General features: G+C 67.0%; 110 protein-coding genes, 1 pseudogene and 1 riboswitch (1 of these 112 only partly in view). Of the genes and pseudogenes, 49 read left to right on the forward strand and 62 right to left on the reverse strand.

Features of this window, described 5'->3' with window-relative positions; genetic code table 11:
• The 5 genes and pseudogenes from CCR84_RS06470 to CCR84_RS06490 all read right to left on the reverse strand — a co-directional run.
• A partial coding sequence (locus tag CCR84_RS06470; protein WP_420825384.1) for a hypothetical protein occupies positions 1-532 on the reverse strand: 532 nt, incomplete at both ends.
• A gap of 1 nt (position 533) precedes the next feature.
• Positions 534-1,727 (reverse strand): annotated as a pseudogene (locus CCR84_RS16880) (IS1634 family transposase); the annotation flags it as partial.
• A 1,197-nt stretch (positions 1,728-2,924) separates the two neighbouring features.
• The gene (locus CCR84_RS06480; protein WP_201210701.1) at positions 2,925-4,157 is read right to left on the reverse strand and encodes a multifunctional CCA addition/repair protein; all 1,233 of its coding nucleotides are present in this window, start codon (positions 4,155-4,157) and stop codon (positions 2,925-2,927) included.
• Positions 4,158-4,174: 17 nt separating this feature from the next.
• Positions 4,175-5,134 carry a complex I NDUFA9 subunit family protein gene (locus CCR84_RS06485; RefSeq protein ID WP_201210703.1) on the reverse strand — a complete coding sequence of 320 codons (960 nt, stop codon included), beginning with the start codon at positions 5,132-5,134 and terminating at the stop codon, positions 4,175-4,177.
• 157 nt (positions 5,135-5,291) lie between these two features.
• Positions 5,292-7,355, reverse strand: a complete 2,064-nt coding sequence (locus CCR84_RS06490) for a lytic transglycosylase domain-containing protein (protein ID WP_201210705.1) — start codon at positions 7,353-7,355, stop codon at positions 5,292-5,294.
• Positions 7,356-7,499: 144 nt separating this feature from the next.
• On the opposite strand from CCR84_RS06490, the gene CCR84_RS06495 reads away from it, so the two are divergent.
• Positions 7,500-8,111 carry a 5-formyltetrahydrofolate cyclo-ligase gene (locus tag CCR84_RS06495; RefSeq protein ID WP_201210706.1) on the forward strand — a complete coding sequence of 204 codons (612 nt, stop codon included), beginning with the start codon at positions 7,500-7,502 and terminating at the stop codon, positions 8,109-8,111.
• 230 nt (positions 8,112-8,341) lie between these two features.
• On the opposite strand, the gene CCR84_RS06500 is transcribed toward CCR84_RS06495, so the two are convergent.
• From CCR84_RS06500 to CCR84_RS06525, 6 genes are all read right to left on the reverse strand, one after another.
• Positions 8,342-9,427, reverse strand: coding sequence for a septal ring lytic transglycosylase RlpA family protein (locus CCR84_RS06500; protein ID WP_201210906.1), 1,086 nt, complete (start codon positions 9,425-9,427; stop codon positions 8,342-8,344).
• 11 nt (positions 9,428-9,438) lie between these two features.
• A complete protein-coding gene (rodA, locus tag CCR84_RS06505) occupies positions 9,439-10,560 on the reverse strand; it encodes a rod shape-determining protein RodA (RefSeq protein WP_201210707.1) in 1,122 nt (373 codons plus the stop codon).
• Between the two features lie 3 nt (positions 10,561-10,563).
• Positions 10,564-12,462: a penicillin-binding protein 2 gene (gene mrdA, locus CCR84_RS06510; protein WP_201210708.1), complete on the reverse strand. Its 1,899-nt coding sequence runs from the start codon at positions 12,460-12,462 to the stop codon at positions 10,564-10,566.
• A 10-nt stretch (positions 12,463-12,472) separates the two neighbouring features.
• Positions 12,473-12,994 carry a rod shape-determining protein MreD gene (mreD, locus tag CCR84_RS06515; RefSeq protein WP_201210709.1) on the reverse strand — a complete coding sequence of 174 codons (522 nt, stop codon included), beginning with the start codon at positions 12,992-12,994 and terminating at the stop codon, positions 12,473-12,475.
• A 2-nt stretch (positions 12,995-12,996) separates the two neighbouring features.
• A complete protein-coding gene (gene mreC, locus CCR84_RS06520; protein WP_201210710.1) occupies positions 12,997-13,920 on the reverse strand; it encodes a rod shape-determining protein MreC in 924 nt (307 codons plus the stop codon).
• A 162-nt stretch (positions 13,921-14,082) separates the two neighbouring features.
• A complete protein-coding gene (locus CCR84_RS06525) occupies positions 14,083-15,126 on the reverse strand; it encodes a rod shape-determining protein (RefSeq protein ID WP_201210711.1) in 1,044 nt (347 codons plus the stop codon).
• 249 nt (positions 15,127-15,375) lie between these two features.
• Between CCR84_RS06525 and gatC the strand changes: the two genes are divergently transcribed.
• From gatC to gatB, 4 genes are read left to right on the forward strand one after another with little or no spacing between them, the layout of a single operon-like run.
• Positions 15,376-15,663, forward strand: a complete 288-nt coding sequence (gatC, locus tag CCR84_RS06530; RefSeq protein ID WP_201210713.1) for an Asp-tRNA(Asn)/Glu-tRNA(Gln) amidotransferase subunit GatC — start codon at positions 15,376-15,378, stop codon at positions 15,661-15,663.
• The gene (gene gatA, locus CCR84_RS06535) at positions 15,660-17,144 is read left to right on the forward strand and encodes an Asp-tRNA(Asn)/Glu-tRNA(Gln) amidotransferase subunit GatA (RefSeq protein ID WP_201210715.1); all 1,485 of its coding nucleotides are present in this window, start codon (positions 15,660-15,662) and stop codon (positions 17,142-17,144) included. Before gatC ends, gatA begins: the two co-directional genes overlap by 4 nt.
• On the forward strand, positions 17,108-17,689 hold the full coding sequence (locus CCR84_RS06540) for a hypothetical protein (RefSeq protein WP_242508587.1): 582 nt from the start codon (positions 17,108-17,110) through the stop codon (positions 17,687-17,689). Before gatA ends, CCR84_RS06540 begins: the two co-directional genes overlap by 37 nt.
• A gap of 38 nt (positions 17,690-17,727) precedes the next feature.
• Positions 17,728-19,203 (forward strand): Asp-tRNA(Asn)/Glu-tRNA(Gln) amidotransferase subunit GatB, encoded by a 1,476-nt coding sequence (gene gatB / locus CCR84_RS06545; RefSeq protein WP_201210716.1) that lies wholly within the window; start codon positions 17,728-17,730, stop codon positions 19,201-19,203.
• A 111-nt stretch (positions 19,204-19,314) separates the two neighbouring features.
• Here gatB and pyrE read toward each other — a convergent pair whose 3' ends face one another.
• Complete coding sequence (pyrE, locus tag CCR84_RS06550; protein WP_201210717.1) at positions 19,315-19,962, reverse strand: orotate phosphoribosyltransferase; 648 nt, start codon at positions 19,960-19,962, stop codon at positions 19,315-19,317.
• Between the two features lie 50 nt (positions 19,963-20,012).
• On the opposite strand from pyrE, the gene CCR84_RS06555 reads away from it, so the two are divergent.
• From CCR84_RS06555 to CCR84_RS06570, 4 genes are all read left to right on the forward strand, one after another.
• Positions 20,013-20,792, forward strand: a complete 780-nt coding sequence (locus CCR84_RS06555) for an exodeoxyribonuclease III (protein ID WP_201210718.1) — start codon at positions 20,013-20,015, stop codon at positions 20,790-20,792.
• Between the two features lie 171 nt (positions 20,793-20,963).
• Positions 20,964-21,284, forward strand: coding sequence for an ElaB/YgaM/YqjD family protein (locus CCR84_RS06560; RefSeq protein ID WP_201210719.1), 321 nt, complete (start codon positions 20,964-20,966; stop codon positions 21,282-21,284).
• Positions 21,285-21,304: 20 nt separating this feature from the next.
• A complete protein-coding gene (locus tag CCR84_RS06565) occupies positions 21,305-21,745 on the forward strand; it encodes a phage holin family protein (protein WP_201210720.1) in 441 nt (146 codons plus the stop codon).
• Positions 21,742-22,065, forward strand: coding sequence for a YqjK family protein (locus tag CCR84_RS06570; RefSeq protein ID WP_201210721.1), 324 nt, complete (start codon positions 21,742-21,744; stop codon positions 22,063-22,065). The genes CCR84_RS06565 and CCR84_RS06570 overlap by 4 nt, the downstream gene beginning before the upstream one ends.
• A 95-nt stretch (positions 22,066-22,160) precedes the next feature.
• Here the strand turns inward: CCR84_RS06570 and metF are convergent, their stop codons facing one another.
• The 5 genes from metF to CCR84_RS06595 all read right to left on the reverse strand — a co-directional run bounded on the left by metF (position 22,161) and on the right by CCR84_RS06595 (position 27,535).
• Complete coding sequence (gene metF / locus CCR84_RS06575; RefSeq protein WP_201210723.1) at positions 22,161-23,036, reverse strand: methylenetetrahydrofolate reductase [NAD(P)H]; 876 nt, start codon at positions 23,034-23,036, stop codon at positions 22,161-22,163.
• 117 nt (positions 23,037-23,153) lie between these two features.
• Entirely contained in the window at positions 23,154-24,551 is a 1,398-nt protein-coding gene (ahcY, locus tag CCR84_RS06580; RefSeq protein ID WP_201210725.1) for an adenosylhomocysteinase, read from the reverse strand.
• Between the two features lie 97 nt (positions 24,552-24,648).
• Positions 24,649-24,719: riboswitch (S-adenosyl-L-homocysteine riboswitch) on the reverse strand.
• Between the two features lie 61 nt (positions 24,720-24,780).
• A complete protein-coding gene (locus tag CCR84_RS06585) occupies positions 24,781-25,224 on the reverse strand; it encodes a universal stress protein (protein WP_201210727.1) in 444 nt (147 codons plus the stop codon).
• A gap of 35 nt (positions 25,225-25,259) precedes the next feature.
• Positions 25,260-26,498 carry a benzoate/H(+) symporter BenE family transporter gene (locus tag CCR84_RS06590; protein ID WP_201210729.1) on the reverse strand — a complete coding sequence of 413 codons (1,239 nt, stop codon included), beginning with the start codon at positions 26,496-26,498 and terminating at the stop codon, positions 25,260-25,262.
• A gap of 155 nt (positions 26,499-26,653) precedes the next feature.
• Positions 26,654-27,535, reverse strand: a complete 882-nt coding sequence (locus CCR84_RS06595) for a LysR family transcriptional regulator (RefSeq protein ID WP_201210731.1) — start codon at positions 27,533-27,535, stop codon at positions 26,654-26,656.
• 95 nt (positions 27,536-27,630) lie between these two features.
• On the opposite strand from CCR84_RS06595, the gene CCR84_RS06600 reads away from it, so the two are divergent.
• The 5 genes from CCR84_RS06600 to CCR84_RS06620 are packed head-to-tail and all read left to right on the forward strand — an operon-like array spanning position 27,631 to position 30,950.
• A complete protein-coding gene (locus CCR84_RS06600) occupies positions 27,631-28,464 on the forward strand; it encodes a DODA-type extradiol aromatic ring-opening family dioxygenase (RefSeq protein ID WP_201210733.1) in 834 nt (277 codons plus the stop codon).
• Positions 28,465-28,476: 12 nt separating this feature from the next.
• Entirely contained in the window at positions 28,477-29,013 is a 537-nt protein-coding gene (locus CCR84_RS06605) for a cytochrome b/b6 domain-containing protein (protein WP_201210735.1), read from the forward strand.
• Position 29,014: 1 nt separating this feature from the next.
• Entirely contained in the window at positions 29,015-29,584 is a 570-nt protein-coding gene (locus CCR84_RS06610) for a YceI family protein (RefSeq protein ID WP_201210737.1), read from the forward strand.
• Between the two features lie 28 nt (positions 29,585-29,612).
• Positions 29,613-30,188 (forward strand): YceI family protein, encoded by a 576-nt coding sequence (locus CCR84_RS06615; protein ID WP_201210739.1) that lies wholly within the window; start codon positions 29,613-29,615, stop codon positions 30,186-30,188.
• A gap of 60 nt (positions 30,189-30,248) precedes the next feature.
• Positions 30,249-30,950, forward strand: coding sequence for a pirin family protein (locus CCR84_RS06620; RefSeq protein ID WP_201210741.1), 702 nt, complete (start codon positions 30,249-30,251; stop codon positions 30,948-30,950).
• Positions 30,951-30,978: 28 nt separating this feature from the next.
• Here the strand turns inward: CCR84_RS06620 and CCR84_RS06625 are convergent, their stop codons facing one another.
• From CCR84_RS06625 to benA, 8 genes are all read right to left on the reverse strand, one after another.
• Positions 30,979-31,365 carry a hypothetical protein gene (locus CCR84_RS06625; RefSeq protein ID WP_201210743.1) on the reverse strand — a complete coding sequence of 129 codons (387 nt, stop codon included), beginning with the start codon at positions 31,363-31,365 and terminating at the stop codon, positions 30,979-30,981.
• Positions 31,366-31,487: 122 nt separating this feature from the next.
• The gene (locus tag CCR84_RS06630; protein WP_201210745.1) at positions 31,488-32,597 is read right to left on the reverse strand and encodes a M35 family metallo-endopeptidase; all 1,110 of its coding nucleotides are present in this window, start codon (positions 32,595-32,597) and stop codon (positions 31,488-31,490) included.
• A gap of 299 nt (positions 32,598-32,896) precedes the next feature.
• The gene (locus tag CCR84_RS06635) at positions 32,897-34,429 is read right to left on the reverse strand and encodes a virulence factor family protein (protein ID WP_201210747.1); all 1,533 of its coding nucleotides are present in this window, start codon (positions 34,427-34,429) and stop codon (positions 32,897-32,899) included.
• Positions 34,426-36,996 carry a bifunctional lysylphosphatidylglycerol flippase/synthetase MprF gene (gene mprF, locus CCR84_RS06640; RefSeq protein WP_201210749.1) on the reverse strand — a complete coding sequence of 857 codons (2,571 nt, stop codon included), beginning with the start codon at positions 36,994-36,996 and terminating at the stop codon, positions 34,426-34,428. The genes CCR84_RS06635 and mprF overlap by 4 nt, the downstream gene beginning before the upstream one ends.
• Positions 36,997-37,619: 623 nt before the next feature.
• Positions 37,620-38,399, reverse strand: a complete 780-nt coding sequence (locus tag CCR84_RS06645) for a 1,6-dihydroxycyclohexa-2,4-diene-1-carboxylate dehydrogenase (protein WP_201210751.1) — start codon at positions 38,397-38,399, stop codon at positions 37,620-37,622.
• A gap of 32 nt (positions 38,400-38,431) precedes the next feature.
• Complete coding sequence (gene benC / locus CCR84_RS06650; RefSeq protein WP_338052576.1) at positions 38,432-39,445, reverse strand: benzoate 1,2-dioxygenase electron transfer component BenC; 1,014 nt, start codon at positions 39,443-39,445, stop codon at positions 38,432-38,434.
• A gap of 148 nt (positions 39,446-39,593) precedes the next feature.
• A complete protein-coding gene (benB, locus tag CCR84_RS06655; RefSeq protein ID WP_201210755.1) occupies positions 39,594-40,082 on the reverse strand; it encodes a benzoate 1,2-dioxygenase small subunit in 489 nt (162 codons plus the stop codon).
• 12 nt (positions 40,083-40,094) lie between these two features.
• On the reverse strand, positions 40,095-41,438 hold the full coding sequence (gene benA, locus CCR84_RS06660; RefSeq protein WP_201210756.1) for a benzoate 1,2-dioxygenase large subunit: 1,344 nt from the start codon (positions 41,436-41,438) through the stop codon (positions 40,095-40,097).
• A 426-nt stretch (positions 41,439-41,864) separates the two neighbouring features.
• Here benA and CCR84_RS06665 point away from each other — a divergent pair, with 426 nt between their 5' ends.
• Positions 41,865-43,208, forward strand: coding sequence for an ABC transporter substrate-binding protein (locus CCR84_RS06665; RefSeq protein WP_242508588.1), 1,344 nt, complete (start codon positions 41,865-41,867; stop codon positions 43,206-43,208).
• A gap of 93 nt (positions 43,209-43,301) precedes the next feature.
• On the opposite strand, the gene CCR84_RS06670 is transcribed toward CCR84_RS06665, so the two are convergent.
• From CCR84_RS06670 to metK, 3 genes are all read right to left on the reverse strand, one after another.
• On the reverse strand, positions 43,302-43,763 hold the full coding sequence (locus CCR84_RS06670; RefSeq protein ID WP_201210757.1) for a hypothetical protein: 462 nt from the start codon (positions 43,761-43,763) through the stop codon (positions 43,302-43,304).
• Positions 43,764-43,881: 118 nt separating this feature from the next.
• Complete coding sequence (locus CCR84_RS06675) at positions 43,882-44,808, reverse strand: diguanylate cyclase domain-containing protein (protein ID WP_201210761.1); 927 nt, start codon at positions 44,806-44,808, stop codon at positions 43,882-43,884.
• Between the two features lie 188 nt (positions 44,809-44,996).
• Positions 44,997-46,163, reverse strand: a complete 1,167-nt coding sequence (metK, locus tag CCR84_RS06680) for a methionine adenosyltransferase (RefSeq protein ID WP_201210763.1) — start codon at positions 46,161-46,163, stop codon at positions 44,997-44,999.
• Between the two features lie 199 nt (positions 46,164-46,362).
• Between metK and CCR84_RS06685 the strand changes: the two genes are divergently transcribed.
• The 14 genes from CCR84_RS06685 (at position 46,363) to ptsP (ending at position 59,957) form a co-directional block, all read left to right on the forward strand.
• On the forward strand, positions 46,363-47,349 hold the full coding sequence (locus tag CCR84_RS06685; protein ID WP_201210909.1) for a lysophospholipid acyltransferase family protein: 987 nt from the start codon (positions 46,363-46,365) through the stop codon (positions 47,347-47,349).
• Positions 47,346-48,230, forward strand: coding sequence for a lysophospholipid acyltransferase family protein (locus tag CCR84_RS06690; RefSeq protein WP_201210764.1), 885 nt, complete (start codon positions 47,346-47,348; stop codon positions 48,228-48,230). The genes CCR84_RS06685 and CCR84_RS06690 overlap by 4 nt, the downstream gene beginning before the upstream one ends.
• A 34-nt stretch (positions 48,231-48,264) precedes the next feature.
• A complete protein-coding gene (locus tag CCR84_RS06695; RefSeq protein ID WP_201210766.1) occupies positions 48,265-48,777 on the forward strand; it encodes a GNAT family N-acetyltransferase in 513 nt (170 codons plus the stop codon).
• A 49-nt stretch (positions 48,778-48,826) separates the two neighbouring features.
• The gene (dapF, locus tag CCR84_RS06700; RefSeq protein ID WP_201210768.1) at positions 48,827-49,663 is read left to right on the forward strand and encodes a diaminopimelate epimerase; all 837 of its coding nucleotides are present in this window, start codon (positions 48,827-48,829) and stop codon (positions 49,661-49,663) included.
• A gap of 41 nt (positions 49,664-49,704) precedes the next feature.
• Positions 49,705-50,355: a DUF484 family protein gene (locus CCR84_RS06705; protein ID WP_201210770.1), complete on the forward strand. Its 651-nt coding sequence runs from the start codon at positions 49,705-49,707 to the stop codon at positions 50,353-50,355.
• A gap of 8 nt (positions 50,356-50,363) precedes the next feature.
• Positions 50,364-51,266 carry a tyrosine recombinase XerC gene (xerC, locus tag CCR84_RS06710; protein ID WP_201210772.1) on the forward strand — a complete coding sequence of 301 codons (903 nt, stop codon included), beginning with the start codon at positions 50,364-50,366 and terminating at the stop codon, positions 51,264-51,266.
• 213 nt (positions 51,267-51,479) lie between these two features.
• Positions 51,480-52,697, forward strand: coding sequence for a class I SAM-dependent rRNA methyltransferase (locus CCR84_RS06715; protein WP_201210774.1), 1,218 nt, complete (start codon positions 51,480-51,482; stop codon positions 52,695-52,697).
• A 44-nt stretch (positions 52,698-52,741) separates the two neighbouring features.
• A complete protein-coding gene (locus CCR84_RS06720; RefSeq protein ID WP_201210776.1) occupies positions 52,742-54,040 on the forward strand; it encodes an Eco57I restriction-modification methylase domain-containing protein in 1,299 nt (432 codons plus the stop codon).
• A gap of 53 nt (positions 54,041-54,093) precedes the next feature.
• Complete coding sequence (gshA, locus tag CCR84_RS06725) at positions 54,094-55,374, forward strand: glutamate--cysteine ligase (protein WP_201210778.1); 1,281 nt, start codon at positions 54,094-54,096, stop codon at positions 55,372-55,374.
• Complete coding sequence (gene gshB / locus CCR84_RS06730; RefSeq protein ID WP_201210780.1) at positions 55,371-56,342, forward strand: glutathione synthase; 972 nt, start codon at positions 55,371-55,373, stop codon at positions 56,340-56,342. The genes gshA and gshB overlap by 4 nt, the downstream gene beginning before the upstream one ends.
• Positions 56,339-57,409, forward strand: coding sequence for an FAD:protein FMN transferase (locus CCR84_RS06735; protein ID WP_201210782.1), 1,071 nt, complete (start codon positions 56,339-56,341; stop codon positions 57,407-57,409). The genes gshB and CCR84_RS06735 overlap by 4 nt, the downstream gene beginning before the upstream one ends.
• Positions 57,410-57,513: 104 nt before the next feature.
• Complete coding sequence (locus tag CCR84_RS06740) at positions 57,514-57,903, forward strand: PTS sugar transporter subunit IIA (protein WP_201210784.1); 390 nt, start codon at positions 57,514-57,516, stop codon at positions 57,901-57,903.
• Positions 57,904-57,933: 30 nt separating this feature from the next.
• Positions 57,934-58,203 (forward strand): HPr family phosphocarrier protein, encoded by a 270-nt coding sequence (locus CCR84_RS06745; protein WP_201210786.1) that lies wholly within the window; start codon positions 57,934-57,936, stop codon positions 58,201-58,203.
• Positions 58,203-59,957: a phosphoenolpyruvate--protein phosphotransferase gene (gene ptsP, locus CCR84_RS06750; RefSeq protein ID WP_201210789.1), complete on the forward strand. Its 1,755-nt coding sequence runs from the start codon at positions 58,203-58,205 to the stop codon at positions 59,955-59,957. Before CCR84_RS06745 ends, ptsP begins: the two co-directional genes overlap by 1 nt.
• Before the next feature lie 15 nt (positions 59,958-59,972).
• On the opposite strand, the gene CCR84_RS06755 is transcribed toward ptsP, so the two are convergent.
• Complete coding sequence (locus tag CCR84_RS06755; protein WP_201210791.1) at positions 59,973-60,467, reverse strand: GNAT family N-acetyltransferase; 495 nt, start codon at positions 60,465-60,467, stop codon at positions 59,973-59,975.
• Positions 60,464-60,736, reverse strand: coding sequence for a type II toxin-antitoxin system TacA family antitoxin (locus CCR84_RS06760; protein WP_201210792.1), 273 nt, complete (start codon positions 60,734-60,736; stop codon positions 60,464-60,466). The genes CCR84_RS06755 and CCR84_RS06760 overlap by 4 nt, the downstream gene beginning before the upstream one ends.
• Positions 60,737-60,996: 260 nt before the next feature.
• Here CCR84_RS06760 and CCR84_RS06765 point away from each other — a divergent pair, with 260 nt between their 5' ends.
• The 4 genes from CCR84_RS06765 to CCR84_RS06780 all read left to right on the forward strand — a co-directional run bounded on the left by CCR84_RS06765 (position 60,997) and on the right by CCR84_RS06780 (position 66,958).
• Positions 60,997-62,028: an efflux RND transporter periplasmic adaptor subunit gene (locus CCR84_RS06765; protein ID WP_201210793.1), complete on the forward strand. Its 1,032-nt coding sequence runs from the start codon at positions 60,997-60,999 to the stop codon at positions 62,026-62,028.
• An 8-nt stretch (positions 62,029-62,036) separates the two neighbouring features.
• Positions 62,037-65,327: an efflux RND transporter permease subunit gene (locus CCR84_RS06770; RefSeq protein ID WP_201210794.1), complete on the forward strand. Its 3,291-nt coding sequence runs from the start codon at positions 62,037-62,039 to the stop codon at positions 65,325-65,327.
• Positions 65,328-65,330: 3 nt separating this feature from the next.
• Positions 65,331-65,534 (forward strand): YgaP family membrane protein, encoded by a 204-nt coding sequence (locus tag CCR84_RS06775; RefSeq protein WP_201210795.1) that lies wholly within the window; start codon positions 65,331-65,333, stop codon positions 65,532-65,534.
• A gap of 80 nt (positions 65,535-65,614) precedes the next feature.
• On the forward strand, positions 65,615-66,958 hold the full coding sequence (locus tag CCR84_RS06780) for a TolC family outer membrane protein (RefSeq protein ID WP_201210796.1): 1,344 nt from the start codon (positions 65,615-65,617) through the stop codon (positions 66,956-66,958).
• A gap of 19 nt (positions 66,959-66,977) precedes the next feature.
• Here the strand turns inward: CCR84_RS06780 and CCR84_RS06785 are convergent, their stop codons facing one another.
• Entirely contained in the window at positions 66,978-67,565 is a 588-nt protein-coding gene (locus CCR84_RS06785; protein WP_201210797.1) for a hypothetical protein, read from the reverse strand.
• 304 nt (positions 67,566-67,869) lie between these two features.
• On the opposite strand from CCR84_RS06785, the gene petA reads away from it, so the two are divergent.
• The 5 genes from petA (at position 67,870) to CCR84_RS06810 (ending at position 71,544) form a co-directional block, all read left to right on the forward strand.
• Complete coding sequence (petA, locus tag CCR84_RS06790; protein WP_201210798.1) at positions 67,870-68,484, forward strand: ubiquinol-cytochrome c reductase iron-sulfur subunit; 615 nt, start codon at positions 67,870-67,872, stop codon at positions 68,482-68,484.
• A gap of 232 nt (positions 68,485-68,716) precedes the next feature.
• Positions 68,717-69,400 (forward strand): Crp/Fnr family transcriptional regulator, encoded by a 684-nt coding sequence (locus CCR84_RS06795; RefSeq protein ID WP_338052577.1) that lies wholly within the window; start codon positions 68,717-68,719, stop codon positions 69,398-69,400.
• Between the two features lie 131 nt (positions 69,401-69,531).
• Positions 69,532-69,720 (forward strand): YgaP family membrane protein, encoded by a 189-nt coding sequence (locus CCR84_RS06800; RefSeq protein ID WP_201210799.1) that lies wholly within the window; start codon positions 69,532-69,534, stop codon positions 69,718-69,720.
• Positions 69,721-69,745: 25 nt separating this feature from the next.
• The gene (locus tag CCR84_RS06805; RefSeq protein WP_201210800.1) at positions 69,746-70,174 is read left to right on the forward strand and encodes a hypothetical protein; all 429 of its coding nucleotides are present in this window, start codon (positions 69,746-69,748) and stop codon (positions 70,172-70,174) included.
• A gap of 53 nt (positions 70,175-70,227) precedes the next feature.
• On the forward strand, positions 70,228-71,544 hold the full coding sequence (locus CCR84_RS06810; protein WP_201210801.1) for an ABC1 kinase family protein: 1,317 nt from the start codon (positions 70,228-70,230) through the stop codon (positions 71,542-71,544).
• 7 nt (positions 71,545-71,551) lie between these two features.
• Here CCR84_RS06810 and CCR84_RS06815 read toward each other — a convergent pair whose 3' ends face one another.
• Positions 71,552-72,046, reverse strand: coding sequence for a methyltransferase family protein (locus tag CCR84_RS06815; RefSeq protein WP_201210802.1), 495 nt, complete (start codon positions 72,044-72,046; stop codon positions 71,552-71,554).
• Positions 72,047-72,310: 264 nt separating this feature from the next.
• Between CCR84_RS06815 and CCR84_RS06820 the strand changes: the two genes are divergently transcribed.
• The 3 genes from CCR84_RS06820 to CCR84_RS06830 are packed head-to-tail and all read left to right on the forward strand — an operon-like array spanning position 72,311 to position 73,527.
• On the forward strand, positions 72,311-72,736 hold the full coding sequence (locus CCR84_RS06820) for a NifB/NifX family molybdenum-iron cluster-binding protein (protein ID WP_201210803.1): 426 nt from the start codon (positions 72,311-72,313) through the stop codon (positions 72,734-72,736).
• Positions 72,737-72,739: 3 nt separating this feature from the next.
• On the forward strand, positions 72,740-73,087 hold the full coding sequence (locus tag CCR84_RS06825) for a DUF134 domain-containing protein (RefSeq protein WP_201210805.1): 348 nt from the start codon (positions 72,740-72,742) through the stop codon (positions 73,085-73,087).
• Positions 73,084-73,527, forward strand: a complete 444-nt coding sequence (locus CCR84_RS06830) for a NifB/NifX family molybdenum-iron cluster-binding protein (RefSeq protein WP_201210807.1) — start codon at positions 73,084-73,086, stop codon at positions 73,525-73,527. The genes CCR84_RS06825 and CCR84_RS06830 overlap by 4 nt, the downstream gene beginning before the upstream one ends.
• A gap of 42 nt (positions 73,528-73,569) precedes the next feature.
• Here CCR84_RS06830 and CCR84_RS06835 read toward each other — a convergent pair whose 3' ends face one another.
• The gene (locus CCR84_RS06835) at positions 73,570-74,058 is read right to left on the reverse strand and encodes a hypothetical protein (RefSeq protein ID WP_201210808.1); all 489 of its coding nucleotides are present in this window, start codon (positions 74,056-74,058) and stop codon (positions 73,570-73,572) included.
• Between the two features lie 145 nt (positions 74,059-74,203).
• Here CCR84_RS06835 and CCR84_RS06840 point away from each other — a divergent pair, with 145 nt between their 5' ends.
• The 5 genes from CCR84_RS06840 (at position 74,204) to CCR84_RS06860 (ending at position 80,318) form a co-directional block, all read left to right on the forward strand.
• Positions 74,204-75,460 carry a thioredoxin domain-containing protein gene (locus CCR84_RS06840; RefSeq protein ID WP_201210810.1) on the forward strand — a complete coding sequence of 419 codons (1,257 nt, stop codon included), beginning with the start codon at positions 74,204-74,206 and terminating at the stop codon, positions 75,458-75,460.
• 154 nt (positions 75,461-75,614) lie between these two features.
• On the forward strand, positions 75,615-75,845 hold the full coding sequence (locus CCR84_RS06845; RefSeq protein ID WP_201210811.1) for a DUF2789 domain-containing protein: 231 nt from the start codon (positions 75,615-75,617) through the stop codon (positions 75,843-75,845).
• A 163-nt stretch (positions 75,846-76,008) separates the two neighbouring features.
• Positions 76,009-78,183: a catalase/peroxidase HPI gene (gene katG, locus CCR84_RS06850; RefSeq protein ID WP_201210812.1), complete on the forward strand. Its 2,175-nt coding sequence runs from the start codon at positions 76,009-76,011 to the stop codon at positions 78,181-78,183.
• 196 nt (positions 78,184-78,379) lie between these two features.
• Positions 78,380-78,871 carry a Dps family protein gene (locus CCR84_RS06855; RefSeq protein WP_201210813.1) on the forward strand — a complete coding sequence of 164 codons (492 nt, stop codon included), beginning with the start codon at positions 78,380-78,382 and terminating at the stop codon, positions 78,869-78,871.
• 109 nt (positions 78,872-78,980) lie between these two features.
• Positions 78,981-80,318 (forward strand): sigma-54 interaction domain-containing protein, encoded by a 1,338-nt coding sequence (locus CCR84_RS06860; RefSeq protein WP_201210814.1) that lies wholly within the window; start codon positions 78,981-78,983, stop codon positions 80,316-80,318.
• A 49-nt stretch (positions 80,319-80,367) separates the two neighbouring features.
• Here CCR84_RS06860 and CCR84_RS06865 read toward each other — a convergent pair whose 3' ends face one another.
• The 4 genes from CCR84_RS06865 to CCR84_RS06880 all read right to left on the reverse strand — a co-directional run bounded on the left by CCR84_RS06865 (position 80,368) and on the right by CCR84_RS06880 (position 83,418).
• Positions 80,368-80,763 (reverse strand): hypothetical protein, encoded by a 396-nt coding sequence (locus CCR84_RS06865; protein ID WP_201210815.1) that lies wholly within the window; start codon positions 80,761-80,763, stop codon positions 80,368-80,370.
• An 85-nt stretch (positions 80,764-80,848) separates the two neighbouring features.
• Positions 80,849-82,528: an FAD-dependent oxidoreductase gene (locus tag CCR84_RS06870; protein ID WP_201210816.1), complete on the reverse strand. Its 1,680-nt coding sequence runs from the start codon at positions 82,526-82,528 to the stop codon at positions 80,849-80,851.
• Between the two features lie 22 nt (positions 82,529-82,550).
• Positions 82,551-83,012: a PaaI family thioesterase gene (locus tag CCR84_RS06875; protein WP_201210818.1), complete on the reverse strand. Its 462-nt coding sequence runs from the start codon at positions 83,010-83,012 to the stop codon at positions 82,551-82,553.
• 46 nt (positions 83,013-83,058) lie between these two features.
• Entirely contained in the window at positions 83,059-83,418 is a 360-nt protein-coding gene (locus CCR84_RS06880) for a rhodanese-like domain-containing protein (RefSeq protein ID WP_201210819.1), read from the reverse strand.
• A gap of 232 nt (positions 83,419-83,650) precedes the next feature.
• Between CCR84_RS06880 and CCR84_RS06885 the strand changes: the two genes are divergently transcribed.
• Both CCR84_RS06885 and CCR84_RS06890 read left to right on the forward strand, forming a co-directional pair.
• Entirely contained in the window at positions 83,651-85,108 is a 1,458-nt protein-coding gene (locus CCR84_RS06885; RefSeq protein ID WP_201210820.1) for an NAD(P)/FAD-dependent oxidoreductase, read from the forward strand.
• Between the two features lie 39 nt (positions 85,109-85,147).
• Positions 85,148-85,312 carry a hypothetical protein gene (locus tag CCR84_RS06890; protein ID WP_201210821.1) on the forward strand — a complete coding sequence of 55 codons (165 nt, stop codon included), beginning with the start codon at positions 85,148-85,150 and terminating at the stop codon, positions 85,310-85,312.
• Positions 85,313-85,501: 189 nt separating this feature from the next.
• Here the strand turns inward: CCR84_RS06890 and CCR84_RS06895 are convergent, their stop codons facing one another.
• Entirely contained in the window at positions 85,502-87,034 is a 1,533-nt protein-coding gene (locus tag CCR84_RS06895) for a S8 family peptidase (protein WP_201210822.1), read from the reverse strand.
• Between the two features lie 608 nt (positions 87,035-87,642).
• On the opposite strand from CCR84_RS06895, the gene CCR84_RS06900 reads away from it, so the two are divergent.
• The gene (locus CCR84_RS06900) at positions 87,643-88,746 is read left to right on the forward strand and encodes an anthrax toxin-like adenylyl cyclase domain-containing protein (protein ID WP_201210823.1); all 1,104 of its coding nucleotides are present in this window, start codon (positions 87,643-87,645) and stop codon (positions 88,744-88,746) included.
• Between the two features lie 38 nt (positions 88,747-88,784).
• Here CCR84_RS06900 and CCR84_RS16785 read toward each other — a convergent pair whose 3' ends face one another.
• The 24 genes from CCR84_RS16785 to CCR84_RS07020 all read right to left on the reverse strand — a co-directional run.
• Complete coding sequence (locus CCR84_RS16785) at positions 88,785-88,856, reverse strand: PsiF family protein (protein WP_201210913.1); 72 nt, start codon at positions 88,854-88,856, stop codon at positions 88,785-88,787.
• Between the two features lie 35 nt (positions 88,857-88,891).
• Positions 88,892-89,116 carry a PsiF family protein gene (locus tag CCR84_RS06910; RefSeq protein WP_242508591.1) on the reverse strand — a complete coding sequence of 75 codons (225 nt, stop codon included), beginning with the start codon at positions 89,114-89,116 and terminating at the stop codon, positions 88,892-88,894.
• A 151-nt stretch (positions 89,117-89,267) separates the two neighbouring features.
• Entirely contained in the window at positions 89,268-89,609 is a 342-nt protein-coding gene (locus CCR84_RS06915; protein WP_201210824.1) for a PsiF family protein, read from the reverse strand.
• A 48-nt stretch (positions 89,610-89,657) separates the two neighbouring features.
• Complete coding sequence (hprK, locus tag CCR84_RS06920; RefSeq protein ID WP_201210826.1) at positions 89,658-90,605, reverse strand: HPr(Ser) kinase/phosphatase; 948 nt, start codon at positions 90,603-90,605, stop codon at positions 89,658-89,660.
• A complete protein-coding gene (gene ptsN, locus CCR84_RS06925; RefSeq protein WP_201210828.1) occupies positions 90,602-91,054 on the reverse strand; it encodes a PTS IIA-like nitrogen regulatory protein PtsN in 453 nt (150 codons plus the stop codon). Before ptsN ends, hprK begins: the two co-directional genes overlap by 4 nt.
• Before the next feature lie 108 nt (positions 91,055-91,162).
• Positions 91,163-91,489: a ribosome hibernation-promoting factor, HPF/YfiA family gene (hpf, locus tag CCR84_RS06930; RefSeq protein WP_201210831.1), complete on the reverse strand. Its 327-nt coding sequence runs from the start codon at positions 91,487-91,489 to the stop codon at positions 91,163-91,165.
• Positions 91,490-91,506: 17 nt separating this feature from the next.
• Positions 91,507-92,949: an RNA polymerase factor sigma-54 gene (locus CCR84_RS06935; protein ID WP_201210833.1), complete on the reverse strand. Its 1,443-nt coding sequence runs from the start codon at positions 92,947-92,949 to the stop codon at positions 91,507-91,509.
• Positions 92,950-93,036: 87 nt separating this feature from the next.
• Positions 93,037-93,771 (reverse strand): LPS export ABC transporter ATP-binding protein, encoded by a 735-nt coding sequence (lptB, locus tag CCR84_RS06940; protein ID WP_201210835.1) that lies wholly within the window; start codon positions 93,769-93,771, stop codon positions 93,037-93,039.
• A gap of 107 nt (positions 93,772-93,878) precedes the next feature.
• Positions 93,879-94,559 (reverse strand): regulatory protein RecX, encoded by a 681-nt coding sequence (locus CCR84_RS06945; protein ID WP_338052578.1) that lies wholly within the window; start codon positions 94,557-94,559, stop codon positions 93,879-93,881.
• Between the two features lie 10 nt (positions 94,560-94,569).
• Positions 94,570-95,589, reverse strand: a complete 1,020-nt coding sequence (gene recA, locus CCR84_RS06950) for a recombinase RecA (RefSeq protein ID WP_201210836.1) — start codon at positions 95,587-95,589, stop codon at positions 94,570-94,572.
• Positions 95,590-95,705: 116 nt separating this feature from the next.
• Positions 95,706-96,206, reverse strand: coding sequence for a nicotinamide-nucleotide amidase (pncC, locus tag CCR84_RS06955; protein ID WP_201210837.1), 501 nt, complete (start codon positions 96,204-96,206; stop codon positions 95,706-95,708).
• A 40-nt stretch (positions 96,207-96,246) separates the two neighbouring features.
• Positions 96,247-96,753, reverse strand: coding sequence for a phosphatidylglycerophosphatase A family protein (locus CCR84_RS06960; RefSeq protein ID WP_420825385.1), 507 nt, complete (start codon positions 96,751-96,753; stop codon positions 96,247-96,249).
• Positions 96,740-97,756 carry a thiamine-phosphate kinase gene (thiL, locus tag CCR84_RS06965; RefSeq protein ID WP_201210838.1) on the reverse strand — a complete coding sequence of 339 codons (1,017 nt, stop codon included), beginning with the start codon at positions 97,754-97,756 and terminating at the stop codon, positions 96,740-96,742. The genes CCR84_RS06960 and thiL overlap by 14 nt, the downstream gene beginning before the upstream one ends.
• A 38-nt stretch (positions 97,757-97,794) precedes the next feature.
• Positions 97,795-98,310 carry a transcription antitermination factor NusB gene (nusB, locus tag CCR84_RS06970; protein WP_201210839.1) on the reverse strand — a complete coding sequence of 172 codons (516 nt, stop codon included), beginning with the start codon at positions 98,308-98,310 and terminating at the stop codon, positions 97,795-97,797.
• A complete protein-coding gene (gene ribH, locus CCR84_RS06975; protein WP_201210840.1) occupies positions 98,307-98,798 on the reverse strand; it encodes a 6,7-dimethyl-8-ribityllumazine synthase in 492 nt (163 codons plus the stop codon). The genes nusB and ribH overlap by 4 nt, the downstream gene beginning before the upstream one ends.
• A 62-nt stretch (positions 98,799-98,860) precedes the next feature.
• A complete protein-coding gene (gene ribBA, locus CCR84_RS06980) occupies positions 98,861-100,003 on the reverse strand; it encodes a bifunctional 3,4-dihydroxy-2-butanone-4-phosphate synthase/GTP cyclohydrolase II (RefSeq protein ID WP_201210841.1) in 1,143 nt (380 codons plus the stop codon).
• Between the two features lie 270 nt (positions 100,004-100,273).
• Positions 100,274-100,891, reverse strand: coding sequence for a riboflavin synthase (locus CCR84_RS06985; RefSeq protein ID WP_201210843.1), 618 nt, complete (start codon positions 100,889-100,891; stop codon positions 100,274-100,276).
• A gap of 36 nt (positions 100,892-100,927) precedes the next feature.
• Positions 100,928-105,760, reverse strand: coding sequence for a PAS domain S-box protein (locus CCR84_RS06990; RefSeq protein ID WP_201210845.1), 4,833 nt, complete (start codon positions 105,758-105,760; stop codon positions 100,928-100,930).
• Between the two features lie 78 nt (positions 105,761-105,838).
• Complete coding sequence (locus tag CCR84_RS06995) at positions 105,839-106,252, reverse strand: bacteriohemerythrin (protein ID WP_201210847.1); 414 nt, start codon at positions 106,250-106,252, stop codon at positions 105,839-105,841.
• 342 nt (positions 106,253-106,594) lie between these two features.
• Positions 106,595-108,415, reverse strand: a complete 1,821-nt coding sequence (gene dsbD, locus CCR84_RS07000) for a protein-disulfide reductase DsbD (RefSeq protein WP_201210849.1) — start codon at positions 108,413-108,415, stop codon at positions 106,595-106,597.
• Entirely contained in the window at positions 108,412-108,753 is a 342-nt protein-coding gene (cutA, locus tag CCR84_RS07005; RefSeq protein ID WP_201210851.1) for a divalent-cation tolerance protein CutA, read from the reverse strand. Before cutA ends, dsbD begins: the two co-directional genes overlap by 4 nt.
• A 124-nt stretch (positions 108,754-108,877) precedes the next feature.
• Complete coding sequence (locus CCR84_RS07010; protein WP_201210853.1) at positions 108,878-109,519, reverse strand: alpha/beta hydrolase; 642 nt, start codon at positions 109,517-109,519, stop codon at positions 108,878-108,880.
• Positions 109,516-109,827, reverse strand: coding sequence for a (2Fe-2S) ferredoxin domain-containing protein (locus tag CCR84_RS07015; protein ID WP_201210855.1), 312 nt, complete (start codon positions 109,825-109,827; stop codon positions 109,516-109,518). The genes CCR84_RS07010 and CCR84_RS07015 overlap by 4 nt, the downstream gene beginning before the upstream one ends.
• A gap of 61 nt (positions 109,828-109,888) precedes the next feature.
• On the reverse strand, positions 109,889-110,340 hold the end of the coding sequence (locus CCR84_RS07020) for a VanZ family protein (protein WP_201210857.1). The gene runs 712 nt beyond the window's last position; the window shows 452 of its 1,164 coding nt (coding positions 713-1,164); its start codon lies off the right edge, out of view — the gene reads right to left on this strand; its stop codon occupies positions 109,889-109,891.

Consider the following 110,340-nt stretch of genomic DNA (forward strand, 5'->3'; position numbering starts at 1 on the left):
TCGCCCTGAGGTTCGGTTCGGGCTGGGTCGCCTTGCGCACATGCAAGGTCCGGCCGTCTCTCTGCGTGAATCGGGCGGTGACTCGTTGCTGTACGGACAGGATGTCGCGCAGGTTGCGCCAGCCGAGGTCGATCCCTTTCTCCTTCAGTTGGCGTCGGACCAACTGCACGCACTGGTAGGCGAGCACGGTGATGAACAGGTGGCCGTCGCCGCGCGCTTCCTTGGAGTGATAGACCGGGCGCAGTCCCAGTTCCGATTTGAGGCTGCGGAAGACCGCTTCCAGATCGGTCAGCATCATGTAGGTCCGCCACAGGCGTTCCTCGTCCCAAGTGGTTTCGTTGCTGCGCAGGCAATACACCCCGGGATCGGTGAGCATACTGCCTGCCACCGGCTTCTTCTCCCAAGTGATGCGGGTCACCTCGGTTTGTTCGTCATTCGTATCGACGGTGATGGCGTAGTGCTGGCCCGCCCCGAAACTGCTCTGTTTGAGTTTGCCGATGCGCTCGTGGATGGTCTCCGGCAGCTTGGCCCCNCAGTCCATCGGCGAGCTTCTTGAGCCCCGCCTCGAAGCGCTCGCAAAAGCGCTGACTGATCCCGATTTCCTTCTGTTCCCGTCCCGGAGAATGGCAATAGAGACGGACCTCGCCAGCGGCTTCGTCGACCACTTTCTCCACCCGGATCGCTTCTCCACCCGCCGTCGTCACCATCGTCTCACCCTCCGGGGCGGTCCGGGTCCGCTCGCGGCTGACGACCAGATAGCGGTAGCCTTCCTCGCGCAGCCAGCACAGATTGGCTTCGGTGGCGATGCCGCGATCCATGACGATGAGCGCCCCCTTGGGCGCGTCGAGATCCTGGAGCATCCCGGCCAGGGTGCGGCACTCGACAGCGTTGCCGGCCAGCACGCGGGAACGCCGGACAAAGCCGCTGCTGTCGAGCACCAGTCCCAGCGTCAGCAGTGGGCAGTCGGTCCGATTCTCCTTCGAGTGGCCGCGCTTGGCCTTGGTGTTCGCCTCGGCGGCTCCCTCGAAATAGGTGTTGGTCAGGTCGTACAGGGAAACGGTGGCCGGGAGATTGAACAGATCCTGCACCTTGGCGAAGAGATGGGACTCGATCGCTTCCTGGTGCTTGAGCAGCGCGTCAGCCGCCCGGTACAGGCGCATGATCGACAGGTCGGGCAACGACAGATCGAGCAGTTCAGGCAGCGCGCTACGCTCATCGAGCCATCGCCAGGTCGCCAGTTCGGATGCCGGTGCGGCCAGACGGCCGATCACCTGCGCAACGATCATGGCGCGGGTGATGGCATTGATTCCCAGAGACGTCAGCAAGGCATCCAGGCCCAACTGAGCCAAGGCATGCAGCCCGACAGACTCGACGCCGACCGAGCGTGGCTGCAGCAGTTGCAGCGAACTCACATCGACTTCGACGAATTCCGCCGGCGCCGCCGCGACCGGCGCCCGGGCGACGAGGCGAGCTGCCAGCGCCTGGGCCATGCTCTCCACCCCTTCGGGTAGATCGGCAGGGACGAGTACCCCTTGCTGACCGAGCAACTGGCTCAGGCGCAGACAGAGCGCGTTCCAGTGACATTCCGCGAGTTCGAAATGGCTACCGAGGTTGAGCAGGGTGATCTGGCGGACACGACCACCCTCTCGCCGGGATTCGACCAGGCGGTGGCTGTAGTAGGTTTCACCGGTGCTTGTCCGGCGGGTCTTGACGCGGCGGATGTACATCGCGTCAGGATAGCCGAAGTCAAGGCGTTTGTGTCGCCTCGCTTAAAATATTATGTCACTACAAAACGATTTCGGCGACCACCCCTAGCAACCATGCGGGTTTGCGGGGTGTCACCCCCCGAAAATCGGCAAAATCGGGGGGATAGCTGTTAAACCCGGGCTAACAGTCATGGCGCCGTCCCGGAGCATGAAACGCGCACTTCCGCTGCCGTCATTGCGAGGCGCGCAGCGCCGTGGCAATCCAGTTCGTTCTTCTATTTCTTCGTCCTTGCCGGCTCGGGCGATCGGATAACAGTATCTACGTACTGGATCGCCGCGCCCTTCGGGCTCGCGATGACGGTTATGGTCTCAGCACCTCTTCATGCACTCCTGGCACCGCCGTCATTGCGAGGCGCGCAGCGCCGTGGCAATCCAGTTAGTTCTTCTATTTCCGCGTCCTTGCCGGCTCGGGCGATCGGATAACAGTCCTACGCACTGGATCGCCGCGCCCTTCGGGCTCGCGATGACGGTTACGGTCTCAGTGCCTCTTCATGCACTCCTGGCACCGCCGTCATTGCGAGGCGCGCAGCGCCGTGGCAATCCAGTTCGTTCTTCTATTTCTTCGTCCTTGCCGGCTTGCGCGATCGTATAACAGTATCTACGCACTGGATCGCCGCGCCCTTCGGGCTCGCGATGACGGTTACGGTCTCAGTACCTCTTCATGCACTCCTGGCACTGCCGTCATTGCGAGGCGCGCAGAGCCGTGGCAATCCAGTTCGTTCTTCTATTTCTTCGTCCTTGCCGGCTTGCGCGATCGTATAACAGTATCTACGCACTGGATCGCCGCGCCCTTCGGGCTCGCGATGACGGTTACGGTCTCAGTACCTCTTCATGCACTCCTGGCACTGCCGTCATTGCGAGGCGCGCAGAGCCGTGGCAATCCAGCTCGTTCTTCTATTTCTGCGTCCTTGCCGGCTTGCGCGATCCGATAACAGTCCTACGCACTGGATCGCCGCGCCCTGCGGGCTCGCGATGACGGTTACGGTCTCAGTGCCTCTTCATGCACTCCTGGCACCGCCGTCATTGCGAGGCGCGCAGCGCCGTGGCAATCCAGTGCGTTCCTCTGTCTCCACGACCTTCGTGGCTCGCGATGACGGGCCGAAGTTCCGGCCAGCGGCGTCAGCGCTTGGCGGTTTCAAGTCAAGCCGACCTACCCGACTATTCCGTCGTGCCCAGCGCCGCGCGCACCGCGTCGGCGCGGGCGGCGTGCAGCCGTTCGCGGATCTGCTTCGGATCGCTGACGCTGCGCACGATCGCCGCCGCGTCGAGCTGCTGCACCGCCGTGAGCGCGCGCAGCAGGAGTTCGGCCTGCGGGTGCGGGTCGTTCTCGTGGCCGGTACGACCGCGCAGGTCACAGGCGCAGGCGTCGAGCAGTTGTGAAAAGCGTTGCGGCCGGCGGATCGCGTCGGTCTGTTCGAGCAGGGTGGCGATCGTCGCCGGGCGCAGTTCGAGGGCGCGGTGGATGTCACCGTGAAAACGCGTCGCCAGCAGCGCCAGTTCGCGGCACTCGGCCGGGACCTTCAGGCGCGTGCACAGCGCCGTCACCGGCGCGATGCCGCGTGCCTCGTGACCGAGATGGCGCGGCAGGATGTCGGCCGGCGTCAGCGCCTTGCCGAGGTCGTGCACCAGCGCGGCGAAGCGCACGGCGAGCGGCAGCCCTTGCCGCGCCGCTTGGTCGACGACGAGCAGCGCGTGTTCGCCCGTATCGATCTCCGGATGGAAGTCAGCGCGTTGCGGGACGCCGAACAGCGCGTCGATTTCGGGCAAAAGGCGCGCCAGTGCGCCGCAGTCGCGCAGGACGCGGAAGAAGCGCGAGGGCCGCGCTTCCATCAGCGCGCGCGCCAGCTCCTGCCAGACGCGCTCGGCGACCAGGTAGTCGACCTCGCCGGCGGCGCTCATCGTGCGCATCAGTGCCATGGTCTCCGGCGCCACCGAGAACTCATGCGGCGGCACCGAAAAGCGTGCGGCGAAACGCGCGATGCGCAGGATGCGCAGCGGGTCCTCGACGAAGGCCGGTCCGACGTGGCGCAGAAGCCTCGCTTCGAGGTCGGCGATGCCGCCCCAGGGGTCGATCAGGCGGCCGTCGGCTGCGCGCGCGATGGCGTTGATGGTGAGGTCGCGGCGCGCCAGGTCCTCTTCGAGCGTCACCTCCGGCGCCGCATGCACGACGAAGCCGGTGTAGCCGTGGCCGCTCTTGCGCTCGGTGCGTGCCAGCGCATACTCCTCGTTGCTGCGCGGGTGCAGGAACACCGGGAAGTCGCGGCCGACCGGGCGGAAACCCTGCGCCAGCATCGCCTGCGGCGTCGCGCCGACGACCACGTAGTCGCGGTCCTTGACCGGCAGCCCGAGCAACTCGTCGCGCACCGCACCGCCGACGGCGTAGATCTCCATCCTTGCGCCTGGCTGCATCAGCGTCCGGCGCGCAGGCGGAAGTCGTCGTAGCGGTGTCGTGCCGTGCGTGGGGACAGGTAGCCGGGGGCCACGGCTTCGAGCGCGGTCGGATGCAGGCCCGGGTAGTCGTGCTGGCCGTCGCTGACGTTGTCGACCTGCATCGAGCGCAGGTTGTCGGGGGTCATCGGCGGGTTGGGCAGGAGTTTCAGCAGGTTCGCCTGCAGGTGCGCGAGGCCATCGCCGAGCTCGAATATCGGGCGCCGGTGGCCGCACAGTTCGCCGGTGTATTCGACCAGCTGGCGCAGCGTGTACACCTGCGGGCCGGCGAGGTCGTAGCGCTGGCCGAAGGTTTCCGGGCGGTTCAGGCAGTCGGCAAAGGCGAAGGCGACGTCGCCGGCATAGACCGGCTGGAACTTCGCGCGCGCGCCGGCGAGCGGGAAGAACGGAGCGAGCGCGAGCGCCTTGGCGAACAGGTTGAGGAAGGCATCGCCGGCGCCGAAGATCACCGAGGCACGGAAGACGGTGACGTCGAGCTCACCCTGCGCGGCGAAGACCGCGGCCTCGCCGGCGGCCTTCGAGCGCAGGTACGCGGACGGGCCATCGGCAGCGGTGCCGATCGCGCTCATGTGCACCAGCCGGCGCAGCCCGGTGGCCTTCATCGCGGCGACGATCTTCTGCGGCAATTCGACGTGCGCGCGCGCGAAGCCGCGGCCGTAGGGCTGGCGCGAGTCGCGGTCGTGCAGGATGCCGACCAGGTTGATCACCGCGTCCTGGCCCTGCATCAGGCGGACGAGCGTGTCCGGGTCGTTGACGTCGGCGACGACGGTCTCGATCGTCGGCAGCAGGGTCAGGCGGCGGGCGTGCTCGTGGCGACGGGTCGGGATGCGCACGCGCAGTCCGAGTTCGGCGAGGCGGCTGGCGATCCAGCCGCCGACGAAGCCGCTGCCGCCGATGAGGAGGATGTTCTGATGGGCCATGGTCTTCTCGGAGATTCAGTTAGCGGGGTTCGGATTGGGTGCTGCGTTCAGCGCGTGCTGTGCGCTGGCCGCCGTTCGCGGCGTGGCAGGTGAAGCGGCAGGCAGGCAATCGTTCAGACCGCGCCCGCCGCCCTTGGTTGCAGGGGGGGCCGCGCGCTCATGGCAGCGCGCTGGCGCCGGCGTCGTTCGTGCCGCGCGGGCCGACGACGCCGAGGCGGGACTTCAGCGATTGCGGTTTGCCTTCGAACAGTGCCGAATAATAAACGGCGTTGCTCATCACCTTCTTCACGTAGTCGCGCGTTTCGGTGAAGGGAATCGTCTCGGCGTAGATCGCGCCTTCGAGGGGCGTTTCGGCACGCCATTTGCGCGCCCGGCTGGGGCCGGCGTTGTAGGCCGCGGAAGCGAGTACCGGGTCCTGGTCGAGACCGTCGAGGACCATGCGCATGTAGCTGGTGCCGAGCAGGACGTTGGTGTCGGTATCGACGACGTGCTTCGGTCGAAAGTCCTTGAGCCCGATCTTCTTCGCCACCCAGCGCGCCGTCGCCGGCATCAGCTGCATCAGCCCGGCCGCGCCGACGCCCGAGCGGGCGTTGGTGATGAAGCGGCTCTCCTGCCGCATCAGGCCATAGACCCAGGCCTCGTCGAGCGACTGCTGGCGGGCGACCGGACGAACGCTGTCGTCGAACGGGGACAGATAGCGCAGCGTGTAGTCGTGTTCGTTGCGGGTGCGCTCGGCGGTGGCGATGGCGCGGTCGTAGAGGTTGGCGCGGCGTGCGATTTCGGCGGCGGCGAGCAGTTCGCGGTCGTTCATCCCGCGCAGCGCGAAGTTCCACTCGGCGATCGCCTCGGCACGAAGGTTGAGGCGGAACAGCGCCAGCGCGCGCTGGATGCTGCTGCGTGCGGCGACCTGGTCGAGTTCCTCGGCGCTCGGCTCGCGCGCCTTCGGCGGCGGCGCGATCGGCCGGTTCAACTCGTCGTCGGCAAGGTTGCCGTAGAAGTTGGGCTGGCCGGCGATGCGCTTGAACAGCGCCCTGGCTTCGTCGCTGCGGCCGCCGGCCCGGTAGGCACGACCGAGCCAGTAGGTCCAGTCGGGAAGCGCGGCCAGGGCCGGCGGCATCTTCTCGATCGTCGCGCGCAAAGCCTCCCAATCCTGCGCGCGCAGCGCGGCGCGCGCCTTCCACTGGATCACCGTCTCGCTGAGCGGCGCGTCGCCGGCGCGCCCGAACCAGTCGAGCGCCTCGGGCAGGTGCCTGCGCGCGGCTTCCCAGCCGAGCATCGACCAGGCCCAGCCGCGTTCGCCGGGTTGCAGCGCCGTCTCGATCCGTTCCAGTTGCGTCGCTGCCTGCGCCGGGTCGTTGCGCGCCATGCGCTGGATGGCGAGCGCCGCGAGTTCGCGCGCTGCGCGGTCGGCAGCGAGTTCGGACGGCAGGCGCACGAGGAAGACGAGCGGCCTGTCGATGACGCCGTTTACCACCTCCGGCTCCGGTTGCTGCGTCGCCGGCAGGTACCTGATGCTGGCGCGCGCGGCCTGCATCTTGTTCGCCTCGAACTGCAGACGGATGCGCGTCCACATGTCGTCGATGGAAACCTTCTGCTCGCTGACCAGGGCGTCGAGTACCGGCGCGCAGGCTGCCGGCGGCTCGAGCAGCCGCAGCCACAGCGGCAGCGCGTCGCGGCTGGCGCCGAGCTCGCCGCGCGCCAGTCTTGCCTGCAGCGAGTAGCAGCCGAGTTCCTGATCGGGCTGCGGCAGCTTCGCGTACTCGCTGTCGAAAAGCTCCCATTGCCGCTGCGCGCCGGCAAGCTTCAGCCAGTCGGCGCGGAGCAGGTTGGCGACATGGCTGCGCTCGTTGCGGGCGAGGAAAGCCTGCACCGTCGCCGGATCGACTTCCTTCAGTGTCCGCATCCCCTGCGCCATCCGCCAGTACTCGACGTAGTCGGCGAGCGGGTGTTCCCGGGTCTCCCGGGCCAGACGCTCGAGTCGCGCGCGGTCGTTCGCGCGGAAGGCTTCGCGGGCGGCGATGACCTGCTCGTCACCGAACTCCGCCTGCGCGGCCGGGATCAGGCCGAGCGTCAGCACGCAGGCACCCAGCGCGAGCTGGCAGGCGCGCTCGATCCAGCCGCGGACGCCGGTCCTTGCCTGCGCGGCTGCGCGTGCGCCGGCATCCCTGGCGATGAGGGAACGCGGCGCGTGCTTCGGGGACGGGGCGATGAATGGCTTCATGGTAAGCTGCTGCACGGAGCAGCGTGAGTTCGGGTGTGGGCTGAATCGCTGCGCCGAGTCGGCGCCGGCCGCCTGCGCGGTGCGTGGCGGCGGGTCGGCCATGAGCACGGATGAGGCCGTGAGGATAGCACAGGGGGGGAAGGCATGAAGTCAGCCGAGGCGCGCCGGGCGCTGCGCCACCAGTTGCTCGCGCGGCGCCGCGCCCTGTCGGCGGCCGAGTGGGTGAGCGGGTCAGCGGCGATCGCAGCCTGCCTGCGTGCCAGCTTTTCCGCGCTGGCCGGACGTCGCGTCGCCTTCTGCTGGCCGGTCAGCAACGAACCCGACCTGCGTCCCTTGCTCGGCGACTGGGCGCGCGCCGCCGCACCGGGTTTTCAGGCGCTGCTGCCGGTGGTGATTGCGCCGCAAACGCCGCTCGCCTTCCGCGCCTGGCCGGGGGCAGCGCTCTACACGGCTGACGCCGAGGCTGCCACCGCCGGCCTCGAGCTCGACCGGCACGGAATTCCCCATCCGGCCAGCGGCGACTGGGTCGTTCCCGAGGTGCTGCTGATCCCGGTCAATGGCGTCGACGCTGCCGGCTACCGGCTCGGCTACGGCGGCGGCTACTTCGACCGTACGCTGGCGACCTTGTCGCCGCGACCGCTGGCGATCGGGGTCGGTTTCGAGTTCGCGCGTGTGACGACGGTCTGGCCGCAGGCGCACGACCAGCCGCTCGACGCGCTGGTGACCGAGGCGGGTGTCCATCGTTTCAGGGTATAGCATGGATGGGGGGCGGGTTACGCTGCGCTAACGCTCATGGCGAGTCGTGCCGCCCCTGAGCATGAAACGCAGCCATTCGCTACCGTCATTGCGAGGCGCGTAGCGCCGTGGCAATCCAGTTCGTTCTTCCGTCTCCTCGCCCTTTCCTGCTATCCACGGGCGACGCGATGTCAGCCCTACGCACTGGATCGCCACGCCCTGCGGGCTCGCGATGACGGGCTGCTGCTCCGCTACCTGGACTGTCCCACCAGGGTCGGCTTGAAGCCAAGCGCCACGCGGATGCGTTCGGCGCTCTTCTCGGCGTCGGCGCGGCTGGCGTAGGGGCCGAGATGCACGCGGTGGATGCCGTTGCCGGCGACGACGCGCAGCGGCTCGGCGACCCAGTCCAGATCGCGCTGCAGGTGGTTGCGCAGGCTCTCGGCGTTGTCCGCGCTGGTGAAGGCGCCCAGTTGCAGGAAGACGCCACGCAGCGAAGCGTTGCCGGTGGCCGGCGGGGCTTCGCTGGCGGCCAGGCGCATGACCAGCTCCATCAGCTCGTCGGTCTCGCCGAAGGCCGGCGCCGCGCCCGTACCGCCGCTGCTGCCGTCGCTGATCCGGGTGCGCTCGCCGGTCTCGGCAGAGGCAAGCAGCACCGGTGACGAGGGGAAGCCGCCTTCGAGCGGAACGATGGCCTCGACTTCGACGGGACCGCTGCCGGCGTCGACGATGCCGAGCTTCCAGGCGGCGGCGTAGGAGAGGTCGATGACCCGGCCGGCGTGGAAGGGGCCGCGGTCGATGACGCGGACGATCACCGAGCGGCCGTTGGTCGTGCTGGTGACGCGCGCGTACGACGGGATCGCCAGCGTCGGATGTGCGGCGGTCATCGCGAACATGTCGTACGGCTCGCCGATCGAGGTGCGCTGGCCGTGGAACTTGCGCCCGTACCAGCTGGCGATGCCGCGCTCGCGCAGCGCTTGCAGCTCGGTGTTCGGAATGTAGGTGCGGCCGAGGGCGACGTAGGGCCTGTTGGCGAAGCGGTGCAGCGCCTCGAGCCGCGGCTCGGCATCGGGGGTCTCGTCGAGGTTGTCGGGAATCTCTTCGGCCGGGCCGTCGTCCTTGTAGTAGCCGCCGCCGCGCTTCGGCACGGGGATCATGCGCGGCGTCCGCGCGGCACTTCTGGTGCTCGCTGCACCCGCCGCGGCAGGCGCCAGCTGCGCCGACGCCTTGCCCGTCGCCCGGGCAGCCTGGCCGCGCTCCGGTGGTGTTCCGGCGCAGGCGGCGACGAGCAGCGCTGCGGCCGGCAGCAGGCAGGCTGTGCGCCAGGCGGGGACAATCATCACGCTCTCTCCTACTTCTTCACCAGCATCCGGTGCGTCTGGATGCTCATCAGCACGCCCAGCGCCAGACAGAGGATGACGATGGCGGTGCCGCCGTAGCTGAGGAAGGGCAGCGGCACGCCGACCACCGGCAGGATGCCGCTGACCATTCCCATGTTCACGAAGATATAGGTGAAAAAACTCAGGGTGATCGAGCCGGCCATGGCGCGCGAGAACAGGGTCGGTGCGTTGCCGGCGATCATCATTCCGCGTGCGATCAGCAGGGTGTACAGGAAGAGTAGCACCGCGTTGCCGAGCAGCCCCCATTCCTCGGAGAATACCGCGAAGATGAAGTCGGTGTGGCGTTCCGGGATGAATTCGAGGTGCGTCTGCGTTCCGTTGAGCCAGCCCTTGCCGACGGCACCGCCGGAGCCGATGGCGATCGTCGACTGGATGATGTGATAGCCGGCGCCGAGCGGGTCGGCAGTCGGATCGATCAGCGTCAGGATGCGCTTCCTCTGGTAGTCGTGCAGGTGCGACCAGAGCAGCGGTGCAGCGGCGCCGGCGATCAGCGTCATCACGCCGATCGCCTTCCACGGCAGGCCGGAGAAGAAAATGACGTAGAAGCCGGCGGCGCCGACCAGGATGGCGGTCCCCAGGTCGGGCTGCTTGGCGATCAGCGCCAGCGGGACCAGCATGAGCAGGGCGGCAGCGACGAAGTGGCGGGCTTTCAGCGTCGCCTCGTGCTTGTGGAAGTACCAGGCGAGCATCAGCGGCAGCGCGAGCTTGAGGATTTCGGACGGCTGGATGCGCACGAAGCCGAGCGACAGCCAGCGCTGCGCGCCGTTGACGCGGATGCCGACGAGGAAGACCAGCAGCAGCAGGACGACGCCGATCACGTAGAGCGGGACGGCCAGGCGCATCAGCTTCTGCGGCGGGATCTGGGCCACCGCCCACATCACGGCGAGGCCCAGTCCCATGTTGAGGAACTGGGCGAAGACGCGGTTGTTGCCGTCGTAGGTGGCGCTATAGACGGTCGCCAGCCCGCAAAGCATCAGCGCCAGCACGATCAGCAGCAGCGGCACGTCGATATGGGCGAGCAGGCGTGCGCGCAGGCGGAAGAAGACGGCGGGGAGACGGATCGGATCGTGCATCGCCTATTCCTCCTCCGTGGCCGAGGCGTCTTCGGGTGCCGGTCCGTTCGGTGCCTTGCCGAGCAGGTAGTAATCGAAGACCAGGCGCGCGATCGGCGCCGCCGACTGTGCGCCGAAGCCGCCGTTCTCGACGAGGACGGCGAGCGCGATCTTCGGCTGGTCGGCCGGGGCGAAGGCGACGTAGAGCGCGTGGTCGCGCAGGCGTTCCCTGATCCTGCCGGCTTCGTACTTTTCGCCCTTCAGGCTGAACACCTGTGCCGTTCCCGTCTTGCCGCCCGACTCGTAGGCGGCACCGGCGAAGGCACGGGCGCCGGTCCCTTCCTTGACGACGCCGACCATCGCGCGCTTGATCGTCGCGATGTGCTGCGGCTTGAGCGGGATCGTGCGCAGCGGTTGCGGCTCGATCAGCGTCTTCTCGCCGGTGCGGCTGTCGGTGATGTGGCGCACCAGGTGCGGCCGGTACATGACTCCGTCGTTGGCCAGGGTCGCCGTCGCCTGCGCCAGTTGCAGCGGCGTGTAGGCGTTGTAACCCTGGCCGATGCCGATCGAGACGGTGTCGCCGGCGAACCACTTCTGCTGTTCCGGACGCTTGAAGCGACGCTTCTTCCACTCCGGCGACGGCAGCACGCCGACCGATTCGCCCTCGATGTCGATGCCCGTGCGGCTGCCGAAGCCGAACTGGTCCATGAAGCGCGCGATCGACTCGATGCCCATGTCGTTGGCGAGCATGTAGTAGTAGGTGTCGCAGGATTCGACGATCGACTTGTACATGTCGACGACGCCGTGGCCGCCCTTCTTGTCGTCGCGGAACTGGTGCGTGCCGAAGTTGAAGTAACCGGGATCGAAGATCGCCTGGCCGGCGGTGCGCTTGCCGGTCTCCAGCGCCGCCAGCGCCATGAACGGCTTGAAGGTCGACCCCGGCGGGTACACGCCGTTCAGCGCGCGGTTCATCATCGGCTTGTCGGGCGAGTTGTTGAGCTGTTCCCAGTCGTCGGTGCGGATGCCGTCGATGAACAGGTTCGGGTCGTAGGTCGGCGTCGACACCAGTGCCAGGATGCCGCCGGTGGCAGGCTCGATCGCCACCAGCGCGCCGCGGCGGTTACCGAAGGCCTTCTCGGCGATTTCCTGCAGCCCGGTGTCGAGCGTCAGCGTCAGGTTGTTGCCATCGACCGGCGAGGTCCGCGACAGGCTGCGCACGACCCGGCCGCCGGCGTCGACCTCGACCTGCTCGTAACCGCTCTGGCCGTGCAGGACGAACTCGTACTTCTGCTCGAGGCCGATCTTGCCGATGTGGTCGGCGCCCTTGTAGTTGGCGAGCTGCTCGTTCTCGGTGATCCATTCGAGGTCACGCTTGTTGATGCGGCCGATGTAGCCGATCGCGTGCGAAGCGACCGCGCCGAGCGGGTACTGGCGGAACAGGCGCGCCTGCACCTCGACGCCCGGGAAGCGGTAGCGGTTGGCGGCGAAGCGCGCCACCTCCTCGTCGGAGAGGCGGGTGCGGATCGGCAGGCTCTCGAAGGTCTTGCTCTCTTCGAGCAGCTTGCGGAAGCGCTTGCGGTCCTTCGGCTGGATGTCGACGAGCTGGGAGAGCTCGTCGATCGTCGCCTCGAGATCGCCCACCTTCGACGGCGTGATTTCCAGGGTGAAGGCCGAGTAGTTGCGCGCCATGACGACGCCGTTGCGGTCGACGATGACGCCGCGGTTCGGCACGATCGGTGCCAGCGAGATGCGGTTGTTCTCGGCGCGGGTGCTGTAGTAGTCGTGCTGGATCACCTGCAGGTGGACGAAGCGGGCGAGCAGGATCGCGAAGGCGAGCAGCACCAGCGCCATCGATACGGCCAGCCGGAAGCGGAAGCGATCGTTGTTGTCGCTGGCGTTCACCAGGGGTCGGCGCAGACTCATGGCGCGGACCCTAGATCGGCCGGTTCGCGTCGCGCTCTACCGGCTGGTACTGCGGCAGCAGCAGCGCGTAGGTCAGCGGCAGCCAGAGCAGGGCGCCGATCAGCGGTGAGACGAAGTACTCCAGTCCCGGGAAATTGGCACCGGCGATGATGCGCACCGCGACCTGGATCAACTGCACCAGGATGAGCAGCGGCAGCACGTACAGGGCCTGGCTCATGAGCGGGAACCAGAGGATGCGTTTCGACAGCGCCGAGGCGAGGTAGGTGGCGAGCACGTAGGCGAGTGCGTGCTGGCCGAGCAGGCTGCTGTCGGCGACGTCCATCACGAGGCCGAGGAAGAAGCCCCAGCCCATGCCGACGCGGCGGCTCTCGCGCACGCTCCAGAAGATGAGCGTCAGGGCGACCCAGTCGGGAATCCAGGGCCACTCGGCGGTCGGCAGGAAATTGAGCACGAGCGCGACGAACAGCGAAAGGACGATGAACCACGGCTTGACCGGGAGCAGGATGCGTGAGGAGGTGAAGGTCGTCTGCATGTTCACTCCGCGCTCGCGTGCTTCTTCCTGGCGCGCGTCTGCCGCTCGCCGGGCGGCTGCCTGCCGTTCTCGCCCAGTTCGGCGGGAAGTGCGTTCGCCTTGCGTGGTGCGAGCAGCATCACTTCGCTGAAGTTCTCGACGCCTGCCGTCGGCACGCAATGGATGCGTGCGAACGCGTAGACGCTGTCGCTTTCGATGCGCTCGATCTTCGCCACCGGGATCCCCGGCAGGAAGACACCGTCGAGGCCCGAGGTGACCAGGATGTCGCCTTCCTGGACGTCGGCGCTCGCCGGCAGGAAGCGCAACTCCAGGCGGCCGCCGCCGGTGCCGAAGACGACCGAGCGCAGGCCGTTGCGCACGATCTGCACCGGGACCGCCTGGTCCTTGTCGGTGATCAGGGTGACTTCGGAAACGAAGGGGAAGACGCGCGTCACCTGGCCGACGACGCCCTTGTCGTCGATCACCGGCTGGCCGGCGACGACGTCGTCCTGCGTGCCCTTGTCGACCACGATGCGCAGCGAGAAGGGATCGCGTGCCGTGCGCACGACCGAAGCGGCGCGTGCTGCCATCTCCTCGCGTTTGGCGAGGCCGAGCAGCTCGCGCAGGTGCGTGTTTTCGGCCTCGAGCTGTTGCGTGCGCAGGACTTCTGCGGATCGTTCGAGGTGCTCGCGGCGCACGCGTGCGAGTTCGTCCTGCGTCACCGATGCGCTCTGCAGGCGCTCGCCGATGCCCTCCAGCAGGCGCAGCGGCTGCTGGGCGGCGACCTGCAGGGGATGGGTGAGCGTGCCGATGGTCTGGCGCAGCAGTTCGAGCGTGTGCAGGCGAGCGTCAAGCACCAGGAGCGTGACCGCGATGGCGACGTAGAGGGTCAGCAGGGCCAGCGGTGCCGGTCCGCGTTTGAAGAAGGGAGGAGGCTGATACTCCATCGGCGCTAGAGGGTCTCCGGATCAGCGCAGGTCACGGCGGGAAGGCAGAGCAACGTGGCAGTGTAGTCGATCGGTCCGGCGGACGGGAGAAAATGCCGATTGGCGGAGCTGCCGGCGCCGCGAGTTCAGGCGGCGGGCCGGCGCTTGCCGCAGGCGTCCGGTTCACTCGTAAGCGAAGATGCTGCCGAGCTTGTCCATCTTTTCCAGCGCCATGCCGCAGCCGCGCGCGACGCAGGTGAGCGGGTCGTCGGCGACGATCACCGGCAGGCCGGTTTCTTCCATCAGCAGGCGGTCGAGGTCGCGCAGGAGTGCGCCGCCGCCGGTCAGCACCATGCCCTTGTCGGCGATGTCGGCACCGAGTTCGGGCGGCGTCTTTTCGAGCGCCGACTTGACCGCCGAGACGATCTGGTTCAAGGGGTCGGTCAGCGCTTCGAGCATCTCGTTCGACGAGATCGTGAACTTGCGCGGGATGCCTTCGGCCTTGTTGATGCCGGAGACTTCCATCTCGCGCACCTCGGCGCCGGGGAAGGCCGAGCCGATCCGCTTCTTGATGTTTTCGGCGGTGTTCTCACCGATCAGCATGCCGTAGTTGCGGCTGATGTAGTTCATGATCGCTTCGTCGAGCTTGTCGCCGCCGACGCGGACCGAGCCTGCATAGACCATGCCGCCGAGCGAGATGACGCCGACCTCGGTGGTGCCGCCGCCGATGTCGACGACCATCGATCCGGTTGCTTCGGCGACCGGCAGACCGGCGCCGATCGCCGCCGCCATCGGCTCCTCGATCAGGAACACCTGCGACGAGCCGGCACCGATCGCCGATTCGCGGATCGCACGGCGCTCGACCTGGGTCGAGCCCGAGGGCACGCAGATGATGATGCGCGGGCTGGGCGAGAACATGCGCGAGTCGTGCACCTTCTTGATGAACTGCTTCAGCATCTGCTCGGTGACGGTGAAGTCGGCGATCACGCCGTCCTTCATCGGACGGATGACCGTGATCGCTCCGGGCGCCTTGCCGAGCATTTCCTTGGCTTCCTTGCCGACCGCCTGGATCGTCTTCTTGGCGTTCGGCCCGCCTTCGAGGCGGATGGCGACCACCGAGGGTTCGTCGAGCACGATTCCCTTGGAACGCAGGTAGATCAGCGTGTTGGCGGTGCCCAGGTCGATGGCGAGATCATTGGAAAAGTAGCTGCGGAGAGAACTGAACATGCGGGGAATCCTGAGGGGGGCGCCGAGGCTGCGGCCAGAAGGGCAATTATGATACCTTATAAGCTTCGTCGAATTAAGCTCTTGCCGCGATTGCTCATTTTTCGCGCGGGCGCCTGCCGGCGTCGGACAGACTGTCGTCGCCGCACGGCAGGCAGCAGGCGGTGCCGGTCACCAGCTCGGCCTTCCCGTGCCACCGACGCTTCCCGGCGTCTTCACGTCCTTTCACTTCCTCAATCTCCACTCGAAGCCATGTCGCTCACTCTCGAACAGGTCCGCCACGTCGCCAAGCTGGCGCGGATCGACATCAGCGACGCCGAGGCACATACCGCGCTCGGCGAGCTCAACGGAATCTTTTCGCTCATCGAAGCGATGCAGGCGGTCGATACGCAAGGCGTCGAGCCGATGGCGCACGCCCTCGATCTCGCCCAGCGCCTGCGTGACGACCGCGTCACCGAGACCGACCGGCGCGCGGCCTTCCAGGCGGTCGCTCCGGAAACCGAAGCCGGGCTCTATCTGGTACCGAAGGTGATCGAATGATCGAACTCTCGCTCAAGGAACTCGCTGCCGGACTCGCGGCGCGTGAATTCTCCAGCGTCGAGCTGACCCAAGCCTACCTCGACCGGATCGCCCGCCTCAATCCGCAGTACAACGCCTTCATCACGGTCGACCCCGAGAAGAGTCTCGCCCAGGCGCGTGCGGCCGACGCCCGTCGCGCCTCCGGCGAGTCGGCGCCGCTGCTCGGCGTGCCGCTGGCGCAGAAGGACATCTTCTGCGCCAAGGGCTGGCGCACCACCTGCGCCTCGCGCATGCTGGAGAACTTCGTCAGCCCCTACGACGCGACGGTGATCGAGCGCTTCGACGCCGCCGGCGCGGTCAACCTCGGCAAGACGAACATGGACGAGTTCGCCATGGGCTCGTCGAACGAGACCTCGTACTACGGCGCGGTGAAGAACCCCTGGGATCCGGCACGCGTTCCCGGCGGTTCGTCGGGCGGCTCGGCGGCAGCGGTCGCCGCGCGCCTGGCACCGGCCGCGACCGGCACCGATACCGGCGGTTCGATCCGCCAGCCGGCGGCGCTGTGCAACCTGACGGGCATCAAGCCGACCTACGGCGTCGTCTCGCGCTGGGGAATGATCGCCTTCGCCTCGTCGCTCGACCAGGCCGGTCCGATGGCGCGCTCGGCCGAAGACTGCGCCATCCTGCTCAACGCGATGGCCGGTTTCGATCCGCGCGACTCGACCAGTCTCGAGCGCCCCGTCGAGGATTACACGCGCCTCCTGGCCGCGCCGGCCGCCGACTTGCCGCTCGCCGGCCTCAGGATCGGCCTGCCGCGCGAGTTCTTCGGCGAGGCCGAGCGTTCCGGCTGCGACGCCAGGGTGATGCAGCTCGTCGATGAGGCGATCGCCGCCTATCGCGCGCTCGGCGCCGAGACGGTCGAAGTCAGCCTGCCGGCGATGAAGCTCGCGGTGCCTGCCTATTACGTGATCGCGCCGGCCGAGGCCAGCTCCAACCTGTCCCGCTTCGACGGTGTGCGCTACGGCCATCGCGCCGCCGAGTACGGCGACCTCGACGACATGTACGCGAAGACGCGCGCGCAGGGCTTCGGCGCCGAAGTGAAGCGTCGTATCCTGATCGGCACCTACGTCCTGTCGCACGGTTATTACGACGCCTACTACCGGCAGGCGCAGCGCATCCGCCGGCTGATCGCCGAGGACTTCGCCGCGGCCTTCAGGCAGTGCGACGTGATCATGGGGCCGACCAGCCCGGGTACCGCCTTCCGCCTCGGCGAGAAGGCCGCCGACCCGGTGCAGATGTACCTGTCGGACATCTACACGATCGCGGTGAACCTCGCCGGCCTGCCCGGGATGTCGGTTCCCTGCGGCCTGGCCGACGGCTTGCCGGCCGGCCTGCAGCTGATCGGCAACTATTTCGGCGAAGCCCGCCTGCTCGAAGTGGCGCACCGCTACCAGCAGGCGAGCGCATGGCATCGCCAGCGTCCGGCGGCGCTGGCGGACTGAAGCGCGCGCGAGGAACGCCGATGGCCAAGGGGGCGGGAGTCTGGGCGGTGCTGGCAGCGGCGCTGCTGGCGGCCGCCTGCGCGACCCCGCCGCAGCCACCTCAAGCGGAGTCCGGCCCGGGAGCGGCCGAGCCGGCGGCCGATGCGTTCACCTCGCAGCCGCTGCGCCACCTGCGCGGGCGCAAGCTGAAACCGATGCCGGTCGAGGCGCTCAACGTGAAGACGCGCTGCTCGTTCCGCGACGAGCTTGGCACCCGCGGCAAGCTCGACCTGCACGTGAGCGAGGCGGTGGTGAAGCGTTTCAGCGCCGACGTGAACATCGCCAAGCGCGGCAGCTGCCGTTTCGACCTGAAGTCGTTCACTCAGGCCGAAAAGCTGCCGGCGGTGCTGCTCGCCGACGAGGCTAGCGGCTGCACGGTGCGCATGTGGCAGCAGGACAAGGGTGTCACCGTCGCCTTCAACGGCTGTGCCGCGCAGTGCTCCGGCGACGCCTTCAGTTATCTGTGGCCGATCCTGGTCGAACCCGGGAGCGGCCGTTGTTTTTGACGAATTGCAGTGGTTTCTGATCCAGGAACGGAAAAAACATGAACCAGGGTGCAGCAGGGGGCTGGGAAGTCGTCATCGGCATCGAGACGCACGCACAGCTCGCGACACAATCGAAGATCTTCTCCGGCGCCTCGATCGCCTTCGGCGCCGAGCCCAACGTGCAGGCCTGCGCCGTCGACCTGGCGCTGCCCGGCGTGCTGCCGGTGCTCAACCGCGGTGCCGTCGAATGCGCGATCCGCTTCGGGCTGGCCGTCGGCGCCGAGGTCGCCGCGCACTCGGTCTTCGCGCGCAAGAATTACTTCTACCCGGACCTGCCCAAGGGCTACCAGATCAGCCAGTTCGAGGAGCCGGTGGTCAAGGGCGGGCAGCTCACGATCCGCGTCGGCGAGGGCGACAAGGCGACTGAAAAGACCATCCGCCTCACCCGCGCGCACCTCGAGGAAGACGCGGGCAAGAGCCTGCACGAGGACTTCCACGGCAAGACCGGGATCGACCTCAACCGCGCCGGGACGCCGCTGCTCGAGATCGTCAGCGAACCCGACCTCTCCTCGTCGGCCGAGGCGGTCGCCTATGCGCGCGCGCTGCACGCGCTGGTGCGCTGGATCGGCATCTGCGACGGCAACATGCAGGAGGGCTCGTTCCGCTGCGACGCCAACGTCTCGGTGCGTCGTCCGGGCGCCCCGCTCGGCACCCGGCGCGAGATCAAGAACCTGAACTCCTTCCGCTTCCTGCAGCAGGCGATCGACTACGAAGTCCGCTGGCAGATCGAGACGCTCGAGGACGGCGGACGCATCCAGCAGGCCACCGTCCTCTTCGACCCGGACAGCGGCGAGACGCGGACGATGCGGACCAAGGAAGATGCGCACGACTACCGCTACTTCCCCGACCCCGACCTCTTGCCGCTCGTGATCGGCAGCGACTGGATCGAGCGCGTGCGCGGCGAGATGCCCGAACTGCCCGACGCCAAGCGCGCTCGCTTCATGGCCGACTACGGGCTGTCCGCCTACGATGCGACGACGCTGACCGCGTCGCTGGAAGTCGCCAACTACTACGAGGCGGCCGTCGCAGCGGCCGGCGCCGCTGCGGCCAAGCCCTGCGCCAACTGGGTGATGGTCGACCTCGCCGCACGCATCAACCGCGAAGGCATCGATTTTGCCGCCGCGCCGGTGTCGGCGCAGCAACTCGGCCGTCTGGTCGCGCGCATCGTCGACAACACCATCTCGAACAACATCGCCAAGAAGGTGTTCGAGGCGATCTGGGCCGGCGAAGGCGGCAGCGGCGAGGATGCCGCCGACCGCATCATCGAGGCGCAGGGACTGAAGCAGATCACCGACACCGGTGCCATCGAAGCGCTGATCGACGGTGTCCTGGCCGCCAACCCGGCGATGGTCGCCGAATTCCGCGCCGGCAAGGAGAAGGCCTTCAACGCGCTGGTCGGCCAGGCGATGAAGGCGACCAAGGGCAAGGCCAACCCGCAGCAGGTCAACCAGCTGCTGCGCAGCAAGCTGCAATAAAATTCGGGGACGGTATACTTAATTCTTTGAATTGAATATACCGTCCCCGGTTTTAAAGATGCCGCCCCCGCGTTTTTTGGGAGCGGCGTAAGCCGCGAAGGAGGGCCCCGCTTAGCCTGGGCGCGACACCCCGTACTGCTTCCTGTACGCAGCGACCGCTTCTTCGTTGGCGGCGAGATCGGCACGGCCGTGCAGGTAGGCGAGCAGGTCTTCGAGGCTGGCCACCGCGATCACCGGGATGCCGTAGTCGCGTTCGACTTCCTGCACTGCGGAGAGCTCGCCCGTCCCGCGTTCCATGCGGTCGAGCGCGATGACGACGCCGCAGGGGGTGGCGCCGGCGGCGCGTATGAGTTCGACCGACTCGCGCACCGAGGTGCCGGCCGAGATCACGTCGTCGATGATCAGCACGCGGCCGGCGAGCTTGGCGCCGACGATGGTGCCGCCTTCGCCGTGGTCCTTGGCTTCCTTGCGGTTGTACGAGAAGGGCTTGTTGCAGCCCTGGCGCGCGAGTGCGACGGCGGCGGTGGCGGCGAGCGGGATGCCCTTGTAAGCCGGGCCGAACAGGCCGTCGAACTCGATGCCGCGGGCGAGGATCGCGCTGGCGTAGAATTGCGCCAGTTGATCGAGCGACTCGCCGTCGTTGAACAGTCCGGCGTTGAAGAAGTAGGGCGACTTGCGGCCGGCCTTGGTGATGAACTCGCCGAACAGCAGCGCGTTGCGGGCGACGGCGAACTCGATGAATTCCTGACGAAAGTCCATGTAAATCCTGTGCGTGAAGCCGCTGGCAGCGGCGTGGAGTCGAAACGTCAATGTTACGCATCATCACCCTCAACCTCAACGGAATCCGCTCGGCCTGCCGCAAGGGATTCATGCCCTGGCTCGAAGCGCAGGGAGCCGACATCGTCTGCCTGCAGGAGCTGAAGGCGCAGGCCGACGACCTCGACCACGAACTGCATGCGCCGGCAGGCTTCCACACGCTGCACGCGCACGCCGAGAAGAAGGGCTACAGCGGCGTCGGCCTGTGGAGCCGGCGCGTTCCCGATGCGTTTCACGAGGGCATCGGCGATGCCGAGTTCGACGCCGAGGGGCGTTTCCTGCGCGCCGACTTCGGCAAGCTGTCGGTGATCTCGCTCTACCTGCCGTCGGGATCGAGCTCGCCCGAGCGCCAGGAGGCGAAGTTCCGCTTCATGCAGCGCTTCGCGCCGGTCATGGAATCATTGCGCGCCAGTGGCCGCCATGTCGTCGTCTGTGGCGACTGGAACATCGCGCCGACCGCGCTCGACCTCAAGAACTGGAAGTCGAACCAGAAGAACTCCGGCTTCCTGCCCGAGGAGCGCGAGTGGATTGCCGGTGTCCTCGCCACGGGCTGGCGCGACAGCTATCGCGTCCTTCATCCCGAGCTCGGCGAGGGCTGCTACACCTGGTGGTCGAACCGCGGCCAGGCCTGGGCGAAGAACGTCGGCTGGCGCCTCGACTACCAGCTGGCGACGCCGGAGCTCGCCGCTTGCGCCAGGACCGCGGCCGTCTATCGCGAGCAGCGTTTTTCCGACCACGCGCCGCTGACCATCGATTACGAGTATGCAATTTGATTTGCTTGCGGGCGCCGGCGTTGATCTATCGGCGTAAAGTGGATACTCTGAGGGTATGGCCGGTGAAGGCACCGGTGTCCGTGCCGAAGGCGGTCTTCCGAAATCCGGATGTCATCCGCTGGCGGTCTGTCCGTTTCATTAACCCACCAATTTCTCCTGATGAGGTCTGTCATGCCTGAAGCTACCGATATTTCCGCGATCAACAAGGAAAAGATCGTTTCCGACCTGCGTGTCGTCGTCGCCGATGCCGACGAAATCCTGCGTGCCTCGGCCAACCTCGCCGGCGAAAAGGTGAGCGAACTGCGCGAACGCATCCAGGATCGCCTGCGCGACGCCAAGCTGCGCCTCGCCGACGCCGAAGCCGCGCTGGTCGACAAGACCAAGGCCGCTGCGCGCGCCACCGACGACTACGTGCATGACAACCCCTGGAAGGCGGTCGGCATCGCTGCCGGCGTCGGTCTGCTGCTCGGCGTCATCATCGGTCGTCGTTGATCTTGGCGGCAAAAGCCCCGGTGGATGGAACGGCGGGCGAGGGCGGCTTGCTTGCTGCCGCCCAGCGCCTTGCCACCACCGTCCTGGCGAGCGGGCGTACCCGCCTCGAACTGCTCGGCAACGAGTTGCAGTTCGAGAAGCAGCGCATCATCCGCATCGCGGTCCTGGCACAGGCACTGGCGCTGTGCGCGGGAATCGGCACCGTCATCGCCTTTGCGCTGCTGGCGCTCCTCTTCTGGGAGCAGCGCTTCGCCGTGCTCGGCGCCGGAGCGCTGGTTTTCCTCGGCGCGGCAGCGTTCTTCTATTCGGCGCTGCAACGCGCGATCGACGAGAAGAAGCCGATCTTCGATGACAGCGTCGCTGAACTCGAGGAGGATCTGCGTCAGCTCACGGCCGCGCTGCGCGATGCGGAGGCGGCCGAAAAGGCCGCCAAGCGCGGCGCAGACGGCGCGCAGCAATGAACGGTCGTCTGGTCGAACTCGCCGTCGAGCGCGGTCGTCTGCGCGAGCGGATCGCCCGCCAGCGCGCGGAAATCGGCAGCGAACTGGTGCCGCTGCGCAACGCGCTGCTCGTCACCGATCGCGGCGTCGCGCAGGTGCGCGCCGCGGTGGACGCCGTCCGCCGCCATCCGAGCATCGTCGTCGCCGCGCTCGCGGTGTTCGTCGTGCTCAAGCCCGGCCGCCTGTGGCGCTGGGGACGACGCGCCTTCGTCGGCTGGCGTGCATGGCGCTTCCTGCGTGAGCGTCTCGACCAGGTGCAGCGCTTCAAGCTGAAGCTGTAGGCCTGAGCCGCGGCGGCCGCTGCGAACGGCCGCCGAACCGGCAGGAAAAACGCCCATTCGGACCTGCCGGCCTTCCCACAAGGCGCGCAGCGAACTCAGGCGCCGGCAGTCTGGTCCCCGCGCGGCAGGCCGAGCCGCTGCCACAGTTCGCAGGTCAGTCCGGCCTGGTTCAGCGTGTAGAAATGCAGCCCCGGGGCGCCGCCGGCGAGCAGGCGTTCGCACAGCGCGGTGACGACGTCGAGGCCGAAGGCGCGGATCGAGTCGGCATCGTCGCCGAAACCCTCAAGCTTCTTCCTCATCCAGCGCGGGATCTCGGCGCCGCAGGTGTCGGAGAAGCGCGCCAGCCTGGAGAAGCTGGAGATCGGCATGATCCCCGGGACGATCGGGATGGTGATGCCGAGCGCGTCGCAATCGTCGATGAAGCGGAAGTAGGCGTCGGCGTTGTAGAAATACTGCGTGATCGCCGCGTCGGCGCCGGCGTCGACCTTGCGCTTGAACGCGGCGAGGTCGGCCTGCGCACTCGCGGCCTGCGGGTGGAATTCGGGGTATGCGGCAACCTCGATGTGGAACCAGTCGCCGGTCCTGGCGCGGATGAACTCGACGAGATCGCTCGCGTAGCGGAAATTGCCGTGGGTCGCCATGCCGGACGGCAGGTCGCCACGCAGCGCGACGATGTCGCGGATTCCGTGTGCGCGGTACTCGTCGAGCAGGTGCATGATCGTCTGTTCGGTGGCGCCGATGCACGACAGGTGCGGCGCCGCGCGCTGGCCTTCTGCGCGCACTTCGAGCACCGTTTCGAGCGTGCGGTCACGCGTCGAGCCGCCGGCGCCGAAGGTCACCGAGAAGTATTCCGGACCGAGTTCGGCGAGTTGCCGACGCACCGCGCGCAGCTTCTCGGCGCCTTCTGCGGTCTGCGGCGGAAAGAGTTCGACGCTGAAGGTGCGCCGGGGTTGTGCGGAAACGTCGTTCATGGAGGGATTCCTGGTGCGAGCGGGTTGATCGACAGGCTTCGGGCAGAAGCCGGCCAGCCCGCCGGGTTGCCGGCGGGCAGACTCGGGCGGGCGCGCCGGAGCGCGCCGCGCGTTCGCTCAGTAGCGGTAGTGCTCGGGCTTGTACGGGCCTTCGACCGGGACGCCGATGTAGGCGGCCTGATCGGCGCGCAGTGTCGTCAGTTGCGCGTTCAGCTTCTTCAGCTGCAGGCGCGCGACCTTCTCGTCGAGGTGCTTCGGCAGCGTGTACACGCCGACCGGGTAGTCGGCGGTGCGCGTGAACAGCTCGATCTGCGCGATCGTCTGGTTGGCGAACGACGAGCTCATCACGTACGACGGGTGGCCGGTGGCGCAACCGAGATTGACGAGACGGCCCTTGGCCAGCAGGATGATCCGCTTGCCGTCCGGGAAGATCACGTGATCGACCTGCGGCTTGATCTCTTCCCACTGGTACTGCTCGAGCGAGGCGACGTCGATCTCGTTGTCGAAGTGGCCGATGTTGCAGACGATCGCCTGGTCCTTCATCGCCGCCATGTGCTCGTGCGTGATCACGTGGTAGTTGCCGGTGGCGGTGACGAAGATGTCGGCCTTGTCGGCAGCGTATTCCATGGTGACGACGCGGTAGCCTTCCATCGCCGCCTGCAGCGCGCAGATCGGGTCGACTTCGGTGACCCACACCTGTGCCGACAGCGCGCGCAGCGCCTGCGCCGAGCCCTTGCCGACGTCGCCGTAGCCGGCGACGACCGCGACCTTGCCGGCGACCATCACGTCGGTGGCACGCTTGATGCCGTCGACCAGCGACTCACGGCAGCCGTAGAGGTTGTCGAACTTCGACTTGGTGACCGAGTCGTTCACGTTGATCGCCGGGAACTTGAGCTCGCCGCGCTCGTGCATCTGGTAGAGGCGATGCACGCCGGTGGTCGTCTCCTCGGTGACGCCCTTCACTGCCGCCAGACGCACCGAGTACCAGGTAGGATCGACGGCCAGCTTGGCCTTGATCGCGGCGAAGAGGACGGTTTCCTCTTCGGAGGACGGGTTGGCGAGGACCGAGATGTCCTGCTCGGCGCGCGCGCCCAGGTGCAGCAGCAGCGTTGCGTCGCCGCCGTCGTCGAGGATCATGTTCGAGAAGCCCCCGTCCTTCCACTCGAAGATGCGGTGCGTGTATTCCCAGTACTCGGTCAGCGTCTCGCCCTTGACCGCGAAGACGGGGATGCCGTCCTTGGCGATCGCGGCAGCGGCGTGGTCCTGGGTCGAGAAGATGTTGCACGAGGCCCAGCGCACTTCGGCGCCGAGCGCGACCAGCGTCTCGATCAGGACGGCGGTCTGGATGGTCATGTGCAGCGAGCCGGTGATGCGCGCGCCCTTCAGCGGTTGGGCGGCGGCGTACTCTTCGCGGATCGCCATCAGACCGGGCATTTCGGTCTCGGCGATGCGGATTTCCTTGCGGCCCCAGTCGGCGAGGCCCAGGTCGGCAACGATGTAGTCTTGTTCAGCCACAGCAAGCTCCTTCAGAACTGCGGCCGGACGGGAGGGCGAAGGAGCGACGATGACCGCAAGGCCATGCTCATCCGCCAGCCCACGCCCGGCGCGGGGGGTCGGATGAGCGCCGTTTCGGTCCGAGCCTGGGTCTGGCGGATGACGACAGACTTGCAGCGCTCCTCGGAGTGCTGCGGATTATACGCGAGAACGGCGAAGCTGCGCGTGACGCGGTCTTCGGCCAAATCCCTCAGCGGACGACCAGCACCGGAATCTTCGAGTGGGTCAGCACCTTGTGCGTCTCGCTGCCCAGCAGCAGGCCGGCGATGCCACGGCGGCCATGCGAGGCCATGAAGATGAGGTCGCAGCCTTGGGACTGTGAGGTGGCGATGATGGCCTCGAAGGGGCTGTCGCTCTTGCCGGCAATGGCCGAGGCTTCGACGCCGGCAGCAACGGCCTCGGCGCTGGCGGCAGCGAGGATGGATGTCGCGCGCTGGTCGTCCCTCCTGATGCTCGCTTCACGCGTGCCCGGGTCGGTGATGCCTTCGTTGCCCCAGAACGAGACCGTATGACGCGGCTCGGCGTGGAAGAAGGTGATGCGCGCACCGATTTCGCTGGCGAAGAGAACGGCACGCTGCACGGTGGCCCGGGACAACTCGGAACCGTCGGTGGGAACGAGCAGGTGTCTGAACATGGAAGCTTCCCCGTGAAAATGTCGGCGCCGGCCTCTCAGTTGCTGTTGGCCAGCGTGACGAAGTCGCGCTTCTCCATCAACCAGGAAACGGCGAATCCGGCGACCAGGCCCCAGAAGGCGGCGCCGATGTTCATGATGCTGATGTCGGCGATGGTGACCAGCAGGCTGATCAGCGCGCCGAGCGTGAATTTGCCGCCGCCGAAGGAGGCGACGAAGGCGCCCTGCAGCACGCGCAGCATGGCCAGGCCGCCGAGGACCATGATGTATTCCCTGGGGGCGGCGAGCATCAGTCCGGTGAAGGTCGGCGCCATCAGTCCGAAGAGGACGCCGAAGACGCCGAAGGTGAGCGCCGCCGTGTATTGGCGGCCGTGCTCGCCCGACGAGGTGAGCAGCGCATTGGTCGGCCCGGTCAGGCAGGTGCTGACCGCGCCAACCATGGCGCTCGCCGCGGCGCCGATTCCAGAAACGACTGCGGCCATATTGACCGGCGCTTCATGGCCGGCCGCCTTGAGCACGGCGACGCCCTGCCCGTTCTGTACGACGAGCACGGTGATGGCCAGCGGAACGACCAGTTCTACCAGCGCGCCCACCGACCACGCCGGCGCCTGCACCAGCGGCTGGGCGAAGCCGAAGGCGCCGAGCGTGCTCGTGTCGACGCGCCCGAGGAGGGCAATGACCACGGCGCCGACCAAGAGCGCGCCGATCACCGGCGGGATGCGCCTGCCCAGCGCCGCGTTGGCGGAAAGCAGCAGGAAGGCGGCGACCATCGGCCCGGCGATCGCCAGATCGCTGTGCAGCGCGCGCACCAGGTCGAGGCCGAAGCGTAGGAAGACACCGGCGACCATGCCCATGACGATCGGCATCGGCAGCGCCGACATCAGGCGCCTGACCCAGCCGCTGGCGCCCATCACCAGGATCAGCAGGCTGGTGGCGTAGAAGGCGCCGATCACTTCGGCAAAGGAGAGGTGCTGCAGTGCCGGGCCGACCAGGACCGTTCCCGGGATGGTCCAGGCGAAGCCGAGCGGCGTCTTGTAGCGCCAGCTCATGGCGATGGTGATCAGGCCGTTGATGAAGAAGACACCGAACACCCAGGAGGCCAGTTCCGCTTGCGTCAGGCCGCCTTGGGTGCCGACCGAAAGGATGATCGCGACCGGGCCGGTGGCCGAGAAGATGAAGCCGATCAGGCCGTTGGCGAAGTAGGTGAAGCCGAAGTCGGAAACGATCCGGGAGATGCCAGGCGCTTTGCCGGCGGGACGTTCGAGGTGGGCGAGCATGGGCGTGCTTCCGGCGGGTTTGCGCTTCGACGGCAGGAAGGAGCGAAAGGTTCAGCCGGCGCGTGCCCGGCGCCGGGCATCGGTCACTTGCTTCGGCGCCCTCCACGCCATCAGCGCGTGGGGCGATCGCACATGCCGTTCGCGCACGATGCGGATCAAGCCAGCTTTTCCGCCAGATAGTCCACCAGCACGCGCACCCGGTGCGGGATGTGGCGGTTGCTCGGCAGCATCGCGTAGATGCCGAGTGCGGGAACGGGGAAATCGGCGAGGATCTGTTCGACGCGGCTGCTGGCGATGAAGTCGTCGGCGATGAAGTCCGGCTGGCAAGCGATGCCGAGCCCCTGGGCGGCGGCCTCGGCGAGCACGAAGCCGTTGTTGGCGTTGATCCGGCTGCGCACGTGGAAGCTCTCCAGTTGCCCGTCCACCTCGAACTGCCAGGGCGGATTGGCAGCGGCTGCCGTGTAGCCGAGGCATTCGTGCTGCACGAGTTCGGCGGGGTGTCGCGGCCGGCCATGGCGGTCGAGGTAGCTCGGCGCGGCGATGATGCGCATGTGGCTCTCCCCCAGCTTGCGCGCGACGTCGCCGGCGTCGAGGCGGCGGGTGATGCGCACCGAGAGGTCGCGTCCCTCCTCGATCAGATTGACGCGCCGGTCGGCGAAATCGATGTCGAGCGCGACTTCCGGATAGCGCTGCGAGAAATCGAGCAGCGGCTGTGACAGGCGCCGCAAGCCGAAGCTCAGCGGGATGCTGATGCGGATGCTGCCACGCGGTGTCAGTCGTTCGGCGGCAAGGTCGGCTTCGGCCGACTCGACCAGGTTGAGGATGACGCGGCATTTTTCGAGGTAGGCGGTGCCGGCCGAGGTCAGCGTCAGCCGGCGCGTGCTGCGCGCCATCAGCTTGACCCCCAGGTGCGCTTCGAGTGTGGCGATCTGCCGCGTCACCACCGAACGCGCCACCGCCAGCTGCTGCGCCGCGGCGGAAAAGCTGCCGAGTTCGGCCACCCGCACGAACAGGTGCATCGCTTCGAGTCGGTCCATTGTTGTCAATCCAGCAATGATGTTTTCGTGATTGTCTACTGTTTCGGCCAGGAAGAGAGGGCTAAAGTTCGCCCATCGATTCGGGAGCAAGACCAATGACACCGACCCACCCTTCCGCAGCAGAGCACTGGGCGCCGCAGCCGACGCTGTTCGTCCCGCACGGCGCGCCGACCTTCGCGCTGCGCCCCGGTGCGGCCGGCGCGGTCATCGCCGAGACGGCGCGCACGCTGCCGCCGGCCCGAGCGATCGTCATCGTCAGCGCGCACTGGGACACGGAAGTGCCGACCGTCGGCTTTGCCGAGCGCCCCGAAACGATCCATGACTTCTGGGGCTTCCCGGAGGAGTTGTACCGGATCCGTTACCCGGCCACCGGCTGCCGCGAGGCGGCCGACGAGGTCGTCGCCGCGATCAGTGCGGCAGGGCTTCCGGTCGCGCAGGATTCCGGGCGCGGTCTCGACCACGGCGCCTGGGTGCCGCTGCGCATGATGTTTCCGGACGCCGACGTGCCGGTGATACCGCTCTCGATCCAGAGCCGCGGTGGTCCCGAGCAGGCGTGGCGACTCGGCCGGGCGCTGGCACCGCTTGCCGAGCGGGGCTTCCTGATCGTCGGCTCGGGCAGCATCACGCACAACCTGCGCGATTTCCAATTGGCCTATCGCGACGGCGGCCGCACACCGGCCTACGTGCGCGAGTTCGCCGACTGGATCGCGCAGCGCCTCGAAGCCGGCGACCTCGCCGCGCTGCTCGACTACCGTCGTCAGGCGCCGGCTGCCGTGCAGGCACACCCGAGCGAAGAACACCTGCTGCCGCTCCACGTCGCGCTCGGCGCCGGCGGCGATGGTGCAAGCGCGCGCCGCCTGCACGCCGGCGTCGACGATTACGTGATCGCCATGGATGCCTGGTCCTTCACGCCACGCCATGCGCATTGAGGAGAGTTCATCGTGAGCACCCATTACACCGCGACCGCCAAGGGCCTGCACTGGCTGATGGCCATCCTGCTTTTCGGCCTCCTGGCCCTCGGCTTCTACATGCAGGACCTGCCGCTCTCGCCGGAAAAACTGCAACTCTATTCCTGGCACAAGTGGGCCGGCGTCACCGCCTTCCTGCTGGTCCTCGTGCGCCTCGCCTGGCGCGCCACGCACCGACCCCCGGCACTGCCCATCGGCATGTCGAAGCTCATGCAACTGGCGAGTCATTCCGGACATGCCGCGCTCTACCTCCTGATGATCGCGATCCCGCTGTCGGGCTGGCTGATGAGTTCGGCGAAGGGATTCCAGACGGTCTGGTTCGGCGTCCTGCCGATCCCCGACCTGCTCGACAAGAACCGCGAGCTCGGCGAAACGCTGGCGCTGCTGCACCAGAGCCTGAACCTGATCTTCGTCGCGCTGATCGTCGGACACATCGCCGCCGCCCTCAAGCACCACTTCATCGACCACGACGACATCCTCAAACACATGTCGCCGCACCCGGAGAAATGACATGAAACGCATCACCCTCGCTTCAATCGCAGCGCTGACGCTCGCCGCCGGGCTGCCACTCAGCGCGCAGGCTGTCGAGTACAGCCAGGTCAACGCCGCGAAGAGCGCCATCAATTTCACCTACCAGCAGATGGGCGTGAAGATGGATGGCAACTTCAGGAAGTTCAGCTCGCAGCTCTCCTTCGACCCGGCCAGGCCGACCGAGGCCAAAGCCAGCTTCGACGTCGATCTCGCCAGCATCGATGCCGGTTCGAGCGAAGCCGATCAGGAAGTCGCCGGCAAGGCGTGGTTCAACACCAAGGCCTTCCCGACCGCCCGCTTCGTTGCCGGCAGCGTCAAGCCGCTCGGCGGCAACCGCTACGAGGTCGCCGGCAAGCTCACGATCAAGGGCCGCAGCCAGGACATCGTCGTTCCCGCGACTTTCAGCGCGCAGGGCAACAGCGGCGTCTTCGACGGCAGCTTCACCATTCGCCGCGGCGACTTTGCCATCGGCGAAGGCTCCTGGGCCAAGTTCGACATCGTCGCCAACGACATCCTCGTCAAGTTCCGCATCACCGCCAGCAGCAAGTGACATCACCCTCTCTCTAAAGGAAACCACCATGAAAAAGCTGACCCAACTCGCCGCCGCCCTCGCCATCACCGCCGCCGCATCTTCGGCCTTCGCCGCACCGGAAACCTACGTCGTCGACGGCTCGCACACCTTCCCGCGCTTCTCGTACAGCCACTTCGGCTATTCGCAGCAGCTGTCGCGCTTCGACAAGACGAGCGGCACGATCGTCTTCGACAAGGCCGCGAAGACCGGCTCGGTCGACATCGTGATCGACACCACCTCGGTCAATACCGGCTTCCCGCTGTTCAACGAGCACATCCAGGGCGAAGACTTCCTCGACACCGCCAAGTACCCGACCGCGACCTTCAAGTCGACCAAGGTTGTCTTCGAGGGCGACAAGCCGGTCGCCGTCGATGGCAAGCTGACGATCAAGGGCGTGACCAAGCCGGTCACCCTCAAGCTCAGCTCGTTCCAGCAGGCTGCACACCCGATGCTGAAGAAGGACGCGATCGGCGCCAACGCCAGCGTGAGCATCAAGCGCAGCGAGTTCAACGCCGGCAAGTACGCACCCTATGTCGGTGACGACGTGACCATCGACATCGCCGTCGAAGCGATCCACCAATAAGCGACCAGGAATCCCGGCCGGCGCCCGGCGCCGGCCGCAAGACGGAAAGGAGTTACGATCATGCTGAGCATTCGCAAAGCGCAGGACCGCGGTTACGCCGACCACGGCTGGCTCAAGAGCTGGCACTCGTTCTCGTTCGCCGACTACTACGATCCGGCACACATGGGCTGGGGCAACCTGCGCGTCATCAACGAGGACCGTGTCGCCCCGGGTGCCGGCTTCGGCAGGCATGGCCACCGCGACATGGAGATCGTCAGCTACGTCATCGCCGGCGAGCTCGCCCACGACGACAGCATGGGAAACGGCACCTCGATCCCGCCCGGTGACGTGCAGCGCATGAGCGCCGGTCGCGGTGTGGTGCACAGCGAGTTCAACCATGCCCAAGACCGGATCACGCACTTCCTGCAGATCTGGATCCTGCCGAAGGCACGCGGCATCGCTCCCGGCTACGAGCAGAAGACTATTCCGGCCGTCGAAAAACGCGGCAAGCTGCGCCTCGTCGCTTCGCCCGACGGCGCGCAGGCTTCGCTCACCCTCAACGCCGACGCCTCGATTTACGCGGGCCTGTTCGACGGCGACGAGCGCGCCGAACTGGCGCTCGATCCGGCACGCAAGGCCTACGTGCATCTGGTGCGCGGCGCGCTCGAAGTGAATGGGATCGCCATCGAAAGCGGCGACGCGCTCATGATCCGCGACGAGACCAGGCTCAGCCTGAGCCACGGCCGCGATGCCGAGGTGCTCGTCTTCGATCTGGCGCCCTGAGTCGGCTCAAGGAAGTAGTGCTCAAGAGTCAGGGTTTCGGCTTGGCAGGTGGCCTTGGTGCAGCCCTTTCGGGCGGGCCGCCAATTTGCTCCGAGCTTCGTTGCATCAGGTTGACCCGGTAGCGACCGCCTGCCTCGTTGACGATCTCCAGCATTTTTTGGCCTGGAACGATCGACATGCTGCGGAAGTACAAGCCGCCGCCGGTCACGCCTGCGGCACGATGGTCCTCCACGGGATAGACCTTCAGCATCCAGAGTCGATCGCCTGTTTTGGGCTCGATCGCAACCAGGTAGCCGCCCGCTTGGTCGCCACCATGGCGAAAGCTCTCGGTGTCTTGCTGGTAACGTATGCCGTCGATTTCCACTGACTCCACAACGGGAGCCGATGGCCGGCTGACTTTGGGCGGGTTGGTCATGGTTTGACGCTCCGAAAGCGGTGAAGAGGAGGGCTGCGGATCTGCTGCGCAGGCCGTCGCAACGCTCAGCGTCAGCGCGACACCTGCGGCGCTTGGCAGGCGTAGGAGGGCGTGGAGGGTCATCAGCGAATGCGCAACGCCTTGGCGCGCTCCGTGTCGGTCAAGACGCCGGCGCAATCGGCTGCGAAGAAGGCCCAACTGTCGGCGTTTTTCACCGCGTCAGAACCCGGGAAGCCGCTGTGAGGGCCAATGCCGTAATGCGCGTAGCGCACATCGCCGTTCATGACATCGTCGGTGCTTGCTGCCAAATGGGTCAGTTCGTGCACAACGATCCGAGTCCAATTCTTCTGGTCATGCACGACACCACCCGCATCTCGCGTGAAGAATGATTTTTCGATGTACACCACGTCAAGTCCCTCACCCCTTCCGGCAAAGGTGAAGGCTTCAGAGAGGAGAAATTTGATATCTGCCTGCACGCTGGCATTGCGAAGCGGCACCCAGTCGGTCAGTATGAAATGGCCGCGATTCAACGTGGCAATAACTTTCTTGAAGCCTGAGTCCAGGGTCGCGATATATGTGTCAAGCGTGGCGTCGCTCAAGCCCGGTTCGGCAAACCAGCGGCGTACCAACGCTCGCGCAGCCATCCGTGACGCATTGCCGCCGGCAGCGGACGATGTGGCATTGGCCAGCACGATGCCCGTCTTCTGACACCAGGCCAGCGACTGCTGGACCGAATTGGCCAGATGGCGCTTTTGTTGGCCGGAAAACTGTTCGTCGCACGCTTTCAGTAGCGCGCGAATTTTAGGGGCAGCGTTCCCTGCATTCCAGAACGCGTCCGTGGCCCATTCGGTGAAGTCCTTTGGCAGCGAATGAATCCAGACTTTCCGGTCGCCGGCCTTGTTGAGCAGGTACACATGGCTCAAAAGCTTGAGTGCAGCAACCCGCAAGCGTTCATCGTCTCCCACCGTGCCACTCGGCGAGTCCGTCCAGGCGCTCACCGCCTTGAGGAGACCCTCGTCTTCCGAGATTCGCGTTTGACTGGCGCCTTGCTTCGATTTCAGCCGAAGTTCGTCCAGTGCTGCAGCTTCTCCGGCATCGAATCCGGCATCGCTCATGAGCTTGCGTAGTCGCGCAATGAGGGGGCTCCATTCTCTGGCGAACCCGTTATCGCCGATGAGCTTCGCTATTGCGTAGTCGTACTCTGCTCGGAAGTTTTGGTTCCAATTTGGCATGCCTGGTCACTACCGTTTTGCTGACTCGATAGTCTCGGAGAGTTCATTGAAACGAGGCTCCCTCAGACGCTTGAGTCGGGCGAAATGATCAGAAGAGTTGCAGTCTGCCGAACCGATGTTTTACAACGCCGCTAATTTATGCCAATGAAATTTATATGTCAATGTATGTTCGTGATGTCGCGAGAACCTGGCCGAGATCTGTTCGATGGTCTGGCTGCCTGATTATGCTCGGTGGAGAAGTCGGGTTACGCTGCGCTAACCCGACGGAGCTGTCTGGCCCGCGCACGCCCTGCCGTCTTTCAGCGCCGCGCATGGACGAGGATCTGCTGCACCAGCGCCGGGTAGTCGCCGCCGAAATGGTGTCCGCCGGCGAGCGCGAGCGACCTGACGTGGCTGCCGCCGAGACGGCGGCAGGGCGAGTCGCTCTCTTCGGCGCCGTACAGGCAGAGTGTCGGGACGCCGCCCATGCGCTCGATCTCGGGCGCGACCGGGCGGCCGTCGCTGCTGCCGCTGCCGGGAACCCAGTCGGAGAAGTGGAAGGCGAACGAAGCGCTGGTGCCGGGACCGAGCAGGTTCACGCTGCGCACGGCAGCACGGATCTCGTCGGGAAGGCGGGTGTAGAGAAACGGTAGCACCTCGGCGCCGAGCGAGTAGCCGATCAGCAGCACCTGCGGCCGCTTCCAGGCTGCGCGGTAGTGGCGGATGATGCGTTCGAGATCGGCAGCCGCTGACTCCGGGGTGCGCGCCTGCCAGAAATATTTGAGGGTATTGAGGCCGGCGACCGGAATGCCCTGCGCGGCAAGTGCCGCCGAGACGTCCTGGTCGAGCCCGGCCCAGCCACCGTCGCCGGTGAGCAGCACTGCGAACAGCTCGTCCGTGTCGGCGGTCGAGGTCGTTGCCGGCACTTCGACGATGGGCAGGTCGGCCAGCTGCGTCGGCGGCGTGATCGCGCCTGCGGCAAGGCGCGCGTAGGCGTCCTTGAACTGGGGCAGCCAGTTGCGTTCGACCGAGAAGCCGTGGCCCACCCGCGGCAGCCAGACGAGATCGGCGTTGCGCGTCTGGCTGACGAACTGGCGGGTCTGTTCGGGAGCACAGACCTCGTCGATGTCTCCCTGGAACGCGGTCCAGGGGGTGGCGTTCGCCTGCGCGGGCGAGAACACGACGCCCTCGACGGCGCCGGACACCCTGGCATACTGGGTGGCATAGGCGAGACCGCTGCCGGTGCACAGCTTCTGCGTGATCGCCAGGTCCGGGCAGAAGCCGAGGCTCAGTGCGCCGGCAAAGGTGCCCTTGGGCGATTGCACGGCGGTCGCATAAACCAGCGTCGCCCCCGACGAATAGCCGACGAGCACCGGTGGCAGGTAATCGGGCAGCCGCAGCTGGCGTTCCACCGCGTGTGCCAGATCCTCGAAGTCGACGGCAAGGCTGCGGCAGGCTGAACTCGGCGCATTGACTGTCTTCAGATAGCGACGGATGTCGATGCCGACCACGACGGCGCCCATTCCGATCAAGTGCCGGGCCATGTCGACCACGCCGAGGTTCCAGCCACCGTCGCCCGAAACGAACAGTGTGACGCTCGTCGCCTGTCCGGCCGGCTGGTAGATGGTGACCTCGCCGAAGGGGCCATGACTCAGCTTGAGTTCGCCGGGAAGCACCGGCGCCGGTGCGTCGCCGCCGCTTCCGGGAGAAGGCGTTCGCGCGGCGACGCCGAGGATGCCGGGCTGACTGGCCGTTGCTCCGGCGCCGGCGAGACCCGCGCACACGAGCGCGAGGGTGGCCGCAGCCGTTCTGATGCCGCCGGTCCATGGAAGCTTGACGCACGGTTTTTTCATCGGAAGATCCTCGCGTAACTGCCCGCCGAGAGCGCGGCGACATCCGCCAGCACGAGCGGCAGCGATTGTCCGCCCGGATAGGCAAGGTAGCGCGGCTGCCAGAGCGGATCGAACTTGTCCTTGTAGGCGCGCAGGCCCTCGAAGTTGTAGAAGGCTTCGCCGTGCCGGTAGACGAAGCTGCCGAGCCGGTTCCACAAGGGAGAGATCGGCGAGGGCTGCAGTCCGGAAAGTGGCGCCATGCCGAGGTTGAAGCGACGATAGCCGTGCGCGCGCCCCCAGAGGAACAGGTGGGCGAACAAGGCGTCCATGGCCCCCGATGGCGCATTCGCGGCGAAGCGCATCAGGTCGACCGAGAGTTCCTCGCCGGAAGGCCCGCACAGCAGGTTGGCAAACGCCACGATGCGGCCTTCCCGCTCCAGCACGGCGACGGGCTGCAGACAAAGGTAAGCAGGATCGAAGAAGCCCAGCGAAAAGCCCTTCTCGCCGACCGACTTTGCCGCCATCCAGGCGTCGGAGACGGCCTTGAGCTGGGGCAGCAAGGGCGCGACCTCAGCTGCGTCGACGATGCGGAAGCTCACCTTGTCCCGCGCCAGCCGGTTCAGTGCCGCGCGCAGTTTCGCGTGGCGACTGCCTGCCAGCGAGAACCCGTCCAGAGCTACGAGCGCTTCCTCGCCCAGCTTGGCGAAGCTCATGCCGAGGTCGGCGTAGAGATGCAGGTGCTCGGCCCGGACCTGGTAGAACACCGGCACGCCGGCGTAATCGTCGGCACGTTCGACGAAGGCGCGGATCAGTGCGGGGGCGGACGCAGCCGGTCCGACCGGATCGCCGAGGGCGACCCAGGTACGACCGTGCACGCCGTACATGACGAAGGCGCTGCGCTCCGGATCGAAGAGCAGGCTCTTGTCGCGCAGGTAAGCCAGGAAGGGCAGCGTCTGCGCCTGCGCAGCGATGATCCGTCCGGCGTCGGCAATGTCCCCGTCCGCAGGCGGCTCGGTGCGGTGCGCCAGCGGGCCGAGCAGACGCCAGATGCCGAATCCCAAAAGCATGACTGCCGCCCCCAGGCTGGAGCGCAGGAACCGTGAGACATCCTGATCCAGTTCCACCTGCCACCACAGCTCGTTGGCGTACTCCACGTGCCGGTGCACGAACAAGCCAAGCCAGACCGAGGCGCCGAGTGCGGCGATGATCGCGAGGATCCACCCGGCCGAGAAACGGGTGTCGAACAGCGTCGCGCGGCGGTCGAAGAACGCACGGTTCGGGGCCAGGGCGAGCAGCAGCAGCGACAGGAGCAGGGCTTCCTCCCAGTCGCCCGCCTTGAGCAGCGAAGCGGCGATGCCCGCGAGCAGCCCGCCAAGGACGAGGAAGTAGGCAAGCTGGATGCGCCGCGACAGGGCTTGTGCCAGGAGGAGCAGGGCGATGCCGATCAGGCTGCCGAGGAAGTGCGAGGCCTCGAACAGGCCGACCGGGAACAGCTGTGCCAGCCAGTGCAAGCGCTCCTGCTCTGCCGGGATCGCCCCCGAGACGAGCAGCAGCAAGCCGGCCATGAAGGTGAATCCGGCCAGGATCGTCGGCGACAGCTGCAGGGCATAGCCTTGCAGCGAGCGGCCGAATGTCGCGAGTTGCGCGCGCCGGAGCAGCAACTCGTCGGCGAGCAGCACCAGCAGCGCGAAGCTGAGCGGGATGGCGTAGTAAAGCAGGCGATAGAGCAGCAGCGCCGCGACGAGACGGTCGCCGGGAAGGTAGGGCGCGAGCAGCAGCACCATCGCACCCTCGAACACCCCGAGGCCGCCCGGCACATGGCTGAGCAGTCCGAGGACCTGGGCGGTGACGAAGGCGCCCAGCAGCACTGCATAGGGCGCCCCGCTTGCGGGCAGCAGCGCATGCAGCACGGCCGCGGCCAATGCCCAGTCGGCCATCGATACCAGCAGCTGGGCGAGGGCGAGCGGCGGCGAGGGCAGGTCGATTTCGAAGCGGAGCACGCGCAGGGGCGCACGGCGCACCAGCGACAGGAGCAGGTAGGCGGCGGCCATGGCCATGAAGCTTGCGCCGAGCCAGCGTGAAGCGTCCTCGCCAATCCCGCCCTGCAGCCAGGCATGGGGGTGGAATGCCAGGCTCCAGCCGCCCAAGGCCAGCAGGCCGAGCCAGTAGGTGGTGGCGTTGAGGACGACGATGCGCGACAGCTCGGCCGTGTCCACGCCCCAGCGCGAATAGAAGCGATGGCGTACCGCCGTTCCCGAGACGATCCCGAAACCGGTGCTGTTGCTCACCGCATAAGCGAGGGCGGCGGTCAGCGCGATGCGCCAGGAGGCGATGCGCTTGCCGATGCAGACGAACGCCACCTGGTCGTAGCAGCTGAGGACCAGGTAATTGGCCACGGTGAGCAGCAAGGCCAAGCACACGTCGGAGGCCGGCAGCCCTCCTAGCGCAGCGCGCAGCTTGCCGTAGTCGATCGCATACAGCTCCCGGTGCAGGATCCACAGCATCAGCGCAAACAGGAGGGCCGAGACCGTCGGCAGGAGCCAGGCGGGAACCCGGGCATGCGGGCCATCGCTACGGTCTCGGCTCACTCCGTACGCCTCCTCGATCCAATGGACGCCCGGTCAGTCTCCGTGGCTTGCGGAAAGCCGGCTCGGTCTGCGCATCGCGCAGGTCATCGATGCCGTTCCGGTCGAATCTGGACACGCGCCGGGGCGGGTCGCGCGTCCCCGGATTCTAGCCGAGGTGACCGCGATCGCGTCGGGAAAATGCAATTCGACTATTCTGGATGCGCGCACCGAGACGCTTCAGGCTGTGTTCCGGGGAAATCGCATCTGCGCGCGTGTCGGGCGCAGAGCGTCGTTCTGGATGGCAGCGCAGGGGAGGAAGAAGCTTTTCTGCGCGGAGCCTTGCTGTCCGCTTACGCTGTGCTAACGATCATGGCGAGTCGTGCCAGCCCTGAGCATGAAACGCAGCCATTCGCTGCCGTCATTGCGAGGCGCGTAGCGCCGTGGCAATCCAGTTCGTTCTTTCGCGGCCTCGCCAACTGACGAGTTGCTGATCGCGACGGCTTCGGCAGATCAGGTCGGCCGATGTTTCACGAAATTGTTCCACGTTTCACGCTGAGCCGACCTACGGAGCGCCGGGGCTGATTGCTGAAGCGCGGATGAGGGGTGCGGCGCGCTGGCGCAGCACCCCTTGCTTCACTCGGGGATCAGCCGAGATCGCCGCCGCCGACCGGCAGAACGACGCCGGTGATGTAGGAGGCGTCGTCGGAGGCCAGGAAGAGGATCGGTCCGGCCTGTTCGTCGGTGGTGCCGAAGCGCTTCATCAGGCTGGAGTCGATCGACTGGTCGTAGATCTGCTTGTACCAGAGCTCTTCCTGCGCGCTGCGCGGCGCCTCGTTGCGCTGGATGCGCCGCGGCGGCGCCTCGGTTGCGCCGGGCGAGACCGCATTGACGCGGATGCCGCGTTCGCCGTTCTCCAAGGCGAGGCACGCGGTCAGCGCATTGACGCCGCCCTTGGCCGCGCCGTAGGGGACGCGGTTGACGCCGCGCGTGGCGACCGACGAGACATTGACGATCGATCCCTTGCCCTGCTCCAGCATGTGGGGCATCACCGCGCGGCAGCACCACAGGGTCGGGAACAGCGAGCGGCGTACTTCGGCCTCGATCTGCTGCTCTTCGTAGTGCTCGAAGGGGCGCGTCCAGATCGTGCCGCCGACGTTGTTGATCAGGATGTCGATGCGGCCGAAGCGCTCCTTGGCCGCCGCCATCACCCGTTCGCAATCGGCGAACTTTTCGAGGTCGGCGGTCAGCGTCAGCACCTCGGTCGTGCCGCCGAGCTTCTCGTTCAACTCGTGCACGATCTCGGCGCGATCGACCAGCACCAGCCGACCGCCTTCCTCAGCCATCCGCTCGGCGACGCGCAGGCCGATCCCCTGCGCGGCGCCGGTGATGACCGCCACCTTGTTTTCAAAACGCTTGTTGGTCATTGCGAATTCCTGTCTCAGTGACGGTCGTCGGCTCAGACGCTCGACGAGAACTTCTCGTAGTGGAAGTTGGCCGGCTTGACGCCGCGTTCGCGCAGGTTATGGGCGACTGCCTCGACCATCGGCGGCGGACCGCACAGGTAGATGTCGACCGCGCCGTCGTTGAGGTCGGCAGGCTGCAGGTGATGGGTGACATAACCCTTGTTCGGGAACTTGCTCTCCGGGTCGACCACGACGACCGTGTAGCTGAAGTTCGGCAACTGCTTGGCGTAGGCTTCGAGTTTCTCGAGTTCGACGACGTCGCCGTCGGTATTGACGCCATAGATCAGGCGGATCGGCTGCTCGCTGCCACCGGCAGCGGCGATCTTGTCGAGCATTGCCAGGAAGGGGGCGAGGCCGGTGCCACCGGCGAGGAACAGCAGCGGACGCGTGATCTCGCGCAGGTAGAAGCTGCCGTTGGGGCCGGCCAGTTCGATCGCGTCGCCGACCTTGGCGCTTTGCGTCAGGTAGCCGCTCATCAGGCCGTTGGGGACGTTGCGGATCAGGAACGAGACTTCGCCCTGATGCGGCATCGAGCTGAACGAGTAGGCACGATGGTGATCGGTGCCGGGGACCTGCAGGTTGGCATACTGTCCGGGCAGGAAGGCGAGCTTGCCGAGGTCGTCGCCCTTGAGCGTCAGCGACAGGGTGCTGTCGGAGAGCTGGCGCAGGTCGCTGATCGCGGCCTTCATCTTCGTCTGCTTGATCTTGCACACCGCGGACGAGGCGGGGACGGCAACGACGAGATTGCTCTTGGGACGCAGCTGGCAGGTCAGCACGTAACCCAGTTCGGCCTCCTCGGCGCTGAGTGCATCGTCGACGTAGAAGCCCATCTCGTACTTGCCGGATTCGGCATGGCACTTGCACGCGCCACAGGCGCCGTCACGGCAGTCGATCGGTACATTGACGCCCTGGCGGTAGGCCGCGTCGGCCACGGTCTCGGTGTCCTTGCATTCGATGAAGCGGGTTACCCCGTCTTCGAAGTTCAGTGCAATCTGGTGGGTTGCCACGATTCTTACCTCTGCTGAAAATGAGTCTGCGTCGCCGGACCTGCCGCTCATTGCGACGCTCAAAAAAAACCGGCGACGACTCCCGGGGAGAGTCGCCGCCGGCCGGAGTCACCGGAGCGAAGCCGTCATGACGGCTTCAGCGACTCGTTCAGACGTGATACACATCGATCACGTGACGCACATAGTCGGTCTTCAGCACGATCTTCTTCTCCTTGATGATCGGGCTGGGGCCGGAGACATCGAGGGTGTAGAAGCTGGTACCGGCGAAGATGTCGGTATGGTTGTAGCGCACGCTGAAGGTGACCCAGTTGAAGCGAACCTTGACCTGGTCGCCGCTCTGCTCGACGATTTCGACGTTGGTGATGTTGTGCGAGGTACGCGTATCGGGGATGGTCGCACTCGAACGCTCGGTACGGATGCGGAACACGCGATCCTCCAGACCGGCACGCCGGCTGTAATAGATCAGCGAGATCTCGGACTGCGGGTCCTCGGTCAGCTTGCCGTCGTCGTCCCAGGCCGGCATCCAGAAGGTCGCATCGGGGGCATAGCACTCCAGCCAGGCGTCCCAGTCGCGATCATCGAGCAGGCGGGCTTCGCGGTACAGAAAGGCGCAGACGGCGTCGTGGGAAATACTCATCTCGGGTTCTCCTCAGGCTTTTTGTTCGGCAGCAACCGCTTTGCTCATGGTTTCCAGCCAGTGCTTGTGCTGGACCACGTACAGACCCTCATCCTCGGTCTTGACCCCGCTCAGCAGCGGCTTCAGCCCGATCTTGTCGGCCTCGGCGTCGGGACCCTTGACCCAGTGCTTGGCACCGCGCGACATGTCGTTCCACTCGGAATAGGCGCCGTTGAAGCCTTCCTGACAGGCGCGGAACTCTTCCAGGTCATCGGGGGTGGCCATGCCGCTCACGTTGAAGAAGTCCTCGTACTGGCGGATGCGGCGGGCACGTGCCTCGGGGCTCTCGCCCTTCGGCGCGATGCAGTAGATGGTCACCTCGGTGCGGTCGACTGCCAGCGGACGCAAGACGCGGATCTGCGAGCTGAACTGGTCCATCAGATAGACGTTCGGGTAGAGGCAGAGGTTGCGCGAGTTCTTGATCATCCAGTCGGCCTTGGCCTCGCCGAACTCGCTCACCAGGCGCTCGCGCTGCTCCATGAGCGGACGGTCCTCGGGGTTGGCCCAGCGCGTCCACAACAGCATGTGGCCGTTCTCGAACGAGTACGAGCCGCCACCGCCACGCGCCCAGCCGCCGGCGCTCATCGCCTTGATGTTGTCGTCGGCTGCGTCACGCTCCTTGCGCTGGTTCTGCGTCACCGCGTAGTTCCAGTGGGTTGCGGTGACGTGGTAGCCGTCCGCACCATTTTCCGCCTGGACCTTCCAGTTGCCCTCGAACACATAGGTGGACGAGCCGCGCAGGACTTCCAGACCTTCCGGCGACTGGTCGACAATCATGTCGATGATCTTCTTCGACTCGCCGAGGTGTTCCTCGATCGACGGGACGTCGGCGTTGAGGCTGCCGAACAGGAAACCGCGGTAGTTGGCGAACTTCGCGATCGGCTTCAGGTCGTGCGAACAGTTCTTGTTGAACTCCTCCGGATAGCCCGTATCTTCGGGATCCTTGATCTTCAGCAGCTTGCCGGAGTTGTTGAAGGTCCAGCCGTGGAAGGGGCAGGTGAAGGTCGCCTTGTTGCCGTGCTTGAAGCGCGCCAGGGTCGCGCCGCGGTGGGCGCAGGCGTTGATGAAGGCGTTCAACTCGCCCGCCCGGTTGCGCGTGATGAAGATCGGCTGGCGGCCGATCTTGGTCGTGTAGTAGTCGTTGACCTTCGGCAACTGGCTCTCGTGGGCAAGGTAGATCCAGTTGCCCTCGAAGATGTGCTTCATCTCGAGATCGAACAGTTCCTTGCTGGTGAACATCTCCCGCTTGCAGCGGAAGCGTCCCTGTGCGGGATCCTCCTCAATCAAGGTGTTCAGGTAGTCCAGGGTGACGGCCATGAGTCTTGTCTCCTCGTCGTGGTTGCAAAGCATTGGGGCCGGCAGGGAAGCGCGACCCTACAGAATATCCGGGAAATTCATCTTTCTTCCAATTGCTCGATCACCAGCCGCCACCGTTTTGCAGGCCGCTTTTCTAGCCACGATTATCGGTCGGAGAGGGAGAAGTCAGCAAGCCAGATGATTCTTTTTTCGGCGCTCCTCCAAAAAGCCCGTGCCTCTGACATGGTCGGTACCTTTTGGTTCCGTTCTTCTCGATTCTCGATAGCGAAGTTGTTCGCGTCCGTCGCCATCCCCTTGCGCTTTGCGCCAGAGCGTCACGCACGCCTTGTCCGCCGCCCCCTGCACGGGCTAGCATGGCGAAGGCATCAGGAGCATCTTTCCCGACCCTGATGTTGCAGCCAAAACAACTATTTCGAGGAGACAGAAATGAGCAGGAATTCGCTGCACCGCATGCGCGGCATCGGCGCCGTGCTGATCGCCCTCGCCGGCGGGATGCTGGCCACCGAAGTGCCGGCCGAGGACAAGGGCACGCAGTTCGTCCCGATCGTCGGCTACCGCACCGGCCCGCTGGCCTCGATCGGCCAGACCTTCTACGCGGGCATGATCGACTACTTCAACCTGATCAACGAGCGCGACGGCGGCATCAACGGCGTCAAGCTGTCCTGGGAGGAGTGCGAGACCGAGTACAACAACGCCAAGGGCGTCGAGTGCTACGAGCGCCTCAAGGGCAAGAGCCCCTACGTGGCGGCGGTGCAGCCGATGTCCTCGGGCATCACCTATGGGCTGGTCGATCGCATGCCGGTCGACAAGATCCCGCTGGTGACCATCGGCTACGGTCGCACCGACACCAGCGACGGCCGCGTCTTCCCCTACGTCTTTCCGATGATCACCAACTACTGGAGCATGACCACCGACATCGTCAAGTTCATCGGTGAGAAGGAAGGCGGCATGGACAAGCTCGCCGGCAAGAAGATCGGCTACGTGTTCCATGATTCTGCCTTCGGCAAGGAAGCGATCCCGCTGCTGCAGGAGATGGCGAGCAAGTACGCGTTCCAGGTGGAGCTGATCCCGGTGGCGCCACCGGGGATCGACCAGCAGAGCCAGTGGCTGCAGGTGCGCAAGGCCAGGCCGGACTACGTGATCATGTGGACGGCCGGGGTGATGACGCCGAGTGCGATCGCCGCCGCGGCCAAGGTCGGCTTCCCGCGCGAGCGCATCATCGGCATCACCTGGGCGGCCTCGGAGGAGGACGTTGCCGGAGCGGGTGCCGCCGCCAAGGGCTACATCGCCGCCAACTACACGGGCGTCGGCGCCAACTTCCCGGTCGTGCAGGAGATCGTCAATCGTCTGTACGACAAGAACAAGGGCAACCTGAGCAACAAGGCCCTGGTCGGCGCCACCTATCACAACCGCGGCATCGTCGCCGGCATGATCACCGTCGAAGGCGTGCGCAAGGCGCAGGAAAAGTATGGCAGGAAGCCGCTGACCGGCGAGCAGGTGCGCTGGGGCCTGGAGAACCTCAAGCTCGACGAAAAGCGCCTGAAGGCACTGGGCGCCGAAGGCTTCATGCCGCCGCTGAAGATCAGTTGCGCCGATCACGAAGGCTCGGGCATGCTGCGCTTCCAGCAGTGGGACGGCGCCAAGTGGAACAGCATCTCCGACTGGATCGAGCCCGAGCGGGCGCGCGTGCGCGCCAGGATCGAGGCCTCCTCGACCGCCTATGCCAAGGAGAAGGGCATCACGCTGCGTGACTGCAGCAAGGAAGGCTAGGCTGTCAGGCCCCGGGCACCGGCTTCAGGAGAAGCCGGTGCCCCCCCGCGGCGCATGCTCCGTGTCCTGCCTCGGACCATGCGGCCACGCCGATCAGTGGCAGACCTCGAGGATCAGCTTCAACTCTTCATCGAGCACCCCCGCCGGCACCGCCGCCAGATTGCTTTCGCTCACCGGCGTCCTGCCGAAGATCTGCCTCTGAAATCCGACGATGCCCGGCGTCGGCCGCTGATTGAGATGGGAAACGATCTTGACCACGCCTAACTTGGCGCCTGGGTTGATCTTGGCCACATTCACTTCGAGCAGGTCATTGTGGCTGAGTTTCTCCTTCAGGCACTTCAGTCCCTTCTCGTTGTCGTCGAAGAAGGCGACGAGAAGCTCCAGGCTCCTCCCGGTCGGATTCACGACCTGCAGCAGGGTGTTGCCGTTGCGCAAGTCCCAGGTGCCGACCAGATACGGGCTGAACGAACCTGTCTCCTCGGCCTTCGCCACCGGCGCGGAAAGTGCGAGCAGAGCGGCCAGACCCGTCGCTACCATGGTTTTGAAAGCATTCATCTCATGACCTCGCTGGAAAAGTTGTGGAAGGGTGCGGCAGCCCCAATATCCGCTTCCATTGATGCCAGGTCAATACTCGAAATGAATTTTTTGCGGCCGACCAGGGGCCTGGCGCCGGTCAGCGGCTGATCGCGAGCGCGCACCAGCGGTTGCGCCCCTCGCGCTTGGCCTGGTAGAGCGCCTCATCGGCAGCAGCCAGCAGGTCGGCATGGCTCGACGCATCGGAGGGAGCCATGGTTGCCACCCCCAGGCTCACGGTGACGTGCTCGCCGGCGGCGCTGGCCTGATGCGGCAGCTTGAGGGCATCCACCGCCGCGCGCAGACGCTCGGCGATCACTGCGGCGCTGTCGGCGTCGTTGCCCGGCAGGACGGCGACGAACTCCTCGCCGCCGTAGCGCGCCAGCAGATCGCCGGCGCGCTGCAGGCAGCCGGAGAGGGTACGGGCGACGTTGCTCAGGCAGAGGTCACCGGCCCCGTGGCCGTAGTGGTCGTTGTAGCCCTTGAAGTGGTCGATGTCGATCAGCAGCACCGACAGGGGCGAGGCCGAGCGCCGGCAGCGGTTCCACTCCTCCACGATCTTGTCGTCGAAGGCACGCCGGTTGGCCAGTCCCGTCAGCGCGTCGAGGAAGGCGTAACGTTCGAGCAGGTCGCTCTGCTGCTTCAGGCGCAGGTGCGTGCGCACCCGCGCCTTGACCACCGCACTGTGGAAGGGCTTGGTGATGTAGTCCACCGCGCCGAGGTCGAAGCCCTGCGTCTCGTCGGCAGCGTCGTGCATCGCGGTGATGAAGATCACCGGGATGTTGCGTGTCGCCGGCTCGTCCTTGAGCCGTCGGCAAACCTCGAAACCGTCGATCCCGGGCATATTGACGTCGAGCAGGATCAGGTCGGGGGCAGCGCCGAGCGCGGCCTCGAATGCCTGCTCACCATGGGTCGCCACCAGGATCCGGTAGTCCCCACGCAGCAGCGCATGCAAGAGGTTGAGGTTGAAGCGCTCGTCGTCGACGATAAGGATTGTCGGCCGATCGTGCTGGGTGTCGTCGTTCATGGCAGAGTCCTGCGCAGGGCTTCCAGGGTCGTCAGCGCGGCAGCGAAGGCGGAAGCTTCGTGTTCCCTATCATGCAGCAGTCGGTGCTGCGCGTCGAGTCGTTCGCCGACGACGCGACGCAAAAAACGGGGAGCGAAAGCTCCCCGTCTTGCTCATGCGCGGGACAGCAAGTGCTGTCCGCGAGCGGATCAGAGCCCGGCGTCGGCGCGCAGCGCGGCGGCCTTGTCGGTCGCTTCCCAGGTGAATTCCGGCTCGTCGCGGCCGAAGTGGCCGTAGGCGGCGGTCTTGCTGTAGATCGGACGCAGCAGGTCGAGCGACTGGATGATGCCCTTCGGACGCAGGTCGAAGTGCTTGCCGATCAGCTCGACGATCTTCTCGTCGGCAACCTTGCCGGTGCCGAAGGTGTTGACCATCAGCGACACGGGCTTGGCGACGCCGATCGCGTAGGCGACCTGCACCTCGCAGCGGTCGGCGAGACCGGCGGCGACGATGTTCTTGGCGACGTAGCGACCGGCGTAGGCGGCCGAGCGGTCGACCTTCGACGGATCCTTGCCCGAGAAGGCGCCACCGCCGTGGTGCGCGGCACCGCCGTAGGTGTCGACGATGATCTTGCGGCCGGTGAGACCGCAGTCGCCGTGCGGGCCGCCGACGACGAAGCGGCCGGTCGGGTTGATCAGGTAGCGCGTCTTCTCGGTCAGCATCTCCTTCGGCAGTACCGGCTTGATGATGTGCTCGATCACCGCCGCCGACAGTTCCTCGTGGCTGACTTCGGGGCCGTGCTGGGTGGAGACGACGACGGTGTCGATTTCGACCGGCTTGCCGTCGACGTAGCGGACGGTGAGCTGGCTCTTGGCGTCCGGGCGCAGCCACGGCAGACGGCCGTCCTTACGTACTTCGGCCTGGCGCTGCATGATGCGGTGCGCGTAGTAGATGGGGAACGGCATCAGCGACGGCGTCTCGTTGCAGGCGTAGCCGAACATCAGGCCCTGGTCGCCGGCGCCCTGATCGAGGTCGAGGCCTTCGCCTTCATTGACGCCCTGGGCGATGTCCGGCGACTGGCGGTTGATCGCGGTGAGGATCGCGCAGCTCTTGTAGTCGAAGCCGATGTCCGAGTTGTCGTAGCCGATACGGCGCACCGCCTCCTGGGCGACTTCGCGGTAGTTGATGTGCGCGGTCGTGGTGATCTCGCCCGAAATGACGACCAGACCCGTCGACACCAAGGTCTCGCAGGCGACGCGCGCCTTCGGGTCTTCGGCCAGGATCGCGTCGAGGATGGCGTCGGAGATCTGGTCGGCGACCTTGTCGGGATGGCCTTCGGAAACGGATTCGGAAGAGAAGAGATATTCTTGGGTCATACACGAGCTCCAGAAAACAAAAACCCCGGTTCGGCTGCGTGGCCGGCCCCGGGGTGTGAGCAGACGACGCTTTAGCAGTATTTATGCGGTGCCGCGGAAGCAATCCGGCGACGCCACCCGCCCTGCAAGTTGTCCTGATTAACTCGGCGGATGGATAATTGTCGTTTTTTTGCTGCTGACGGTCAATCCACACGCTTCGCTGACGCACCGCTGGCCTCGCCAGCCCGGCGAGCGCAGTTTCGTCCCTTCCGCTCTCATTCTGGTTCCCGGCTTGATCCCACTTTTTCGCGCACTTTTTGTTTTTCTTGCCCGCCTGCCGCTGTCGTGGCTGCACGCGCTCGGCGCAGTGCTCGGCTGGCTGACCTGGCTGGCCTCGCCCACCTATCGCCGTCATCTGCGGCAGAACCTCGTCCTCGCGCTCGGCGAGGACGAGGCACGCCGCGTGCTGCCGGCGGCGATCGCCGCAGCCGGCAAGACCACGCTCGAGCTGCCGGCGATCTGGCTCAACCCACTCGAAGTCGCCACCCGGCATGTGGTCAAGCTCAGCGGCTGGGAACTGGTCGAGGCGGCGCAGCGTGCAGGGCGCGGCATCCTTTTCCTGACGCCGCACCTCGGTTGCTTCGAGATCACCGCGCAGTACTACGCGAGGGAGGCGCCGATCACCGTCCTCTACCGGCCGCCGAAGCAGGCCTGGCTGCAGGCGATGATCCTCGAAGGGCGCGCGCGAGAGCGCTTGAAGCTGGCGCCGGCCGATCTCTCCGGGGTGCGCTCGCTGATCAAGGCCCTGAAGCGTGGCGAGGCGGTCGGCATGTTGCCCGACCAGGCACCGAAGGTCGGCGAGGGGCGCTGGCTCGACTTCTTCGGCAAGCCCGCGTACACGATGACGCTGGCGGCACGCCTCTCGGAAACCGGCGCCGCCGTCATCGTCTGCTGGGCCGAGCGCCTGCCGCACGGCGCCGGTTATCACTTCCGCCTGCAGGCGCCGGCCGAGCCCATCGACGGCGATACGGTCGAGCGCGCGCAGTGCATCAACCACGAGATCGAGCGCCTGATCCGTTCCTGTCCCGAGCAGTACCTGTGGGGCTACAACCGCTACAAGCGGCCGGCGGGCGCCGAGCCGCCGCCGGGGACGCTCGAAGACGGTTGCGGCGATCCTGCGCGCCCGGCTGCGGGGGATGCACGATGAGCCGTCGTCCGCCCGCGCGCTGGCCCGCGCAGTTGCTGGTCGGGCTGCTCTGGTGCCTGCACTGGCTGCCCCTGCCCGCCTTGCGCGCGCTCGGTGGCGCCTTCGGCCGGCTCCTCTACGCCATCGGCCGCGAGCGGCGCCAGGTGGCGCTGACCAACCTGCGCCTGTGTTTCCCCGAGTTGTCCGAGCAAGAACGCGTCGCACTCGCGCGGCGTCATTTCGTCGCCTTCGCGCGCGCCTTCCTCGACCGCACGCTGCTCTGGTGGGCGCCGCGCGAACGCCTCGAACGCCTGATCAGGGTCGAGGGCGTGCAACACCTCGCCGCCGACGGCCGGCCGACCATCATCCTGGCGCCGCACTTTGTCGGTCTCGACGCCGGCGGTTCGCTGATGACCATGCTGACGCCGCTGGTCAGCGTCTATTCCAACCAGAAGAATCCGGTGTTCAACGAGCTCTTCCTCGCCGGCCGCCTGCGCTTCAACGAGCCGGTGCTGCTCTCGCGGCAGGAGGGGATGCGCCGTGCCGTTAAGTCGATGCGTGCGGGCCTGCCCTTCTACTACCTGCCGGACATGGACTTCGGTGCGCGCGATGCGGTCTTCGTCCCCTTCTTCGGCGTCCCGGCGGCAACCATCACGGCTTTTGCCCGCCTCGCCCGGCTGCTCGACGCGCGCATCGTTCCCTGCATCACGCGCATGACCGATGCCGGCTACACGGTAGAATTGCAGGCACCGTGGGCGGATTTTCCAGGTGATTCCGTCGAACTCGACACACGACGGATGAACGAATACATCGAGGCGCAGGTGCGCCGGATGCCCGAACAGTACTTCTGGTTGCACAAGCGCTTCAAGACCCGCCCGCCGGGCGAGCCGAAGCTTTACTGAGCGCCGTTGCTACCGGAGTTTTTTGAGAGCGCACATGCAGATCGAGATCGTCCCGCTGACCGAAAACGACATCGACGCCGTCGCCCGCCTGGCGCGCGTTGTCTGGCAGGATACCTACACGTCGATCATCACCCAGGCGCAGATCGACTACATGCTCGGCGAGCGCTACGCGGCGCCGCGCCTGCGCGAGGAGTTGCAGACGCCGGGGATATGGTGGGATCTGGCGCGCATCCGTGATGGCGAAGGCTGCCGGCTCGCCGGCTTCGCGGCCTCGTACCTGACCGGGGTCCCTGGCGAGATGAAGCTCGACAAGCTCTATGTCCACCCGGCCCGCCAGCGTGCCGGCATCGGCGGCACGCTGATCGCGACGGTGGCCGGGCGCGCACGCGAACAGGGCTGCACGAGCTTGATCCTCGCCGTGAACAAGAACAACGCGCGCGCGATCGGCGCCTACCGCAAGCACGGCTTCGCCGTCCGCGAATCTGTTCGCGTCGACATCGGCCAGGGCTTCGTCATGGACGACTACATCATGGCCCTGTCGCTGTGAGTGCTGTAAGGGGCGTCCTCAACCTTTCCTTCCGCACGCCGGAGTGAGCATGAAGATCCGTTTCACCAAGATGCATGGTCTGGGCAATGATTTCGTCGTCCTCGATGGTGTCCGCCAGTCGATCACGCTGTCGCCGGGGCAACTGCGCTACCTGGGCGACCGCCGCTTCGGCGTCGGCTGCGACCAGATCCTGCTGGTCGAGACGGCGACGCGACCCGACGCCGACTTCCGTTATCGCATCTTCAATGCCGACGGCGGCGAGGTCGAACAGTGCGGCAACGGCGCGCGCTGCTTCGTCCGCTTCGTACGGGAACAGGGGCTCACCGACAAGCGCGAGATCGTCGTCGAGACGATGCGCGGGCTGATCCGGCCGCGCGTCGAGGACGACGGCAACATCACCGTCGACATGGGCGTGCCGCGCTTCGCCCCGGCCGAGATTCCCTTCGTCAGCGACAGCGAAGCGGTGCTGCAGCCGCTTGAGGTCGGCGACGACGAAGTCGACATCAGCGTCGTCTCGATGGGCAACCCGCACGCGGTGCAGGTGGTCCCCGATGTCGATGCGGCGCCGGTCGAGCGCCAGGGGCCGCTGATCGAGACGCACGCGCGCTTCCCGCAGCGGGTCAACGCGGGCTTCATGCAGGTCGTCGACCGGCACGCGATCCGCCTGCGCGTGTACGAGCGCGGCGCTGGCGAGACGCTCGCCTGCGGTACCGGCGCCTGCGCCGCCGCAGTGGCCGGAATCCGTCGCGGCCTGCTCGACTCGCCGGTGCGCGTCGCCACGCGTGGCGGCGAACTCGTCATCGCCTGGAACGGTCCCGGCACCCCGGTGCTGATGAGCGGCCCGGCGACGACGGTGTTCGTCGGCGAGATCGAACTCGGCGACTGAGCCCAAGCACTTCCTTCACGCAGCGGACAGCAGAGGTAGGCATGAAAGCCGACGAAGTCTCCCGTTATCTTCAGGATCACCCCGAATTCTTCGAGGAATACGCCGAGCAGATGGCGCAGCTGGCGATTCCGCATCCGCACGGCGGGCGCACCATCTCGATCGTCGAACGGCAGATCCTTGCGCTGCGCGAGAAGAACCGGCAGCTCGAAGCCAAGCTGCACGACATGATCAAGTTCGGCGAAGAAAATCACGCGATCAGCGAGAAGATGCAGCGGCTGGCGGTGGCCCTGATCGGTGCGGGCAGCGGCAAGGGCGTGCTGCAGACGCTCGCGTTCCACCTGCGCGAAGACTTCGCGCTGCCGCACTTCGTGCTGCACCTCTGGCAGAAACCGGAAGACGCTGCCGACCTGCCCGAGTTCGCCGCGGTGGACGAGCGACTCCAGGTCTTCGCCGAAACCCTCGGCCAGCCCTATTGCGGGGCCACCACCGCCCTGACCGGCTCGTGCTTCGGCGACGCTGCCAGCCACCTGCGCTCGCAGGCACTGATCGCGCTCAGGAACGGCAGCGGCACCGTCGGCCTGATCGCGCTCGGCAGCGAGGAGGAACAGCGCTTCTACGCCGGCATGGGAACGGTCTATCTGGAGCGACTCGGCGAGATGGTGTCGGCGGCGCTGGCGCGCACCCTGTACTGAGCCGGGCCATGAGCGCGCGCACTGCGGACGCGCCGGCATCGCTCGCGCTTTGGCTCGACGCGCTCGCGCAGCAGCGGCGCCAGTCGCCGCATACCGTCGCCGCCTACCGGCGCGACCTGGAGAAGCTGCTCGAACTGGCTGGCGAGGATCTGCTCGTTGCGCTTTCCAGTGCGCAGATCCGCCGTTTCGTCGGCCAGTTGCACGCGCGCGGGCTGTCCGGGCGTTCGCTGGCGCGGCTCCTGTCGTCGTGGCGCGGCTACTACCGCTGGCTGGTTCAGCGCGGCGAATGCGCAGACAACCCGGTCGCGGGCATCCGGGCGCCGAAGAGTCCGCACGCCTTGCCGAAGGCGCTCTCGCCCGACGAGGCCGCCCGTCTGCTCGACATCACGCTCGCCGATGCGTTGGCCGTGCGCGACCAGGCGATGTTCGAGCTGTTCTACTCTTCCGGGCTGCGCCTGTCCGAACTGGCGGCGCTCGACCTCGACTGCCTCGCCGACGTCGCCGCCGGCGAGTTGCGCGTGCGCGGCAAGCGCAGCAAGACGCGGCTGGTCCCGGTCGGGCGGGCAGCGCGCGATGCGATCGCCGCCTGGGCCCTGCGCCGTGGCGAACTGGCGGCAGCAGCGGAGACGGCGCTCTTCGTCGGCGTCCGCGGCGCACGCATCTCGGTCCGCGTCGTCGAGCTGCAGCTCGCTCGCCGCGCGCAGGCCGTAGGGCTCGCGCAGCACGTGCATCCGCACATGCTGCGCCACTCCTTCGCCTCGCACCTCTTGCAGTCCTCCGGCGACTTGCGCGCGGTGCAGGACATGCTCGGCCACGCCAGCATCGCCTCGACGCAGGTGTATACCCACCTCGATTTCCAGCATCTGGCCAGGGTCTACGATCAGGCGCACCCGCGCGCGCGGCGAAAATAGGCCATTGCGAGGCGCGTAGCGCCCTGGCAATCCAGTTGACGGGCTGCTGATCGCGACGGCTTCGGCAGATCAGGTCGGCCGATGCATCACGAAATTGTTCCATCTTTCACGTTACCGACAAGCGCCCATGCGCTGCGGCGCTCCGGCAAGGCGCCTGGCCAGGCCTTACAATAGCGCCTTTCCGAAACCTGCCCTGCGAAACGGATTTCCCCGATGCCCAGACTGATCCTGCAACCCGGCAAAGAGCGTTCGCTGCTGCGCCGCCATCCCTGGGTTTTCGCCGGCTCGGTCGACCGCCTCGACGGCCGCGCGCGGCCGGGCGACACGGTCGATGTCGTCGCCGCCGACGGGCGGCCGCTGGCGCGTGCGGCGTGGAGCCCGTCCTCGCAGATCCGCGCGCGCGTGTGGAGCTTCGACCCGGACGAGATCATCGACGACGCCTTCTTCAAGCGTCGGGTCGCCGCTGCGCTGGCGCGACGGCTGGCGCTGCCGGAGTTCGCCGCTAGTGTGGCTGAGGGCGCGGCGCGCGGGATGCGCGTCATCCACGGCGAGTCGGACGGGCTCCCCGGCGTCGTCGCCGACTGCTACGGCGACACGGTCGTCGTCCAGCTCACCGCGGCCGGCCCCGAGCGCTGGCGCCGCGCGATCGTCGGCGCACTCGCCGCGGCGACCGGCTGCGCCCACCTCTACGAGCGTTCCGACGCCGACGTGCGCAAGCTCGAAGGCCTGCTGCCCGAGGTCGGCTGGCGCCTGGGCGGACCCGCTGGTGGTGAGGCCGCAGAACTGATCATCAGCGAGAACGGCGTGCGCATGCACGTCGATGTCGTCGGCGGGCACAAGACCGGCTTCTACCTCGACCAGCGCGACAACCGCCTGCTGCTCGGCCAGCTTGCCGCCGGTCGGCGCGTGCTCAACTGCTTCTGCTACACGGGCGGCTTCAGCCTGCAGGCGCTCGCCGGCGATGCCGCGAGCGTGCTCTCGATCGACTCGTCGGGTCCGGCGCTGGTCACCGCTGCCGCCAATCTCGCGCTCAACCCGCAGCTGCCGGCCGGACGCGCCGAGTGGCGCGAGGCCGACGTCTTCAGCGAACTGCGCGCCTTGCGCAGTGCCGGCGCGCAGTTCGACCTGATCGTCCTCGACCCGCCGAAGTTCGCCCCTTCGGCCTCGCACGCGCAACGCGCCGCGCGTGCCTACAAGGACATCAACCTGCTCGGTTTCCGCCTGCTGGCGCCGGGCGGGCTGCTGATGAGCTATTCGTGCTCGGGCGGGATCGATCATCAGCTGTTCCAGAAGATCGTCGCCGACGCCGCGGTCGACGCCGGTCGCGATGCGCGCATCGTCCGCCGCCTCGCCGCGTCCGCCGACCACCCGGTTGCGCTCGGCTTCCCCGAAGGCGAATACCTCAAGGGCCTGCTCTGCCAGGTCGACTGAGTCGATCCCGATCCATGCCAAGGAAAGTCGCTGCGCTCCCCCAGATGCCCGAAACTCCAGCTCCCGTCCAGTTCGAGCTGAGCCTTGCTCCTGCTGCCCTGCCGCGCAGTTCGGCGCCGCGCGACGTCGCCACCCTCGGCCAGGTATTCACCCCGGCGGCGGTGGTCGACGCGATGTTCGCGCTCTGCCGCAACCGTGGCCGCTGGCTGGAGCCCGCTTGCGGCGACGGTGTGTTCTGGGAACGGATGCCGCCGGGGAGCCTCGGCATCGAGATCGATGCGCAGCACGCGCCACCGGGGGCGCGCGTGATGGACTTCTTCGAGCTGCCCGACAGCGAGCGCTTCGCGACGATCATCGGCAACCCGCCCTACGTCCGCTTCCAGGACATTCCGCAGGCGACACGCGAGCGCCTCCCGGCCGAGCACTTCGACGGCCGCTCCAACCTGTACCTGTTCTTCGTCGAGAAGTGCCTGCGCCACCTCGACCAGGGCGGCGAACTGGTCTTCATCACGCCGCGCGATTTCCTTGCCGCGACCTCGGCGCTGCGGCTCAATCGCCTGCTCTTCGCCGCCGGCACGATCACCGACTTCATCGACCTCGGCGACATGCGCGTCTTCGCCGACGCTTCGCCGAACTGCGCGATCTGGCGCTTCGTGCGCGGCGACTTTTCCCGGAAGACGCGCTACGCCGCGCTCGGCAACGCCGACGGGCTCGCCGCGCTGGCGCCGGTGGCACTCAAGGAACGAATCGAGAAACGCCAGTTCTGCGAGATCGGCGGTCACCTGCGCTTCCTGAAGAAGGCACCGGCGCTGCTGCTTGCCGACATCGCCTTCGTCCGCGTCGGTGCGGTTTCCGGCGCCGACACGATCTACGCCAACGCCGAGTGCGGCAACCGCGATTTCGTCTGCTCGACGACGGTCGCCGACGGCGCGACGCGGCGGATGATCTGGGTCGAGCCCGGCGAGCCGCCACCGGAGGCGTTGCTGCCGCACAAGGAGCGGCTGATCGCACGCCGCGTGCAGCCCTTCGACGAGTCGAACTGGTGGCATTGGGGGCGTGGCTACTACCAGAGCACGCGTCCGCGCGTGTATGTGAACGGGAGGACGCGGCGGCCGCGGCCCTTCTTCGTGCACGACTGCCCGAACTACGACGGTGCCGTGCTCGCGATCTTCCCGCACGATCCCGAGGTCGACGTGAATGAACTGGCGGCCCGGCTCAACGAGCTCGACTGGGGCGACGCCGGCTTCGTCTGCGACGGCCGCTTCCTGTTCACCCAGCGCAGCCTCGAACAGGCGCCGCTGCCCGCCGCGTTTCGCGCGTTCCTGCCGCGCGGCACGGTGTAAACTAGAAAATTGCACCCAAACATGCCGGTGTATTCGCCGGAGGAGAAATCTGCATGGTCCCGCATCTCACCACCGCCCTGAGCGGTCCGCTGCTCGAACTCGAACGCCGTTTCCTCGAAGCCGATGCCGACATCGAACGCTGGTTCCGCGCGCAGTGGAACGAGCACACGCCGCCGTTCTACGGATCGGTCGACCTGCGCAACTCGGGTTTCAAGCTGGCGCCGGTGGACATGAACCTCTTCCCTGGCGGCTTCAACAACCTCGCCAACGATTTCCTGCCGCTGTGCGTACAGGCAGCGATGTCGGCGATCGAGAAGATCTGTCCCGACGCCTGCCGGCTGCTGCTGATCCCCGAGAATCACACGCGCAACCGTTTCTACCTGCAGAACGTCGCCAAGATTGCGGCGATCCTGCACCGTACCGGTCTCGACGTGCGCGTCGGTTCGCTGCTGCCCGAGATCACCGCGCCGACGCCGATCCAGCTCGACGACGGCAGCGAACTCGTGCTCGAACCGCTCGTGCGCAGCGGTGACCGTCTCGGACTGGCCGGCTTCGACCCCTGTGCGATCCTGCTCAACAACGACCTCTCGGCCGGGATTCCCGACATCCTGCGCGGGCTCGACAGCCAGTTCGTGCTGCCGCCGCTGCACGCGGGCTGGGCGCTGCGGCGCAAGACCAACCACTTCGCCGCCTACGACGACGTCGCCAACGAGTTCGCCAAGCTGATCGGCATCGACCCGTGGCAGATCAATCCGTACTTCGCCGAGTGCACCGACATCGACTTCCATGGCCGCCAGGGCGAGGATTGCCTCGCCGCCAAGGTCGACGGCCTGCTCACGATGATCCGTGAGAAGTACCAGGAGTACGGGATCACCGAGACGCCGTACGTCGTCGTCAAGGCCGACGCCGGCACCTACGGCATGGGCGTGATGACGGTGAAGGACGCTTCCGAAGTGCGCGGCCTCAACCGCCGCCAGCGCAACAAGATGTCGGTGGTCAAGGAAGGGCTGGAGGTCTCGCGCGTGATCATCCAGGAGGGCGTGCATACCTTCGAGGAAGTGGGGGGCGGCGTCGCCGAACCGGTCGTGTACATGATCGACCGCTACGTCGTCGGCGGCTTCTACCGCGTGCATACCGGACGCAGCAAGGACGAGAACCTCAATGCGCCGGGGATGCACTTCGAGCCGCTCGCCTTCGAGACCAACTGCTCGCTGCCCGACCAGCGTCTCGACCCCGACGCGGCGCCGAACCGGTTCTACGCCTACGGCGTCGTCGCCCGTCTGGCGCACCTCGCCGCGTCGCTGGAGCTGCAGAGGACGGAGGGGGCACTATGACTGTCCCCCTGAATCTCGCGTTCATCGTCGACCCGCTGGCGACGCTCAAGGCGTACAAGGATTCGTCGATCGCGATGATGCGCGCGGCGCAGGCTGCCGGTCATTCGGTGTGGGCGATCGAGCTTCCCGACCTGCGCTGGGACTCGGAGGGCGGCGTCGTCGCCGCTGCACTGGCGTTGACGCTCTCCGCCGACAACGAGGCGTGGTACCGGCCCGGCGAGTTGTGCACCCGGGCGCTGCGCGAGTTCGATGCGGTGCTGATGCGCAAGGATCCGCCCTTCGACATGGAGTACGTGACCGCGACCTGGCTGCTCGAACGCGCCGAGGCCGAGGGTGCGCGCGTCTATAACCGGCCGCGCGCGCTGCGCGACCACTCGGAGAAGCTGTCGATCGCCGAGTTCGCGCGCTTCGCCGCGCCGACGCGGGTGGCCAGACGTCCCGAGCTGATCGACGCGTTCATCGATGCCCAGGGCGACGTGATCGTCAAGCCGCTCGACGGCATGGGCGGTGCCGGGATCTTCCGCGTGCGCAGTGACGATCCCAACCGCAGTGCGATCGTCGAAACGATCACCGCGCACGGATCGCGCACGATCATGGCGCAGCGCTACCTGCCGGCGATCGTCGACGGCGACAAGCGCATCCTGATCGTCGGCGGCGAAGTCGTCCCCTTCTGCCTCGCGCGCATCCCGCGTCCGGGCGAGACACGCGGCAACCTGGCCGTCGGCGGGCGCGGCGTCGCCCGCCCGCTCTCCGCGCGCGACCGCGAGATCGCCGAGGCGCTGGCGCCGGTGCTCGTCGCCCGCGGGCTGCTGCTGGTCGGCATCGACGTCATCGGCGACACGCTCACCGAGATCAACGTCACCAGCCCGACCTGCATGGTCGAGATCCGCGAGCAGACCGGCTTCGACGCCGCGGCCCTGTTGGTCAAGGCGCTCGAACGCGCCGTCGCTGCCGCCGGCCCACGATGACTGCACTTGTCCGCCCGTTTGCCGACGTTCGCCGCCTGATCGCCGGATTTCTTGTGCTCTGCCTCGCGCTGCTCGCCGGTTGCGCGCGCGAGACGGTGCAGCAGCAGGAGTCCTTCGTCTTCGGCACCCGCGTCGAGGTGATCGTCGCCGATGCCGACGAAGCTACGGCGCGTGCCGCCGCCAACGCCGTGCTGCGCGAGTTCGACCGGCTGCATCGCACTTACCACGCCTGGCAGCCGTCGGAGCTGTCCGAGTTGAACGCCGCGATTGCCGCCGGCGAGCCGAAGGCGGTGACCCCGGAAATGGCCGGCTTCATCCGCGACGCGCAGCGCCGCTCGGCGCAGGGCGAGGGGCTGTTCGATCCCGGCATCGGCGGGCTGATCCGCCTGTGGGGCTTCCAGGCCGACGAGTTCGTCCCGATCATGCCCGATCCGGCCGCGCTCGACGCCTGGCGCAGCGAGCGTGTCGGCATCGCCGACATCAGCATCGAGGACGGCGTGGTGAAGAGCCGCCATGCCGGCGTCGCACTCGATTTCGGCGGCTACCTGAAGGGCGTCGCGCTCGACCGCGGCGCGGCGATCCTGCACGAGCACGGGATCAGGAATGCGCTGATCAACATCGGCGGCAACGTCATCGCCCTCGGCGACCGCTACGGCCGTCCCTGGCGTGTCGGCATCCAGCATCCGCGCAAACCCGGACCGCTGGCGACTCTCGAACTCGCCGACGGCGAGGCGATCGGGACTTCGGGCGACTACCAGCGTTTCTTCGAAGTCGACGGCCGCCGTTACTGTCACCTGCTCGACCCGCGCAGCGGCGAGCCGGCCAGCGCGACGCAGGCGCTGACCATCGTCGTCCCGCGCGCCGCCGACGCCGGTGCGACTTCGGACGCCGGTTCGAAGCCGCTCTTCGTCGCCGGTGCTGCCGACTGGCCGCGGCTGGCGAAGAGGATGGGAATCACCCAGGTCCTGCGCGTCGACGCCGACGGCCATGTCCAGGTGACGGCTGCGCTCAATCGTCGCCTGACCTGGGTCGGCGACGCGCCGGCGGACATCGAGGTGCTGCCCTAGCCTCCGGGTGCCGCAAGCCGCCGGTAATGCGTACGTAGTTGCGTACATGCGCCTCCCGGCGGCACCTGATCCCTTAGAATGAGCTTCCACATGCGAGTCCCCCGATGATCGGAATCCTCCTGATTACCCACGGCAGCTTCGGCGAGACGCTGGTGCAGAACGTCTGCCACGTGCTCAACCGCCGGCCACGCCTGCTCGCCCAGCTGGGCGTCGCGGCGCAGGACGATCCGCTCGACCTGCTGGCGCAGGCGCGACAACTGCTGGCCACGGTCGACGAGGGCGAAGGCGTGCTGGTGCTGACCGACGTGTTCGGCGCGACCCCGGCCAACCTGGCCCTGAAGCTGCTCGATGCCGGCCACGTCGAGGGTGTTGCCGGCGTCAATCTGCCTATGCTGCTGCGCGCGCTCACCTATCGGGAAAAGGGACTGGAAGTCATGCGGCAGAAGGCGATCAGCGGCGGTCGGGACGGTGTGCTCGACATGGCGGCAGCCTGATCCGAGGATAGCGAACGAAGGGAAGAGGCAATGGCACGCGCGGAAGTCGAGATCATCAACAAGCTCGGGTTGCATGCCCGGGCCTCTGCCAAGCTGACCCAGCTGGCCGGCACCTTCAGTTGCGAGGTGTGGATGGAGAAGGGCAGCCGGCGCATCAACGCCAAGAGCATCATGGGCGTGATGATGCTCGCAGCCGGACGCGGCTCTACCGTCGTCGTCGAGACGACCGGTGACGACGAGGATGCCGCACTGGCTGCGCTGGTGCAGCTGATCAACGACCGCTTCGGGGAGCACGAGTGATGGGCTTCGCCGTCAGCTACACCCTGCACGGGCTCAGCGTCTCGGGCGGCATCGCCATCGGCGAAGCTTGCCTGCTGTCGCAGGCGACGCTCGAAGTTGCGCATCGCAAGCTGGCGCCACGGCAACTGGAGAAGGAAGTCGCCCGTTTCGAGGCCGCGATGGCGGCCGTGCGTGGCGAGTACGAGTCGCTGAAGAAGGGCATGGGCGGGGCGCCGAGCGAGTTCGGCGCCTTCATCGACCTGCATTCGATGATCCTCTCCGATCCCGAACTCGCCGAGGCGCCGAAGGTGCTGATCCGCGAAAAGCGCTGCAATGCCGAGTGGGCGCTGCTGCAGCAGATGGAGCATCTGGTCGGCCAGTTCGACAAGATCGATGACCTCTACCTGCGCGAACGCGCCTACGACATCCGCCAGGCGGTCGAGCGCGTGATCAAGGAGCTTTCCGGTCACGACGGTCGCGCCGCACTGAAGGCGCGCGGACAGCGCGAGGAGCACCAGATCATCGTCGCGCACGACCTGTCGCCGGCCGACGTGATGGCCTTCAAGGAGCACCGCTTCGGCGCCTTCATCACCGACGTCGGCGGCTTCACCTCGCACACGGCGATCCTCGCGCGCGGCCTGCGCATCCCGGCGGTGCTCGGCCTGCACCACGCCCGCCAGCTGATCCGCGACAAGGAAAAGCTGATCGTCGACGGAACGCGCGGCGTCGTCATCGTCAACCCCGACCAGCACGTGCTCGAAGAGTACGAGCTGCGCAAGAGCCAGATCGAGATCGAGCGCAGCAAGCTGAAGCGCCTGAAGGATTCGCGCGCGCGCACGCTCGACCGCGTCGACGTCGAACTGCTGGCCAACATCGAGATGCCGAGCGACGTTCCGGCAGCGCTGGAGGCGGGGGCCGAGGGCGTCGGCCTGTTCCGCACCGAGTTCCTCTTCCTCGGCCGCAGCGACATGCCCTGCGAGGACGAGCAGTTCGAGGCCTACCGCAAGGTCGTGCGCGGCATGGAAGGGCGGACGGTGACCATCCGCACCTTCGACCTCGGCAACGACAAGGGGCCGTACTTCGACGAGGTGCTCGCCGACCGCGTCAAGACCAACCCGGCGCTCGGCCTGCGCGCGATCCGCCTGTCGCTGTCCGAGCCGGCGATGTTCCAGACGCAGTTGCGCGCCATCCTGCGCGCCGCGCACTACGGCAAGGTCAAGCTCCTGGTGCCGATGCTCGCGCACGCGCACGAGATCGACCAGACGCTGGCCGCGGTCGAGCAGGCCAAGCTGAGCCTGCGCAACGAGCGCATCCCCTACGACGAGGACATCCGCGTCGGCGGCATGATCGAGATTCCGGCGGCGGCGCTGGCCGTCGGCATGTTCCTGCGCCGGCTGAAGTTCCTCTCGATCGGCACCAACGACCTGATCCAGTACACGCTGGCGATCGACCGCAGCGACGAGCAGGTCGCGCACCTCTACGATCCCTTGCACCCGGCGGTGCTGATGCTGCTCGCGCACACCATCACCAGCGCCGACAAGGCCGGCTGCCCGGTCTCGGTGTGCGGCGAAATGGCCGGCGACGTCACCATGACCCGCCTGCTGCTCGGCATGGGCCTGCGCCAGTTCTCGATGCAGCCGGGTCAGCTGCTCGAGATCAAGCAGCGCATCCTGACCTCGGACACTTCCGAGCTCGCGCCGGCGGTCCGCCGTCTCCTGCGCTGCGAGGAGCCGGCGAAGATCCGCGAGCAGCTCGACAAGCTCAACGCTATGTGACGCAGCACCGCGCGTCTACCGCTTTTCGACGCGCAGGCGCAGCATCAAGCTCAGCGGACTCTGTGGCGAGACCTGGAATCCGTAGTATTCGTAGAACTGCCTGGCACGCTCATCCAGAGCGTGCACGAGCAGCGCGCGCACTCCCGCATGTTCGGCCACGACCAACGCGCGATTGAGCGCATCCTGCAACAGGCCGGCACCGAGCTTGTTCCCCTGCGCCCGCAGGTCCACCGCCAGCCGCGCCAGAACCAGGACCGGGACGGGGTCAGGCATGTTGCGGCGCACGCCGCCCGTTGCCATTTCATGTGCGACGGCGCCGGCAGCGAGCGCGTAATAGCCATGGACTCGACCCTCGGCATCGGCGGCGACGAACGTTCGGCTGGCTCCGCTCGACTGGTTGGCCAGCGCCCGGCGCTTCAGCCATTGATCGAGACTCGACTCGCCGCAAGCGAACGCGTCCAGACGATGGCTCGCGGCAAGCGGCTCGGGCGCGCAGAGCGGCAGGCTCATGCGGCGTCAGTCGCCCACGGCGCCTTCACCGCCAGCAGACGCTCGAGGCCGGGATTCGCTTGCGGAGGCGCGTCGAGCATCTCGGTAAACTGCCGGAACTTCTCGGCGTCGAGGCTGAAATAGACCTGATCGAGAAGCACTGCCTGCGCCCGCTCACAGGCAGCTTCGAGCATGAAGTCCGAGCGACTCTTGCCGAGCAGGCTGGCGCCACGGTCGATCAGGTCACGCTGCTCGGGCAGCGCCCGCAGGTTGATGGCAGCGTCACGCATGACATTTCTTTCTGTGTATCCATTAGATATACGGTAGCGTAGCAGCCGTATATCGGATGTCAACACGCCGCGCGAAGCCGGAGTGGATGGTTCTGCGTGCAGAGTAAATTCCGGAACGAGCACAAGTCCCGACGCGCGCTTTGCACTTGTCTAGCCCTGAATATCAGTATAGGCTTATATGCATGAGACCTATTCCCTGCGCCCCAGCCCCCCGATCTTCCTCCGCCGGATCTGCCCACGCAGGCCGTGGCGAGCGAGCAGTGCGCTGGCGCAGCTGGCTGCGCTCCGCAGTGCTGGCCGGCGCGCTTCCCTTCCTGTCTGCCCAGGCCGCCGAGCCTGGGCCGGCGCAGTCCGGATTGCAGACCTTCGTCGTCGGCGCGCGTGAAGTGGCGATCGGCCTGCCGGCCGAGGCGACGGTCGAGGCGGTGCGGCAGGCGACGCTGGCGGCGCAGGTCTCCGGTCGCATCGTCGACATGCGCGTCGATGCCGGGCAGGCGGTGAAGAAGGGCGAACTGCTGCTGCGCATCGACTCGCGCGAAGCCAGGGAAGCCGCCGCTTCCGCCGCCGCGCAACTCGTCAACGCGCGCGCCAACCTCGAGCGAAACGAGAACCTGCGCCAGCGCAACTTCGTGAGCCAGGCCGCGCTCGACCGCGCGCGCAGCGACTACGCCGCCGCGCAGGCGGCTGCCGGACAGAGCCAGGTCGTCGTCGGCCACGCCGCGGTGACCTCACCGCTGAACGGGATCGTCGCGCGCCGCCTGATCGAGGCCGGCGAGATGGCCTCGCCGGGAACGCAGCTCTTGACCGTCTATGACCCGGGCAGCCTGCGCGTGACCGCGCAGCTGCCGCAGCGGCTGCTGTCGCAGTTGAAGAGCGCGAAGGGCGCGCTGGTCGAGTTTCCCGACAGCGGCCGCGTGATCGAGGTGCCTTCGTTCACCGTGCTGCCGACTGCCGACGCATCGACCCACGTCGCCGAGGTGCGCGTGAATTTGCCAGCCGATTTCCGCGATGTCATTCCCGGCATGGCCGCGCGTGTGCGCTTCGTCGGCGCCAGCGAGCGGCGGCTGGCGGTTCCCGACAGCGCCTTGGTGCGCCGCGGTGAGGTCGCTGCCGTCTATGTCCAGTCGGAGCAGGGCGGTCTTGCGCTGCGCCAGCTGCGGCTCGGCGAGAAACTCGCCGACGGCAGCGTCGAGGTGCTCGCCGGGCTGCGTGAGGGCGAGCGGGTCGCCACCGATGCCGTCAAGGCGGCGATCGCGCTGAAGGCTGCGCCTGCAAGGGCAGCTGCGCAGTGAGCGGCGCCATGAAGGAAGCGGCCCAGCCCCCGGCACTCGGCATCTCCGGGCGCATCGCGCGAGCCTTCCAGGCGTCGCCGATGACGCCACTCTTGGCGCTGGTCGCGCTCCTGTTCGGCCTCTTCGCCGCGCTGGTGACCCCGCGCGAGGAGGAACCGCAGATCGACGTGACCATGGCCGACGTCATCGTCGCCTTCCCCGGCGCGTCGGCGAAGGACGTCGAGAACCTGGTCGCGACGCCGGCCGAGCAGGTGCTGTCGCGGATGTCCGGGGTCGAGCACGTGTATTCGGTGTCGCGCCCGGGTGGCGCGGTGATCACCGTACAGTTCGAGGTCGGCGTCCCCTATCGCGACGCGGTGCTGCGCCTCTACGACACGGTCCATGCGCACGCCGACTGGCTGCCCGCCAACCTCGGCGTCGCCGCCCCGGTGATCAAGCCGAAGGGGATCGACGACGTGCCGATCCTGGCGCTGAGCTTCTGGACCGCCGACCCGCAGCGCTCGGCCTTCGACCTGCAGCAGGTGGCGCGTGCCGCCGAGATCGAGCTGAAGCGCATTCCCGGCGCGCGCGACGTGTCCTCCCTGGGTGGTCCCGACCATGTCGTCCGCGTCGAGATGGACGTCGCGCGCATGAACGCCTTCGCCGTCACCGCGCAGGACATCAGCGCCGCGCTCAAGGTCGGCAACGCCCTGCAGTCCTCGGGCAGCCTCGTCGCCGGCGGCAGCGAGACGCTGGTGCAGACCGGCACCTACCTCGAATCAGCCGAAGACGTCCGCCGCCTGGTGGTCGCGGTGCGCGGCAACGCCGGTGAGCGCAAGCCGGTCTTCCTCGCCGACGTCGCGCGCGTCGAGGACGGCGCCGACCAGCCGACGCGTAGCGTCTGGATCGGTGCCGGTGCCGGTGCTGCGACCGGTGCTGTCGTCATCCCGCCCGGCGAGCACCCTGCGGTGACGCTGCAGCTATCGAAGAAGCCCGGCACCAACGCTGCCGACGTGGCGAACGCGGCGCTCTCGCGCATCGAGTCGCTCAAGGGGACGCTGATCCCCGAAGGCGTAGAGGTGACGGTGACGCGCAACTACGGCGAGACCGCGACCGAGAAGGCGCAGAAGCTGATCGGCAAGCTCGGCTTCGCCACCGCCTTCGTCGTCCTGCTCGTCTTCTTCGCGCTCGGCCGGCGCGAGGCGCTGATCGTCGGCCTCGCCGTCACGCTGACGCTGGCGGTGACCCTGTTCGCCTCGTGGGCGTGGGGCTTCACCCTGAACCGCATCTCGCTGTTCGCGCTGATCTTCTCGATCGGCATCCTCGTCGACGACGCGATCGTCGTCATCGAGAACATCCACCGCTGGCGCGGCTTGCACCCCGAAAAGACGATGCTCGAGCTGATCCCCGGCGCCGTCGACGAGGTCGGCGGGCCGACCATCCTGGCGACGCTGACGGTGATCGCAGCGCTCCTGCCGATGGCCTTCGTCGGCGGGCTGATGGGGCCGTACATGAGCCCGATCCCGATCAACGCGTCGATGGGTATGGCGATCTCGCTGGCCGTTGCCTTCGCCGTCACGCCCTGGCTCGCCGCGCGCCTGCTCGGCGCTCATGGCGCAGCGCAAAAGGCGAGCAAGCTCGACGCCAGGCTCGATCGCGGCTTCCGCCGCCTGCTCGAACCCTTCCTCGACGAGGCCAGGGGCGGCGCGGCACGCATGAAGCTCGGGCTGGCGGTCGTCCTCCTCATCGCCGCTTCGATCTCGCTGGCGGTGGTCCAGCTGGTCGTGCTCAAGATGCTGCCCTTCGACAACAAGAGCGAGTTCCAGGTCGTCCTCGACATGCCGGTCGGCACCCCGGTCGAGGAGACGGCGCGCGTGCTTGGCGAGATCGGCCGCGAGGTCGCGCAGTCGGAAGAAGTGCTCAACTACCAAGCCTACGCCGGCACCGCCGGGCCGATCAACTTCAACGGGCTCGTTCGCCAGTACTACCTGCGCGCTGCGCCCGAACTCGGCGATCTGCAGGTCAACCTCGTCGACAAGCAGCACCGTTCGCGGCAGAGCCACGAAATCGCTTCCAGCATGCGCGCGAAGATCGAGGAAATCGGCAGGCGCAACGGCGGCGTCGCCAAGGTCGTCGAGGTGCCGCCGGGGCCGCCGGTCGTCTCACCGATCGTCGCCGAGATCTACGGCCCCGACCCGCAGGGACAGATCGCCGTCGCCAAGCACGTGCGCGCAGTGTTCGAGAAGACGCCCGACTTGGTCTCGATCGACGACTCGGTGCAGGCCGACCAGCAGAAGACCGTACTCGCGGTCAATCAGGGCAAGGCCGCGCTGCTCGGCGTCGCGCAGAGCGACATCGTCGACGTGGTGCGCATCGGCCTCTCCGGCGAGGACGTGACGCCGGTGCACAACGCCGACTCGAAGTTCGAGGTGCCGGTGCGCCTGATGCTGCCGCCGACGCAGCGCAGCTCGCTCGCTTCGCTCCTGAATCTGCGCGTGCGCGGCGGCGACGGCGCGCTGCTCCCCGGATCGCGCCAGGGCGCGCTGGTCCCGGTGTCCGAACTCGTCGAGCTGCGCGAGTCGCCGCGCGAGAAGGCGATCTACCACAAGGACCTGCTGCCGGTCGTCTATGTCTTCGCCGACATGGCCGGCAAGCTCGACTCGCCGCTCTACGGGATGTTCGCCGCCCGTGGCGAGCTGGCCGGCCGTCCGCTCGACCGGATCGAGCGCGCCGGCGGGGTGCTCGAGGATCGCTTCATCAGCCCGCCCGAGGACAGCCTCGCCGCTTACTCGCTGAAGTGGGACGGCGAGTGGCAGATCACTTACGAAACCTTCCGCGACATGGGCGCCGCCTACGGCGTCGGCCTGATCCTGATCTATCTCCTGGTCGTCGCGCACTTCAGGAGCTACCTGGTGCCGCTGATCATCATGGCGCCGATCCCGCTGACGATCATCGGCGTAATGCCCGGACATGCGCTCCTGGGCGCGCAATTCACCGCGACCTCGATGATCGGGATGATCGCGCTCGCCGGGATCATCGTGCGCAACTCGATCCTGCTCGTCGACTTCATCCGCCAGCAGATCGCCGCCGGAATCGACCCGCGCCAGGCGATCATCCAGTCGGCGGCGGTGCGCGCCAAGCCGATCGCGCTGACCGCGCTGGCGGCGATGCTCGGCGCGCTGTTCATCCTCGATGACCCGATCTTCAACGGGCTGGCGATCAGCCTTATCTTCGGCATCCTGGTGTCGACGCTGCTCACGCTCGTCGTCATCCCGGTGCTTTACTACGCCGCGCTGCGGCGGCAGTGGATCAAGGAGTGAATCATGAATGTGGAACGCGCAGTTCGCGTCATGGCAGGCAGCTTCGTGCTGATCTCGCTGGCGCTCGGTGCCCCGGCGAGCCCGCTGTTCGTCTCCTCGTACTTCCTCTGGTTCACCGCGTTCGTCGGTGCCAACCTGCTGCAGAGCGGCTTCACCGGCTTCTGCCCCGCCGAGTCGCTCATGCTGAAGCTGGGGCTGAAGCGTTGAATGCACTGCCGATCTTCCTGCAGCGCCGCCGTTCGCGGCTTCCTGCGCAGCCCTCCGCCGCGAAAGGTCAGCCGACTCCGATGAAGTCCCACAAAGCACCCACCCGCACGGCGAGCGTCGCGCTGCTGCTCGCTGCCCTCGCTGCGACACCCGCAGCCTTCGCCGCCGACCTGCTGCAGGTCTATCGCGACGCGCTCGCCTGGGACGCACAGTACGCCGCGGCGCGCGCGACGGCCGCAGCGGGCCGCGAGAAGCTGCCGCAGGGGCTCGCCGGCCTGTTGCCGACCCTGAGCGCGTCGGCGAACACGACCTGGAACGACAACAGCTATCCGACGCGGGCGCAGCCGCCTACTGACGCCAAGTTCAACAGCAACGGCTACTCGGTGAACCTCACCCAGCCCCTGTTCCGCTGGCAGAACTTCGTCCAGTACGGGCAGGCGCAGTACCAGGTGGCTCAGGCCGAAGCGAACCTCGCGCAGGCGCAGCAGGACCTGATCCTGCGCGTCGCCCAGGCCTACTTCGACGTGCTCTACGCCGAGGAGAACCTGAAGGCGGTGCGCGCCAACAAGGAAGCGATCGCGCAGCAACTCGCGCAGGCGAAGAAAAACTTCGAGGTCGGCACCGCGACCATCACCGACGCGCAGGAAGCGCAGTCGCGCTTCGACCTCGTGAGCGCGCAGGAGATCGCCGCCGACAACGATCTCGAAGTGAAGCGGCAGCTGCTCGCGGTGATCGTCGGCAAGGACCCCGGCGAACTGAACCGCCTGCGTGCCGACGCGACGCTCAGCCCGCCGCAGCCGGCGGCGCTTGCCGACTGGGTCGCTGCCGCCGAGCAGGGCAGCCCGACGGTGCAGGCGCAGCAGGCCGCTGCCGAAGTCGCCGCGCGCGAGGTCGAGCGCAACCGCGCCGGCCACTACCCGACGCTCGACGCGGTAGCCGCGTACACGCAGAACAACGCCGGGCAGACGCAGTTCAACAACCAGCGCTTCGAATCGACGGTGCGCCAGGCCGGACTGCAGCTCAACATCCCGATCTTCCAGGGCGGACTCGTCAATTCGAAGACGCGCGAAGCTGCCGCCAACCGCGACGCGGCGCTGGCCGCGCTCGACAACGCGCGCCGCAACGCGGCGCTCTCGGCGCGCCAGTCCTACCTCGGCGTGGTCAATGGCATCGCCCAGGTGAGTGCGCTCGAAGCCGCGCTGGTCTCGTCGAAGAGCGCGCTCGAATCGAACAAGCTCGGCTACGAGGTCGGCGTGCGCATCAACATCGACGTGCTCAACGCCGAGCAGCAGGTGTACCTGACCCGCCGCGATCTTGCGCGCGCACGCTTCGACACCCTGCTCGCGCACCTGCGCCTGAAGGCCGCGGTCGGCACGCTCGCCGAGGAAGACCTGCAGCGGGTGAACGGCTTGTTCGAGCGCTGAGCTGTCGCAGCCCTTGCGCTCAAGGCTGCCGAGCGAAAAGCTCGCTCAGCCAGCGCAGGTCTTCGGCCATCAGTTGCGGATCGGCGTCGCGCATGCCGCGGAACGGGATCTCCAGGCCGCGCTCACGCAGTGCCTGCGCCAGCACCTGGATGAAGATCCCCGAGCGCATTGCGATCTCGGCGGACGATTGCTGATGGACTGCGCAGCCCGGGCTTTGCATGTTCCCTCCGAGCACCGCGAGGACCCGATGTCCGGCGGCAATGTGCGCCGCGATCACCTCAGCCACTTCCTGCGCCGTCTGGCGGCAGCTTGCGCGCCCCTGCGGGCTGTCGAGCGCTTCACGCAGCGAGCAGCCGGTGGGGCGGCTGCGCGCCATGCCCAGGCAACGCAGTTCCGGACAGGGCATCTGCAGCAGGCCGACGCCATGTTTCCGGCACAGCTCGAGCAAGGCCCAGTTCGACGCAGGAAACACAGCAGCACCTGCATCGCGGACGTTCTGGTCGAGGATGCAGTGGATCACCGCGACCAGGCGAGCGCTGCGGCAGTCGGCGGGCGCTTCGCCGCGGCCAAACAGGTGGCGCCAGGCGGAAAATTTGGGAAGTTTCATGGCGGGTTTCGGCAGTCGCGTTTTCCGGCGGCCCGGTCTGCGGCGAGCGGCGGACTGACTGCCAGATGCTCGTCTATTGGCAGTCAAGTGGCAGAATGACTGTCAATTTTGACAGTCGTCTCTGGCAGGCCGCACGGCAGGGAGCGACGCAGTGCCTGCCTCACTGCAAGTATATGGGCGAAAAATCTTTATTGATTTCTGGCATGACTATTGCTTTTAAGGGTGGGCACGTTTTGTCTTCACCACCGTCACTTGCGCGCGGCGATCAGGTCGCGCTGCCTGAGACATCGAACAGGACTTCTCAATGACTACAGTGACACTGAATCCGAGCTTACCCGCTCCCGATCCTTCCCGCCGCCAGTGGCTGCTGGCGACCGTCGGCCTCGGCGGTGCGCTGGTGGTGGGCGCCGTTGTCCCCTTCGCCGGCAGCCTGCTGCCCTCCGAGCGTGCAAAGGCCGCCGGTGCGCCCGTAGAAATCGACATTTCACGCCTGCAGCCCGGCGAGATGATGGTTGTCGAATGGCGCGGCAAACCGGTATGGGTGCTGCATCGGACGCCGGAAATGCTCGAATCGCTGAAGAAGGCCGAGCCCAATCTGGTCGATCCGGGGTCGAGCGTCGCCCAGCAGCCGGCCTATGCGGGCAACGGGACGCGTTCGATCCGTCCGGAAATCTTCGTCGCCGTCGGCATCTGCACGCATCTGGGCTGCTCCCCCGGCCAGGCCTTCGAGCCCGGACTGGCGGCGCTCGGCAGCGACTGGCCCGGCGGTTTCCTCTGCCCCTGCCACGGATCGACCTTCGATCTGGCCGGACGCGTGTTCAAGAACAAGCCGGCGCCGAGCAATCTCGTGATTCCGCCGCACCATTACCTGGCCGAGACGCGCCTGCTGATCGGCGAGGACGCGCCGGTCGCCGTCTGATCACCCGGCCGCCGCGGCCCGTGCCCGAGCGCCGGCCGGGGCGGCCATCAACGAGGAATCAACATGCGCAGTCTTTCCCTTTCGGTCGCCGTCGCGGCGCTCATCTTCGCTCACGTACTGGGTAGCGCCACCGGGAGACCGGCGGCCGACAGTTTCGGCGTTAAGCTGTCGGCGCATGCGGCAAGCGCCGTCGACTCACCCTTGCCATGAGCCCAGCGCGCAAGTCGTGTCCATGATGAACGAGACGATCCTCGCCTCCGTGCGTGGCCGACTGCTCGCCCGCTACACGGTGCTGGCAGCGCTGCCGGCCAGTGAAGTCGACGATCTGTGCCGGACGCGTTCGCTGCAACTGCCCGCAGGTGCCGAGCTGTTCGCCGAGCACTCGCCGTGCCTCGGTTTTCCGCTCGTCCTCGAAGGTTCGGTCAAGGTGCTGAAGAGCTCGCCATCCGGGCGCGCCATGCTCCTCTACCGCGTCGAAGCGGGCGGCTCGTGCATCATCACCTCGAGTTGCCTGATCGGCCGCCTCCCCTATTCGGCGCGCGGAGTTGCCGAGACGCCGGTGTCGCTGCTGGTCCTGCCACCAGCAGTTTTCGAGCGCCTGCTCGCCGCCTGCCCCGGCTTCCGCACTTTCGTCTTCCGGCTGTTCGGCGAACGCATCGCCGAACTGATGCTGCGCGTCGAGGAGGTCGCCTTCCAGCGGCTCGACCAGCGCCTGGCGCGCCTCTTGCTCGCGCGCGTCGACAATCCGATCCGCAGCACGCATCAGGCGCTGGCCGAGGAACTCGGCAGCGTGCGCGAAATCGTCAGCCGGCTGTTGAAGACCTTTGCCGACCAGGGAATGCTCACGCTGGCGCGCGAGCAGATCGTCCTCATCGACCGCGAACGGCTGCAGAACTTGGCCGATGCCGAGCGCTGAGCGTGCCCCGCATTTGCCTGCAGCCCCGGCGCGACGCGGAATACAAGTTCCCGTTCGGTGACCTGGGTTACAGACGCGCTGCCCGGACTGGCTTATCGTGAGCACACGGTTCACAATTCAAGGAGAGACATATGAAATCGAACGTTGGCGGAATCGACCGCATCCTGCGCGTCGCAGCCGGTGCCGGCCTTGCCGGTGCCGCAGCCATGGGCTACATCGGCGTCTGGGGCTGGCTCGGCGTCATCCCGCTGGCCACCGGCCTGATCGGCTGGTGCCCGGCCTATCCGCTGCTCGGTGTCAACACCTGCAAGAAGCAGTGATTTTTCCCTCCCGAGGTATGAAACCGTGAACAAGCTTGGCTGGATCGCCGCCGTCGTCGTCGCGCTGCTCGCGCTCAACTGGTTCATCAGCGCGCCCGACTCGCGCTCGCGTGAGCTCACGCAGGCGATCGAGACGCAGGGCAGCGCCGAGCTGAAGGCCTATCCCTACCAGTTCCGCGTGCTCAAGGTCGAGAACGGCGTGGCGTACATGACGACGCCGCGCAGTTTCGATGTGCCGGCGGCCAAGCTGATCGGCAGGCTCTTTCCCGAGATCAATACCAATGACCCCAACGACCCCGGCTTCGTCGCTGCCGAGAAACATCTGGCGGCGATCCAGGGCGAGGCGCAGAAGATCGTCGCCAGCCAGCCGGGGATCAAAGCGGTGCAGTGGAAGATCGACCGCGACTGGTTGACCAGCCACAGCATCGAGGTGCCGGACGGCGCCGGGCCGTAAGGCCGCAGCGTCCGGCCTGTCCGACTTCTCCGAGTCATTACCGGATCATTCGCATGGAACTTCGTCCCACGGCGCCGGTGCCGCGCGGCCGCAGCCGGCGCTTCCTGCATCTCGGTCGCGCCGTCGGCGAAATGGCGGCCTCCGCCGCTGCCGACGGCATCGCGCAACTGGCGCGCGGGCAGAAGCCCGTCCTGTCCGACCTGATGCTCACCCCGGACAACGCGCGCCGTCTTGCCGAGCGCCTGTCCAAGATGCGCGGCGCGGTGATGAAGGTCGGCCAGCTGATGTCGATGGACGGCAAGGACGTGCTGCCGCCCGAGTTCGCGCATCTGCTCGCCCGCCTGCGCGACAGCGCGCATACCATGCCCCTGCCCGAACTCGCCAAGGTGCTCGAGCAGGAATGGGGAAGCGGCTGGGAGCAGCGCTTCAAACGTTTCTCGTTCAACCCGATCGCTGCCGCGTCGATCGGCCAGGTGCATCGCGCCGAGACCCACGATGGCCGCACGCTGGCGATCAAGATCCAGTATCCGGGCGTGCGCGACAGCATCGACAGCGACATCGCCAACGTTGCCCTGCTCACGCGCGTGCCGGGGCTCGTTCCACCGGGGATCGACCTCGCGCCGATCCTCGAGCGTGCTCGCCTCCAACTGCACGAGGAAACCGACTACGTGGCCGAGGCCAAGGCGCTGCAGGCCTACCGCGAACGTCTCGGCGACGACTCCTTCCTCTGCGTCCCGGCGCTGCACGCCGACCTGTCGACGCCGCACATCCTCGCCACCGACTTTGCCGAGGGCATCTCGATCGACCAGCTGGCGCAGGCTGCGTATCCGCAGGCCTTGCGCGACCGCATTGCCGGGGCGCTGGCGCGCCTGGCGATGCGCGAGTTGTTCGAGTTCGGGCTGATGCAGACCGACCCCAACTTCGCCAACTACCTCTACGACGCCGCACGCGAGCGCATCACGCTGCTCGACTTCGGCGCGACGCAGGCGGTCGACGCAGAACTCGCCGAGGTCCTGCGCGACATGGCGCGTGGGTTGCGCGATCGCGACCGCCCGCGCCTGCAGGAGACGGCACGGCGCGTCGGCTTCATCGGCGAGCGTGACACGGCCGCCCACGTCGAAGGCGTGATCGACCTCATGCTGCTCTCCAGCGAGCCGCTACGCCATCCCGGTCCCTACGACTTCGGCAAGTCGGACCTGTTCGCTCGCGTCTACACCAGCGGTCGCGACAAGTACATGGACCGGGGGTTCACCAGCGCGCCGCCGACCGACATCATGCTGATGCAGCGCAAGCTCGCCGGTGTCTTCATGCTGGCCGCCCGGCTGCGCGCGCGCGTTGACGTCGCGGAATTGTTCGCCCCCTATCTCTAGCCGCCGCTCAGTAGATGAACGGGATCAGCTTGCGCACGCGCTGGCGGTATTCGGCGTAGTGCGGGAAATGCTGCAGCAGCCAGTGCTCCTCGCGCCGCGACTTGAGGTCGAAGAAGACGAGCAGCAGCAGCGCGTAGAGCAAAGTCAGCGTGCCCTGGACGAACAAGGCCCAGCCGAACGCGAGGAGGATCAGGCCGCCGTAGATCGGATGCCGGACCAGCCGGTAGGCGCCGCCGACGACGAGTTCGGCGTCGTCCTTGGGATGAGGGAGCGGCGTCAGGTTGGACCCGAGGTGCAAGCCGCCGGCAGCCGCCAGGGCAGTGCCCAGCGCCATCAGCACGGCGCCCGCGTAGCTCGCGATTGCAACGACGGAGTTGGGCCACTGCTCCAAGCTGGGCCAATCGCGCGGGCCGAGCACGACGATTGCGAAGAGGATGCCCTGCGCGACGACATACCACTCGCCGCGCCGGCCTTGCCACCAGGGAGATTTCGGATTCGACATGATGCCAAGCCGGTCAGGTTGTCCAGGGGTTGCGCGCGATCGGTGAGCCCGCGCAACCCCAAGTGTACATCATCGATTGCTTCTGAAGGGTGCCCGCCGGCGGCGAATCTGCCGAGCAATCCTGCTACCGATCCGGCTTGACAAGCGGCAACCCGACATCCACAATAAATAGCATATGCTAATAACTAAGCCGAGCCGATCAGCTGCGCCCTTGTCTCCTGATCCTGCGCAAGGCTCTGTTCCCGGTCTGCTTCCCGGAAAGGAATGAGCATGCATGTCTGCGTACCTCTTTCGTCGTCAGCGCCGGGCCTGGCCGGCGAGGCCTGCTCATCGCTGGTGATCGCCGAACACTTCGGCCTGGCCGAGGTTTTTGCCGTCGTCGATACGGCGAGTGGCGAGATCGTGTCCACGCGCGCGACAAGCGCTCGCTGTCCCGGCCCCTGCGCCTGTCCTCTGCCTGACCTGGAGAACGACGCGGACGAAGCGCAGCCCGCGGTCGAGGCGCTCGCCGGTCCGGCCGCCGGTTTCCGTCTCCTGCAGCGCGCGCGGCGCGCCGGCTTGCCGATCCTCGCCAGTCGCTCGCGCACGCTCGGCGAACTGCAGCGTGAGCTGAAGGCGAAATCCCTGCCTCCGCTGAGCGCGGCGCAGTGTCTGAGCGGCGCCCGCGCACGCCGTGCCGGCGGCGGCTGAATCATGGCGCGCCCGCCCAAGTGTCGGCAGATCGGCTTCTCTCCTGCCGCCACCTACTTCAAGCCGCGTGGCATCGGACTCGCGTTTCTCGAGGAGGTCAGCCTCGAGCTCGACGAGGTCGAGGCGCTGCGCCTCGCCGACCTCGAATCGCTTTACCAGCTTGAGGCCGCGGCGCGCATGGGCGTCTCGCGCCAGACCTTCGCCAACATCCTCAAGCGCGCGCACCGGAAAGTGGCCGACGCGATCATCCACGGCAAGGCGCTGAAGATCGCCCTGTTGCCTTCCGGGAGCACGGCGGAGGCCGCCTGCCCGACTTTTGCCAACCCACTCATCACCGAGGAAACATCATGAAAATCTGCCTGCCGGTCGACCAGCTCAATGGGCTGGAATCGGAAATCGCCCCGAACTTTCGCGCCGCTCCTGTTTTGCTGATCGTCGATAGCGAGACCGGGGAATGCATCGGCGTCGACGCCAGCAAGGGCAGCTGCGGCGCGCTGCCGGAATCGATCGACGCGATCGTCTTCGCCGATGGGGTCGGCGGTGGCATGTTCAGGCGTCTGCGCCAGGGAGGTACCCGCTTCTTCAGCAGCGATGCGCGTACGGTCGGTGAGGCGCTGGCCGAACTCGCCGCCGGCCGACTCAGTGAAGTTGAGGAAGTCGGCTGCTGTGGTGGCGGTCACCACGGCGGCGCGGATGCTGACGCAGGGCAGGCGGGTTGCCACGGTCACCAGCACGAGCATCAAAACCGCCACGCGCATGGCCACGGTAGCTGCGGCTGCGGACACGCCTGAGCGAGCGCCGCCTTTCCTCAGTCAGCCATGGTCCGTTCGGGCTCACCTTTCGCGGCCGATCGCAGCGCGCAACTCTTCCGCGCTGCCGGCGTAGTCCACCGCGGTGACGCTGCCTTCGTGCAGCCTCAGCAGCGTCACCGTGTCGGTACGGCGTGGCCAGTCGCCGAGCAGCTTCTCGTCGAGGACGACGCCGACGCTGAACGGTTCTGCGCGCAGGGCCGGCAGCGCGAACATCCGGGTGACCATGCTCGGCATTCGGCTCAGGTCGGCCACGTACATCACCTGACGCGTGGCCATCCATTCAGACGGCTGCTCGGCGAGCACCGCCTGCGCGATCTCGCCGGCCTTGCGTCCCGGCGCGAAGAGCAGCAGCCGGGTCGTCGACTGCACTTCCCACGGCGCCTCGCGTTGATCGAGCAGCTTGAGCTCGGGCAGCGGCTGCCCGATCTCGACCGGCGCGGCGAGTGCCATGAGCGGCAGGAGCAGCGCGAGGGAAAACGCGAAGGAACGCGCAGCGATCGATCTCTTCATGGTGAATTTCCTGTGGCCGTTGATCTAGTCTCGAGTGCGGAAACCGGGTTCCGGTTCCGGGGATTTGCAGCGAGCCGCTGGACACTGCGGCTACGCTGCAATGATAAGCTTTAGCTTGAGCCGTAGCTGCGCAGGAGCCATCGCCATGTCCTTGCGGGTGATCCTCGCCATCATCCTTCTGCTCGGCGCCTTCGGCGTCCGCGCCGACGATCCGTGGTCGCGCCCCGGCGCCGACGGCCGGGCCGAAGTCCAGCTCTATTTCTTCTGGTCGACGACCTGCCCGCACTGCACGGCCGCCCATCCCTTCGTCAGCGCGATCCCGCAGCAGCGCCCGTGGGTGCGCGTGCATGCGCTGGAGGTCTCGCGCCAGCCGGACAACTTCGCGCGCTTCGAGGACCTTGCGCGCCTCGCCGGTGGCGAGGCAGAGGCGGTGCCGAGCTTCGTCTTCTGCGGCGAGATGCACACCGGCTGGGACGGTGAGGAGGGTAGTGGTGCCGAACTGCTGCGCCGGCTCGACGCGTGCCACGCCCGCAACGGCGTGCCGGCGTCCGCCGTCGGCAGCGCGGCGCGTGCAGAAGGCCGCGACTTCGTCGAGCTGCCGTACTTCGGCCGCGTTGCCGCCGACAGCCTGTCCCTGCCGCTGCTGACCATCGTCCTCGCCGGGCTCGACGCCTTCAACCCCTGCGCCTTCTTCGTGCTCCTGTTCCTGCTGTCGATGCTCGTGCACCAGCAAAGCCGCCGGCGCATGCTGCTGATCGGTGGCATTTTCGTCGCGGTGTCGGCGCTGATGTATTTCGCGTTCATGGCCGCCTGGCTCAAGCTGTTCATGATCGTCGGCCAGCTGGCCTGGGTGACGCTGGCTGCCGGCGCGCTCGCCGTCGTCGTCGGCCTGCTCAACGTCAAGGATTTCTTCTTCCTCAGGCAGGGGCCGTCGCTGTCGATTCCGGAAGCGAAGAAGCCCGATCTGTTCCGCCGCGCGCGTGCCGTCCTTGCTGCCGACAAGCTGCCGGCGCTGCTCGCTGCCACCGGCCTGCTCGCGATTGCCGCCAACTTCTACGAACTCCTGTGCACGGCCGGATTCCCGATGGTCTATACGCACGTGCTGAGCCTTGCCAATCTGGACACCGCGACGCGCTACGCCTGGCTGGCTGCGTACAACCTGATCTACGTGCTGCCGCTGGCGGCGATCGTCGTCGTCTTCGCGCGCACGCTCGGCGCCAGAAAGCTCGGCGAACGTGAAGGCCGCCTGCTCAAGCTCCTCTCCGGGCTGATGATGTGCGGACTCGGCGCCTTGCTGTTGCTCGCGCCGGAACGCATGGGGCAGCCCGGTGTCGCCTTCCTGCTGCTGGCGTCGGCGCTGGCGGCAACCTGGGTCGCCGCGCGTATGACGCGCGCGCGCTGAAGTCAATATGTGCCACCGGGCGGGAATGATTTCGGCAAGTTGGAGTCTGGCAAGGGCGGGGAGTCGCCAAGCATCCATTCCCCACGCCGCGGGCATGGAGCGTCGCCGCCCGATCAGGTATGCTGTATCGATAAATTCGACCAGGAGAAGGCTTATGGACTCACCCCTGCACACGATGAGCAATCTGTTCGCCCAGCTCGGGCTTCCTGCGGACAGCGCGTCGATCGAGGACTTCATCGCCCGCCACCGGCCGCTCGACAACGCGATCGCGCTCTATCGCGCGCCTTTCTGGAGCGAGTCGCAGCGCAGCTTCCTGAAGGCCGAGATCATCGAGGACGCCGACTGGGCGATGGTCATCGACGAACTCAACGGTCGGCTGCGCTGACGGCGTCGGCAGCCGCCTCTCGAGCTTTCATAGTTGATTGCTATCGAAGGCTTAGTGATAATTGACTTAGATTATGGATTGCTGTCGGCTATGATCGTATTCGTAGACGGCTTTGTGGGCTAGCTACCGTCGTTTAATTTGACAACGCAAAAAGGAGCGCGCGATGGAAAACAAGAATGCAGGTTCGGCTGGCAAGTGTCCCGTGATGCACGGTGGCGCCACTTCGGCGAGCACGGCACAGATGCCGTGGTGGCCGAAGGCGCTGAACCTCGACATCCTGCACCAGCACGACAGCAAGACCAATCCGCTGGGAGCAGGCTTCAACTACCGCGAAGAGGTGAAGAAGCTCGACGTCGACGCGCTCAAGAAGGACCTGAAGGCCCTGATGACCGACAGCCAGGAATGGTGGCCGGCTGACTGGGGCCATTACGGCGGCCTGATGATCCGCATGGCCTGGCACTCGGCCGGCACCTACCGCATCGCCGACGGCCGTGGCGGTGGCGGCACCGGCAACCAGCGCTTTGCTCCGCTCAATTCCTGGCCCGACAACGGCAACCTCGACAAGGCGCGCCGCCTGCTCTGGCCGATCAAGAAGAAGTACGGCAACAAGCTGAGCTGGGCCGACCTGATGATCCTCGCCGGCAACATGGCCTACGAGTCGATGGGCCTGAAGACCTTCGGTTTCGCCTTCGGCCGCGAGGATATCTGGCACCCCGAGAAGGACATCTACTGGGGTTCGGAAAGGGAATGGCTGCAGAAGAGCGGCGGCGAGGGCAACCGTTACTCGGGCGAGCGCGACCTGGAGAACCCGCTGGCCGCGGTGATGATGGGCCTGATCTACGTGAACCCGGAAGGCGTCGACGGTCAGCCCGACCCGCTGAAGACCGCGCGTGACATGCGCGTGACCTTCGCGCGCATGGCCATGAACGACGAGGAGACCGTGGCGCTCACTGCCGGCGGTCACACCGTCGGCAAGGCGCACGGCAACGGCGATGCCGCCAAGCTCGGGCCCGCCCCGGAAGGCGCCGAGCTCGAGGAACAGGGTCTCGGCTGGATCAACCACAGCAGCCGCGGCATCGGCCGCAACACCGTGACCAGCGGCATCGAGGGCGCCTGGACCACGCACCCGACGCGATGGGACAACGGCTACTTCAAGATGCTGCTCGAGCACGACTGGGAACTCAGGAAGAGCCCGGCCGGCGCCTGGCAGTACGAGCCGGTCAACATCAGGGAAGAAGACCGGCCGGTCGATGTCGAGGATCCGTCGATCCGCTACAACCCGATCATGACCGACGCCGACATGGCCCTGAAGGTGGACCCCGAGTACCGCAAGATCTCGGAACGCTTCTACCGTGACCCGGACTACCTGGCCGAGGTCTTCGCGCGTGCCTGGTTCAAGCTGACCCACCGCGACATGGGGCCGAAGTCGCGCTACATCGGCCCGGACGTGCCACAGGAAGACCTGATCTGGCAGGATCCGGTGCCGGCCGGCCGTAGCGACTACGACGTCGCCGCGGTCAAGGCGAAGATCGCCTCCAGTGGACTGTCGATCGCCGAGATGGTCAGCACCGCCTGGGACAGCGCGCGCACCTTCCGCGGCTCGGACAAGCGCGGTGGCGCCAACGGCGCGCGCATCCGCCTGGCTCCGCAGAAGGACTGGGAGGGCAACGAGCCCGCACGCCTGGCCAAGGTGCTGGCGGTGCTGGAGAAGATCGCCGCCGAAGCGGGCGCCAGCGTCGCCGACGTGATCGTGCTGGCCGGCAATCTCGGCGTCGAGCAGGCGGCGAAGGCGGCAGGCGTCGAGGTGACGGTTCCCTTCGCGCCGGGTCGCGGCGACGCGACGCAGGAAATGACCGACGCCGAGTCCTTCGAGGTGCTCGAACCCCTGGCCGACGGTTTCCGCAACTGGCTGAAGAAGGACTACGTTGTCCAGCCCGAGGAACTGCTGCTCGACCGCGCGCAGCTGATGCGGCTCTCCGCCTGCGAGATGACGGTCCTGCTCGGCGGCCTGCGCGTGCTCGGCACCAACCACGGCGGCAGCCAGCACGGCGTGTTCACCGAGCGCGTCGGCGTGCTCAGCAACGACTTCTTCGTCAATCTCACCGACATGGCCTACACCTGGAAGCCGACGGGCCGCAACAGCTATGCGATCGTCGAGCGCAGGAGTGGCGCCGTGAAATGGACGGCCACCCGCGTCGATCTGGTGTTCGGTTCGAACTCGGTGCTGCGCGCCTACGCCGAGGTCTATGCCCAGGACGACAACAAGGAGAAGTTCGTCAGGGACTTCGTCGCCGCCTGGACCAAGGTCATGAACGCCGATCGCTTCGATCTGGCCTGACGGGGAGCGGCCCGGCGTGCGCCGGGCCGTCCGCCGCCGAGGTGTGCGCATGAGCAAGAAATGTTGCAAGAGCAGGAAGCCGTGCAAGAATTGTCCGCGTCAGGGGAAGTGAGGCGCCCGTGCGCCGCAGTCACCCGCTGACGTTTTGTGGGCCGGACGCGCAGGCTGCGCGTCCTTTTTTCTGGAGAAAAATACGATGGCAAAGAAAGCAAAGACGCCGATGATCGATATCGGCATCAGTAACGACGAGCGCAAGCAGATCGCCGACGGACTGTCGGCCCTGCTTGCCGACAGCTACACGCTGTACCTGATGACGCACAACTTTCACTGGAACGTCACCGGCCCGCAGTTCAACAGCCTGCACCAGATGTTCATGACCCAATACACCGAGCAGTGGAACGCGCTCGATACCATCGCCGAACGCATCCGCGCGCTCGGCTACCCGGCGCCCGGCACCTACAAGGAATTCGTCAAGCTCGCCTCGATCGAGGAAGTCGAAGGCGTGCCGAAGGCCGACGACATGGTCCGCCACCTGGTTGCGGCGCAGGAAGCAACCGCCCGCACGGCGCGCAAGCTGTTCCCGATCGTCGACGCGGCCAACGACCAGCCGACCGCCGACCTGCTGACCCAGCGCATGGACGTCCACGAGAAGACCGCGTGGATGCTGCGCAGCATGCTCGAGGACTGATCCAGAGCGAGCGCGCTGCCGGAAGGACGCCGGCTGGCCCCGGGGCGTTTGACTTGGGGCTGCCTTCCTGCCGATCATTGGCAGTCCTTCCGGCAGAGAGTATTGACCCATGCCCAGCCGATCGACCGTCCTGCCCGAGCTGGTTTCCTTCCTCGAAACCCTGCCCGAGCCGCACATCCTCTGCGACCGTGGCTACCGCATCGTTGCCGCCAATGCCGCCTACCGGGCGGCCTGCGGTGCCTGCGACGACGTCCGGGGACGCACCTGTTACGAAGTCTCGCACCGCTATACGGCCCCCTGCGACCAGGCCGGCGAGTCGTGCCCGCTGGCGCGCAGCCTCAAGTCCGGACAGCGCGAGCGCGTGCTGCACCTGCACCACACCCCGGCCGGCGAGAAATACGAGAGCATCGAGCTGTCGCCAGTGCGCGACACCGAGGGAAACATTGCTTGGTTCGTCGAGAAGTTGGAGCCCTTGCCCGCGGTGCGCGGACTCGCCGATTCGCATGGGCTGATCGGCCGCGCGCCGGCGTTTCGCGCGATGCTCGAACTCGTGCACCGCGTCGCGCCGGCCGAAGCGTCGGTGCTGCTGCAGGGCGAGTCCGGGGTCGGCAAGGAGCTGGTCGCGCAGGCGATCCACGAAGCCAGCCGGCGTGCGAACGGCCCATTCGTCGCCGTCGACTGCTCGGGACTGTCGGAGAACCTGTTCGAGAGCGAACTCTTCGGTCACGAGCGCGGTGCCTTCACCGGCGCCAACGTGCGCAAGATCGGCCTGGTCGAGGCAGCTGCCGGCGGCACCCTGTTCCTCGACGAACTCGGCGACATCCCGCTGGCGATGCAGGTCAAGCTCCTGCGCCTGCTCGAAACCGGGGCCTTCCGCCGCGTCGGCTCGACCGAACTGCGCCGCGCCGACATCCGCCTGATTTCGGCGACCCACCGTCCGCTGGCGGAGCTGGTCGCGCGCGGCGAATTCCGCCAGGATCTCTACTACCGGCTGAACACCTTCCCGATCCGCTTGCCGGCGCTGCGCGAGCGGCGCGAGGACATTCCCCTGCTCGTCGCGGCGCTGTTGAAGCGGGTCGCTCCCACGCGTGAACTGGCGATTTCCGAGCCCGCGCTGGCCTTGCTCACGGCCTACGACTACCCGGGCAACGTGCGCGAGTTGCGCAACCTGCTCGAACGCGCGAGCCTGCTCTGTGACGGTGATACCGTGCAGCCCGAGCATCTGGCCGACGAGGTACGCGGCCTGGGCTTGCCGCCCGACGCACCACCCATGGCCGCAGCGGCTCCGCTCGCCTTGGTCCAGCCGGCGCGCCCTGCGCCGGCTGACGCTGAAGCGCTGGCAGCGTGGCTTTCCTCAGCGCGTGCGCCTTCGCGCCGCGAACTGGCAGCCAGCCTCGGCATCAGCGAACGGACCCTTTACCGCAGGCTGAACGCGCTGCGCGGCTGAGCAGTTCGCGCGCGCAGCGCTGAGCGGCGTCGGGAAGGTCCGCCGCTCCTCACGGAGCGCTGCCGGTGCCACCCGCTCCCATTCCCGGCCCCATTCCCATTCCCCTGCCTGGTCCCATGCCGCCGCCGGGACCCTTACCCTGGCCCATGCCCTGTGGCGGCGGCGCGTCGGGCAGGGTGACGCCGCGTTCGGCGGCACGTGCCTTCATCGCCTCGTGATGCTCCAGGCGAACCTTCTCGCGCTCTTCAGCGCTTTTTGCGCTGCGCATCCTGCTGCGGTATTCACTGCGCTCCTGCGCAGTCATCAACTGGCTGCCGTAGATCGGCGTCGCCGCGGGCTTGGCCGCAGCCGGCGGCGGAGCAGCAGCCTCGCCGGCGTTGGCCAGCGCAAAGCTGCCGCCAAGAAAGAGTGAGACGAGCAGTCGGGGCAAGGTCCTGGTAGGCATTTTCCGGTTCCTTTCGCTTCGAGAAGTCAGTTTCCATTCTATCGGCATTTTTCCGGCTGCGCACGGGCGTCTTGCGCGAGACCGCCTACTCGAGCTCGAAGTCGTCCGTGCTCGCCTGCCGGGCGACGGCCCATGCCCAGGTCTTGTAGCCGCCGGAGAGGTTTTTCACGTCCTTGAATCCGGACTGCTTGAGAATTCGGTAGGCCAGATAACCACGCATGCCGACCTGACAGGTGACCACCGTCGGCGCGTCCGGGTCGAGCTCGCCGAGACGGTCGCGCAGCTCGTTCACGTCGATGTGGCGCGAGCCGGGGATCACGCCGAGCGCGACCTCGGCGGCGCTACGCACGTCGATCAACTGCACCGCCCCCGGTGCCATCGCCGCGAGCGTCCGCCAGTCGATCGACTCGAGGGAACCGTCGAGGAGATTGCTGGCGACGTAGCCGGCGATGTTGACCGGGTCCTTGGCTGAGCCGAACGGCGGTGCGTAGGCGAGTTCGAGCTCGGCCAGGTCATCGACGCTCATGCCGCCGTGGATCGCCGTCGCGATCACGTCGATGCGCTTGTCGGCGCCGACTTCGCCGACGGCCTGCGCGCCGAGGATGCGCCCCTGCGGCGAGTAGAGGAGCTTGAGGCTGATCTGCCGGGCGCCCGGGTAGTAGCCCGCATGCGATCCGCCGTGCGTGATCGTCGCGCGGTAGTCGATGCCGGCTGCGATCAGCTGTTTCTCGTTGAGTCCGGTGCTGGCGACGCCGAGGTCGAAGGCTTTCAGGATCGCGGTGCCGAGCGTTCCGCGGTAGGAGCGCGTGTTGCCGAAGACCATGTTGTCGGCGGCCATGCGCCCCTGGCGGTTGGCCGGGCCGGCGAGCGGGATCAGGACCTGCCGGCCGCTGATCGTCTGCGTGACCTCGACCGCGTCGCCGACCGCCCAGATCGACACGTCGGAAGTGCGCAGGTGTTCGTCGACCCTGATGCCGCCGGTCGCGCCGAGTTCGAGCCCGGCCTCCCGTGCGAGCTGCGTCTCCGGACGCACGCCGATCGCCAGCACGACGAGGTCGGCAGCGAGCTGGCGACCGCTGGCGAGGTGCACGATCGAGGTGTCGGCCTGGTCCTCGACGCGCGCGAGCTTGTCGTCGAGGCTCAGCGTGACCCCCTTGTCGCGCAAGTGCGTCTGTACGATCGCCGCCATCTCGTAGTCGAGCGGCGCCAGGATCTGCTCGGTACCCTCGACCAGCACCGTGGCGAGGCCGCGCTCGACCAGGTTCTCGGCGACTTCGACGCCGATGAAGCCGCCGCCGATGACCACAGCGCGGCGCGGCGCTTGTGTCGTCAGGTGCGCCATGATGCGGTCGAGGTCGGGCAGGTTGCGCAGGCTGAACACGCGCGGCGAAGCGAGCCCCGGCAGCGGCGGGCGGATCGGCTCGGCGCCCGGCGCGAGCAGCAGGCGGTCGTAGCGCTCGTCGTATTCCTCGCCGCTGGCGAGATTGCGCAGGCGGACGCTCTTCGCCGCGCGGTCGATCGCGAGCGCCTCGGTTTCGGCGCGGACGTCGACGCGGTAGCGGTCGCGGAAGAGGTCGGCGGTCGCCACCAGCAACTGGCCGCGCTCGGCGATCGTCCCGGAAATGTGGTACGGCAGCCCGCAGTTGGCGAAGCTCACGTAGGGGCCGCGCTCGACCATGACGATCTGCGCGCGCTCGTCGTTGCGGCGGATGCGTGCCGCGGCGGTGGCGCCGCCAGCGACGCCACCGATGATCACGATTTTCATTTTCTGTCCTTGGCTGAGTGGATCAGGCGCCGAAGTTCTCGGGCATCTGCACGGCGACCACTTCGCCGCGCGCGGTGACTACCCCGTCGACGATGACCGAGGACTCGACGACGACCTTGCGTCCCTTGATCTCGCTGACCCGGCCGCGGATCTCGATTTCCGGACCGAGCGGGGTCGGCTTCAGGTAGCTGACCTTGAGCGAGCCGGTGACGAAGCGCAGCGCCGGCAGGCTGTCCATCGCGCGGCCTTCGGCGCGGTAGGCCGCCGCTGCGGCGGTGCCGGTGCCATGGCAGTCGATCAGCGAAGCCAGCAGGCCGCCGTAGACGAAACCCGGTACCGCCGTGTGCCAGGGCTCGGGGGTGAAGCGGGTGACGCTCTCGTCGCCCTCCCAGAAGGTCTTGATCCGGTGCCCGTGTTCGTTCTCGCGCCCGCAGCCGTAGCAGTGGGCGAGGTTTTCCGGGTAGTAATCCTGAAAGGCTTTCATGGCTTCCTTCTTGTCTGGATGAATGTGGCGTCGTTCGCTGCAGCGCCTACTTCTCGACCGGCTTGCCGGCGGCGAGCCATGCATCATAACCGCCGGCAAGCAGGGCGAGGTTGCGGTAGCCCATCTCATGCAAGATGCCAAGCGCCACCGCCGAGCGGCCGCTGGTCTTGCAGTAGACGACGATCTTCAGGTCGCGCGAGCTGAGTTCCGGCGTCGCGGGCAGGACGAAACCGAGCAGGCGGAGCGGGACGAGCCTGGCGCCGGGGAGGTGGCCGGCGGCGTATTCATGCGCTTCCCTGACGTCGAGCAGGACGTCGGCTGCGCTGATGGCGCATTCGGCGTCCTGCGGCAGCACTTGCCGGGGCGCCGCAGTGAAGGCTGTGGGGGTGTCTTGATCGGTTCTCATGGGATCCTTCGCCGGGCGATGCGGCTGCATCGAACTAGAATATTAGATAGTTCTGATATTCTATCCGCTCCATTGCCGGCTCGGCAAGTCGGTCGCTGGTGAATTCGACGGGGATTCCGTTTGCAATAAAAATCAGAGATCGCTAATATTCAGATGCGCAATGAGTTGCGTAATGATTAAAGAGGGCAGCCCTCATTGCTGCCGCAGGCCCCGATCGTTCGAGGAGACGGAGATGGCAAGAATCGTGATCTTGGGTGCGGGAATTGCCGGTCATACCGTCGCCCGCTACCTCAACCTCTGGCTCGGCAAGGCGCACGAAATCGTCGTCGTTTCCCCGAACGCCAAGTGGAACTGGATCCCTTCGAACATCTGGGTCGGCGTCGGCGACATGAAGGAGGACGATGTCTGCTTCGATCTCGCCGAGATCTACCGCAAGACCCGCGTCGACTTCCGCCAGGCGAAGGCGCTGTCGATCAACCCGGAGGGTGACGCGACGAGCGCGCAGCCCTACGTCAGCATCGAATACACGCTCCCCGCGCGCGCCGGCGAGCGCGAGAACATCAGCTACGACTATCTGGTGAATGCGACCGGGCCGAAGCTCAATTTCGGAGCGACGCCGGGTCTCGGGCCCGAGCACGGACTCACGGTGTCGGTATGCACGGCGTCGCATGCGCTCGAAGCCAACGAGCAACTCCAGCAAAACATCGGGGCGATGCGCGCCGGCGCCAGTCGCACCTTCGTCGTCGGCACCGGCCACGGTACCTGCACCTGCCAGGGCGCCGCCTTCGAGTACATCTACAACGTCGACCACAAGTTGCGCGAGGCCGGCGTGCGCGACAAGGCCCGCATCGTATGGCTCAGCAACGAGTACGAACTCGGCGACTTCGGCATGGGCGGCGTGCACATCAAGCGTGGCGGCTACATCACCAACGCCAAGAATTTCGCCGAATCGCTGATGGTCGAGCGCGGCATGGCGTGGATCACGCGCGCGCACGTGACCAAGGTCGAGGCCGGGCAGATCCACTACGAAACCCTCGACGGCAACTTCCACGTCCAGGAATTCGATTTCGCGATGCTGATCCCGCCTTTCTGCGGGGTCGGGCTGAAGGCCTTCGACCGAGCCGGCGCCGACATCACCGGCCAGCTCTTCGCGCCGAACGGGTTCATGCGTGTCGATGCCGACTACACGCCACGGCCGTTCATCGAGTGGAGCGCGCGTGACTGGCCGAAGACCTACCAGACGCCGGGCTACCGCAACATCTTCTCGGTCGGCATCGCCTTCGCGCCACCGCATCTGATCAGCAAGCCGATGCAGAGCGCCAACGGGACGCCGATCAATCCGGCGCCGCCGCGCACCGGCATGCCTTCGGCAGCGATGGCCAAATCGGTCGCGAAGAGCATCTGCGACATGCTCAAGGGCTCAGAAAAACCGACGCAGAGCGCATCGATGGCCGACATGGGCGCCGCCTGCGTCGCCTCGACCGGGGCGGGCTTCTTCAGCGGGAGTGCGGTCACCATGACTGTCTTCCCGGTCGTCCCGGATTTCGAGAAATACCCGGAGTACGGCCGTGACCTCAACCTGACCTTCGGCGAGATCGGTCTGGCCGGGCACTGGATGAAGTACCTGCTGCACCATGCCTTCATCTACCAGGCGCGACTGCGGCCGGGCTGGTCGCTGATGCCGGATTGACGAGGCCACGGGTAGCGACGCTTTCCTCAGGAGAAGGGCATGACAGCCAAGATCACCAACCGCGAGCCGTACCAGCAGGCTTACTATCCACCGGCGCCGACGCCGTTCACGCGCTATATGCGCAAGTCCCTGCCGTGGCAGTTCGTCCGTTTCCTGGTCATCAACCTGAAGATACTGAGGCTGATGACCAAGTCGCACGCATGAGCGCAGCCCGGAAGGCAAGCATCCGTCCGCTGCTCCGGACGGCGAAACTCAGTAGAGGAACGGTACACGCTGCCGGCCAGCGACAGGGCGCCATGAGCAGGGCGCCGCCGTACGCAGGCCTTGGCTGAGGCGGGCCAGGCGACTTCAGGGGACGAAGTGCGGCGGCACCTCTCCTCCACAGCGCGTGTTTCACGGTTGGTAGATGGTCAGCGTCGTTGCCGTGTTCTGCGAGGCGTCATACGAGGTGTTCGCACCCGTCACGTTGGTTACGGTGAACACGGACGCCGCAGTCGTGATCGGGAGGCTGTTGCTGCTCAGCTTGCAACTGCCGGTGCTGCCGGTGATGCAGGTCTTGTTGCCGCCAGGACTGAAGCTGCCGCTGACCGTTGCGTTGGCGAAGGGGGTGCTGGTGCCGAGCTTGCGAATCGTCACCGTGGCCGAGGCGGTCCAGCTCTTGCCTTTCTTAACCGCGGAACCGCTGATCGATTGCACCGCGATCAGCTGTTTCGCCGGTTCGCTCGGCGCGCCGGCGGCTAGCGAATAGGCGAGCAGGTTGGGCGAACCGGTTCCCGCCGAGCTGATCTGGTTGGCCGAGGCGTTGGCGAGCAGGAAGCTCGTCACTGCCGCCGGCGTCGCGGACGGGTTGGCGGCGAGCGCCAGCGCGGCAATCCCGGCGACGTGCGGAGTCGCCATCGAAGTGCCGCTGATCGTGTTCGTTGCGCTGGGACCGGTGTTCCACGCCGAGGTGATGGCGCTGCCCGGGGCGAAGATGTCCACGCAGCTGCCGTAGTTCGAGTACGAGGCGCGGACGTCGGCGCTGTCGCTGGCGGCGACGGTGATCGCGCTCGGCTCGCTCGCCGGCGAGTAGCTGCACGCGTCGGCGTTGCTGTTGCCGGCGGCAACCACCATGGTCACGCCCTTGCTCACCGCGCCGGCAACCGCGGCGTTCAGTGCCGTGGACAAGCCGCCACCGAGCGACAGATTGGCGACGGCAGGGCGCAGGGCGCTGCCGGCAGCCCAGTCGATGCCGGCGATGACGCCGCTGGTCGTGCCCGAGCCTGCGCAGTCGAGCACGCGCACGGGGATGAGCGAGACGCCCTTGGCCACGCCGTAGACGGTGCCGCCGACCGTTCCCGCGACGTGGGTGCCGTGGCCGTTGCAGTCATTGGTGTTGGTACTGTTCACCACGCCCGAAGCGTCGGCAGCAACGTTGTAACCGGGGAGCAGGCGACCCGTGAACTCGCTGTGGTCGGCACGGACGCCGGTGTCGATGATGAAGGCGTTCACCCCGGCGGCCGAGTAGTTGTACTGATAGACCGTGTTCAGCGGGCGGGTGACCTGGTCGATGCGGTCGAGCCCCCAGGTCGCGTTGTTCTCCTGCGCCTTGAGGGTGATCGTCTGGTCCTGCTCGACGAAGCTCACGTTCGGATGTTCGCGCAGCGCCTGCACGGCTGCGTCCGGCAGGGTCGCGGCAAAGCCTTTCAGGGCCTTGCCGAAGACGTGGTGAACCTTGCCGCCTCTTCCCTTCATCAGGGCCGCGGTTTCGGCAGCGCTGTCACTGACCTTGTCGGCGAAGACGACGATGTAACGTCCGGGGACGGGTTTCGACGGGCCGAAGGGATGCGTCGCCGCCGGAGCGGCGTGAGCCGGGCTGGTGCAGAGGAATCCAACGCTGGCACAGAGGCCGAGCACGAGTCCGGCAAATCGAGTGCGTTCGTTCATGAGTGTCTGTGGAGCGAAAAGTTGTCTGAGTGCGGAGCTGGCGAGACATCGGCCGCTGTCGCGAAGGCGGTACGCCCACATGCCTTGCTTCCAGAGCGCGGGCCGATTGTGTCGCCATGAAGCCGATGGCGTGCGAGCGGCCATGCGCAGCTTCGATCATGGACGACGCCTCAGACCGTCGTGATGAACACCGGTTCCGGAGAAAGTATCTCCCCGGAGGGAACAGGACTTGACGAAGCAAGGCCTTGCCTTGTGAGCGGGGGCCATCTGCCTGCACAGCCCAGCGCCGCGGCGACGGGCATTCCCGGTCGAGATCAGGCGATCGGCAGAATGCTGCTTGCGTTCACCGCGCTACTTTCATGATACACATCGCCGATGCAAGATGCGAGAACCGGGCCCGTAGTCCGCAGTTGCTGCCGGGCGTCCGCAACTGCGTTCATGTGCGCGCACGCCGCACAAACTCTTTGACAGGCACCGGCGTCCGGATGATCATTCGGCATATGCGGATGAATTTTTATGGTGGCCCTGGCGCAGCAAGCATGATGAGCGCCGCGGCTCCGCCGTGATTTTCAGGACGACCGGCCTGCGCCGGCTGCCGGAGGTGTGCGATGCGCCAGGGATTGATCGATGCCTGCGACCGGGTGGGTTTCCCGTACAGCCACGGCGGGGCTTTTCAGGAAGTGGCCGACGAGACGAAGAACATCATCGTCTCGCGCGCGCCCGGCAAGTATGCGACGGGACTGATCGAGGAGAGCTACGCGACCAAAGGCTTCGCCATCAAGGCGAAGTCCTGTGACTGGGGGCCGATGGCCGGCTTCGTGCTGCTCGACCCCCATTTCAGCAAGCAGAGCCGGCAAGATGCCGGAATTGCCAAGCAGGCCGACATGGTCTTTGCGGCGCTGGCGCACGGCGCCACCTCGGTCCCGCTGTTCATCAGCGAATTTCGTCGCCAGTGGCTGATCGCGAACTTCCTCATACAGGAGGTCGCCGCCCCGGGCGTCGACGAGATCATCTACCGTGCGGTCCCTCCCGCCGGCGCCGCAGCGCTGCCGCCGTTTGCGGCCGGCCTGCGCTTTCCCTTGCGCCGCTTGCACGGCATCCCCGATGCCAACGAGCCTTTGTGGAGCATCAATTGCCTGGACACGGGCGGTCGCGAATTCGCCGTGGAGGCGCTGGTGAACCCGCACGTTCCGCTCGGCGCCAGTTATCGCCGCGCGTGCACGGGCGACTACGACCTGTTCGCCGTCTGGCCGCGCCGGCAAAACTTTGTGGCGCAGCGTGTGCTCGGAGTGGACCGCCGTCCTGTCGATCCCTTCACCCTCCACGCACTCACGCAGCAGGTGCCGCCGGCCGACGCCGCGCTCCGCCGCGCCATCGAGGCCAACGTGGATGCCCTCGAGCCGCACGGGCTCGGCAACATCAGCCTGCGTATCGAGGACACCGCCGCGCGACTCAACATGGCGATCAGCCGACGCGGCTACCGCGGCGGCAACATCGTGCACCACAGCGACGAGGCCGGACGCCCCTTCGTCAATGACATCGACCTGCCCGTCATCGCCTTCGTCCCCAACGATCCGCTGAGCCCATTTGCCCTCGAGAGCCTCTTCGACCTCAGCGTCTTCATTCGCGAGGCACACGCGGCGGGCTACGTGACCATCGTCAATCCCGCCTGGAGCGCCGACATCATCGCCGCGCACCGGGCGATCGGCTGAGGTCCGGCGCGAGGATCCCTGCGCCGGTGGGCCGGCGATCAGCCCTTGAGGCATTCACTCATGAATTGCCTGCGCTCGTCAGGTGCCTGCCCTGCGCTGCAGGTTTTCATCTGCCCTGCTGTGTCGCCGGCCCGGTCGTGGTCGCTCAGGGTTTCTGGCTGGCGCTCTTACCTGACAGGCATCCCTTCATGAACTGCTTGCGCTCGTCGCCCTTGAGCGCCTGCTCCCTGGCCTGCTTGTTGCAGTTCTTCATCCGCTCCTGCTGGGCTCGCTGCGCGGGCGACTGTTCCTTCTTGGTCTCGTCTGCGGCGAGTGCCTGTCCTGCGACCAGGCCGAAGGCGATGGTCATGCTGACGATCAGAGCTTTCATCTGCGCTTCCTCCTTGCGGGTTGATGGGGAACTCATTATAGCCAGTATTCGAATGTCATAGTCAAGAGGGCTGCTCCGCTCGATGAATGGGGTCATGGCGCCATGAAAAAAGCCAGCCTCACGGCTGGCTTTTCGCCTACGTGGGCAGCGATCAGCGCTTGAGGCACTCGCTCATGAACTTCTTGCGCTCGTCGCCCTTGAGTTCCTTCTCGCTCGCGTCCTTGTTGCAGACCTTCATCTTTTCCTGCGGGGTCGCCGGTGGCGCCGCTTCGGGTTTCTGGCTGGCGGTCTTCCCGGCCAGGCAGTCCTTCATGAACTGCTTGCGCTCGTCACCGCCGAGCGACTTCTCCCCGGCTTCCTTGTTGCAGTTCCTCATCCGTTCCTGCTGGGCCTGCTGCGCGGGCGAGGGATCCTTCTTCGCTTCGTCGGCGGCGAAGGCGGGACCGGCGATCAAGCCGACGACGAGGGAGAGGCTGGTGATCAGTGCTTTCATCTTCGTTTCCTCCTTGCGGCTTGTCTGGACGAGGCTCGTGGAGCCCGTTTACATGTCGTCGTCTAGCAGCGCCTGCTGCTGGCGGTTGATGAATTCGCCCATGCTGTCGATGCCGCGCAACTGCAGGATGTTGTTGCGCACCGCGGCTTCGAGCAGGACGGCGAGGTTGCGACCGGCGGCCACGGGAATCACCACCTTGCGGATCGGCACGCCGAGCACTTCCTGCGTCTGCTCGTCGAGGGGAAGGCGCGGCGTATCGGGGGAGACCGCTGCCGCCCGCTGCAGGTGGACGATCAGCTTGAGCTTCATCTTCCGGCGCGCTGCCGTTTCGCCGAAGATCGTCCGGATGTTGAGCAGACCGATCCCACGCACTTCGAGGTAGTCGCGCAGCATCCCCGGGCAGCGGCCCTCGATGGTCGCCGGGGCGATGCGCGCCACTTCGACGACGTCGTCGGCGACCAGACCGTGACCACGCGAGATCAGGTCGAGCGCGAGTTCGCTCTTGCCGACGCCCGATTCGCCGGTGATCAGGACGCCCATGCCGAACACGTCCATGAAGACGCCGTGCAGCGAGGTCGTGTCGGCGAGCCGGCTGGCGAGGTAGATGCGCAACAGGTCGATCACTGCCGAGCATGGCTTCGGCGTCGAGAAGAGCGGCGTCTGCGAGCTTTCGCAGACGGCCATGATTTCCGGATGGACTTCCTGGTCGTCGGCGACGATCAGCGCCGGCGGCTTGGCATCGATCAGGTCATGGAACTGTTGCCGGACGCGTTGCGGCGACGCGCGGCGCGCCCAGTTGACTTCGCCCTCGCCGATCACCTGCAGGCGCTCGGGGTGGATGATGTTGAGGTGGCCGACGACGTCGGCGCCGTAGTTGCCGCGCTCCTTCAGCTCGATCTGCCGGTCGACCCCGACGGCGGCGATCCAGGCCAGCCGCAACTTGTCGCGATGGTCGTCGTAGAGCTTGGCGATGCTGAAGCGGCGACCGGCAATCATGAGCGTTCGGAAAACAGCGCGAGCACCGCCTCGGCATCGGCGGCGCTGGCCAGTGCCTCGCGGCAGGTACGGTCGGAGAAGCGTTGCGCCAGTTCGGAGAGAATCTGCAGGTGTTCTTCGGTCGCCTGCTCGGGAACCAGCAGGACGAAGAGGAGGCTCACCGGCTTGCCGTCGGGGGAGTCGAAGGGGACGGGGTTGAGCAGGCGGATGAAGGCGCCACAGGCTTCCTTGAGGCCCTTGATACGCCCGTGCGGGATGGCGATGCCTTGGCCGAGGCCGGTCGACCCGAGCCGCTCGCGCGCGAACAGACTGTCAAAGACCTTGCTGCGTTCGATGTTGCGATTGTTCTCGAAGAGAAGGGAGGCCTGCTCGAACACCCGTTTCTTGCTGCCGGCGTCGAGGTCGAGCAGGATGTTATCGAGCGGCAGGAGTTTTGCAATCTGGCTCATTGGACACGACTCGCGGGCCGGCGTCGCGATGCGACGTCGACAGGGTTTGGCTGTGCTGATCTGATGAGGGAGAAGGCGACGCCGCGGGACGGCGTCGCCGGAGAGAAATCACTCGGCGGCGAAGGCGTCGCTGATCTTCTCACCGCGGTGGTGATCCTGGATCTTCTGTTTGTGCTTCTGCACCTGGCGGTCGAGCTTGTCGACCAGGCTGTCGATCGCCGCATAGAGGTCGTCGTCTGCAGCTTCGACATGGACTTCCTTGCCGCTCAGGCGAACGGTCACTTCGGCTTTCTGCTTGAGCTTTTCCACCGACAGGGTCGCGTTGACCGCGATCACGTGGTCGAAGTGGCTGACCACACGCTCCAGCTTCCCGGTGAGGTAGTCGTGGATCGCCGGCGTGATTTCGAGGTGGTGTCCGGTGATATGCACGTTCATGTGCGGCTCCTTGGTGATTAAATGGTCTTGCGCAAATTTACGGGCGGAATGTTAAGCGCTTCACGGTATTTTGCAATCGTTCGTCGCGCCACGACGATTCCCTGCTGCCCGAGTATTTCGGACAACTGGCTGTCCGAAAGCGGTTTCTTCGCGTCCTCGGCGCCGATCAATTGCTTGATCAGCGCCCGGATCGCCGTTGCCGAGCAGGCGCCGCCGCTGTCGGTGGCGACGTGGCTGCCGAAGAAATATTTGAGTTCGAAGACGCCGCGCGGGGTCGCCATGTACTTCTGCGTCGTCACGCGCGAGATGGTCGATTCGTGCAGGCCGAGGGTGTCGGCAATTTCGCGCAGCACCAGCGGCCGCATGGCGACGTCGCCGTGCTCGAAAAAGTCGCGCTGCCGGTCGACGATCGCCTGCGCGACACGCAGGATGGTGTCGAAACGCTGCTCGATATTCTTGACCAGCCAGCGCGCTTCCTGCAACTGTCCGGCCAGGCCGGAACCGCGCTGGCGCGAGAGGATGTCGGCGTAGAGGCGGTTGATGCGCAGGCGCGGGTAGGCCTCGTTGTTGATCGACGCGGTCCATTGCCCGCGGATCTTGCGCACGACGACGTCGGGAGTGACGTAGCGGATGTCGGTCGCGCCGTACTGCGCCCCCGGATGCGGGTTGAGGCTCCTGATCAGTGCGTGCGCCGCGCGCAAGGCTTCGTCGTCGCGGCCGGTGATCTTGCGCAGGCGCGCGAAGTCGCGGTTGGCGAGCAGGTCGAGATGCCCGTTGACGATCGTCAGTGCCAGCGTGCGCGTTTGGTCAGCGGGCAGGGCGGCGAGTTGCAGCGCCAGGCATTCCTGCGGGCTGCGCGCACCGACGCCGGTCGGCTCGAGGCTCTGCAGACGCTTCAGGGCGACCTGCAACTCCTCCTCTTCGATTTCGGGCGGCAGCAGTTCGTGCAATTCGGCGAGCGAAGCCGTCAGATAGCCATCGTCGTCGAGCGCGTCGATCAGGCATTGCACCAGTACGAGGTCGCGCTGCGGCAAGGCCATCAGCCCGATCTGCCACAACAGGTGCTCGCGCAAGGAAGTCGTCGCCGCCTGCACCTCCTGCGCATCGCCGTCCTCATCCTTGCCGGAGCCTGGATAGCTGCCTTCGCTGCTCCAGGTTTCGTCGAAACCGTCGGGCGATTCACCGCCTTCGCCGGCTTCGGCGAGTTCCCCGGTCTCCGCCACTTCGGCCACGGCCGGTTGCTCGCCGGCCGCCTCACCGCTCATCGGGCTGGCTTCGACGGCCTCCTGCGGCGCCGAGAACTCGTCCTCGTCGCGTTCGAGCAGGGGGTTTTCGAGCAGATACTTTTCCAGCTCCTGCTCCAGCTCGACCGTCGACAGTTGCAGTAGACGGATGGACAGCTGCAGCTGTGGCGTCAGCGCGAGATGCTGCGAGAGCTTGAGCTGGAGGCTTGGTTTCATGAATGGGGATGGCTAGCGTGGCGGGTCGAACGTCGGTCGATGAGTCATCGAGACTCGGGCCGGGGTTCGCAGCGCTTGCTGGCAGGTTCAGAGGCGGAAATTTTCCCCCAGATACACCTTGCGCACGCTTTCATTATAAATGATTTCATCCGGGCGGCCCGCCGCGAGCACGGTGCCCTCGTTGATGATGTAAGCGTGGTCGCAGATGCCCAGGGTTTCGCGCACGTTGTGGTCGGTGATGAGCACGCCGATGCCGCGCTCCTTGAGGAAGCGGATGATCTTCTGAATTTCGAGCACGGCGATCGGATCGACCCCCGCGAAGGGCTCGTCGAGCAGGACGAAGCGCGGATTGGCAGCCAGTGCCCGGGCGATCTCGACCCGCCGTCGTTCGCCGCCCGAGAGCGCCACAGCCGGACTGTTGCGCAGGTGAGCGATGTGCAACTCGTCGAGCAGGGTTTCCAGGCGGTTCTTGACCTCGGCTTTCGGCAGCTTCTGCAGTTCGAGGATCGCCTCGATGTTCTCGCGTACCGACAGCTTGCGGAACACCGACGCTTCCTGCGGCAGATAGGCGACGCCGCGGCGGGCGCGCAGATGGATCGGCAGGTGCGTGAGCCGCGTGTCGTCGAGGTAGACCTCGCCGCCGCCGCAGGCGACCAGGCCGACGACCATGTAGAAGCAGGTCGTCTTGCCGGCGCCGTTGGGGCCGAGCAGGCCGACCACCTCGCCGCTCTTCACCTCGAACGAGACGTCGGTTACGACGGTGCGCGACTTGTAGCGCTTCATCAGCCTGCTCGCGGCAAGCTTGCTCTGTGTTTCAGGCATCTATCGGCAAAGTGCGTAATGAATGAGCCCCGGGGCGCAGCGCGGTCGCTCCGCCGTGCGCGCGGTTTCAGCTTGCGCAGCTTACGCGCAAGGCCAAGGAACCGATGCTAGCACGGCTCGCCGTCTTCGCGCGCGTCGGCGCACAAGTTCGCCGCATCGGCGAGGACGCGGCGCACCGTATCGCCGGAAAAGCCGCGTCCGGCGAGGTAGCGCATCTGCCGCAGGCGCTCGCTGGCGTCGGCCGGCGCGCTGCCGAAGCGGCGGCGCCACAGGGCGGCGGCACGCTCGAACTCGCTGCCGCAAGCGGCGATGGCGTCGGCGCGCGCCTCGCTGTCGACGCCTTTCTGGCGCAACTCTTGTTCGAGGCGGGCGTTGCCGTAGCGGCCGGCGCGCGAGCGGACGCGGTTCTCGGCGTAGCGCGTGTCGGAGAGGAGCCCGCGCGCGGCTAATTCGTCGAGCAGCGCGGCGATCGCCCACGCGTCCGCCGCCCGGGTTTCGCCGGCATCGACATCGGCGTCGGTCGCGAAGCTTGCGTCGAAGTCTTCGCCATCGTCTTCCTCCTGCATCTCGACCCGGCGTGCGCAGTGGCGCGCCAGCTTGCGCTCAAGTTCGGCGCGCGGGTAATCACGCCGGGCGAGGAGGCGCAGCGCGTAGGCGCGCAGCCCGGAAGGCTGCGCTGACGGGGGGCCAAGCGGCGGCGTCTCCGGCGTGCTGGCCGGAGACGCCGAACCCAGCTCGCTCAGCTGTTGCCGGAGCTGGTCGAGTGACTGTTTCCGGCGCGTGTCCACGCGGCCTGCGTCAGGCCTCGGCGGCCGGGCGTCCGGCCGCCGGCACGTTCACCGCCTGGCGGATGCCCGCTTCGATTTCCTCGGCGATCGCCGGATTCTTCTTCAGGAAATCGCGCGCGTTGTCCTTGCCCTGGCCGATCTTCTCGCCCTTGTACGCGTACCAGGAGCCGGACTTCTCGACCAGCTTGTGCGTGACGCCGAGGTCGATGATCTCGCCTTCGCGCGAAGCCCCCTCGCCGTAGAGGATGTCGAAGATCGCTTCGCGGAAGGGTGGGGCGACCTTGTTCTTGACCACCTTGACCTTGGTTTCGCTGCCGATCACCTCGTCGCCCTTCTTGATGCTGCCGATGCGGCGGATGTCGAGACGGACCGACGCGTAGAACTTGAGCGCGTTGCCGCCGGTGGTCGTTTCCGGGCTGCCGAACATGACGCCGATCTTCATGCGGATCTGGTTGATGAAGATGACCAGCGTGTTCGTCTTCTTGATGTTGGAGGTCAGCTTGCGCAGTGCCTGGCTCATCAGGCGCGCCTGCAGGCCGGGCAGCGAGTCGCCCATTTCACCCTCGATTTCGGCCTTCGGCACCAGCGCCGCGACCGAGTCGATGATGATCAGGTCGACGCTGGCTGAACGCACCAGCATGTCGGCGATTTCGAGCGCCTGTTCGCCGGTGTCGGGCTGCGAGATGAGCAGTTCTTCCATGTTCACGCCGAGCTTCTGCGCGTAGCTCGGGTCTAGCGCGTGTTCGGCGTCGATGAACGCGGCGACGCCGCCGAGCTTCTGCATCTGCGCGACTACCTGCAGCGTCAGCGTCGTCTTGCCCGACGATTCGGGACCGTAGATCTCGACGACGCGACCGCGCGGCAGGCCGCCGACGCCGAGCGCGATGTCGAGCCCGAGCGAACCCGTCGATACCACCTGAAGGTCGTTTTCGACGCAGCCCTCGCCCATCTTCATGATCGAGCCCTTGCCGAACTGCTTTTCGATCTGTGCCAGCGCCGCGGCGAGCGCCTTCGACTTGTTGTCGTCCATCGTCGATCCTCTGTCTGAATGGGTGGATTTATCGCATCATCATGCCAAACGGCGGCTGCGTGCGTTAACTGTGATTATATACAGTAATTCGCCGTCCGGAGTCCCCGGGGCGCCGATCAGACCACGAGCGGCGGCAGTTGCCCGAGCAGGCCGTCCAGTGCGTGGGCCACGGCGGCCGCGCGAACCGCCTGCCGGTCGCCGGCGAAGCGGCAGGTGGCGACGGCATGCGTCCCGTCGCTGCCGGCCCAGGCGAAGCAGACGGTGCCGACGGGCTTGTCGGCCGATCCGCCGTCCGGTCCGGCGATGCCGCTGATGGCGATCGCGCGTTGCGCGTGGCTCTTCGCCAGCGCGCCTTCGGCCATCGCCAGTGCGGTCGCCTCGCTGACCGCGCCGTGATGCTTGAGCGTCGCCAAGCTGACGCCGAGCATCTCCTGCTTGGCCGCGTTCGAGTAGGTGACGAAGCCACGGTCGAACCACGCCGAACTGCCGGCGATCGCGGTGATGCACTGCGCGACCCAACCGCCGGTACAGGATTCGGCCAGCGCCAGCGTTTCACCGCGCGCGGCGAGTCGGGCGCCGACGGTGGCGGCGAGGGCTTCGAGCTTTTCCTGTTCCATGATCAACTCCCCGAATCAAATCCCGGGCCCGGCGCAGCGCTCAGGCACCGGCGAAACGCGCGAGCAGTTCCTGCGCGGCCAGGAGGACGCCTACCGTGTACAGCGCGGCGAAGACGTCGTCGGTCATCACGCCGAAGCCGTTCTTGACGTGTTCGTCGAAGTAGCGCGCCGGCTGCGGCTTGACGATGTCGAAGAAGCGGAACAGGAAGAAGGCCGCGGTCTGCCACAGCCAGCCTGCCGGACAGAGGAACAGCACCAGCCAGAAGGGGACGATCTCGTCCCAGACGATGCTGCCGTGGTCGACGACGCCGAGGTCGGCGCCGGTGCGCTGCGCAGCGCCGATGCCGACCAGGTAGGCGACGGCGAGGAAGACGGCGAGCGCCGCGTCGTTCATTGCCCAGGCGAGCAGCGGGAAGGTCGCCCAGGCGAACAGGGTGCCGATGGTTCCGGGCGCCCACGGCGACAGGCCGCTGCCGCAGCCACAGGCGATGAAGTGCGCCGGGTGCGAGAAGAGGAAGGCGATCGGCGGTGCTTTAGATTTCTTGATCAAAGTGGTCGTATCCGCGACGGGTGAGGACAAGCGGCCGGCCCTCGGCGTCGAGCACGCGCAAGGGCGCGGCGCCTGCGGCGAGGCCGAAACCCGGCGCGTCCGCCTGCGTAGCGGGCGCGCCTGCAGCGGCGAGGCGGCCGCAGCGTGTCAGCGGCAGCGCCAGCGCTTGCGCCAGCGCTTCGATCGCCGGCCGCGCCTCTGGCGGGGCCGAGAAGACCAGTTCGTAGTCGTCGCCGCCGGCGAGCAGGCAGTCGCGCCAGAGCATCGGATCGACGCCGTCCGGTGCGGCCGGCAGCGTGGCCAGTTCGACTTCGCCGGCGAGTCCCGAGCATTCGAGGATGTGCCCCAAGTCGGCGAGCAGTCCGTCGGAGACGTCGATCGCCGAGTGTGCGAGCGCCCGTTCGCGCAGCGCGAGGCCGAGTTCGACGCGCGGCGTCGGTGTCTCCAGCGCGTCGCGGCAGCGCCGCGCGAGCGCCGCGTCGAGTCGAACCCGTCCCCTGGCAGCGGCGAGTCCGAGGCTGGCCAGCCCCGGCGTCCCGGACACCCACAGGTCGTCGCCGGCCCGGGCGCCGTCGCGGCGCAGCGCGGCGCCGGGGGGGACTTCGCCGATCGCGGTGACCGAGACGGTCAGCGGTCCGCGCGTCGTGTCGCCGCCGATCAGGTCGACCCCGTAGCGTTCGGCGCAGGCGAAGAAACCGCCGGTGAAGGCGGCGATCCAGGATTCGTCGGCCGCCGGCAGTGCGCCGGCCAAGAGCGCCCAGCGTGGGCGCGCGCCCATCGCCGCGAGGTCGGAGACATTCACCGCCAGGGTCTTCCAGCCGAGCCGCCAGGGATCCGTGTCGGCGAAGAAATGCACGCCGGCGACCAGCATGTCGGTGGTGATCGCCAGCGTCTGCCCCGGTGACGGGGCGACCAGCGCGCAGTCGTCGCCGGGGCCGAGCACGGCCTGCGGCGTCGCGCGCGCGAAGTGACGGCGGATCAGGTCGAATTCGCTAGCCATCGATCAGGGCGGCGGAGTGTCGGCGCCGGGGGCGGCGCTCAGCGACCGGCGCGGCGCGCGGCGACTTCTTCCGGGCGCAGCTTGGCGGCGAGCTTGTCGAGCACGCCGTTGACGAACTTGTGGCCGTCGGCGCCGCCGAAGGCCTTGGCCAATTCGATCGACTCGTTGATGATCACCCGGTAGGGCGTCTCGCGGTAGTTGTCGAGTTCGAAGGCGGCGGCGAGCAGGACGCAGGATTCGATCGGCGACAGGTCGGCGAAGGGGCGGTCGATGAAGGGGACGATCTCGGCCTGCAGGGCTTCCTGCTGCCTGATCACGCCGCGCAGCAGCGCACGGTAGAACTCGCCGTCGGCCTTGTCGAAGTCTTCGGCGTCATGGACGTGGGCCTCGATCGACGCCGTGTCGGCGCCGCCGACCCGCCACTGGTAGAGCCCCTGCAGCGCGAACTCGCGCGCACGCCGACGCGGCGACTTGCCGCTGCGCGCCTTGGCGGGCGCCCTGCCGGCGGACTTGGCAGCTTGCTCCGGGCGGCCTTGCGGAAGATCGGTGCTCATTGCTTGTTCTCCAGTGCGCGCAGCAGGGTCGCCATCTCGACGGCGACGCGCGCGCAGTCGGCGCCCTTGGTCTGCATGCGCGCGAGCGCCTGGTCGTCGTCCTCGGTGGTCAGTATGCCGTTGGCGATCGGTACGCCAGTGTCGAGCTGGACTTCCATCACGGCGCGGCACGAGTCGTTGGAAACGACCTCGAAGTGGTAGGTTTCGCCGCGGATCACCGCGCCGAGCGCGATCAGCGCGTCGAAGCGGCGGCTGTGCGCCATCGTCAGCAGCGCCAGCGGGATCTCCAGCGCGCCGGGCACCGAGGCGATGGTGATGTCGGCATCGGCGACGCCTAGCCGGCGCAGCTCGCCGACACAGGCGCCGAGCAGGCCGTCACAGACGTCGGGGTTGAAGCGGGCGACGACGATGCCGATGCGGCGACCGGCGCCGGCCTGCGCGTCGGGGGTCGAGAAGTCGAATTCGGGGATGGTGTCGTAGTGCGCCATGGTGTGCTCTCTTGCTTCATGCGGGCGCCCGGCGCCCGCGGGTTGGATTGCGCGCGGCCGGATCAGGCGGCCAGACCCGCCTGCACGAGTTCTTCGCGCGTCGCGATGTTGCCGGTCACTTCGAGGTCGAAGCCGGCGACGCTCGGCATCCTGCGTGCGCTGCCGAGCAGCTTCATCTGGCCGACGCCGAGTTCGCGCAGGATCTGCGCGCCGATCCCATAGGTGCGCGGGTCCCAGCGCGCCGGCTTGGCGGACTGGTCGGTGGCGAGCCCGGCGAGCAGCTCGGCGCCGCTCTGCGGCTTGCGCAGGAGGACGATCGCGCCGGCCGGCGCCTTGCTGATCGCCGCCAGCGCAACGTCGAGCGGGAAGGTGCTGCTTCTGCCGTCCGGGTCGAGGAAGTCGAGCGCCGACAGCGGCTCATGCACGCGTACCAGCGTCTCGCGCTCGGCGCTGATGTCACCGTGTGTCAGCGCCAGATGCACTTCCTGCGAGGTGCGGTCGGCGAAGGCGTGCAGCGTGAACTCGCCGTAGGGCGTGCGCACCGGCTTCGTCAACTTGCGTTCGACCAGCTTCTCGTTGCGGCTGCGGTAGTGGATCAGGTCGGCGATGGCACCGATCTTCAGCCCGTGCTCGCGTGCGAACTCCTGCAGGTCGGGCAGGCGCGCCATCGTCCCGTCTTCCTTGAGGATCTCGCAGATCACCGACGACGGCTCGCAGCCGGCGAGTTGCGCCAGGTCGCAGCCGGCCTCGGTGTGACCGGCGCGGACGAGGACGCCGCCCGGGCGCGCCATGATCGGGAAGACGTGGCCCGGCTGCACGATGTCCTGCGGCGAGGCGTTCTTCGCTACCGCGGTCTTGATCGTCACCGCGCGATCCTGTGCCGAAATCCCGGTGGTGACCCCCTCGGCAGCCTCGATCGAGACGGTGAAGGCGGTCGAGTAGGGGCTCCGGTTGTCGCGCGCCATCTGCACCAGGCCGAGTTGCCGGCAGCGCTCCTCGGTCAGCGTCAGGCAGATCAGCCCGCGACCGTACTTGGCCATGAAGTTGATCGCTTCGGCCGTGACGTGTTCGGCGGCGAGGACGAGGTCGCCCTCGTTCTCGCGGTCTTCCTCGTCGACCAGGATGACCATGCGCCCTGCGCGCATCTCGGCGATGATGTCCTCGATCGGGGAAATGGTGTTCGAGTTTGCGGTTTGCGGCGACATTGTTCTGAGCGGAAAGAAGCCCCGGGGGGCGTTGGATCGGAAGTCGGCACAGCGGGCGCGTCGTGATTCGCGGGCGCGCCACGCCGTAGACCGGACATTCTCGCAGATCGCCGACGGCAAGGCCACTTCTGGCGCCCGATACGGAATCGCTGCCGAGTGGCTGCGCGCGGGCGGAGGCCGCCGTATATCGACGCACCGACGCCGGTCAGAACCGGCGTCGGGCTGGAGCCGGCCAGGAGTCTGGAAGAGGGCGGGCGAGCCGCCCATGGATCAGCCGGCGTTCTGGTAGCTCAGCATGCGCTCGCAGTAGCGCGCGATCAGGTCGACTTCGAGGTTGACGCGGGCGCCGGCGTGCAGGCGGCCGAGCGTCGTCACCGTCAGCGTGTGCGGGATCAGGTTGATCGTAAACACGCTGCCATCGACCGTGTTGGTGGTCAGGCTGACGCCGTCGACGGTGATCGATCCCTTGCGCGCGATGTACTTGGCGAGTTCCTGCGGCGCGCGGATTTCGAGCAGCCGGCACGCGTCCTCGCCTTCGCCGACCGGGTCGAAGCGCAGCACTTCGCCGACGCCGTCGACGTGGCCCGAGACGAGGTGGCCGCCGAGTCGGTCGGCGAGGCGCAGCGCCTTTTCGAGGTTGATGTTGCCGGGTGCGTCGAGGCCGACCGTGCATTCGAGGGTCTCCGGCGAGACGTCGACGCAGAAGCGGCCGGGGTGCAGTTCGACGACGGTCAGGCAGACGCCGTTGCAGGCGATCGAGTCACCGAGCGCGACGTCGGACAGGTCGAGCGTGCCGGCGTTGATCGTCAGCCGCACGGTCGAGGAATCGTCGGCGCGCGCCGTCAGGTGTTCGATGTGGCCGAGGCCGGCAATGATTCCGGAGAACATGATCGATCGGTCCTTTATGTCGGGGGGAAGGCGATTCTAGCACGCGCGCTGACGTGCTTTCGTGAGCGTCTCCAGCGCGGTCGCGAAGTCGTAGTTCTCGATCGCCGTGGCGATACGCGCGAAATCCTCGCCGAAGGCCGCGTGCAGCAAGCCCTCGTTTTCGGCGAGGCAACGGGCGCTGGCGAAGTCGTCGTTGGCGAGCAGTTCGGCGAGCCGGGTGCAGACCGGGCGTAGTGCTGCTTCGTCGATCGCTATCGGGGTTGCTACGGCGCCACTCGGCGCCTGCGGTAAGCAGGCGCTCAGCGCTTCGATCAGCACGGCGAGCGCGGTGACGGTCTGCGCCTGCAGTTTTTCCAGCAGCACCGTCGGCGCGCGGTTGTGGATCGCGTGCTCGAGTTGTTCGGCCAGCGAGCGGACGTCACCGGCGCCGATCTGCGCGGCGACGCCCTTGAGCGTGTGCGCGAGTCGTTCGGCAACGGCGAGGTCGCCGCCAGCGAGCGCTTGCGCGATGCGCGCCGGCGCGTCGGCCTGCCCGGCGACGAACTTCGCCAGCAGTCCGAGGTAGAGCGCCTCGCGGCCCAGCGCGAGGCGAAGCCCCTGCTTCGCGTCGAGGCCGGTGACCTCGCTGAGCGACTGGATCGCGAGTCCCGGCGTCGCGGTTTCCGGCTGCGCAATGGGCTTCGGCTGCGCTGCGTCCTCCGGCGCGACCGGAGGTACTTGCGGCGCCTTCACCCAGTGCAGCAGCTTGTCGCCGAGGTCCTTCGGGTCGATCGGCTTGGCGATGTGGTCGTTCATGCCGGCTTCGAGGCAGCGCTCGCGGTCGCCTGCCATCGCGTTGGCGGTCATCGCCAGGATCGGCAGTTCGGCGAGGCGCTCGATCCTGCGTATCGCCCGCGTCGCGGCGATCCCGTCCATCACCGGCATCTGCATGTCCATGAGCACGACGTCGTACGCGTTCTGCTGCACCTTGGCCAGCGCGACCGAGCCGTCGCCGGCGACATCGACGACTAAACCCATCTCGCGCAGGAGTTCGGTCGCCACTTCCTGGTTGAGATCGTTGTCTTCGACGAGCAGTGCGCGGGCGCCGGCAAGGACGGAAACATCGGGGCCTGCGGGCGTCTCCGGCTGGTCGGAGGGACGGGCCCCGGCCCTGCCGCCGAGCAGACGCAGCACGCTGTTGAACAGCAGCGAAGGGCTCACCGGCTTGACCAGGATCTCATCGACCCCCGCCTGCGCGGCGGAACCGACCCGCTCGTCGTGTCCGTAGGCGGTGACCAGCAACACCAGCGGTGGCTTGGCGAGCTGCAGGCGACGTATCTCGGCGGCGGTGGCGACGCCGTCCATTCCCGGCATCTTCCAGTCGAGGAAGACGACCTCGTAGGCTTCGCCGGAGGCGGCGGCGCGGCTGACTTCGGCGAGCGCCTCGGGGCCGGAAGCAAGCGCCTTGACGACGAAGCTCATGCTGGAGAGCATGTGCGCGAGTACCTCGCGCGCGTAGTCGTTGTCGTCGACGACCAGCACCCGTCGTCCGCGCAGGTCGGGGTGCGGCAGGAAGCGCGGCGTCGTCTGCTTGCCGCGCCCCAGACGCGCGGTGAACCAGAAGGTCGAACCGACTCCGGGGGTGCTGTCGACGCCGACCTCGCCGCCCATCAACTCGGTCAGGCGCTTGGCGATCGCGAGGCCGAGACCGGTGCCGCCGTACTGGCGCGTGGTCGAGTTGTCGGCCTGCTGAAAACTCTGGAACAGCGAGGCGCGCTGCTCGGCGCTGATGCCGATGCCGGTATCGCGCACCGAGAAACGCAGCAGCAGTTGATCGTCGCCTTGCTCGGCGACCGCGACTTCGATGCCGATTTCACCCTTTTCGGTGAATTTGACCGCGTTGTTGGTGTAGTTGATCAGCACCTGGCCGATGCGCAAGGGGTCGCCGACGAGTTCGTTCGGCACGTCGTCGGCGATGTCGATCACGAGTTCGAGACCCTTGCTGGCGATCTTCTCGGCGTTGAGGCCGGCGACGTTGTCGAGCACCCGCTCCAGATCGAACTCGATCCGCTCGACCGCCATCTTGCCGGCCTCGATCTTCGAGAAGTCGAGGATGTCGTTGATGACCCCGAGCAGATGCTGGCTGGAGCGCTGGATCTTCAGCAGGTATTCGCGTTGGCGCGGCAGCGGATCGGTGTTGAGCGCGAGGTGCGTCATGCCGATGATCGCGTTCATCGGCGTCCTGATCTCGTGGCTCATGTTGGCGAGGAAGTCTGCCTTGGCTTTGGCGGCCGTCTCGGCGACCGCGCGCGCGTGCGCCAGTTCGGCGATGGCGGCGCGCTCGGCGGTGATGTCGTCGATGATCAACACCGCTCCGCGCTCCGGATCGTTCGCGTCGACCGCGTGCCCGCTCATCCGCGCCCAGAACAGGGTGCCGTCGCGGTGAACCAGTTGGTGCTCGCGCCGGTGCGTCTCGCCCTGCCACATTTCTTCGTAGGCCGAGGCGCCGCTCGCTTGCCAGGCCGCTTCGTCGGGATACCAGACCCGGGTCGGCTGGCCGACCAGTTCGCCGGGCGGCCAGCCGAAAATTTCGTGCAGTTTCTGGTTGCCGCGTACCAGGATGCGGTTCTTCAGCAAGGCGATTCCCGAGCTGGCGGAATCGAAGATCGCCTGCTGTTCGGCGTAAGCCAGGCGCAAGGCCTCGGCGGCAGCGCGCGACGCGCTGATGTCCTCGACGATGCTGACGACGCCCTTGCCGAAATCGGCAGGATCGATCGCGCGGCTCGACATCCGCGCCCAGAAGGTGCTCCCGTCCTTGCGCCGGACCAGGAATTCCCTGACGTCCGTCTCGCCGCGTGCGAATCTTTCGTAGGCTTCGCTGCCGACCGTCCGCCAGACCTCGGGGTCGGCATACAGTTTCTGGTTCGGCTGGCCGATCAACTCGCCTTCGCCATAGCCGGTCAGTTCCGCGAAACCATGGTTGCATTCCTCGATGACGCGCTTGCGGATCACCAGGATGCCGGTGCTTGCGGTATTGAAGATCGTCTGCAGGCGTTCGCTGGCGCTGCGCAGCGATTCGTTCAAGGCGTCGAGCTCGGCGGTTCGTTCTTCGACGCGCAGCTCGAGGTTGCGGCGATGCTCTTCGAGTTGCCGCTCGACGCTGCGCTGCTCGGTCACGTCGATGCCCAGAGATAGCGAGATCCATTCGCCTTCCGGGCTGACCATTAAGCTGTTGCGCCAGGCAATCGTCCGCGGCTCGCCCGCGCGGTTCCAGATGGCATTTTCTATTTCCGAGGGCGCCTCGCCGCCCGCCACTGCCTGCTCGAACGCCTTCAGCGTGCCGGCATCGGGATCGCGCAGCAAGTTCGTCGCAAACCAGTTCTGGCCGAGCATCTCGCTGCGGGCGAAACCGGTGATCTGCTCGGCCTGCGCATTGAAGATCAGCACGCGCCCCTGCGCGTCGAGACCGAGCACCATCACGTTCGCGTTTTCGACCAGTTGCTCGGCGAACTCCTTGGCGTGACGCAGGCTTTCGACCAGCGCCTTGCGTTCGCTGATGTCGCGCGCCGAGCAATACACGAACGCTTCGCCGGCGATCTCGATGCCGCGGATGACGAGCTCGACGTCGATCGACTCGCTGCCGGCACGGCGGAAGCGGGTTTCGCGGGTGGATTCACTGGCGCCGGCGTTTCGCATCGCCGCGAGCAGTTCGTCGAGCTCGCCTGCCGCGATCCAGTCGCCGAGCTGCAGTGTCACGGCGCTGGCCGGATCGCGGCCGAGCATGCGGTAGAAAGCGTCGTTGGCCTCGCGCAGCTTGCCGTCACGGTCGAGCACATGCACGCCGTCGGCGGAGGTGCGCAGCAGTTCCTCGTAACGCAGTTCCTGCCGGCTGCGCCTTGCCTGTTCGCTGCGGTAGTTGTTGATCGCCAGCAGCACGCCGCCGGCGAGCAGGAGCAGCGCGAGTCCCGCGTAGATCGCGGCGGTCCTGCGCCATGGCGTGAGCACCTGGTCCTTGTCCACCCCGCTCACGACATAGACCGGGAAGTCCCCGACGCGCCGATAGCTGTAGATCCGCTCGATCCCGTCGACCGGACTGAGCAGGGTGAAGGTGCCGCTCGCCGGCGACGCCGCCACCTGAAGCTGCAGCTGTGTGGAGAGCACGGGCTTGCCGATCAGCTCCGGCGCCGCCGGCGCACGCGCGATCAGCACGAAATCCGCGTTGAGCAGCGAGATCGAATCCTCGGCCCCGAGTCTCGGCGCTGCACCTTTCTGACCGCGCGCGGCGCCGCTGAAGGCACTCGTCAGCCATTCGCTCGGCAGCGAGCTCTGCACGATGCCGCGGAAGTTTCCCTGCGCGTCGCGCACGCCGCGGCTGAACACCAGCGTCCACACGCCGGCGACGCGCGAAAAGATGGGGCCTTCGACGAAGGCTCCCCGCGCTGCTTCGCTACGGTGCACGCGGAAATATTGGCGGTCGGCGATGTTGGCGCTGGACAGCTGCCCGCTCGCGTCGAAGACGTAGTTGCCGTACTCGTCGGCGATGCGCAGGCTGAGGATGCCGGGAACGCGACCGAGCAGGCGCCCGAGCGTCGGGTTCAATTCGCTCGCGGCCATCCCCTTGCCGGCGAGGTGATTCTCGTAGTGATACTTCGCTTCCTGCACGATCAGGTCGACCTTGCCGACCGACGCGAGCAACTCCTGTTCGAGGACACGCGCAAACGCCGCGTTGATCTTCCCCGCATTGTCGAGCTCGCGCTGGTAGGCGGACCTGAGTTCCACCGCCAGCATCGTCCCGAGCAGCAGGACGATGCCGATCGTCAGCGCCGCGAAGAAACCCGGCCGGGTATTGGTCGCGCTGGCGTCGCTGTGCGTGAAGCCTCGTGGGCGCATGGTCTGCAGACTACCGGGCAGGGGGCGGCGTTGCCCACGTGTGTCGCCTGCGCAAGTCGCTGGCCACGGTGTCCTGCCTCAGCCGCCGAAGCCCGGCTTATCCTTCATGAACGCCTTGCATTTCATGTCGGTTTCGGTCAGGTGATGGTTCAGGTATTCGCTGACGATCCGTTCCAGTCCGGCCCGGTCCGGATGATTCTGCGTTCCCTGATAGCAAACCTCGGTCACCAGTTCGAGATAGGCGGCATGTTCCGCTTTGTGCTCGTCCAGGGTCGGGCAGTGGTTGCGCGCGAGCACCTGCTCCTCGTCGGCAAAGTGTTTGCGCGCCAAGTCGGCGAGGTCGTTGAGGACGACATGAAACTGCGCCATTGAAGAATTTTCCTTGAGCAGGCCCAAGGCCTGCTCGCCGAGCAGCAACAGGCGCCGGTGCTGATCGTCGATCTGGCGGTTGCCGACGCAGAGCTCCGGATTCCATTTGGGTAGGGAGGACAAGATTTTCTCCGTCTCGATCGGGCGCGTGCAGTTGCATGCACGGAACAAGCCAATGGGGTAAGCTGATGCGATTGCCAAGGTGTGCCGGGATCGCGGCGACGTGCGACGAGGGGCGCGCTAGCAGTCCTTTCGTCAGGTCAAGCCGTAGCGGCATCGTGACGAACGCAACTCGCCATGGCCGAAGTATAGCTTGCCTTCGTCATTTGATGGCATGGGCATTTTCGGCGCAGGGGAGGCTGCCCAAGCGCTGGTCGGGGATGACGGGCCCGGCCGAGTCCGAACCAGGCCGGACAGCGCGGATGCGAGCGTCGGTAGCGGACCGAATCCGCGCTGCGGGCGACCTCAGTCGAGGCCGCGCAGGGACTTCAGGAAGGTCGGGGCGTCCTGGTAGCCGACGACGCGGCGGCCGGCGATCTCCTTGCCGCTGCGGTCGAAGAAGATGATCCCGGGCGGGCCGTAGAGCTGGAAACGCTTGAGCAGTGCGGCGTCGTCGGCGCTGTTGGCGGTGACGTCGGCCTGCAGCAGCAACCAGCCGGAGAGGCGTTCGTGCACGCGCGGGTCGGCAAAGCTGTCGCGCTCCATCTCCTTGCAGGTGATGCACCAGTCGGCGTAGAAGTCGAGCATTGCCGGCTGGCCGCGCGCGGCGGCCTCGGCCAGCCGCGCGTCGAGTTCGGCGTTCGACGCGACGCGGACGAAGGGCAGGCGCGGCGCCTCGGCGACGCTGCCGCGCAGCCCGGCGAGCGGCTGCCAGGGATCGCGTGCCCCCGACAGCGCGCCGACGACGAGTGCCACCCCGTAGAGCAGCAGCACCAGTGCCGCGCCCTTGGCGACGCGCTTCCCGCCCCTGGCGTGCGCCGGCAGCGGGTCGAGCGCGTGCAGGTAGACCGCCGGGACGATCAGCAGCACGCCCCAGGCGGCGAGCGAGGCCGACGGCGGCAGCAGCGGCGAAACGAGCCAGACGGCGACACCGAGCAGGATCACCCCGAAGGCCTTGTTGACCAGGACCATCCACGGTCCCGCCTTCGGCAGCAGCGTGCCGGCGGAAAGCCCGACCGCCAGCAGCGGCACGCCCATGCCGAGCGCCATCGCGAACAGCGCGGCGCCGCCGAGCAGCGCGTCGCCGGTCTGGCCGATGTAGAGCAGGGCGCCGGCGAGCGGCGCGGCGACGCAGGGGCCGACGATCAGCGCCGAGAGCGCGCCCATCGCCGCGACGCCCGGCAGCGAGCCGCCACGCAGGTGACTGGCCTCCGCCGAGGCGCGACTCTGCAGCGCGCTCGGCAGCTGCAGCTCGTAGAAGCCGAACATCGCGCCGGCGAGGACGACGAAGATCAGCGCGAAGCCGCCGAGCGCCCACGGCGTCTGCAGCGCCGTCGACAGCAGCGTCCCGGTCAAGCCGGCGGCGACGCCGGCAGCGGCATAGGTGACGGCCATGCCGAGGACGTAGGCGAGCGAGAGCGCGAAGGCGCGTCCGCGCGAGGTCGGCCGGCCTGCAGCGGCGCCCTTGGCGCGGCTGCCGACGATGATTCCGGAGAGGATCGGCAGCATCGGCAGCATGCACGGCGTCAGCGCGAGCAGCAGGCCGAAACCGAAGAAGCTCGCGAGGATCGCCCAGAACGAGGCGCCGCGCAGCAGCTCGGCGATGCGTCCCGACTCGTCGCCGCCATCATCGTTGGCGGTGGCGAGCGCCTGGCCGTCACCGGGTGCCGGCGGCGGCAGTTCGAGCGTCAGCACCTGCTGCTGCGGCGGATAGCAGATGCCGGCCTCGGCGCAGCCCTGCGAGGTGACTGCGAGCGTGATCGGCTGGGCGCCGGACGCGCTGCGCTCGACCGGGAGCAGGATCCTCGCCTCGCGGAAATAGACCTCGACGCGGCCGAAGGTTTCATCGACCTTCTCCTTCCCGGGCGGCAGGCGCGCTGGCCCGAGGGTGACGCTCTCCGGCGACGCCTTGAAGCGCAGCTTGTCGCGGTAGAGGTAATAACCGCGCGCGATCTCGAAGCGTACCTCGATCGTGCCGCCGTCGAGCGCACGCGCGCTCGGCTTGAAGGCCACTGCCGGGTCGAGGAATTCCTGTGCGCCGGCGGTGACGGCGACGAACAGCAGCGTGCACAGGACGGCGACGAAGCGCGCGGCGCGCAGCAGCAAGGACGGGCAGGCGACGCTCATGCCGCGGGCTCGCCGGTGCTGCCCGGCCGCGTTTCGGCGACGATCCAGTCGAGGTAGGCGGTATCGCCGGCGACGATCGGCAGCGCGATCAGTTCGGGGACGGCGTAGGGGTGGCGTTCGCGGATCGCCGTCGCCAGTTCCTCGTAGCGGTCGGCGGCGGTCTTGATCATGAGCGGCACTTCGTCGGCCTGCTCGACCGCGCCCTGCCAGCGGTAGACCGAGCGGCAGGGCGCCTGGATGCTGACGCAGGCGGCGAGCCGGCGCTCGACGAGATGCGCGGCGAGCGCCGCGGCGCTGTCCCGGTCGGGCAGCGTGGTGAGGACGATGAGCGAAGTCATGCGCCGGATTCTACCGCGGTCGCTGCTCCGCCACGGCAACGCGGAGTGCCGTGGGAGCGGCGGCAGCCGCGAATGTGGCAAGCGCCGCGTTGGCAGCACCGCGCCGGCAACACCGCTTCGATCTTCACTCGCGCCAGGCGCGCAGCACCAGGTCGCGGATCAGGTGCAGGCGGCGATGGAAGAAGTGGTCGGCGCCGGGGATGACGACCACCGGCAGGTCGATCGGCTCGGCCCAGGCGAGCACGTTGGCGAGCGGCACCGTCTCGTCGCGCGAACCGTGGATGACCAGGGTGTCGGGCGGAACGGCGCCGGTGTCGTAGCTGCGTGCGCCCTCGATGTGGCCGGCGGCGGTGCCGACCAGCGCCATGTGCCGCGGCGGCCGGGAGGCGTCGGCGAGCGCGCGTGCGACGCGTGTCTGCACGTAGGCGCCGAAGGAGAAACCGGCCAGCGCGACCGGTAGATCGCCCCAGCGTTGCCTCGCCCAGGCGAGCAGCGCGAGCATGTCCTCGCTCTCGCCGCGCCCCTCGTCGTGGCTGCCTGCGCTCTGGCCGACGCCACGGAAGTTCGGACGCAGGGCGACATGGCCGAGCTTCACCGCGGCGCGCGCCAGCGTATACACGACCTTGTTGTTGTTGGCGCCGCCGAACAGCGGGTGCGGATGAGCGATGAGCGCGATGCCGCGCGGCGTTCCTGCCGGCAACTCGACGATCGTCTCGATCGCCCCGGCCGGCCCCGGGACGAGCAGGGTTTCGCTGGCGGTGTTCATCGGCGGACGAGGCGTTCGACGACGCGACCGCCGATCAGGTGTTCCTGGATGATGGCTTCCAGGTCGTCGTTGTTCCGGTAGCTGTACCAGACCGCTTCGGGGTAGACCACGAGCGCCGGGGCGATCTCGCAGCGGCCGAGGCAGCCGGCACGGCTCACCCTGACCTGGCCCGGTCCGGACAGCTTGAGCGCGGCGACCCTGTCCTTGGTCCAGGCGAAGGCGTCGCTGGCGCCGTGCGCGTTGCAGCTGTCCTGGCCGCCTTCACGCTGGTTGCAGCAGAAGAAGAGGTGGTGTTTGAAGTAGCTCATGTTCGTCGGCGCGCGGGTGCGCAAGGAGGGTGACCGTGCTGATTATCACCGATTCGCGACGTCAGCGCCGCGGTCGGGCGCTGAGGATGAGGTAGGGCAGCGCGACGTACGGCCACAGACTCGCCGCAATCCGCGTCAGTCCGTTGAAGTTGAAGAAGTGCCCCTGTTGCCAGGTGGCGAGCGCCGCTGCCGAGTAGGGATTGGCCGGCGCCATGTTGACCATGGCTGCGCCGGCCATCAGTGCCAGCGCGGCGAGCGCGGTGCGCAGCGTCGCCGGCAGCAGCAGCGCCAGCGCGAGCAGCACGCCGCCGACCGCGAGCCCGAGTCCGGCGCCGGGAGTGAGCCAGGCCAGCGCATCCTGCGGCAGCGCCAGCAGCGCGGCGCCGAGCGTGCGCACGGTCAGTGCGAGCAGGATGAAGCAGAACAGCACCGCGCCGGTCGGCACGTGCTGGGTGATCAGCGCGCGCGCGAACAGGCCGATCGCCAGCAGGTTGCAGGCGGTGATGGCCGCTT

This window comes from Rhodocyclus purpureus (assembly GCF_016653115.1).
Classification (GTDB): Bacteria; Pseudomonadota; Gammaproteobacteria; order Burkholderiales; family Rhodocyclaceae; genus Rhodocyclus; species Rhodocyclus purpureus.

What these genes read in the sequence shown, in the direction of transcription:
- CCR84_RS06855 (WP_201210813.1), top strand. Translation starts at nt 78,380, where the DNA reads ATGGCAAAGAAAGCAAAGACGCCGATGATCGATATCGGCATCAGTAAC.
- CCR84_RS06620 (WP_201210741.1), top strand. Translation starts at nt 30,249, where the DNA reads ATGCTGAGCATTCGCAAAGCGCAGGACCGCGGTTACGCCGACCACGGC.
- CCR84_RS06595 (WP_201210731.1), bottom strand. Translation starts at nt 27,535, where the DNA reads ATGGACCGACTCGAAGCGATGCACCTGTTCGTGCGGGTGGCCGAACTC.
- gshA (WP_201210778.1), top strand. Translation starts at nt 54,094, where the DNA reads ATGGTCCCGCATCTCACCACCGCCCTGAGCGGTCCGCTGCTCGAACTC.
- hpf (WP_201210831.1), bottom strand. Translation starts at nt 91,489, where the DNA reads ATGAACGTGCATATCACCGGACACCACCTCGAAATCACGCCGGCGATC.
- CCR84_RS06860 (WP_201210814.1), top strand. Translation starts at nt 78,981, where the DNA reads ATGCCCAGCCGATCGACCGTCCTGCCCGAGCTGGTTTCCTTCCTCGAA.
- CCR84_RS06745 (WP_201210786.1), top strand. Translation starts at nt 57,934, where the DNA reads ATGGCACGCGCGGAAGTCGAGATCATCAACAAGCTCGGGTTGCATGCC.
- CCR84_RS06645 (WP_201210751.1), bottom strand. Translation starts at nt 38,399, where the DNA reads ATGACCAACAAGCGTTTTGAAAACAAGGTGGCGGTCATCACCGGCGCC.
- CCR84_RS06820 (WP_201210803.1), top strand. Translation starts at nt 72,311, where the DNA reads ATGAGCATGCATGTCTGCGTACCTCTTTCGTCGTCAGCGCCGGGCCTG.
- CCR84_RS06815 (WP_201210802.1), bottom strand. Translation starts at nt 72,046, where the DNA reads ATGTCGAATCCGAAATCTCCCTGGTGGCAAGGCCGGCGCGGCGAGTGG.
- hprK (WP_201210826.1), bottom strand. Translation starts at nt 90,605, where the DNA reads ATGATTGCCGGTCGCCGCTTCAGCATCGCCAAGCTCTACGACGACCAT.
- CCR84_RS07015 (WP_201210855.1), bottom strand. Translation starts at nt 109,827, where the DNA reads ATGAGCTACTTCAAACACCACCTCTTCTTCTGCTGCAACCAGCGTGAA.
- benB (WP_201210755.1), bottom strand. Translation starts at nt 40,082, where the DNA reads ATGAGTATTTCCCACGACGCCGTCTGCGCCTTTCTGTACCGCGAAGCC.
- CCR84_RS06770 (WP_201210794.1), top strand. Translation starts at nt 62,037, where the DNA reads ATGAAGGAAGCGGCCCAGCCCCCGGCACTCGGCATCTCCGGGCGCATC.
- CCR84_RS06775 (WP_201210795.1), top strand. Translation starts at nt 65,331, where the DNA reads ATGAATGTGGAACGCGCAGTTCGCGTCATGGCAGGCAGCTTCGTGCTG.
- CCR84_RS06760 (WP_201210792.1), bottom strand. Translation starts at nt 60,736, where the DNA reads ATGCGTGACGCTGCCATCAACCTGCGGGCGCTGCCCGAGCAGCGTGAC.
- CCR84_RS06665 (WP_242508588.1), top strand. Translation starts at nt 41,865, where the DNA reads ATGAGCAGGAATTCGCTGCACCGCATGCGCGGCATCGGCGCCGTGCTG.
- ptsP (WP_201210789.1), top strand. Translation starts at nt 58,203, where the DNA reads ATGGGCTTCGCCGTCAGCTACACCCTGCACGGGCTCAGCGTCTCGGGC.
- CCR84_RS06870 (WP_201210816.1), bottom strand. Translation starts at nt 82,528, where the DNA reads ATGAAAATCGTGATCATCGGTGGCGTCGCTGGCGGCGCCACCGCCGCG.
- CCR84_RS06830 (WP_201210807.1), top strand. Translation starts at nt 73,084, where the DNA reads ATGAAAATCTGCCTGCCGGTCGACCAGCTCAATGGGCTGGAATCGGAA.
- CCR84_RS06915 (WP_201210824.1), bottom strand. Translation starts at nt 89,609, where the DNA reads ATGAAAGCACTGATCACCAGCCTCTCCCTCGTCGTCGGCTTGATCGCC.
- thiL (WP_201210838.1), bottom strand. Translation starts at nt 97,756, where the DNA reads ATGGCTAGCGAATTCGACCTGATCCGCCGTCACTTCGCGCGCGCGACG.
- mrdA (WP_201210708.1), bottom strand. Translation starts at nt 12,462, where the DNA reads ATGAGTCTGCGCCGACCCCTGGTGAACGCCAGCGACAACAACGATCGC.
- rodA (WP_201210707.1), bottom strand. Translation starts at nt 10,560, where the DNA reads ATGCACGATCCGATCCGTCTCCCCGCCGTCTTCTTCCGCCTGCGCGCA.
- CCR84_RS06985 (WP_201210843.1), bottom strand. Translation starts at nt 100,891, where the DNA reads ATGTTCTCCGGAATCATTGCCGGCCTCGGCCACATCGAACACCTGACG.
- CCR84_RS06845 (WP_201210811.1), top strand. Translation starts at nt 75,615, where the DNA reads ATGGACTCACCCCTGCACACGATGAGCAATCTGTTCGCCCAGCTCGGG.
- CCR84_RS06825 (WP_201210805.1), top strand. Translation starts at nt 72,740, where the DNA reads ATGGCGCGCCCGCCCAAGTGTCGGCAGATCGGCTTCTCTCCTGCCGCC.
- mreC (WP_201210710.1), bottom strand. Translation starts at nt 13,920, where the DNA reads ATGGAGTATCAGCCTCCTCCCTTCTTCAAACGCGGACCGGCACCGCTG.
- CCR84_RS06740 (WP_201210784.1), top strand. Translation starts at nt 57,514, where the DNA reads ATGATCGGAATCCTCCTGATTACCCACGGCAGCTTCGGCGAGACGCTG.
- xerC (WP_201210772.1), top strand. Translation starts at nt 50,364, where the DNA reads ATGAGCGCGCGCACTGCGGACGCGCCGGCATCGCTCGCGCTTTGGCTC.
- CCR84_RS07010 (WP_201210853.1), bottom strand. Translation starts at nt 109,519, where the DNA reads ATGAACACCGCCAGCGAAACCCTGCTCGTCCCGGGGCCGGCCGGGGCG.
- CCR84_RS06780 (WP_201210796.1), top strand. Translation starts at nt 65,615, where the DNA reads ATGAAGTCCCACAAAGCACCCACCCGCACGGCGAGCGTCGCGCTGCTG.
- CCR84_RS06880 (WP_201210819.1), bottom strand. Translation starts at nt 83,418, where the DNA reads ATGAGAACCGATCAAGACACCCCCACAGCCTTCACTGCGGCGCCCCGG.
- dapF (WP_201210768.1), top strand. Translation starts at nt 48,827, where the DNA reads ATGAAGATCCGTTTCACCAAGATGCATGGTCTGGGCAATGATTTCGTC.
- CCR84_RS06895 (WP_201210822.1), bottom strand. Translation starts at nt 87,034, where the DNA reads ATGAACGAACGCACTCGATTTGCCGGACTCGTGCTCGGCCTCTGTGCC.
- CCR84_RS06885 (WP_201210820.1), top strand. Translation starts at nt 83,651, where the DNA reads ATGGCAAGAATCGTGATCTTGGGTGCGGGAATTGCCGGTCATACCGTC.
- metF (WP_201210723.1), bottom strand. Translation starts at nt 23,036, where the DNA reads ATGAACGACGTTTCCGCACAACCCCGGCGCACCTTCAGCGTCGAACTC.
- CCR84_RS06500 (WP_201210906.1), bottom strand. Translation starts at nt 9,427, where the DNA reads ATGATTGTCCCCGCCTGGCGCACAGCCTGCCTGCTGCCGGCCGCAGCG.
- lptB (WP_201210835.1), bottom strand. Translation starts at nt 93,771, where the DNA reads ATGCCTGAAACACAGAGCAAGCTTGCCGCGAGCAGGCTGATGAAGCGC.
- CCR84_RS06540 (WP_242508587.1), top strand. Translation starts at nt 17,108, where the DNA reads ATGGCATCGCCAGCGTCCGGCGGCGCTGGCGGACTGAAGCGCGCGCGA.
- CCR84_RS06615 (WP_201210739.1), top strand. Translation starts at nt 29,613, where the DNA reads ATGAAAAAGCTGACCCAACTCGCCGCCGCCCTCGCCATCACCGCCGCC.
- pncC (WP_201210837.1), bottom strand. Translation starts at nt 96,206, where the DNA reads ATGGAACAGGAAAAGCTCGAAGCCCTCGCCGCCACCGTCGGCGCCCGA.
- nusB (WP_201210839.1), bottom strand. Translation starts at nt 98,310, where the DNA reads ATGAGCACCGATCTTCCGCAAGGCCGCCCGGAGCAAGCTGCCAAGTCC.
- CCR84_RS06690 (WP_201210764.1), top strand. Translation starts at nt 47,346, where the DNA reads ATGAGCCGTCGTCCGCCCGCGCGCTGGCCCGCGCAGTTGCTGGTCGGG.
- CCR84_RS06610 (WP_201210737.1), top strand. Translation starts at nt 29,015, where the DNA reads ATGAAACGCATCACCCTCGCTTCAATCGCAGCGCTGACGCTCGCCGCC.
- CCR84_RS06875 (WP_201210818.1), bottom strand. Translation starts at nt 83,012, where the DNA reads ATGAAAGCCTTTCAGGATTACTACCCGGAAAACCTCGCCCACTGCTAC.
- CCR84_RS06900 (WP_201210823.1), top strand. Translation starts at nt 87,643, where the DNA reads ATGCGCCAGGGATTGATCGATGCCTGCGACCGGGTGGGTTTCCCGTAC.
- CCR84_RS06585 (WP_201210727.1), bottom strand. Translation starts at nt 25,224, where the DNA reads ATGTTCAGACACCTGCTCGTTCCCACCGACGGTTCCGAGTTGTCCCGG.
- gshB (WP_201210780.1), top strand. Translation starts at nt 55,371, where the DNA reads ATGACTGTCCCCCTGAATCTCGCGTTCATCGTCGACCCGCTGGCGACG.
- metK (WP_201210763.1), bottom strand. Translation starts at nt 46,163, where the DNA reads ATGACCCAAGAATATCTCTTCTCTTCCGAATCCGTTTCCGAAGGCCAT.
- CCR84_RS06755 (WP_201210791.1), bottom strand. Translation starts at nt 60,467, where the DNA reads ATGAGCCTGCCGCTCTGCGCGCCCGAGCCGCTTGCCGCGAGCCATCGT.
- CCR84_RS06910 (WP_242508591.1), bottom strand. Translation starts at nt 89,116, where the DNA reads ATGAAAGCTCTGATCGTCAGCATGACCATCGCCTTCGGCCTGGTCGCA.
- CCR84_RS06795 (WP_338052577.1), top strand. Translation starts at nt 68,717, where the DNA reads ATGATGAACGAGACGATCCTCGCCTCCGTGCGTGGCCGACTGCTCGCC.
- CCR84_RS06865 (WP_201210815.1), bottom strand. Translation starts at nt 80,763, where the DNA reads ATGCCTACCAGGACCTTGCCCCGACTGCTCGTCTCACTCTTTCTTGGC.
- CCR84_RS06840 (WP_201210810.1), top strand. Translation starts at nt 74,204, where the DNA reads ATGTCCTTGCGGGTGATCCTCGCCATCATCCTTCTGCTCGGCGCCTTC.
- mreD (WP_201210709.1), bottom strand. Translation starts at nt 12,994, where the DNA reads ATGCAGACGACCTTCACCTCCTCACGCATCCTGCTCCCGGTCAAGCCG.
- CCR84_RS06800 (WP_201210799.1), top strand. Translation starts at nt 69,532, where the DNA reads ATGAAATCGAACGTTGGCGGAATCGACCGCATCCTGCGCGTCGCAGCC.
- CCR84_RS06555 (WP_201210718.1), top strand. Translation starts at nt 20,013, where the DNA reads ATGTTACGCATCATCACCCTCAACCTCAACGGAATCCGCTCGGCCTGC.
- CCR84_RS06735 (WP_201210782.1), top strand. Translation starts at nt 56,339, where the DNA reads ATGACTGCACTTGTCCGCCCGTTTGCCGACGTTCGCCGCCTGATCGCC.
- recA (WP_201210836.1), bottom strand. Translation starts at nt 95,589, where the DNA reads ATGGACGACAACAAGTCGAAGGCGCTCGCCGCGGCGCTGGCACAGATC.
- katG (WP_201210812.1), top strand. Translation starts at nt 76,009, where the DNA reads ATGGAAAACAAGAATGCAGGTTCGGCTGGCAAGTGTCCCGTGATGCAC.
- CCR84_RS06625 (WP_201210743.1), bottom strand. Translation starts at nt 31,365, where the DNA reads ATGACCAACCCGCCCAAAGTCAGCCGGCCATCGGCTCCCGTTGTGGAG.
- gatB (WP_201210716.1), top strand. Translation starts at nt 17,728, where the DNA reads ATGAACCAGGGTGCAGCAGGGGGCTGGGAAGTCGTCATCGGCATCGAG.
- ribBA (WP_201210841.1), bottom strand. Translation starts at nt 100,003, where the DNA reads ATGTCGCCGCAAACCGCAAACTCGAACACCATTTCCCCGATCGAGGAC.
- CCR84_RS06635 (WP_201210747.1), bottom strand. Translation starts at nt 34,429, where the DNA reads ATGAAAAAACCGTGCGTCAAGCTTCCATGGACCGGCGGCATCAGAACG.
- gatA (WP_201210715.1), top strand. Translation starts at nt 15,660, where the DNA reads ATGATCGAACTCTCGCTCAAGGAACTCGCTGCCGGACTCGCGGCGCGT.
- pyrE (WP_201210717.1), bottom strand. Translation starts at nt 19,962, where the DNA reads ATGGACTTTCGTCAGGAATTCATCGAGTTCGCCGTCGCCCGCAACGCG.
- CCR84_RS06630 (WP_201210745.1), bottom strand. Translation starts at nt 32,597, where the DNA reads ATGCCAAATTGGAACCAAAACTTCCGAGCAGAGTACGACTACGCAATA.
- CCR84_RS06720 (WP_201210776.1), top strand. Translation starts at nt 52,742, where the DNA reads ATGCCCGAAACTCCAGCTCCCGTCCAGTTCGAGCTGAGCCTTGCTCCT.
- CCR84_RS06490 (WP_201210705.1), bottom strand. Translation starts at nt 7,355, where the DNA reads ATGAAGCCATTCATCGCCCCGTCCCCGAAGCACGCGCCGCGTTCCCTC.
- CCR84_RS06480 (WP_201210701.1), bottom strand. Translation starts at nt 4,157, where the DNA reads ATGGAGATCTACGCCGTCGGCGGTGCGGTGCGCGACGAGTTGCTCGGG.
- CCR84_RS06835 (WP_201210808.1), bottom strand. Translation starts at nt 74,058, where the DNA reads ATGAAGAGATCGATCGCTGCGCGTTCCTTCGCGTTTTCCCTCGCGCTG.
- CCR84_RS06675 (WP_201210761.1), bottom strand. Translation starts at nt 44,808, where the DNA reads ATGAACGACGACACCCAGCACGATCGGCCGACAATCCTTATCGTCGAC.
- CCR84_RS06890 (WP_201210821.1), top strand. Translation starts at nt 85,148, where the DNA reads ATGACAGCCAAGATCACCAACCGCGAGCCGTACCAGCAGGCTTACTAT.
- CCR84_RS06695 (WP_201210766.1), top strand. Translation starts at nt 48,265, where the DNA reads ATGCAGATCGAGATCGTCCCGCTGACCGAAAACGACATCGACGCCGTC.
- CCR84_RS06935 (WP_201210833.1), bottom strand. Translation starts at nt 92,949, where the DNA reads ATGAAACCAAGCCTCCAGCTCAAGCTCTCGCAGCATCTCGCGCTGACG.
- petA (WP_201210798.1), top strand. Translation starts at nt 67,870, where the DNA reads ATGACTACAGTGACACTGAATCCGAGCTTACCCGCTCCCGATCCTTCC.
- CCR84_RS06715 (WP_201210774.1), top strand. Translation starts at nt 51,480, where the DNA reads ATGCCCAGACTGATCCTGCAACCCGGCAAAGAGCGTTCGCTGCTGCGC.
- CCR84_RS06670 (WP_201210757.1), bottom strand. Translation starts at nt 43,763, where the DNA reads ATGAATGCTTTCAAAACCATGGTAGCGACGGGTCTGGCCGCTCTGCTC.
- ribH (WP_201210840.1), bottom strand. Translation starts at nt 98,798, where the DNA reads ATGGCGCACTACGACACCATCCCCGAATTCGACTTCTCGACCCCCGAC.
- CCR84_RS06785 (WP_201210797.1), bottom strand. Translation starts at nt 67,565, where the DNA reads ATGAAACTTCCCAAATTTTCCGCCTGGCGCCACCTGTTTGGCCGCGGC.
- CCR84_RS06810 (WP_201210801.1), top strand. Translation starts at nt 70,228, where the DNA reads ATGGAACTTCGTCCCACGGCGCCGGTGCCGCGCGGCCGCAGCCGGCGC.
- CCR84_RS06570 (WP_201210721.1), top strand. Translation starts at nt 21,742, where the DNA reads ATGAACGGTCGTCTGGTCGAACTCGCCGTCGAGCGCGGTCGTCTGCGC.
- ptsN (WP_201210828.1), bottom strand. Translation starts at nt 91,054, where the DNA reads ATGAGCCAGATTGCAAAACTCCTGCCGCTCGATAACATCCTGCTCGAC.
- gatC (WP_201210713.1), top strand. Translation starts at nt 15,376, where the DNA reads ATGTCGCTCACTCTCGAACAGGTCCGCCACGTCGCCAAGCTGGCGCGG.
- CCR84_RS06705 (WP_201210770.1), top strand. Translation starts at nt 49,705, where the DNA reads ATGAAAGCCGACGAAGTCTCCCGTTATCTTCAGGATCACCCCGAATTC.
- CCR84_RS06600 (WP_201210733.1), top strand. Translation starts at nt 27,631, where the DNA reads ATGACACCGACCCACCCTTCCGCAGCAGAGCACTGGGCGCCGCAGCCG.
- CCR84_RS06990 (WP_201210845.1), bottom strand. Translation starts at nt 105,760, where the DNA reads ATGCGCCCACGAGGCTTCACGCACAGCGACGCCAGCGCGACCAATACC.
- CCR84_RS06590 (WP_201210729.1), bottom strand. Translation starts at nt 26,498, where the DNA reads ATGCTCGCCCACCTCGAACGTCCCGCCGGCAAAGCGCCTGGCATCTCC.
- CCR84_RS06525 (WP_201210711.1), bottom strand. Translation starts at nt 15,126, where the DNA reads ATGTTCAGTTCTCTCCGCAGCTACTTTTCCAATGATCTCGCCATCGAC.
- cutA (WP_201210851.1), bottom strand. Translation starts at nt 108,753, where the DNA reads ATGACTTCGCTCATCGTCCTCACCACGCTGCCCGACCGGGACAGCGCC.
- CCR84_RS06495 (WP_201210706.1), top strand. Translation starts at nt 7,500, where the DNA reads ATGAAGTCAGCCGAGGCGCGCCGGGCGCTGCGCCACCAGTTGCTCGCG.
- dsbD (WP_201210849.1), bottom strand. Translation starts at nt 108,415, where the DNA reads ATGAGCGTCGCCTGCCCGTCCTTGCTGCTGCGCGCCGCGCGCTTCGTC.
- CCR84_RS06560 (WP_201210719.1), top strand. Translation starts at nt 20,964, where the DNA reads ATGCCTGAAGCTACCGATATTTCCGCGATCAACAAGGAAAAGATCGTT.
- benA (WP_201210756.1), bottom strand. Translation starts at nt 41,438, where the DNA reads ATGGCCGTCACCCTGGACTACCTGAACACCTTGATTGAGGAGGATCCC.
- CCR84_RS06485 (WP_201210703.1), bottom strand. Translation starts at nt 5,134, where the DNA reads ATGGCCCATCAGAACATCCTCCTCATCGGCGGCAGCGGCTTCGTCGGC.